Consider the following 115,343-nt stretch of genomic DNA (forward strand, 5'->3'; position numbering starts at 1 on the left):
TTACGTATTCTTTAATAAACGTTTGAGGATTGTAATAACGCTCATTTAGTTGGATTTTATTCATCGTTAACCAGCTTGCACAGCCATAATCATCGAACTTTTTCCTAATTTCTAAATGAAGATGATGGTAATCACCGCCGTATTTTTTACTTTCTTCTTTTGTAAATAAGCGTGCTATTTTGGTATTTGTATTAACCTGTTGACCTGTGTTTACATACACATCTTTTAGATGTTTATAAGTTGTAAATACGATTTGATTATTTTTTAATTTGTGTTTAACCACAATTGTTCTTTGGTTTTCGCCAAGATGAATAGAACAAATTACTCCATTGGCCATTGGGTAAACATTTATTAGTTTACCTTTTGGTTTAGCAGGGTTTATATCAATAGCTGTATGAATATGTCCTTTAAAAAAGCTGTCGCGATGATCGCCGAAAATACTTATTATTTTAATGCTGTTGATGCTTTTTCTGTTTTCGGCTTCGAATGGTATAAGCCAGTTTTCGGCCACTTGCGATGGATTTGCATCAATATAATAAGGTTTCCATCTATCTTTATCGGTTTCGATTGTTGGATTTTGAAAAAATAGCAATGCGAAAAAAATAAAAGATATAGCGTTCATTATTATCTGATTTAAGCAACAAGATAAAAATTCTGGTTAACTAATTCACTTTTCTTTTCAATTCAATTACGCTAATTTCTGGCCAAATTCCAATACGGCCAGAAAAACCAATAAATCCAAAACCTCGGTTTATATTCAAATACCTTCCATTTTCTGATTTTAACCCTGCCCAATGTTTATATCTATATTTTACAGGGCTCCATTTTATACCAAATGCTTCAATTCCGAATTGCATACCATGTGTATGACCAGCCAAGGTGAGTTGAATTTTCGATGGAAATTGTTTTACCTGAGCATCCCAATGCGTAGGGTCGTGAGATAGGAGAATTTTAAAATCACTCGTAGACGTGTTTTGCATTGCTTTTTGCAAATCACCACGCTCACCAAAACCAATTCCCCAGTTTTCTACTCCAGCAAGAATAATTTTTTGTTCGTTTTTGTGTAGTTCAACGTGTTCATCAAGTAATAACTTAAAGCCTAAATCGGCGTGATGGGCTTTTAACTGTTGAAGGTTTTTGATTTTATCAGCTTCGGTAGGCCATTTTACATAGTCGCCATAATCATGATTTCCCAAAACTGAAAATTGTCCGAACGGTGCTTTTATTTGAGAAAAATGACCAATGTAAGGCACAATTTCAGATGCTGCATTATTAACCAAATCACCAGTAAAAACAAAAAGATCACTTTTCTGCTCGTTTATTAAATCAATACCTTTTTGCACTGCTTTAGGGTTTGTAAAACTGCCCGCATGTACGTCTGATATTTGTGTCAAAGTAAAACCATCAAAAGCTTCTGGCAAATCATCAAAATATAAAGTATGCTTTATAATGCGATACGCATATTTTCCGTGAGTTATTCCATAAATAAATAAAACAATGGTAAAGGCAAACATAACCAATGTAAAATCTATCCAATATGAGCTTCTAGCCAGCCAATGGAATCCTTCTGGTTGAAAATTAGATATTATACCTAAAACTAGGCGATAAATATCGCCTAGAAACAAGAAAATTGCGAAGATCAGTTCAGCAACAAATAGAATTAAAAATGCATGGGCGGTAAAGAGGAAAAATTTATCCACTCCCTTTGCTCGCATTCTTTGTATCGCAAAAAGTGTGGCGCAGGTTAAGCTTACAATAACAATCCAAAAAATTGGAGCTAAAATTTTAGAACTTATTATAGTGGTTAATCCCGATAGGATATAGGCGTTTAAAAAAATAAATAATGCGGCAAATATTGCGAAGGGTAATAGATTGATCTTTCTTTTCATCAATTAATTTTCTGGTAATATTGTAAATGTAAACCTAATGACGATTAAAACGTAGCTAAGTTACGGTATGGATATTTTTTGACTAAAATTTGATTATTAATTTAATCCTTCTTCAGTTTTAGTCCATTTTATCATAATAGTCCTCAAGTCGTTGAGTGAGAAAGGTTTTGTTAGGAAATCCTTCATGCCTGCATCTAAGCATGATCTTTTATCCTCTTCCATAGCGTTGGCGCTACAACCTATAATTATTGGGGCTGTGTGTTTTTTACTTTCGTAATATTTTAAAATCTCGATGGTAGCTGTTATTCCGTCCATTTCGGGCATTTGCATATCCATCAATATAATATTATGGTGTTCTTTTTCAACTTGTGTTACGGCTTCTATTCCATTATTGGCAACCGAAAATTGATAACCAGATTTTTGAAGCATTTTTGAAGTAATAATCTGATTAAAAACGTTGTCTTCGGCAATTAAGATTTTTATCCCAGCAACTGGGATATGGTTTTTAACTTTAATCTCACTAGTAGAGGCTAACTCTTTATTTGGCTGGTTTAATTCAATTGGTATTTTAAAAGTGAAATCAGAACCTTTGCCTTTAATGCTAAATGCAGTAATATTGCCGCCCATCATTTCGGCCAGCTTTCTGCAAATTGCCAAACCTAAACCAGCGCCTCCGTATTTTCTGGTTATAGATGGGTTAACTTGAGAAAAAGGCAGAAATAATTTTCGCATATCTTCCTCATTAATACCAATTCCAGTATCCTTAATTACCGATATTAATGTGCCAATTCCATTTCTGTATTCATATTTAATAGATAAATTAACTTCACCAATAAGGGTGAATTTTATCGCGTTACTTAATAAGTTAATTAATATTTGCTTGTATTTAATTTCGTCGGAAACAATAATTTGAGGTAAATTTTCATCGATATTGATGTTAAGCTTAAGGTTTTTGTTTTTAAGCATGGGTTTAATAATACTTTCAGTATCTATTATAGAAGCTCTAATATTAAACGAATGCTTATGTATTTCCATTTTATTTGCCTCTATTTTGGAAATATCAAGTAAGTCGTTAACAATATCAATCATTATATTATTACTTGCCTGTAAAGTATTTAGAAGTTGTAATTGTTCATCATTAAGCGGCGTAAGTTTAAGTAATTCTGAGGCCCCAATAATACCATTTAAAGGTGTTCTTATTTCATGGCTCATGTTGGTTAAAAAGTTCGATTTTGCATTTGTTGCAGCTTCAGCTTTTTCTTTAGCTAGTATAAGCTCTTGTTGCGAAACCTCTAATCGTTGCTTGCTTTTTAAAAGTAAAAAACGCTCGTACTCTGTTACATTTCTATATGCAGCTAACATGAAAATCATCATAAAGCACATATTTAGTAGAGCAAAAAGTAAATCTAATTTTTGTTCATAATCACTTGGGTAAGGGGTTACTAAACTGGGGAACTTATTCTCTAAAACAATACAAGAAACTGCAATAACGAAAAAGATAGATATAAAAATAACCCTTAGTTTTTTAGAAAGAGAAAGCATGGCGATGCTCAAATAAAAAATTAAGAATATAGGCGTAGAGCCTAACGCGCCTCCATTTAAAAACCATGCAGGGAACATGGTAGCGCAATTAAAGATGAAGTACCAAAAACGACCAGTTTCTGAAACCTTGCCTTTTATAGCATAATAATAAAATGTTAAGTGAACTAAGATGCCAAGAAATACAGTTAAATTGATTGTCCATGTTAGCTGTAGAATGAAATTTGTAATTATTGCAATAACAGAAATTATTGTAACACACAAACATAAAACCGCAAAGAGCTTGGATTCTACATTTATTTTACGATTTCGGATGTTTAATAATTTAAAATTCTTTAACACATCAAATCAATTTTAATTTTTAAAGATAAATAATTTAATAGATCTTTAAAATGGCTGGTTATATTGCATTCAATATTACTAATTTTAAAATTATACTTAATTTACTAGCTTTGTACGATATATGCTATCTAAAAAGACTAAATATGCCATTAAAGCACTCGTTGCACTTGGTAAAAATGTAGAAAAACCACCCATGCAAATCTCAAAGATTGCCGAGGAGGAGCATATTCCTAAAAAATTTTTAGAACAAATCCTTTTAGATTTACGTAATGCAGGCTTTTTGTACAGTAAAAAAGGTGCTGGAGGCGGTTATAGTTTGAATAAAAAGCCCGAAGAAATTCTATTGGTTCAGGTTATGCGTGTTACTGATGGGCCGATTGCTATGGTGCCGTGTGCAAGCTTAAACTTTTATCATAAATGTGATGAATGTGTAGATGAAAAAACATGTGGCATTAGAAGTGCATTTATCGATGTTAGAGATGCAACACTTAAGGTTTTAAGCGAAACCAGCATAGCTGATGTTATTGGTAGAGAAGATAACCTAAAGTTAGGTTTAAACAATATTTAAAGTTTTATTTGCTTATTCCTCAAGGAATAAGCAAATTTTTTAATAAAAATTACTACTATTCCTATATACTTTATATATTTGGCAGATGAACATTAATTTTATACATAGCCAAATTAATACCCAAATGATGCACTATTGTTGTAAAACAAAGTAGGAGAGGGTATTAAGATAATTTATAGGTATAAAATATTGGATGCTTCTCAGTTAAAGAGAGGCATTTTTTGAATAAAAGCTAACAACACATATGCAAAGTTTCAGAACAGAACTCGAAAACAATATTGTCGAGCAGGACATTATCGATTTAGAGAATAAGATTAAAGCTTTTCGCGATGGAACCATTCACGATGAGAAATTTAGAAGTTTACGCTTAGCCCGCGGTGTTTACGGACAAAGACAGCCTGGCGTACAAATGATTCGCATTAAACTGCCATTTGGAAAGGTAACTTTTAAGCAATTATTGCGTATCGCCGATATTGCTGATGAATATGGAAGTGGCAATTTACACTTAACAACCCGTCAGGATATTCAATTGCATTATGTGAGTTTAGATAGAACGCCAGAACTTTGGGCGAAACTGGAGCAAGACGATATTACCTTGCGTGAGGCTTGTGGAAATACCGTTCGGAATGTAACGGCATCGCCAAATTCAGGCATTGATAAGGATGAACCTTTTGATGTTTCGCCTTATGCCCACGCAGTTTTTAAATACTTTTTACGTAATCCAATTTGCCAGGAAATGGGCAGAAAGATTAAAATTTCTTTCTCTTCAAGCGATAAGGATACGGCTTTTAGTTATATCCACGATTTAGGTTTCATTCCGAAGATTAACGAGAATGGCGAACGTGGTTTTAAAGTTTTATTTGCGGGTGGGTTAGGTGCTCAGCCATTTTTAGCGAGTGCAGTTCATGAGTTTTTACCTGAACACCAATTGATTCCTTTTACGGAATCAGTTCTACGTGTTTTCGATCGTTACGGCGAACGTAGTAATAGAAATAAGGCACGTCTAAAATATTTGGTTCAGAAGCTTGGCTTGGAAGAAGTATTACGTTTAGTTGCTGAAGAGCGAATTGCGAACAAAGTGAAAACTTTTGCAATCGACAGAGATACCGTTCCTCAACCAGCTTTGCCTTTAGAACAAAAGTATTCAGCTGTCGAAATCCTGAATGAAACGCATTATAAACATTGGTTTGCAACAAACGTTGTACCGCAAAAGCAAGATGGTTTTTATTCGGTTTATGTTAAAGTTCAGGTTGGCGATATTAAAACAGATAAAGCTCGGGCTTTCGTTGATGCGATTAAACCTTACGTTGCAGATGAAATCAGAGTGACTCAAAATCAGGGCTTGCTTTTAAAATTTGTTCGTGAAGAAGCTTTGCCATCATTATACAACGCTTTAAATAAAATTGGTTATACAACAGCTGGTTTCGATAGTCTGGCGGATATTACCACTTGTCCAGGAACAGATACTTGCAATTTGGGGATTTCGAATTCCATGACTTTAGCAGAAGTGTTGGAAGATGTGATTTATACAGATTTTCCTGAGTTTATCTATGAGAAAAATATCAAGATAAAAATCAGCGGCTGTATGAATTCTTGCGGTCAGCATGGTTTAGCAGAAATTGGTTTCCATGGAAGTTCGGTAAAAGCAGAGGGGAAAGTTGTTCCAGCGGTTCAGGTTATGCTTGGCGGTGGAACAGTTGGAAACGGCGTTGGCCGTGTGGCAGAACGTGTAATTAAAGTGCCATCGAAAAGAGCAACCAGCGTTTTGCATTTCATTTTAAATGATTTTAAAACCAATAACGAAGAGAACGAAAACTTCCACCAATATTATGATCGAAAAGGTAAAGATCATTTTTATCAACTATTAAAGCCATTGGCCGATTTAACCAATCTTCAGCAAGAAGAGTTTGTTGATTGGGGCCATGTAGAGCAATTTGTTACCGCGATTGGTGTTGGAGAATGTGCGGGCGTTGTAATTGATTTGGTAGCAACTTTGCTTCTAGAAGCTGATGAAAAATTCGGTTGGGCAAAGCAAAATTTAGATAAGGGGGCGCACGCTGATGCGATTTATCATACCTACAGCACTTTCGTTAGCGCTGCAAAATCATTGCTTTTAGATAAAGGCGTAAACAGTAGCACACAGGTTGGCGTAATCAGAGAGTTTGATAACCACTATGTGGAAACAGGCGAATTTAATTTATCGACTAATTTTTCAGATTTGGTTTTACAAATCAATAAAAACGAGCCAACAGCAGAATTTGCAGCAAAATATTTTAGCGAAGCTGAAGCATTTTTAAATCAGATTAAAGAAAAAAGATCAGTAGTAAAAGCTTAATCATGAGTAGTCAAAAAAAATATAAAGAATCAAAAATAACCCTTTTAGGCGCAGGTCCTGGCGACCCAGATTTATTAACCTTAAAGGGCGTAAAAGCATTGCAGGCTGCTGATGTAGTTTTATATGATGCATTAACAAATGAGGCATTATTAGAACATGCACCAGCCGATGCCATCAAAGTTTACGTAGGCAAACGTTCTGGAGAACATTCTTACCCACAAGAAACGATTAATAAATTAATGATTGATTACGCCTTAAATTATGGTCATGTGGTACGCTTAAAAGGCGGCGATCCATTTGTTTTTGGCAGGGGATATGAGGAATTGGATTACGCAGCATCTTACAGTATTCCTGTTGATGTAATTCCAGGTATTTCGAGTTCAATTGGCGTTCCGGGATTACAGCAAATTCCAGTAACACACCGTGGATTGAGCGAAAGCTTTTGGGTAATTACAGGCACTACAACCTCTGGCGAAGTTTCGAATGATATTTATCAGGCAGCAGAATCTAATGCTACTGTTTTGGTTTTGATGGGCTTGAAAAAACTTTCTAAAATCGTCGAAATTTTCAAAGCAGCGGGCCGACACAACTTACCAGCGGCTGTAGTCCAAAACGGATCATCAGCAGATGAAAAACTAGTTGTTGGTGTGGTAGAAACCATCGAAAGCTTGGTTAAGCAGCAAAATGTTAAAGCACCTGCGCTCTTGATTTTCGGCGAAGTGGTTTCGCTACATCCATCGTTTAAAAACTTAGTAAAACAATATGCAAGTATTGCCTAACCAATCCGATAATGCAGCGTCTTTCTCTGAAGAAGAGAAAGGAAATCAACTATTTCCAGTTTTTATAAAGCTGAATAAGTTGCGTACATTATTAATTGGAGCAGGAAATATTGGTCTTGAAAAGTTAACGGCAATTGTAAATAATAGTCATCAGGCTAAAATTACCATTGTTGCAGAGATTGTTTCGTCAGATGTTTATGCGCTTATTGCAAATTATCCACTAATTAAAGTGAAACAAAAGAGTTTCGATGTTTCTGATTTAGAAAATATCGATATCGTTTTCGCAGCAACAAACAACAATATTTTAAACGAAGAAATCAGGGCAGTTACCCATGAAAGAGGTTTACTCATTAATGTGGCCGATAAACCTGATTTGTGCGATTTCTATTTGGGTTCCATTGTTCAGAAAGGGGATTTAAAAATTGCCATTTCTACAAACGGTAAATCGCCAACTATCGCAAAGCGATTAAAACAGATATTAAACGAGGGAATTCCGGCAGAGCTGGATGAAACCTTACAAAATATGAGTGCCTTACGCCAAACTTTGAACGGCGATTTTTCAGCAAAAGTTAAAAAGCTGAATAAGGTTACGCAGAGTTTGATTAATCCACGCAAAAGCTTTGCCGAGCGTAATATCAAATGGTTAATCTGGTTGGCTGCGATATTATTAATTGGCGCCATTGGTTTTTCTTTATGGAATACCGAACCAGAATTTCAGGCTTTTCTAATCAACATCGATCCATTATTTTACTGGTTTTTAGGTGCTGGATTTTTATTCGCATTAATTGATGGTGCAATTGGTATGTCTTACGGCGTAACTACTGCATCTTTTTCTTTGGCGATGGGGTTACCACCTGCATCAGCCAGTATGGCTATTCACATTTCTGAAGTAATGAGTAATGGAATTGCAGGTTGGATGCATTACAGAATGGGCAACGTGAATTGGAAGTTGTTTAAAATTCTAATTATTCCAGCCGTTATTGGCGCCGTTTTAGGTGCTTATATTTTATCATCATTAGAACATTATAGCGCATATGTTAAGCCAGTTGTTGCTGTTTATACACTGTTTTTAGGCGGCATAATTTTAATGAAAGCATTTAATATCAAGAGAAAAAAAGGAAATGAAAAAATAAAGAAAATTGGGTTTTTAGGCTTTGTTGGAGGTTTTATAGACGCCGCTTTTGGTGGAGGTTGGGGCTCTATCGTATTATCGAGTTTAATTGCAGGTGGTCGACACCCACTATTTTCATTAGGAACGGTAAAAATCAGCAGATTTTTCATTGCAACCTTGAGTTCCTTAACATTTTTTACGATGTTAGGAGGCAAACATTGGGAGGCTGTTTTAGGCCTTATTATTGGTAGTGCTATTGCATCGCCAATTGCAGCTCGGGTCTCGAATAAAATTTCAGCAAAAACCATTATGGTAGCCGTTGGAATTATAGTAATGATTGTAAGTTTGCGCAGTGTGGTTATGTTTATTTTAAAACTAATTTAGTGATGGGAATTGAGGAGCTAAAGGCAGAACTTTCGGGTTTAAATGCCATAGATAAATTAAAATATCTGGCAGATAAATATGCCAATAAAATAATTTTTTCTACAAGTTTCGGTTGGGAAGACCAGGCCATAACACATTTAATTTTTGAAAATAATATTCCTATAAAAGTATTTACTCTAGAAACAGGTCGACTTTTTCCAGAAACGTATTATGTTTGGAATCGAACTTTAGAGGTTTACAATAAACCGATTCACGCTTATTATCCTAAAAACGAATTATTGCAGGATATGGTAAACACAAAGGGCCCAAATAGCTTTTACGAATCGGTAGAGAATAGAAAAGAGTGCTGTTACATCCGTAAAATTGAACCTTTAAAACGAGCATTAAAAGGCAACGAAATTTGGGTAACTGGAATTAGGGCTGAGCAGAGCGCTAACCGAGAAGATATGCACGATTTAGAATGGGATGAGGGAAATCAACTGATAAAATTCCATCCAATTTTTGATTGGACTTTGGAAGATGTGAAAACCTATATTAAAGAAAATAATATCGTTTACAATACTTTACACGATAAAGGTTTTCCAAGTATAGGCTGTGCACCTTGTACACGAGCTGTACAACCAGGAGAAGATTTTAGAGCAGGAAGATGGTGGTGGGAAGATCAAAGCAAAAAAGAATGTGGCTTGCATGCTACTGAAGCAGAGGCTAAAAGCTAAGCTAAAAGATTAAAGCGAAAAGACTAAAGCGAAAGTATTACAGTGAATTGCAAAACCAAATCGTCATTACGAGGAACGAAGCAATCTTAATGCGAATAACAACAACAAACAACAAATGAATATAACATTTGAAGACGATAATGATAGATTATAGAAAGTCACAATCACTCATTCTCTCATTCAAAATTCAAATATCAATAAATGAGTACATATAATTTTGATTACTTAGATGAACTAGAGGCCGAGGCCATTCACATTTTACGTGAAGTAGCAGGGCAATTTGAAAAACCCGCCTTATTATTTTCTGGTGGAAAAGACTCCATCACTTTGGTTCGTTTAGCAGAAAAAGCTTTTCGCCCAGGGAAATTTCCTTTTCCTCTGGTGCATATCGATACGGGCCATAATTTTGAAGAAACCATTACTTACCGTGATAAAATGATTGAAAGAATTGGCGAACGATTAATCGTTGGTTCGGTTCAGGAGTCTATAGATAAGGGTAAAGTTGTAGAGCAAAAAGGTAAAAATGCCAGCAGAAATGCTTTGCAAACGGTAACCCTTTTAGATACCATTGCTAAATACGAGTTCGATGCTTGTATTGGTGGAGCCCGCAGAGATGAAGAAAAAGCCAGAGCAAAAGAACGTATTTTTTCTGTTCGCGATGAATTTGGTCAGTGGGACCCAAAACGCCAACGGCCAGAACTTTGGAACATTTATAACGGAAAAATCCATAAAGGCGAAAATGTGCGTGTTTTCCCAATCAGCAACTGGACAGAACTTGATGTTTGGAATTATATCCGCAGAGAAAAAATAGAATTACCAAGCATTTATTTCTCTCACGAACGCGAGGTAATTACCAGAAATGGTCAATTAATGGCCGCGTCGCCATTTTTAAATATGGATGAAGAGGATTTTATTTTCCGCAAACAAGTGCGTTTCCGTACAGTTGGCGATATGTCTTGTACCGCTGCAGTAGAATCAGAAGCAACTTTAATTGATGATATTATTTCCGAAATCAGCGAATCTAAAATCTCAGAGCGTGGTGCACGTTTGGATGATAAAGTTTCGGAAGCAGCAATGGAGGATAGAAAAAAAGGCGGATATTTTTAAATTAGTTGGTTAGTTGTTTCGGTTTTTAGTTTGTTAGATTTAGTAAGTCTTCCAAAAAACCAAACAACCACAATCTAAAAACCAAAAACATGAACATATTAAAATTTTTCACAGCAGGCAGCGTAGATGATGGTAAAAGTACCTTAATCGGCCGTTTGTTATACGATACGGATTCCATTTTAGCAGACCAGCTGGAGGCTTTACAAAGCTCGAACCGCAAAAACGATGATGGAACGATAGATTTAGCCATTTTAACCGATGGTTTGAGAGCGGAGCGTGAGCAGGGAATTACCATCGATGTTGCGTACAAATATTTCCAAACGGATAAGCGCAAGTTTATTATTGCCGATACGCCAGGACATATTCAGTACACCAGAAACATGGTTACTGGTGCATCTACAGCAAATTTGGCAATCATTTTAATTGATGCCAGAAACGGTGTAGTAGAGCAAACAATTCGCCATTCGTATTTGGTTTCTTTGTTGGGCATCAAACACATTGTGGTTTGTATCAATAAAATGGATATGGTAGATTACAGCGAAGATGTCTACAATTCAATTATAGATAAATACAAAGTTTTAGCGCAACAACTTAAGCTTGTTGATGTAAATTATATTCCTGTTAGTGCTTTAAAAGGCGATAACATCGTTCAAAATTCTGAGCGCATGGATTGGTATAAAGGCGAAAGTTTATTACACTTTTTAGAGAAAGTTGATACCGATAATCTCGATAAATCGCAATTGGCCCGTATGCCGGTGCAGTGGGTTATTCGTCCGCAAACAGAAGAATTGCATGATTATCGTGGTTATGCTGGTCGTGTGCTGAGCGGAACTTTTAATGTGAACGATAAGGTTACGGTTTTACCTTCGGGAGCGAGTTCTACCATCGAGAAAATTGAATTTTTTGATCAGGTGCCAGTTGCTGCTCACGCAGGTCAGTCGGTTACCATCCACTTAAAAGATGATGTAGATATTAGTCGTGGCGATACCATAGTAAATGCAACGGCTTTGCCACAGGAATCTAAATTAATTGAGGCCGATTTGTGCTGGATGGATGGACGTGCTTTAGATACCTCAATTATGTACCTGATTCAGCATAACAGCAAGGTTACGAAATGTAAAATCAGCGAAATTTTGCATAAGGTTGATATCAATACATTGGAAAAACATCATGCAGATGAATTCAAATTAAACGATATTGGCCGCGTCATTATTAAAACTGCCGATGCTTTAGCTTTCGATTTATACGACGATAACCGTGCAAACGGTTCGGCAATTTTGGTGGATAGCCGTACAAATTTAACCGTTGGCGCATTAATGTTCAGAGCGGCAGTAGAATAAAGATTAGTGATGGAGATTTTTATAATCAAGCAGAACCATAACCAAATATTATATGAGAAACTCTAGATTTTTAATTTAGAGGAAAGCAATTTCAGCGGGGCATCGGTTACGATAGCCCCGTTTTTCGTTACAATCTTTCTGTAAACTTTTGTCATGCTGATGCACGAAGCATCTGTTTCATCGGTTGTAATGACAGCTTTATTTAAGGTCACTGCAACAAAAAGTATTTCCACTTCAACCAGGTTTATTTTACGCAGTAAATTGTGCTATTAAAGTTTGTCCAACAATCCTCAATCAATTTTCTCTATCTTCGCTCATCCCACAAATAACATCCCAAACTAAAACTGCTTTTTTATGCATGCTGGAAAGAAATATTCTTTAAAAGAGTTTATCCTGTGGACTCGTCGCGATATTTATCGTTTAACAATACTCGCTGTAATTCCCACCATACTTTATCATTTTTGCGGCTTTACTTTTCTGTCTATATCCTGGGTTCCTGTGGCGCTTTTAGGTACTGCAATTTCCTTTATAATCGGCTTTAAAAATAATGCAAGTTATGGCCGTTTGTGGGAGGCACGTCAAATTTACGGTGGTATTATAAATGTAAGCCGTTCTTTCGGCGTGATGATCCGAGATTTTTTATCTTCAAAAAATAAATCGCAAGATGTGCAGATTATTTTCTACCGTCATTTCGCATGGTTAACGGCATTGCGTTTTCAATTGAGAGAACCTCGCACCTGGGAAAATATGAATGATTGGAGGAATGTTGAGTACGCCCGTAATTATCATATTGCAGAGAAAACAGATAAAATAGAAAATGTTTTGGCTAAATATTTATCAACTGATGAATTGGCTTATATTCTGACGAAGAAAAATAAAGCAACGCAAATAATGGCTTTACAATCGGCTCATATAAATAAGTTGGCTGCTGAGAGTAATTTATCTGATTTACAATTGCAGTCACTTCAGACAGGAATTTCTAATTTTTATGATAATCAGGGCAAGGCCGAGCGAATCAAAAACTTTCCTTATCCACGTCATTTCTCGTCTATCGCTAGTATTATGCTTAACCTTTTTGTTTTTCTGGTTCCGTATGGCTTGTTAAACGACTTTAATAAATTAGGGAATGGAACTTTAATAGAGGGCTATTCTATTTGGCTAAATATTCCATTTGCTTTATTGTTAACCTGGGTTTTCAATACTTTGGATGTGGTGGGGGAGAGCTCAACAAATCCATTTGAGGGCAGTGCAAACGATGTCCCGATTACTAACATCTCCAGAACAATAGAAATTGATATGAGAGATATGTTGGATGAAACTGACTTGCCAGCTGCAATTACGCCAGAGAATAATATTTTATTGTAAGTTTTCTTTATGGAAATGATGAAAACATTTCATCATATTTTTATATTTAAATAAGTATTAATCCCAAAAAATTAAAGCATGAAGAATAAAATTATTTACCTCGTTTTTGCTGCCTTTCCATTTGTTTACGCCTGCAATTCATCCGATAAAAAGGCTGAGACTGCAAAGGTAGATTCGCTGATTAGTGAAACCTGTTACGCCTCTTCGTTTGAAAAAGATAGCGCTGCAATGATATTAAAAACAATGGCATCTGGTAAAGTCACAGGCTCAATGTTAATTAAATATGGAGATAAACCTCAAAACAATGGTAAAATAGATGGTAAGTTTCATGGCGATACGCTTTTGGTTGATTATCGATTTAATACAGGAACAGACAGCACGAAAGCTTTTACCAATCCCTTGGCTTTTTTAAAGAAAGATGGTAAGTTAATTATGGGTGTTGCTCAAATTGAAACAACTTTAGGTAAGTCTTACTTTGTAAAAGGCAAGCCCATTAACTACGAGGCAGGGAAGTTTACTTTTGTAGAAGTGCCTTGTAAGTAGTTAATATAGATCGTATGTATTCTAGTCTTAGCATCTCGCTAAGACTTTTTTGTTTAATCAATTTAAGGAAAACATTGATTTCTATTGATAATAGAACTTTGAAATTTCTAGCTGTTTCTGTCATTCTGAATAAAGTGAAGAATCCGCAAGCGATAGAGAACTTTCGTTGATAATCCACAAAACTGTAGTGGAACAAATCAAGTTTGTGATCTTAGGTTGCAGATGCTTCATTACACTCAGAATAACACAAAGTCAAGTGGAGTCGTCATTGCGAGGCACGAAGCAATCTTACAACTGTGGGTTAAATATTAGAGATCTCCTTAAGATTCCCCGTTGCGCTCAGAATGACACAAAGTCAAGTGGAGTCGTCATTGGGAGGCACGAAGCAATCTTACAACTGTGGGTTAAATATTAGCGATCTCCTTAAGATTGCTTCGTTTCACTCAGAATGACACAAAGTCAAGTAGAGTCGTCATTGCGAGTCACGAAGCAATCTTACAACAGTGGGTTAAATATTAGCGATCGCCTTAAGATTGCTTCGTGGCACTCAGAATGACACAAAGTCAAGTGGAGACGTCATTGCGAGGCACCAAGCAATCTTACAACTGTGGGTTAAATATTAACGATCGCCTTAGGATTTTCGTTGCACTCATAATGAAAAGTCAAGTAGAGTCGTCATTGCGAGGCACAAAACAATCTTAAAACTGTGGGTTAAATATTAGCGATCTCCTTAAGATTACTTTGTAGTTCGCAATGACGGTAAGCGATAATAACAAAATATTTTAAAATAAATTACTACAATTTCTATAGACTTTGTATATTTGAATAATTAATAAGAACAAAAACGAGCTAATATTTTCTGTCATGATTTTAAATAAAGTAGAAAAAGCGAACATTGAACCAAAAATTACACTAATAGGTGCTGGTCCTGGCGACCCTGATTTATTTAGTTTAAAAGGTGTTAAAGCATTAAAAACAGCTGATGTTGTTTTGTATGATGCAAATGTGAACGAAGCTTTACTATGTCATGCTCCAGATGGTATTCCGAAAGTTTACGTAGGTAAACGTACTGATGATGAAGATTTCTCGCAAGATGCAGTGAATAAATTAATCATTGACTATGCTTTAAACTACGGTCATGTAGTTCGTTTGAAAAGCGGCGACCCTTTCTTTTTTGCCAAAGGTTACGAAGAAATAGATGCTGCAGAATCTTACAGCATTCCAACTGAAATTATTCCTGGTATATCTAGTGCAACTGGTGCGCCAAGTTTGCAAAAAATACCAATGATTTATAAAGATTTAAGCGAAAGCTTTTGGGCCGTAACTGGTACAAATTCTAAAGGCGAAATTTCTGAAGATCTATACGTCGCGGCTAAGACAAAAGCAACAATCGTAGTTTTAAACGGTATTGAAAAGGTAAAAGAAATCGCAGCTATTTTTCAGGCTGAAAGTAAAGGTTTATTACCAGTTGCTATTATCCAAAATGGATCTACGCCTGAAGAAAAAATTGTTATCGGCATTGTAGATACTATTGCAGAGTTGGTTGAAGATAAAAAAATAACAGCTCCAGCTTTATTAGTTTTTGGAGATGTTGTTTCCTTACATCCACAGTTCCAACCGATCAGAGATTTCTATGAAATTATTGCTGCAGAGTATTAATAATTAACCTAAACCACATTTATTTGTTTTGTTGTTAAAAACCGCTAGCGAAAGCTTAGCGGTTTTTGTTTTAATGATCTCCCGCAGATTACGTTGATTTTCGTAGAAGTTAAATTTGAAAAGGTTAGGCAATTTGTTTGGAACAGACTTTTGTTCGATAAGCCTGATTGAAGTGGAAATACTTTTTTTGCAGCAACCTTGAATATCCCGTCCTTCTGAGGAACGAAGAATCTGCAACCGATGAAACAGATTCCTCGTGCCTCTGAATGACAGAAGTTAAAAAGATTTGAACGGAAAGCAGGACTGCAATCTCCGAAAAGCATTGGGCTTTAACTTTCAAAAAATCATGATTCAATTAACAACCTGAGTGACTTTAATTTGCGATAATCTTCTAAATCTGCGGGAAAATCTATTCCCAAAAATAAATTTTGAATTATTTCCAAATCAGAAAACAATTACTAACTTAACGAAGTTATCTACACCAAATATTTGATGGAAATTATACATATAAGCGCCGAATGTTACCCTGCTGCAAAAGTTGGCGGGTTAGCTGATGTGGTTGGGGCTTTACCTAAATATCAAAATAAAATAGGGCACATTGCCAAAGTGGTTGTGCCTGCGTACGATACAAAATTTATCCGCGAAAGTGAGTTTGAAGTTGCCTATGATGCGTGGTCGAACTATGGAAATCATCATTTTCAATATAGAGTATTAAGAGAAAAGACTAATAAACTTGGATTTGATTTATACTTAGTTCACATTCAAGGACTAACGGATAGGCCTAATGTTTACGGCTATGCCGATGATACCGAGCGTTTTGTAGCTTTTCAAATTGCAACATTAGATTGGATTGCGCAATGGGAGCATCGCCCAGATGTAATTCATTGTCACGACCATCATACTGGTTTAGTTCCTTTCATGGTTGCTAACTGTTTAAAATATCAAAATATAAGTAAAGTTCCTACGGTTTTAACGATTCACAATGCCCAATACCAAGGCCAGTTTGGCTGGGATAAATTATATTACCTACCCGCATTCGATTTATGGAAAGGTGGTTTGTTGGGTTGGGAAGATGCAATTAATCCTTTAGCTGCTGCAATTAAATGTGCATGGCGAGTAACAACTGTATCGCCAAGTTATTTAGAAGAAATGATGAATAATGCCCGTGGCTTAGAAAGCTTGCTAAGACAGGAGCGTTGGAAATCTTCGGGTATTTTAAATGGAATTGATAGTGAAGTTTGGAACCCCGAAACAGATCCAATGCTTGGTAAAAGTTACAATTTAAAAACAGTTGAAGCAGGAAAAGCCGCAAACAAAAAGGCACTTTGTGATGTTTTTCAATTAGATTCTTCGAAACCACTCTTCACTTTTATAGGCAGATTGGTTGATGAAAAAGGAGCTGATTTGCTTCCTGATATTTTTTACACCGCTTTACAACAACATGGTAATAACATAAACATATTGGTTTTAGGGTCTGGCGATAGTTGGGTTGAGGGAAGGTTGAATCAGTTAAAAGGCGTTTTTGAAGGGAAATATAATACTTACATTGGTTATAATGAGCAGGTTTCGCACGAGATTTATGCCAGTGCAGATTTCCTTTTAATGCCATCGAGGGTAGAGCCTTGTGGTTTAAACCAACTTTATGCTTTACGTTATGGAACAGTTCCAATTGTACGTAGGGTTGGCGGTTTAAAGGATACAGTAATTGATATTGGTGATGGGGGTTTTGGTATTTGCCACGACCAAACCAGCATTTGGGATGTTACCCATGCCATAAATCGAGCTGTAGAATTATATAATGATAAAAAAGCTTTTAAAGCTGTTAGAAAAACAATGATGAAAATTGACCATTCTTGGGATAAAGCAGCAACGAATTACATAGAATTATACCAAATATTAAAATAAGCTTAAACATGACTGACAAAGTTTTAGGCGTTATCCTTGGCGGTGGCCAGGGCTCTAGATTATCGCCACTTACACAAACACGCTCAAAACCAGCCGTTCCAATAGCTGGTAAGTATCGGTTGGTAGACATCCCAATTTCAAATTGCCTCAATTCTGGCATCCACCGTATGTTTGTGCTAACACAGTTTAATTCAGCATCCCTAAATAAACACATTAAAAATACGTATCACTTTAGCCATTTTAGTACGGCTTTTGTTGATATTCTTGCAGCAGAGCAAACGGTTCAAAACGCTGGCTGGTTTCAAGGAACTGCAGATGCGGTGCGTCAATGTATGCATCACATTGTTTCGCACGAGTTCGATTACATCTTAATTCTTTCTGGTGATCAATTGTACCAGATGGATTTCAAAGATATGATTGAGAAGCATATCGAGGCAAACGCAGAAATTACCATTGCCACAATCCCAGTTACGGCAAAAGATGCTACCGATTTTGGTATTTTGAAAGCCGATGATGAAAATATGATTACTTCATTCATCGAGAAACCTAAAACAGGTTTAGAAGATTGGGTTTCAGATACTGGTGCAGAAATGCAGGGTGAAGGGCGTAATTTCTTAGCCTCAATGGGTATCTACGTTTTTAACAGAGAATATTTAATCAATATTCTAAACGATAACGAGGAGGAGAAAGATTTTGGTAAAGAAATTTTACCCAGAGCAATTGAACAAAGCAGGGTATTGAGTTATCAATACGAAGGCTATTGGACTGACATTGGTAATATTTCATCATTCTTTGAGGCGAACTTAGGTTTAACAGATGAAATTCCAAAGTTTAATATGTTTGATAGCAACCATACTATTTTTACTAGAGCAAGGATGTTGCCACCATCGAAAATTTCGGGTACAACTTTAGAAAAAGCAATTATTGCTGAAGGCTGTATTGTACAAGCAAGTAGGGTAGAACACGCTGTTTTAGGTATTCGTGCCCGCATCGGTAAACATACTGTGGTAACCAACGCTTATATTATGGGTAGCGATCGTTATCAAACTTTAGAGGAAATCCAATCCGAAACCAATAAAGGAAATTCCCTAATAGGTATTGGCGATCGTTGTTACATAAACAACGCAATTATAGATAAAAACTGTCGTATCGGTAACGATGTAAAAATTAACGGCGGTCCGCATTTAGAAGACGGCGACCATGAACTTTACGCTGTTAAAGATGGTATCGTAGTTGTTAAAAAAGGCGCTATTTTACCAAGCGGAACAGTAATTTAAGATAATCATTATCATTAACTAGGCCAGTTTGGATTCTTTCAAACTGGCTTTTTTTTTGATTTGGTAAAAAGTACAACTCATTTTTTTTGTATATTCAAGGATAGAGATTACGATAATTATCCAAATTACCCGCCTTAAAAAAGGTTTTTTTTGAAAGTGGGCGTTTAGCTTTTCATTGCCGATGGCAGCCCTGCTTTTTGTTGCAATCCCCGATGAAAAATCGGGATATTTCCACTTCAATCAGGCTTATTTAACAACAGTTTGTTTCATATACGAGGTTTAATTCTCCTTAAAATCCTTATTCGCTCCAACATTTTGGGCATTCTCTTGTTAGTACATAAACACAAAAATGAGCTTATGGCTGAACAACACCTTTATCAAACAGGAATAATAGGAAATTGTGCGTTTTTAGCACATGTAAATAAAAATACAGATATTTCATGGCTTTGCTGGCCACGTTTCGATAGTCCTTTCGTTTTTGGAAGCTTATTAGACAAGAAAAAAGGAGGAGAATTTTCAATTTTACCGCAAGGCGAATACACGTCTACACAATATTATATCGAAAACACCAACGTTTTAAGAACAGAAATTGCTGCTGCTGATGGCAAATATCGGATAACTGATTTTGCTCCTCGCTTTCATTTATACGAAAGGTATTTTAAACCACTGATGTTCATCAGAAAGATTGAACCTTTGGAGGGAAATCCAAGAATTACCATTAAATGTGAACCAGTTTGTGATTATGGAAAAAATAAAATGCGGGCTAGTAGAGGTAGTAATCACATCGATTATCATGGTTGTGATGAAAATATTCGGTTGAGCACAAACGTTTCGCTAACCTATATTCTCGATGAAAAAGCTTTTGTTTTAAACGAAGCGAAATATCTCATTATGACATATGGCGAAAATTTAGAAGCACCAATAGTAAGTACAGCTGAGAATTTTCTTCGTGAAACGATTGCTTATTGGAGATTGTGGATTAAACATTCCTCAATCGCTGGTTTCTATCAACCTTTCGTAATTCGTTCGGCCTTGGTGTTAAAAATCCATCAATATGAAGATACAGGTGCATTTATCGCTGCCAGTACAACCAGTTTACCAGAATTTCCAGGAAGTACGCGAAACTGGGATTACCGATATTGTTGGTTAAGAGATTCGCATTATGTGCTTACCTCGTTAAACCATATCGGTCATTTTGAAGAAATGGAAAAGTACTTTAATTACTTATCCGATATTTCTTATGCTGAAGATGAACGATATCAACCTTTATACGGCATTGCTGGTGAAAGACAAATTGTTGAGACAACATTAGACCATTTAGAAGGTTACAAAGGCGAACAGCCCATTAGAATTGGAAACCAGGCTTTCGAGCATATCCAAAATGATATTTATGGACAGGTTTTAATTTCGATGTTGCCACTCTATACCGACCATCGTTTTGTGTTTTCAGAGCGTAGCGATTCGGTAAAATGGATTGAAAGTGTGCTTTCTAAAATCGAACGAACGATTGACGAAAAAGATGCAGGCATTTGGGAATTCAGAAATATTGCAAATGTGCACTGTTATAGTAATTTGTTTCAATGGGCAGGAGCACATGCCGCATTAAAAATGGCTAAAACCATTGGAAACAAGGATTTTGAAGAGCGGGCACAGGTTTTAATTGATAAAGCTGCAGCGCATATCGAGGCTTGTTACGACCCAGAGAGAAAAGTTTATACTAATGCAGTGGGAAGCAAGCATTTAGATGCGAGTACTTTGCAGTTAATTATGATGGGGTATTTAGACCCTGCATCAGACCGGGCAAAAGACCACTTAATTGCCTTAGAAAACGAACTTAAAACAGAGCATGGATTGTTTTACCGCTATTTACATGCCGATGATTTTGGTAAGCCGAAAACCACATTTTTGATTTGCGCTTTTTGGTATGTTGAGGCCTTGGCTTGTGTTGGGAGAGTTGATGAAGCAATTAAAGAGTTTGAAAATATCATCAAATATTGCAATCACTTGTTACTTTTTAGCGAAGATGTTGATGCTGAAACTGGTAGTCAGTGGGGTAATTTTCCGCAGGCGTATAGCCATGTTGGTTTAATGAATGCCGCTTATCGCATCGCAATTAAATTGGATAGACCGATCTTTTTGTAATTAAAATTTATAATAAGTTGTCACATGTTATAATCCAAGGTTCGTGTCCTCACGAACCATTATTTAATTCTTGTTTCGATTTGTAAGGGCACGAACCGAGGATGCAATAGTTGTCACATTAAGCTTGTAGAAATGACGATGGGTTAAAAATTAATTTCTTAATCTATGCCATGGTTCGTGTCCTCACGAACCATTATTTTAATTCTTTTTTCGATTTGTGAGGACACGAACCGATGATGCAATAATTGCCACATTGAGCTTGTCGAAATGACGGTGGGTTAAAAATTAATTTCCTCTACGCCATGGTTCGTGTCCCCACGAAACATTATTTTAATTCTCATTTCGATTCGTAAACGAACGAACCGAGGATGCAATAGTTGTCACATTGAGTTTGTCGAAATGACGATGGGTTAAAAATTAATTTCCTCTATGCCATGGTTTGTGTCCTAACGAACCATTTTAATTCTTGTTTCGATTTGTGAGGGCACGAATCGAGGATGCAATAGTTATGTCACATTGAGCTTGTCGAAATGACGATGGGTTTAAAATTAATTTCCTCATGCCATGGTTTCGTTTCCTCACGAACCATTATTTAATTCTTATTTCGATTTGTGAGTACAAGAACCGATGATGCAATAGTTATGTCACATTGAACTTGTCGAAATGACTGTAGGTAAAAATTAATTTCTTAATCCATGCCATGGTTCGTGTCCTCACGACCATTATTTTAATTCTCATTTCGATTCGTAAAGAAACGAACCGAGGATACAATAGTTATGTCACATTGAGCTTGTCGAAATGACGGTGGGTTAAAAATTAATTTCTTCTACGCCATGGTTCGTGTCCCCACGAAACATTATTTTAGACACGAAACGAGATAATATTTTAATCTCTTCCTGCAAAATCTTCCTTAACCAAACTCCAAAGCAATTTCCTTACTTCATTATAGTCATTAAGGTAATATTTGGCTTCTGAAATATTATTTCCAACTTTAATAGTAAAAGCATCATCTGGTAAGGCTTTAAAAATATCTTCGTCGGTGTGGTCATCGCCTAAAGCCAAAATAAAATCAGGGCGTTTACCGTAGAGCCAGTTTAAAGCTGCTTTTCCCTTATTCACTTCCATGTTTTTAAATTCGATGACTTTGTTTCCTGGCATAAGCTGCAAACCCTTGTCAGCAGCTAAAATCTTTAAATGACTCACGATCTCGTTAGCTCGTAAATCGCCTAAACCTTCTTCCGCTTTGCGGTAGTGCCAAACTAATGAGAAACTTTTCTCTTCGATAAAAGAGCCAGGCGTTCTATCTGTGTAAGTTTCTAAAATAGCTTTCATTTCCTGCTTCCATTGGTCGGTTAAAAGCGGTAAACAATTCCATTTATCGCCATGCGCTTTTTGCCATGCACCATGTTCTGCAATTAAATCAACTTTTAAATGCCCGAACCAGTTTTCTAAAGTTTCGTTTCTTCTTCCACTGATGATAACCACACTATTTGATGCATCGGCCGTAAGTTTTTCAATTAAGCTGTAAAGCTCTTCGTCTGGAGATGCATCATCGATATTGCCAGCGAAATCAACTAATGTCCCATCGTAATCTAAAAATAAAACCCTTTTATCGGTTTCATGGTATCGCTTTGTTATATTTTCGTTAATTAAATTAACGGCATGTTTGGTAAGTAATGAATGTTGTGAATCTTTCACTTCGTTTAGTCTTAAAATAAAATTATTAACCCAATGTTTAACATTGAATTTTTCTACAATATCCCGCATGGCTTTCATGCGGATTTGTTGTTCTTCTAAAGGCATTTTTAGCGCCATAACAATAGCCTCCATAATGTCGCCCATATTATTTGGGTTTACAATTATGGCATCGGTTAATTCTTTCGAAGCACCTGCCATTTCGCTTAAAATAAGCACTCCATCGTTGTTATTCCGACTGGCAACATATTCCTTGCTCACCAAATTCATTCCGTCACGCATTGGCGTAACTAAGCATATATCCGAAGTCGAATATAGGGCCGATAAAACTTCAATTGGAAAGGAACGATAAAAATAATTAACTGGAATCCAGTTAATGGAGCGATATCTGGCATTTAAATTTCCAACAAACTGGTCAATTTGTTCTTTTAAATCGCGGTATTGCGGAACCGTATCTCTCGATGGAACCACAATCATATATAGCTCAATTTTATTGATATATTCTGGATGGGTTTGCAGAAGCAATTCCAGTGCTTTCAAACGTTCTAAAATTCCTTTACTATAATCCAATCTATCGATAGAAAGAATTACTTTCATATCCTCTTTTCCAGCTCTGAAATATTCTACCTCCCGCTGTACATCGTTGAAGGCTGTTAAGTTCGAGAATTTGTCAAAATCTATTCCCATTGGAAAAGCCTCGACAACAATTTGCCTTTCGTTACTATTTAAAATATTGGCCGATGAATTTACAGGAAGTAACCTGGTTGCCGTACTTAAGAAATGGCGTACATCATCATAAGTATGAAAACCAATTAAATCTGCGCCAAGCATTCCGTTCAGCAGTTCAACTCGCCATGGAATTAACCTGAAGATTTCGTATGATGGGAAAGGAATATGTTGGAAAAAACCGATCGTTGATTCTGGTAGTTTATCGCGTAAAATACCTGATAAAAGTAATAATTGGTAATCCTGTATCCATATTTTATCTTTTTTAGAAAGAACTTTCAAAGCTGCCGCCGCAAACTTTTCGTTTACTGATTTATAACAATCCCAATAACTCTGTTCGTAATGGGCGTAAGTAACTAAATAATGAAATACGGGCCATAAAACTTCGTTTGAAAAGCCCTCGTAGTAAAGATTGATCTCGTCTTGAGTTAGAAATACAGGGTAGAGATTGAGGTCGCTAAGTTTGTCTATTACTTCTTGTTGTCGTTTTTCTGGGACTTCGATGCCTGGCCAGCCAATCCATATAGAGTTGCCAGTTTTGTAAACATCTCCAAGTCCTGTTGCGAGGCCACCCTCGCTCGGAGTAAAAATGTACTCGTTGTCTTTTTCAATGATTTTAACGGGTAGTCTGTTCGATATTATAACTGTTTTCATGCTTGTATTTGATGTATCCACATAAATAAAAGCGCTTAAAATAGTTTTTGTTTGAATTATTTGGTTAATAAAACATTCAAATGATTTAGAGTAAATTGATAAACTGCTTATGTGTCGAAATTTGCAGCACTAACAAAATAAATTTTTCGCATAAATTTTGATTGATTTTTATTAGACGTAATTAAACATCAACGAAAAAGTTGTTTGTTCATGAGGTTCGGAAACAACTTCAATACTACCGCGATGCATTTTCATAATGTTGCGACTAATCGTTAAACCAATACCCGAGCCATTTTTACGTGTAGTGTAAAACGGAACGAAAATTTTTTCTAAATCTGCGGCATCGATACCTTTTCCATTGTCGGTTACATCTATATAAAGTTTGGTGTTTTCTAATCGATAACTTACAGAAATATGAGGACTTTCATTTTCTTCGACAGCGTAAATACCGTTCGTAATTAGGTTAATCAGTACTTGCTCTATCAGTTTTAAATCTAATTGAACCGTAATTTTTGATGAAGTTTGTTCAACATCCAAAACTACATTTTTAACTTTTGCAAAAGGCTGCATTAGCACTTTAATGTGTTTTAATATTTCGCCTATGGTATGCGATTCGAGGCTTGGTGTTGGTAATTCTGCAATTAAACGATAATCTTTAACAAAATCTAAAAGGCCAGATGAGCGACGTTTAATGGTTTGAAGGGCTGTTTTTAAGTCTTCCATTTCATCCAAATCCAGATTTTCTTTGTCGGTTACCATGCTGTTAATTGTATCAGACAAAGAACTGATTGGGGTAATTGAATTTAAAATTTCATGAGAAATAACACCAATTAACCTATTCCATGCCTCTGTTTCCTTCTGTTCAATTTCATCCTTAATATTTTGGAAACTAATAATGGTGTAATTCTTTCCGTAAAGATTTAGCGGAATAACCTCCGTAGAAAGTTGAATCAGTTTATCCTGAATTTTGAGTTCTAAAAATCTTTTGCCTCCATTAGCGATTTGTTCAATTTCATTTGCGAAAATTGGCAAATGTTGCTTTAATCGATGCCAATATTTATAGGCTGGAACACTCAAAAGATTAGATGCCGCCTGATTAAAAAAAGCGATTTCTTCATTTTCGCTTTCAGGAGTAGTATTATTAACTACAATTACGCCAACAGGAACTTGTTCTAAAATGGTTTTAATGAGCTGAAACATCGCCTCTTGCTCCAAACGAATTTGTTTGTGCACCTGGAGAATATCGCCAAATGATTCATACAATTCTGGGAAGCTGCCTTTAGTGGTTTTATTTTTGAAATTTAAAGTATGATCGCGGGTTTTAACGGCTAAAATAAAACGTTTTATATCCGAACGGATTTCGTTAATGTAGTAATAAAGCGAAATAATGGTGCCCAATAAAACCAAGGTTACACCGATAATGGTAAACCAAAGTTGCGTATTTTGGATAAGGTAAAATAGGAGATAGGCAAGCAAGTTAATAACGAGCAACCTTGATATTAAACGAAAAGTAAAGCGTTTGTAAAACATGTTTTTAAAGGTGTTGGGCAAAAGGTTTAGGGCTTAGGGCAGGGCTTAATGCGTTTTAACCTTACGCCTTAAACCATTTACCGCTTACCTTAATTAAATTCCGAATTTTTCTATCCTCCTATATAAAGCTGCTCTGGTTAAGCCCAATTCTGCGGCTGCTTTCGATATATTTCCTTTGTGTTTATCTATAGCTTTTTGCACCATCATCTTCTCCATATCGCCAAGCGCCATTTCATCGGGCATGGTGTTATTTTGTGCAAATCGCTGCGGACTAAGCTGCAAATCTTCTTCAGTGATTTCGTTACCATCGCTCATAATTACTGCCCGCTCTAAAACGTGCTGTAGTTCTCTAACATTTCCAGGCCATTTATAACTTAAAAGCATATCCTTTGCTTTATTGCTTAAACTTCGGTTTTCTTTATGATATTTCGAACTAAAAACCTGCATAAAATGATTAGCAAGCAATAAAATATCTGTCCCTCGCTTGCGTAAAGGTGGTAGTAAAAGCTCAACGGTGTTAATACGGAAAAGTAAATCCTGTCTGAATGTATTTTTAGTCACCATTTCATTTAGTGGCATATTCGTTGCCGTAATTAAACGAACATTAACTTTTCTTTCTTTGCTTTCGCCTAAACGTGTTACTGTTCTATTTTGCAAAACACTTAAAAGCTTGGCTTGCAGAGGTAGGGTTAAATTTCCAATCTCATCTAAAAATATTGTTCCGCCATCAGCAAGTTCAAACCTACCAGGTTTATCTTCTTTCGCATCGGTAAAAGCACCTTTTGCATAGCCAAAAAGCTCGCTTTCGAATAAATTTTCATTTAATGAGCCTAAATCTACATGCATGAAAACCTGATTTTTTCGTTGCGAATTTCCATGAATTTCATAAGCAAAAACCTGCTTTCCTGTACCATTTTCGCCTAAGATAAGAACATTGGCATCTGTTGGAGCAACTTTTAAAAGAGTAGTTTGAAGCTGTTTAATTCCTTCTGCCTGCCCAACAATATTTTCAAAACCCCGAGTTAAGTCTTTTTGTAATGAAGAATGAATTTTCTCTAATTTCTTCACTTTTCTATTCGATTCTCTCAGTTTTGAAGCTGCAGAAATAGTTGCGAAAAGCTTTTCATTTTCCCAGGGTTTAAGAATAAAATCAGTTGCACCTTTCTTAATCGCTTTAACGGCGAGCTCAACATTTCCAAAGGCTGTCATTAAAATTACAACATAATCTTTATCGATTGATAAGATGTGTTCTAACCAGTACAAACCCTCTCGTCCATCGCTTGCACCTTTCTGGTAATTCATATCCAAAAGAATAATATCAACCTCGTTTTTACTTAGCAGAACGTTAATTTCTTTCGGCGATTTGCAAGTAATAACTTGTTTTACCTGCTGTTTAAGGAACAAACGAGCACTCAACAGAATGTCGTCGTCATCATCAATAATTAAAACTGTGGCGTCTAACATGAATTTAAATTTTAAAAACCTCACCCTGTTAAAGGTAGTGGTAGTTGTTTTTTTGTGCTGTCCCTCTCCTTGAAGAGAGGGAAACGGTGGTTAGATGGTTTGAATTAAATTTTCTATCCACCTTGCTTTTCTCTGCTCTTCGCCCCCTCTCTTCTAGGAGAGGGAAACGGTGGTTAGATGGTTTGAATTAAATTTTCTATCCACCTTGCTTTTCTCTGCTCTTCGCCCCCTCTCTTCTAGGAGAGGGAAACGGTGGTTAGGTGGTTTGAATTAAATTTTCTATCCACCTTGCTTTTCTCTGCTCTTCGCCCCCTCTCTTCTAGGAGAGGGGATAAAGGGGTGAGGTTTTTTTATTTCTGCAAATTTCCTCTAATCACATCCATAACCATCCCCAAACTTTCGTTTACCTCTTCATTTGTAAATCTTAATACTTTTATTCCAAGTTCCTCTAATTCATAACTTCTGTTTTTATCATATTCTATGTTATCTACTTGATTATGAATTCCACCATCAATTTCAATAATTAATTTAGCCTCATGAGAATAGAAATCTGCAATATATTTATCCAAAGGATGCTGTCTTCGAAATTTAAAACCTAAAATATTTCTGTTCCTCAAACTTCGCCAAACTATTGCTTCTGCATCAGTTTGAGTTTTCCTCAATACCTTAGAAAACTCAAAGAGTTTATGGTTTGCTCCCTTGAAAAGTTCATCTCCGTAGTTTTCCATTTTTTTTCTAAAATGCCTCACCCTATTAAAGGTAAAAGTATTTGTTCTTTTGTGCTCTCCCTCTACTTGAAGAGAGGGAAATTTCGATTAGGTGGTTTGAACCAATTCGACAACTTATACTTTGCTTTTTTCTGCTCTTCGCTCCCTCTCTTCAAGGAGAGGGGATAATTGGGGTGAGGTTCTTTCTCCAAAAATAACTAAACTGTCCGCTCTCGCACATAAACTGTTCGATAATGAACATTAAAAAATTATGAAAACTTTTAAGTATCTGATAGTTAGTATCTTAATTGTGTTTTGGGCTTTTGGCACAAGCTTGGATATTAAGCAAACCAAACAGTACAACCGAACAATGGATAAGAAAATAGACAAGAAAAGATTTAGCACTAAAACCTTGATTATAATAGGTGGAGCAATTGCTTTCGTAGCAGTTGTAATTTATGGCTATACTCTATCATTAAAGAAAACATATAGTGCTGATGCCGATAAATTAACCATTAGTAAAGTAGAGTATGGCGATTTCGAAGATGTTGTTTTGTTAAATGCCAGTGTTGTTCCTTTAACATCTGTTATCGTAAGTTCATCGGAAGGTGGCACAGTTGCAGAAATTTTTACCGAAAATGGCGCCTCAGTGGTTAAAGGAACTCCTTTACTTAGAATTGCAAATTCGAATGCAATGCTGGGCTACACTTCACAGCAAACTGCTGCTACAGAGCAAATTAATCAGTTACGCAAATCAAGATTAGATTTAGAGCAAAATCAAAGAATTTTAAATCAAGATGTTTTGGATGTGGAAAATAACTTACGTACCGCAACCCGTCAATATCGATTAGATAGTAGCTTGTATCTTAAAAAAGTAATAACGCTACAGGAATTTAATAAGTCCAGTCAGGATTACGAATATTATCAGGGTAAGCTGAAAATCGTTCGTCAGGCAATAAATCAAGAAAATCAGAGTAGAAAAATGCAGCTGGCGCAAATCGATCAATCGATGGGGCAAATGAACGAAAGTTTAGAAATGATCCGTAAAAACATCGAAAATATGACGATAAAAGCGCCTGTTTCTGGAAAGCTTTCTTCTTACGATCCTGTAACTGGTAAATCATACAATTCAAACGAAATGATAGGAAAAATTGATGTTTTGCAAGGTTATAAGTTGCAGGCCGGTGTTGATGAATATTATATAAATAGAGTTAAAGAAGGACAGACTGCTACTTGCGAATTCAATGGTAAAACCTACGATTTAACAGTTAGCAAAGTAATTCCCGAGGTTACAGCTGGTCAATTTCAGGTAGAAATGGTTTTCAAAATACCAGCACCAGAAGGTTTGCGTCGTGGCCTATCGTTACAAACAAAGTTAACTTTATCTGATAACAGCAAATCGTTGCTCCTTGCACAAGGTCAGTTTTTCCAAAGTACAGGTGGTTCGTGGGTGTTTGTGGTAAACAATGGTAAAGCAATTAAGAAAAACGTTAAAATCGGAAGAAAAAATTACTTGTATTACGAAATATTAGAAGGTTTGGCCAAAGGCGATGAAGTTATCACCTCATCTTACGATCAGTTTAATCAGTTTGACCAGGTACAGATAAATAAATAAAATGAAAAAAACCTTCTGTACAATTTCTCTTATTTGTTTGATATTCTTTGCAAATGGGCAAGGAATCTTCAAGAGAGAAGCAAACTGGAAAGACAGTAAAAACGGAATAGCCTACGAAATGAATATTTGGTGCAAATCGGCAAAAGACGCCAAGCAAACTAAAGCATTAGCGATATTTAAAATGCAGGGTAATACAGATCTATTAGATAATATTGATCTGGTGCAGGGAGAAGAATTGAAATTTAATATTTCATTAAAATCAACAAATACAGAAATACAGCTTGAACCAGGTGTATATACTTTTAAACTTTACCATAAAACACTCGGTGAAAAAGAGTTTGAAATCAAATTGGAAAAGGGACAAAAAGTAAATATGCAGCTGACCGTAAAATAACTTCAACAATGATAAAGATCGAAAAATTAGAAAAAGTTTACAAAACTGAAGAAGTAGAAACTACTGCACTTAATGGAATTAACTTTCATGTAAAAGAAGGTGAATTTGTTTCCATAATGGGGCCATCTGGTTGTGGAAAATCAACTTTGTTAAACGTAATGGGTTTGTTAGATAAACCTGAAAGCGGTAGCTATAAGTTTATTGATACCGAATTGTTAACCTTAAACGACAGAGAACGTTCTAATTTCCGTAAAAGAAATATGGGTTTCGTTTTTCAGAATTTCAACTTAATTGATGAGTTAACTGTATTCGAAAACATCGAATTGCCATTGATTTATAATAAGGTTCCAGCTGGAGAACGCAAAAAACTGGTTAATGAAATCATCGAAAGGATGAACATCGTAAACCGTAGCGGTCACTTTCCACAGCAGCTTTCTGGCGGTCAGCAGCAACGTGTGGCCGTGGCAAGGGCTTTGGTTACCAAACCAAAGTTGGTTTTAGCCGATGAACCTACAGGTAACTTGGATAGTTCTCATGGTAACGAAGTTATGGAATTGCTTTGCGAGTTAAACGAAACTGGAACTACAATCGTAATGGTAACACACTCAAGTCACGACGCAAGTTTTTCAAACAGAATCATCAACCTCAAAGATGGTCATGTGATTTCTGAAAAGATAAATAAAAGCAGAAACGAGGAATTGATATAAAAGATTTAGAGCTGAAAGCTCAAAGACCAAAGTTCAAAAACTTTGATCGAGTAAAATTTAGTTTTAGTTTAATGATAGCCAATCGAATCTTCCTGGATAGGGAGATTCGGATAAGGCGCTTTTTAAAGGTAAAAGCTTAGAGGTTTAAGGCGTAAGGCCGACGCTCTAAACCTTATACCTTAAACCCTACACCCTATGTTCAAATTAAATTTAAAAATCGCATTGCGAAACCTTTGGAAAAATAAAGGATTTTCTCTTATCAATATAGGAGGACTTGCCATTGGTTTGGCTAGTTGCATGATTTTGCTTTTATATGTAGCCTACGAATGGAGCTATGATAAGCAATTTAAAAACAATGAAAAAACTTATGTAGTTTATCAAAGCGTTGTTGCTAATGGCAAAACATTTAGCTGGTCGTGGACACCCAATGTGATGGCTCGTGATTTACAAGAGAAATTTCCAGGTGTTAAATATGCTTCGCATTCAACCTATCCAAGGCTAAATTTAATCACTGTCGGAGAAAATAAAATCGGGAGTAAAATTGTGTTTGCCGATCAAAATTTTCTTAAAATATTAGATTATAAATTTATCAAAGGAAACCCCTCAAAGGTTTTAAAAGATATTAATACCGTTATCCTCACTAAATCTTTCGCAGAAAAATTATTTGGTAATGAAGATCCAATTAATAAAACCATAAAGTTAGAAAATCAAGATGTTTTAATAGTGGAAGCCGTAATGGATGATGCGCCAGCCAATAGCAGTATCCAGTTCGATTGTATAATGCCATGGGAATTATTTGTTAAAAGAGAAAACTGGGCAAAGGAAGACAATTGGGGAAATAACATGTGTCTTACCCTGGTGCAATTAAAAGATAATAGCGATTTTACTAAGGCAAACAACGATATAAAAGGAATTTATAAAAGGCATAATAAAGAAATTACAGCAGATGCTATGCTTCATCCTTTAACTAAATGGCATTTGTACGGCGATTTCGAAAATGGAAAGTCGATCGGTGGTAAAATAGACCAGCTTAAAATATTTTTATTGCTAGCCTTTTGCATACTACTAATCGCTTGTGTAAACTTCATGAATTTATCAACCGCACGTTCTGAGCGTAGGGCTAAAGAAGTTGGTGTGCGTAAAGCAATTGGTTCAACACGTAAATCTTTAGTGAGCCAATTTTTCCTAGAGTCGATGCTGATTACATTTATTGCTACTGTCTTAGCCTTTATCTTGGTTGAAGTGAGTTTGCCATATTTCAATAATCTGCTAAATATTAAGCTCATTATCAATTATAATAACAGTGCTTTTTGGCTCCTTCTTTTCGGCCTGATGATTTTTACGGGTTTCGTTGCTGGAAGTTATCCTGCATTATATCTTTCATCTTTTGAGCCAATTAAAGTATTAAAAGGCTTCAAGATTAAAACAGATTCGTCGGTTTCGGTAAGGAAGATTTTGGTAGTAGGGCAATTCGTTTTTGCTGCTTGTTTAATTATTTGCACGGTAGTTATCTATCAGCAACTTAATTATATCAAAAACAAACCTATTGGATATAACCAATCAAATTTACTTCAAATTGCAGTTGATGGAAAATTACGAGATCAGAACAAATTAGAACTTCTTAAAACTCAGTTATTAAAATCGGGCGCTGTAACTAATGTAACTTTTTTTAGTTCAGATTTTACCGAGGGTGGAAATAATACTACAAATATCGAATGGGAAGGCAAAAATCCAAATGAGCTAGTTTCCTTTAATCACAGAGGAATTGGTTATGATTTTGCCGAAACTATCGGTACAGAAATAATCAGTGGGAGAGAGTTTTCTCCTAAATTTTTAAACGATACGAATAGTGTAATGCTAAATGAATCGGCAGTAAAAATGATGGGTTTGAAAAATCCAATAGGTGCCGTAATTGATTTTTGGGGTAATAAATTAACGAATGTTGGCGTGGTTAAAGATTTTGTTGTAGAAAGTGCTTATCAAAAAGTAGCACCTATGATTTTTTATCTAAATACTAAAGATAATGCAAGTATGATTATCGCTCGCTTAAGTCCAAATCAAAATATCAGTTCATCATTAGCCAAAATAGATGAGCTGGTAAATCAAATGGAGCCCAACTATCCTGTTAACAGAAAGTTTGTAAATGAATCTTTCGAAGTGAAATTTCAAGATGAAAAACTTTTAGGAACGCTGTCAAACTGGTTTGGTGGTTTTGCTATTTTCATTTCTTGTTTAGGTTTATTAGGTTTAGCTCTTTTCATGGCCGAGCAACGCAAAAAAGAAATCAGTATCCGTAAAGTTTTAGGGGCCAGCACAGCAAATATCCTTACGCTTTTAAATAAAGATTTTATAAAACTGGTGGCTATAGCAAATATTATTGCCTTTCCATTGGCTTATGTCATCATTAATAAATGGCTTTCTGCATTCGAGTATCGCGTTTCAATTTCGGCCTGGCCATTTGTTGTCGCGGCTGGCATTTCTGTAATTATTGCCGTGCTAACTGTAAGCATACAATCGGTAAAAGTTGCGAAGGCTAACCCTGTTGATGCACTTAAATATGAATAAAGAATGGTTGTAAGTTTTACGTTTTAAGTTTAAAACGTACGACTTAAAACTTACTACTTAATACTCGAAATATGTTCAAACTTAACTTAAAAATCGCTTTGCGAAACCTTTGGAGAAATAAAGGATTTACCCTGATTAATTTGGGTGGATTGGCTATTGGTTTAGCCAGCTGCATGGTTTTACTTTTATATGTTGCTTATGAATATGGTTACGATAAGCAATTTACTGATTACGATAAAACGTACGTAATGTACAATAACCAGAAAACAGCAAAAGAAACATTTAGTTTTATGGCTTTTCCCGGAAAGTTACAGGATGATATAAAAGCGAAAGTTCCTGGTGTTGCTAAAGTTAGTCGACTATCTTATCCAGAATTGCAGTTGCTTACCTACAATCAGAATAATTTTAAGGCAAGTGCGAGCTTTGCCGATCCCGATTTCCTGAAAATGTTTGATTACAAGGTTTTGAAAGGAAATCCTTCTACGTTTCTTAAAAATCCTGATGGTGTAATCTTATCTGAAACCCTTGCTAAAAATCTTTTTGGCAGCGAAGATCCAATAAATAAAGTGGTTAAGTTAGATAATAATCAAAGCTTAAAAGTAGAAGGTGTTATTGAAGACAGACCAAAAAACAGCACCTTAGAAATAGATTATCTCCTTTCGTGGAATTTATATGAAAAATTAAATCCATGGATAAAAGATAGTGGCTGGGGAAACAATTTTTGTATGATATTTCTTCAACTTCAGGATAATTCATTTTTTGATAAGGTTAATAATCAGCTTCATGGGATGATTAAAGCCCATGATAAAGACGCTAATGGCGAACCGTTTATACATCCACTTTCTAAATGGCATCTGTACGAAAAATTCGAAAACGGAAAAAATGTTGGCGGTAGAATAGATCAGTTAAGAATATTTTTCTTGCTTGCATTTTGCATACTTCTAATTGCTTGTGTAAACTTTATGAATCTTTCTACTGCAAAATCAGAGAAAAGATCGAGAGAAGTAGGCGTGCGTAAGGCGATAGGTTCTTCAAGAAAAAATCTTATAGGCCAATTTATGTTCGAATCTATTTTGCTTACTACATTAAGTATGTTAGTTGCTTTTGTTTTAATTGAGGTGAGTTTGCCTTATTTTAATAATTTGTTGGGCATAACGCTTCAAATAGATTACAAAGAATGGCAGTTTTGGTCTGTTTTTTTAGGACTTACCTTACTAACGGGTATTGTTGCAGGCAGTTATCCCGCATTTTATCTTTCGTCATTTGATCCGGTAAAAGTATTAAAGGGTTTTAAATTGGGTGGTGGTTCTTCGCTTTCAATTCGTAAATTTTTAGTTGTGTTCCAGTTTGTATTTGCAGCTTGTTTAATCGTTTGTACTGCAGTTATTTATCAGCAACTTAATTTTATTAAAAACAAACCTATTGGTTACGATAGAGCAAATTTAATTCAAATCCCGATTACTGGAGAACTAGCTGCAAAAGGAAAGAGAGAAGTGCTCAAAAATGAACTATTGAAATCGGGTGCAGTTACAAGCGTAACCGAATATAGTAACTCTTTAACCGCTGGAGGTAATAATACTTATGGAGTTAACTGGCCTGGTAAAGATCCAGCAGATAAAATTCTGGTAAACTTTAGGTTCACAGATCTTGATTTAGCAAAAACTACTGGAATGGAGATTTTGGATGGGCGTGATTTTTCAAAAGATTTTGTTGATACAAGCAATGTATTGGTAAACGAGGCGCTGGTTAAAGTTATGGGAATGAAAAATCCAGTAGGTAAGTTAATTGATTGGGATCAGCCACTTCGCATTATCGGGGTAATGAAAGATTATGTAATGGAGTCGGCTTATCAAAAACCTCAGCCGCTTCTAATTGCTCAAAATCCGAGTAGAGCAACCTTTTTAATTTTAAGATTAAACGATAAGCAAAATATTAGCTCATCGGTAAATATGATAACAAGTGAAGTTAAAAAGTTGAATCCAGCTTACCCTGCAGATATAAGGTTTGTTAGTGATAATTTTGAGAAAAAATTTAAAAGTGAAAAACTTTTAGGAACACTTTCAAACTGGTTTGGCGGCTTTGCAATCTTCATTTCTTGTTTAGGATTATTAGGCTTAGCGCTTTTTATGGCCGAACAACGTAAAAAAGAAATCAGTATTCGTAAAGTTTTAGGAGCCAGTACAGGTAATATCCTCACCCTATTGAATAAAGATTTTATCAAACTAGTAGCTATTGCAAATTTAATAGCATTTCCTGTAGCCTATATTATTATTAATAAGTGGCTTTCTGGTTACGAATATCGGATATCAATTTCGGCCATTCCATTTTTAGTAGCCATTACCTTATCTGTTTTAATAGCCGTGTTAACGGTCAGCATACAATCGATAAAAGTGGCAAAAGCTAACCCTGTTGATGCTTTGAAATATGAATAGAATCGAGTTAGCAGTTGCGGGTTACCAGTTGAAAGTCTGGGCTCGTAACAGGTAACACATAACCAATAACCCAAATATGTTCAGACTTAACTTAAAAATCGCGTTGCGAAATCTGTGGAGAAACAGAGGTATAACATCAATCAATGTTGGTGGTTTAGCCATTGCTTTGGCTGCTTTTATTTTAGTTGTAATGTATTTTACTTACGAAACCAGTTTCGATAAATCCAATCCGAATTACAATAGTATTTATGTAGTAGGGAGAATATATCCTGATTTTAAAACGAATTATACGTCTCCACCTTTTGCAAAAGCCATTAAGCAAAACTTTCCTGAGGTTGTGCGGGCTGGCATTACCAAAAATGGAACTTTTGAGTTGGCTTTAAAAAACAAGGGTAAAACAACGTTTATTAAAAACTTTATGTATTCGGATTACGAGGCGGCTGCAATGCTCAATCTTAATCCGAGTACAGGTTTGCAAAAACCAAATGGAGAAAGTGAGTTCTTTTTTTATATAAATAAAGAAGGTATGACAGTGCTTTTTCCAAATAAAAAAGATGAAAAACCAGAAATGGTAAGCATGGGAAGTAGTACTTCTGGTCAAACAGGAATGATAACTGGCTCGATTGTAAATGATTCGCATTCAAATATAACTTTTGATGCCTTATCTGTAGCAAGCGAATTGGGTAAAGGTGAAAATTATGGTTATAATAACTATAACACATACATTCAGGTTAAACCAGGAACTGATGTTGTAAATCTGGAGCAAAAAATAACAGACCTTTACAGAAAAGAGTTATTAAAAGGCGAAACCGACCAGAAAACAATTGAAGAAATAAAAAGTATTTCCACATTTCTAGATCCGCTTTCAAACTTACATTTAAGACCTAAAGCTGGTAATGATGCACCATATAAAATTTTATTAGCCCTTTCCGTATTAGGAATTTTGATTCTGGTTATAGCATGTATCAATTTTACAAATCTGAGCATTGCACAAGCGACAAAAAGAGCAAAAGAAGTTGGCGTTAAAAAAGTGATGGGTGCATATCGTTTTCAGCTGACTACACAATTTCTTGCAGAGATATTTATACAATGCTTTGTAGCTACGATTCTTGCCCTAATTTTGGCTGAACTGGCTTTGCCGTATTTCAATAATCTTTTCCAGATCAATCTATCCATCTGGACAATTGAAAATAATCTGTTTTGGCAGTTGCCACTCGTTTTATGTTTGATAACCATAATCGCTGGTACCTATCCATCTTTGGTTTTATCGGGATTTAAGCCCGCTTTGGTGCTTAAAGGTAATTTCTCTACCAGCAAACAAAGTTCATGGTTAAGAAACGGATTATTGGTTTTTCAGTTTAGCATTGCCGTAATTTTTATTATTGGTTTGCTGATAATCAATTCTCAATTGAAATATATGCGCACTCAAGATTTGGGCTTTACAGCAAATCAGGTGGTTTACATTAAAAATATTACCTACTTCAATAAACCTGATAAATTTGCTCCAATTAGGGATAAGATTTTAAAAATCGATGGAATAAAAGCTGCAACTGTGGCAACCGATGTTCCAGATGGTGCAGAAAATGGTTCAAATGGTTACACTTTTGAGGGGGTGCAAGCCAGTATTGATTTTGTTGATGTAGATTTTGATTACTTCGAAACGCTGGATATTAAGCTGAAACAAGGTCGCTTTTTCTCATCATCATTCAGTACCGATACCGTAAATTCTGCAGTAATTAATGAAAGTGCAGTGGCCAAATATGGAATGAAAAATCCAGTTGGGAAAACAATTAAAGGCTGTAATACCGATTACAAAATTGTAGGTGTAATTAAAGATTTTAAGGCACAGGGATTTGAAAGCCTTGTTCAGCCGACTATTTATTCAATCAAAAATCCTTGTGGAAATCCGAAACTACAGATCATGCTGAAGATTGAGGAAAACAAAATGGCTTCGGCTTTGGCCGCTTTAAAATCCCAATGGCCTCAAATAAATCCTAAAGATGGAGAAGATTTCAGGTACGAATTTTTAGATGAGCTTTACGGAAAACTCTTCAAAAAACAAGAACAACTACAATCGGTATTTTTTGCCGCCGCATTGCTTACCATTTTCATCGCCATATTAGGTTTGTTTGCCTTTGCAAAATACATTACAAATGGTAGAATAAAAGAGATAGCCGTTCGTAAAATTTTAGGTGCAAGCGATGTTCAAATCTTCAAACTAATTAATCGTTCGTTCTTAATCATGGTTCTTTTAGCCAATGTTATATCCTGGCCAGTTGCCTACATCCTTACCAAAAAATGGCTTGAAACCTTTGCTTACCGAATCGATTTACCAGTGCTGCCATTTGTAATGAGCGCTACAATAACCATTTTATTAACCATCATTACCGTGAGCATTCAGGCTAAAAAAGCTGTTAAAGCTAATCCTGTTGATGCTTTGAAATACGAATAATAGTTGGTAATAAGTTATACGTTTTAAGTTATAGGTTTAAAACGTACAACTTAAAACTTACCACGTAAAACTCAAAATATGTTCAGATTAAATTTAAAAATCGCTTTGCGAAACCTTTGGAAGAATAAAACTTCTTCTTTCATTAATGTAATTGGTTTGGCTATTGGTCTTGCAGCTTGTTTAATGCTGTTGCTGTATGTTTCTTACGAATGGAATTTCGATAAACAGGCTAAAAATTCAGCAAATGTTTTTGTAGCGATGACCAACGTACCTGGCGAAGGAAATAAAATTGCTGCAACATTTAATGGCACTACAACAGCTCTCGCGCCACTATTGAAACAGAATTTGCCTGAGGTGAAATATGTCGCCCGAATGGATTATGGCAAAAAAAGCTTAATTGCCAACGGAGAAAACAGCTATAAAAAAGATTCGAAATTTGCAGAACCTGATATTCTTAAAATGTACGATTATAAGTTCATTTCGGGCAATGCAGAAACAGCGCTTCAAAATCCACTTTCCGTTATTTTAACAGAAAGTACAGCAAAAACGTTGTTCGGCACAACCGATGTTTTAAATAAATCTGTACGTTATCAGGATCAGGAAAACCTAACAATAACTGGCGTAATAAAAGATTTGCCAGAAAATAGTTCTAATCGTTTTGATTTTTTAATGCCATGGTCGTTTTACGAAATTGTTGATGGTAGTGCTAAAGATTTGAATTGGAATAATTATAGTTTCGTAACCATGGTATCTCTAAATCCAGATGCAAATATTGATTTGGTAAATCGTAAAATTGAGGCTTTAGTAAAAGCAAATACACCACAGAATTCACAATCACAGCCACATTTTTTATATCAAGCCAACAAACTGCATTTATTTGGGAAGTTTGAAAATGGTAAACCTGCTGGTGGCGATATTGAACAAATCTATCTTTTTGTAGGTTTAGCATTTGGGATTTTATTGATTGCCTGCATCAATTTTATGAATATGGCCACCGCCAAATCAGAGAAAAGAGCAAAGGAAGTTGGTATCAAAAAAACCATTGGTGCAAATCGTATTTCGCTAATTCTCCAGTTTTTAACCGAATCCATGGTGCTAACCTTAGTTGCCGTTATACTTGCAATTGCACTATTAGAACTTTCGTTGCCTGCATTTAATGCGCTCCTAAATATCAATTTAGGCATTTCCTACTTCAATGCGGCAAGTTGGGTTGGTATTTTAGGCATCGTGTTAGCCACAGGATTAATTGCGGGCAGTTATCCAGCTTTTTATTTATCAGCCTTTAATCCAATTCAAACTTTAAAAAGAAAAATTACTTCAAAAGGATTTTTAAATATCAGCTTAAGGCAAGTGTTAGTGATCGGGCAATTTTGCTTTGCCATCATCCTCATTATCTCAACTTTGGTTATCTATCGCCAAATTCAATACATAAAAAATAAACCCGTTGGTTTTGATGTAAATACTTTAGTCGAAATCCCTCAGGATGGGGAATTAAAAAACAAATTCGATTTATTTAAAACGCAAATACTAAAATCTGGCGCTGTTACTTCTATGTATCAATCGTCAGTTAGTCTTTCTCATCGTGGTCGAAATTTTATGGATATTAAGTGGGATGGAATGACTAAACCCGAAAATACAGTGATGTTTAATCAGGTTGCTACATCATATGATTTTATTAAAACCAATGGCATAAAATTACTGCAGGGAAGAGATTTTTCGAAGAGCTTCGCTTCAGATACCAGTGCTGTTATAGTAAGCGCATCGGCGGTTAAAGTATTTGGCTACAAAAATCCAATCGGTAAAAAAGTAACGCTTTTTGGTACAAACGCACATATTGTTGGTGTGTTTGATGATTACGTGTGGGATTCGCCTTATAAATCTAACAATCCACAAGTTGTTTTTATAAATTTAAGACAAACTGGCACCATTACCATGCGCCTCAATAGTGCAAATAGCTTACAAAGTAATATCGAAACAATCGGTAAAATTACCAAGGCAATTAATCCTGCATACCCCATCGAAGTTACTTTCGTAAACTCATTATATCAGGAGAAATATAAAGCTGAGAAAACCTTAGGTATTCTTTCTAATCTCTTCGGCGGACTGGCAATTTTCGTTTCGTGTTTGGGTTTATTTGGCTTGGTTGCTTACAGTGCCGAACAACGAACTAAAGAATTTGGCGTACGCAAAGTGCTTGGTGCCTCTGTTGTAAATTTGATGCAATTATTATCCCTTTCTTTTATAAAGATGATTATAGTGGCAATTGTAATCGCAGTTCCTATTAGTTATTTGGCTATGGGTAAATGGCTGAATAATTTTGAATATCATACCGAATTCAGCTGGTGGATTATGCCACTCGCTGCCCTCGGAACTTTAATCATCGCATTAATTACGGTAAGTTTTCAGGCTTACAAAACCGCAAAGGCAAACCCTGTTGATGCACTTAAATATGAATAGAATCGAGTTACCAGTTGCGAGTTACCAGTTGAAAGTATGGGCTCGTAACAGGTAACACATAACCAATAACCCAAATATGTTCAAATTAAACTTAAAAATCGCCTGGCGAAACCTTTGGAAAAACAAGGGCTATACATTCATCAATATCCTCGGCTTATCTATCGGGATGGCGAGCTGTATTTTGATTTTCATCTTTATTCGTTATCAAATGAGTTTTGATGAAGGATTTAAGAATGAAGATAGAATTTATCGATTAACAACCAATTGGACCACTTCCGATGGATTTGAGGAATCGCAAGGGGTACCGCAACCCGCGCCTGCAGCGTTAAGAAATGATTTCAAAAACCAAATAGAAAAAGTCGCCGCCATTCGTCAAGACGGTGGAATAATAAAGGTTAAAGATGCTGCTGGAAAAGACCGCATAAAAAGTTTGGAAGATGTTTTTTATGCTGAGCCAGAATTTTTTCAAATTATGAATTTCGAATGGTTACAAGGTAATCCTCTTCAATCATTAAGCCAGCCAAACACGGTTGTTTTATCAAAAGATATGGCCACTAAACTTTTTGGAAATTGGAACATTGCACTTGGTAAAACCATCAATTTTCAAAACAGAGAAGATTTTACCGTTACTGGTATTTTGCAGGACATACCCGAAAACACCTCTTTTCCCTTAAACATAATTGTTTCTTATCAAACCTTTAAAAATTACAACGGCCCTAATTTTAAAGAATGGGGATCTACATCATCAAACGATGAATGTTATTTCATGTTGAAAAAAGGTGTTTCAATTGAAGAAGTGGCTAGCATACTGCCTAAATTCTCTGAAAAATATTTCCATAAAGATTTAGCGTTTAAAGAACAAAATGGCTTTCAGGCTTTAAGCGATATTCATTACAACGAAAATCTTGGCAACTTTGCGAATAAGACAATGCCAAAAAAAGAACTTTATGGTTTGGCAATCATAGGCGCTTTCTTACTGCTAACGGCTTGTATCAACTTTATTAATTTGGCAACTGCGCAAGCGGTAAGTAGGAGTAAAGAAGTTGGCGTACGTAAAGTAATGGGCAGTTTAAGGAAACAATTAATTGTTCAATTTCTAACCGAAACATTAACCATAAGTGTATTTGCATTACTTTTTGCCTGTGTTTTAACCGAAGTTGCATTGCCTGGTATGAAAAGCCTGTTTCATGACGACATTTCTTTCAGCATCATCAGTAATCCAAGTATTCTTGTTTTTATGGTTGGTTTGGTGCTTGTGGTAAGTTTCTTAGCTGGGTTTTACCCTGCAATGGTTATGTCGGGATTTAGTCCTTCTTTAGCCATTAAAAATAAAATTACGGCAAATGCAGGCGGCTTAAGCTTGCGCAAAATTCTGGTTGTGGTTCAGTTTTCAATCACAGTAATTTTAATAATTGGTACGCTGGTGGTGTTAAAACAAATGAACTATATGCGAGAAAAACCATTAGGGTTTAATCCATCAGCAATAGCATTGGTAAGTGTTCGAAACGATAGTTTAAGCGTAATGAAATACCAGATTTTGCAAGAAAGAATTTCCAAAATTCCTGGGGTGTTATTTACAAGTTTTTGTCGAAATCCACCGTCATCATCTAATAATAATGAAAGCAATTTCAGATATAATGGAACAGAAAAGGCAAGTTTCCAGGCAAATACAAAACTTGCCGACGAAAATTATTTTAAAACATTTAGTTTAACTTTTGCAGCTGGCAAAGGATTTTCTAAAAGTGATACCCTTAAAGAAATAGTGGTAAATGAAACCCTGTTAAGAAAACTTAATGTGGTCGATTTTAATGAGGCGCTAGGTAAGAAAATGACCATTTGGGGTAAAACTGGGACAATAGTTGGTGTAGTGAAAGATTTTAATAATTTAAGTTTGCACGAACCAATTTCACCAATAGTGATTACTTCTATTAAAGAAAATTATAAAAACCTGGCAGTTAAAATGGACAGCAAACAAATACTGTCGATCATGCCGCAAATTGAGAAAATCTGGAACGAAACCTACCCGGAAAATTTTTACTCCTCATCATTTGTTGATGATGATATTAGCAAATACTACGAAACAGAACGTGTAATGGGCGTATTGTTTAAGGTTTTTGCAGGCGTAATTATTTTTATTTCCTTCATCGGATTATTTGGACTGATATCATTTGTAGCAACGCAAAGAACCCGAGAAGTAGCCATTAGAAAAGTATTAGGTGCAACTACTTTAGAGTTGGTTAAAATGCTAAATGGTTCATTTTTACTGATGGTTTTCATTGCGAATTTAGTAGCCTGGCCGCTAGCTTATTTATTCGTGTCAAAATGGTTATCAACTTTTACCTATCGGATAGATTTGAGTATTTGGCCATTCGCTTTAGCTATGGTAATCTCAATGCTGATTACTTTAATTACCGTAAGCTTCCGCTCTTTTAAAGCAGCAAAGGCAAATACAATTGATGCACTTAAATATGAATAAAAGCTGAAAAACTAAAGCTGAAAGCGAAAACCCGTCTTGATACTTGATACTAAATACTCGATACTAAAATGTTCAAATTAAACTTAAAAATCGCCTGGCGAAACCTTTGGAAAAACAAGGGTTATACGCTAATCAATATTATAGGTTTATCTATTGGTATGGCGAGCTGTATTCTGATTTTCATCTTTATCCGTTATCAAATGAGTTTTGATGAAGGTTTTAAAAATGAAGATAGAATTTTTAGAGTAGTAACAGACTGGAAATACAATGCATACGATGATTTTTCGGCGGGTGTTCCAATTCCTTTTACAGCTTCAGCTAGAAACGAAATTGCTGGTTTTGAAAAGGTAGGTAGTATTATAAAGCGTGGTGGAATATTGCATATTAAAGGGGCTAACGGCGCAGATAAGATTAAAACCCAAGAACCTGTTTATTATGCAGAACCAGATTTTTTTGAAGTTTTCAGCAATATTCAATGGCTTAGCGGTAAGCCCAAACAAGCACTTTCTGAACCAAATACAATCGTTCTTTCCAAAGCTTATGCTATTAGGTTTTTTGGAAATATAGAAAACGCCCTAGGTAAAATCATTATCCTGGGGACAAATACAAATTTAAAAGTAACTGGGGTTATTCAAGATATTCCTCAGAATAGCAGTTTTCCGTTACGACTTGTTATAAGTTATCAAACATATCCAGGGCGTTTTAACAATAATTGGGATTCGGTAAACTCAAGCTCATCAAGCTTTGTGCTTTTAAAAGAAGGGTTAAAAGCTTCAGACCTGGGCCAGTCGATGGATAATTTTAATAAAAAATACTATCCAATTGAAAAGATTGCAGGTAACCAAGTCAATCGATTACAAGCATTGAAAGACATTCATTTTAATGAGAAGTATGATAATTTTGCAAATGCATCAATTAACAAGAGCGAAATTTATGGACTGACTATTATCGGTTTGTTCTTAATTCTAACAGCCTGTATTAATTTCATCAATTTAAGTACAGCACAATCTATAACCCGATCAAAAGAAGTAGGTGTTCGAAAAGTGATGGGTGGAAAGCGCAAGCAATTATTGGCTCAGTTTTTAACCGAAACTTTTATCGTAAGTTTATTTGCACTTTTAATTGCTTGCATTATAACAGAATTGGCTATACCACTAATGCAAAATCTTTTTAAAGGTGCTATAGAGTTTAGCTTATTTGGCCATGGTATAATTTTCGTATTTATGGTTTTGTTGGTCCTGCTTGTGGGGCTTTTGGCGGGTTTTTATCCCGCATTAATTATATCTCGCTTCAATCCAGTTCTGGCTATAAAAAATAAAGTAGCCTTGAGTGGCAATGGTCTGAGTCTTCGCAAAATATTGGTGGTTTTTCAGTTTTCAATAACCGTAATTCTGATCATTGGTACTTTTGTAATCATCAGGCAAATGGAATATATCCAGCAGAAATCTTTAGGTTTCAAATATGAAGCGGTTACAATGCTGGGTATTCCGGGCGACAGTACCAGTAAAACAAAATATAATATCTTTAAAGAAAGAGTACTTCAAGTTGCTGGCGTTAAGGGATTTAGTTATTGTCAAACCGCTCCCTTATCAAGCGACATAAACTCAAGCGATTTTACCTACAATGGCGTGAAAAATAAAGATTTTGAATTGCGAAATATGCGTGCTGATGAAAACTACTTTAAGCTTTTTGATTTAAAATTTATAGCTGGAAAAGTGTTCCAAAAAAGTGATACGGCAAATGCTTGTGTAGTTAACGAAACTTTTTTGAAAAAAATAGGCGTGTCTAATCCACAAGATGCTATCGGGAAAATAATTATTGCGAGCGGAAATACAGTACCTATTGTTGGTGTTGTAGAAGATTTTAACGATCAGTCGCTAAAAGAAAGTATTTCAGGAATTGCAATTTTTCCTGGAAAAGCAGATTACTGGAGCGCAGCCGTAAAAATGGAAGGAAAGCAAATTAAATCGGCTATGCCTGAAATCGAAAAGATCTGGAATAGCACCTTTCCAAATGGCGTTTTCAGTTCGGGTTTTGTTAACGAAAGGATTAAGAATTATTATGAGAACGAGCAGATTATGGGCGTATTGTTTAAGGTTTTTGCAGGCGTAATTATTTTTATTTCCTTCATCGGATTATTTGGATTGATCTCATTTGTAGCAACGCAAAGAACCCGAGAAGTAGCCATTAGAAAAGTATTGGGCGCATCTACCTTCGAGTTGGTTAAAATGCTCAATGGCTCGTTTTTGTTAATGGTTTTTATAGCAAATTTAATAGCCTGGCCATTGGCTTACTTGTTCGTGTCTAAATGGTTAAACAGCTTTGCTTACCGAATAGATTTGGGCATTTGGCCATTCGCTTTAGCAATGGTAATCTCAATGCTGATTACTTTAATTACCGTAAGCTTCCGTTCTTTTAAAGCAGCAAAGGCAAATACAATTGATGCACTTAAATATGAATAAGTAATAAGTTATACGTTTTAAGTTGTACGTTTTTAATACATATAACTTAAAACTTACCACGTAAAAATCAAAAAATGATAGAACTAAAAAGCATAGAAAAATACTATTCGAGCAAAGGCATTAAACATTATGTTCTGCGTCATGTAACTACAACCATAAAACAAGGCGAATTTGTTTCTATAATGGGACCATCAGGAGCAGGAAAATCTACGCTTTTAAATATTTTAGGGATGCTCGAAGAGCCAACTTATGGCGATTATGAGTTTATGGGCGAAAATGTAACCAGTTTAAATGAACGTAAACGTATCGAGCTTTATCGTAATCATATTGGTTTCGTTTTCCAGGCTTATCACTTAATTGATGAGATGACGGTTTACGAAAACATTGAAGCGCCATTGCTTTATAAGAAGGTTGGTAGTTCCGAACGAGCAAGCAGAATTGCTAATTTGTTAGATCGGTTTAACATCGTTGCAAAAAAAGACTTATTCCCTAATCAACTTTCAGGCGGCCAACAACAATTAGTCGGTATTGCCAGAGCATTGGCGGCGCAACCATCAATTATTTTAGCCGATGAGCCAACTGGTAATCTTCAATCGGCACAGGCAGAAGAAATTATGCAGCTTTTTCAGAAATTAAATAAAGAAGATGGTATTACTATAATCCAGGTTACACATTCTGAGAAAAATGCAGAATATGGTAGCCGAATTTTAAATATTGCAGATGGCGTTGTTAAAGATGACATCAGAGTTGAAAATGTTTTAAAATAAATTAGACTAGCATTTAAAATCATTCAAAATGTTCAGGTTAAACTTAAAAATCGCAATAAGAAATCTCTATAAAAATAAGGTTTATACTTTTATTAATATTGGAGGATTAGCTATTGGTTTAGCGTCATGTTTATTACTGATACTATACGCTCAATACGAGTGGAACTACGATAAACAATATAAGAATTCCAAAAATCTATATCAGGCGATGATTAATTTTAAAGATGGGAACGGAAATATCACCAGAACAATTGATTTGACACAAAATGTTATGCTCGAATCGCTAAAAGGCGATTTCTCTGAAGTTTTGGACGGCTCGAGGGTAACTAATTTGTACAAAAGATTAATCTCAACAAAAGAAAATAGTTTAAAACTAAATAATCGATATGTTGATGCTGATTTTTTAAAGCTTTTCAATTTTAAATTCATCAGTGGAAATTCAATTAATGCGCTTAACGAGCCTAACTCTATCATTTTAACCGAAAGTTCGGCAAGGAAAATATTTGGCAAAACAGACGTTGTTAACCAAAACATCCGTTTCGAAAATCAAGCTGAATTAAAAGTGACAGGCGTAATAAAAGACCTGCCAACTAATATTACTTACGGCTTCGAAACTTTGACAACGTTTAAACTATATGAAAATTTAAACGTTTGGCCAAAAAAACCTAACTGGGGGAACCATGATTATTATACTTTACTTAAACTGGGAGATCATACAGATATTAATGCTTTTAATTTAAAATTAAAGGGCTATGTAGGTAAACATTATCCAAATGCTAAAGAAGAAGTATTTATTTATCCTTTAACAAAATTGCATTTATACGGAGAATTTGCTAACGGTAAAAGTAATGGTGGCAATATAAAACAAGTTCAATTGCTTGTTGGGTTATCTCTTGGAATTTTGCTGATAGCTTGCATTAATTTTATGAATTTAGCCACCGCAAGCACTCAGAGCAGGGGAAAAGAAATCGGTGTAAAGAAAACAATGGGTGCAACACGAACCGATTTAATTTTTCAGTTCATGATTGAATCTTTTATGCTAACATTTATTAGCATTTTGGTAAGCATTATTCTTTTAGAATTTGCCCTTCCAAAATTTAATCAATTATTGGATATTGAAATCGTATTTAACTATTTAAGTCCAGCGAACTGGATTTTAATTTGTGGTGTATTTATCGCAACGGGAATCATTTCTGGAAGTTATCCTTCTTTTTACCGTTCGGGTTTTAACGCAATTAAGGCGCTTAAAAAAACCTTAAATTTTACGAATGGTTATTCGCTAACATTTAGGCAGATTTTAGTAATTATTCAATTTAGCTTTTCGATTATACTTATTGTTGCAACAATTACGATCTACAAGCAGATTCAGTTTATAAATAATAAGCCAATCGGATACCAATCCAACGGTTTAATAGAAATTCCGCATGAAGGAATGCTTTATCAAAAATTCAATTTGTTAAAAAGTAAACTACTCTCCAGTAATGCAGCTATTTCGGTGGCACAATCATCAGGAAGTTTATCGAGCAAAAATAGTACAACAAGAGGCTTGATTTGGGATGGTATGAACGAAAGTGATAAGCTTATCGATTTCGATCAGATTTTTACAACATACGATTTTCTGAAAACTTCGAATATCAAACTACTTTATGGGAGAGATTTTAGCGAGAAATTCGCTTCTGATACTTCAGCCATATTACTAAGTAAAACTGCACTTAAGCTAATGAGATTAAATAATCCCGTTGGAAAAACCATTTCTTATCAAGGCGATAAGCGAAATGTTATTGGCATTTTCGAGGATATTATTTGGGATAATCCAAGTAAAATTGTGCCTCCAATGGTTATCGCATTTGCCGATATAAGTGATGTAATAACGATCCGCTTAAATCCAAAAGAAAGCTTAACTAAAAGCGTTCAAACGATTAGCGATGTTATAAAAGAAATTAATCCAAATTTCCCTGTAGAGATAAAATTTATTGATAGCCTGAATGAAGATAAATTGAAAAAAGAGAGAATTTTAAGTACACTGGCAAATCTTTTCGGCGGATTGGCAATTTTTATATCATGTTTGGGTTTATTTGGTTTATCATCATTTAGCACCACGCAAAGAATGAAAGAAGTTAGTATTCGGAAAATTTTAGGCGCATCTGTTAATGAATTAATGATTTTGCTTTCGAAAAGTTTTATTAAACTAATATTACTTGCCATAATTATTGCCTTACCAATAGCTTATTTTATCATGGATAAATGGCTGCAAAAATTTGAACTTAGAACAAGTGTAGATTATACAATATTTATATTATCTGCAATATTTATAATAGCCATCGCGGTTATAACCATAAGTTTACAAACATATCGTGTAGCAAAGATAAAGGCTGTTGATACTTTAAAGTACGAGTAAAACATTGTTTTTTAGTTTTTTGGATGTTTTGTTTTTTAGTTTTTTGGTAAAAAAAAATGCCACTTTGATTAAACCATTAAATAGAAAGATTTTCAAATCTAACCAACTAACCAACTAACCAACTAACCAACTAACCAACTAACCAACTAACCAACTAACCAACTAACCAACTAACCAACTATCTTTGTAAAATGCAAAAATCTTTTACAGATGGAATGGGGCAGGAGGTAACCGTTAACTTTCCGCCCAAAAGAATTGTTTCAATTGTACCTTCTCAAACAGAACTGCTTTTCGACTTAGGGCTGGATAAAGAAATTATCGGTTTAACAAAGTTTTGTATCCACCCGATAGAAAAATTTGCTGAGCGGACTAAGGTTGGAGGAACAAAAAAACTTAACATCGATTTAATTAAAGATTTAAAACCCGATTTAATTATCGGTAATAAAGAAGAAAATACGCAAAGCGATATAGAAGAATTGTCTCAGTTTTTTCCAGTTTGGATGAGCGATATTTTCACCTTGGATGATGCCATGAAGGCCATTAGCGACATAGGAGAGTTAGTCGATCGGTCGCCAGAAGCTGCTTACTTAAATCATCTAATTTCTGCTGGTTTTAACGATTTAAAAACACTTGCACTTCAAAATAGGATCGATAAAAAGGCAGCCTATCTAATTTGGCGAAAACCTTATATGGCTGCTGGTAAAAATACTTTTATTAACGATGTCTTAGTATCCAATGGAATAACGAATGTAATTGATGCAGAACGTTATCCAGAAATTACGCTAAAAAAGCTCGAAGCACTAAATCCTCACCTCATATTATTATCCTCAGAACCTTATCCTTTCAAAGAAAAACATATTGAAGAAATTCAGGAAGCTTTACCCGAAGCTAAAATTATGCTTGTAGATGGCGAAATGTTTAGTTGGTATGGAAGTCGATTGGTAAAAGCTGTTCAATATTTTTTCGAGTTTCAGAAAGAACTTTATTAGGCCTCATTCGTTTTGATTTTGTAAATTGTACATACATAAATCATTTCGTTCCCCACTACTATGAAAAAAATATTAATGTTAATGCTGGCCATTGTAGCCTTATCAAGCTGCGGTAGCATAATGAATGCAGCCGATAATGGTAAAACCATTACTTTAACGGGAAGAGTTGAAAAACTAGGTTTAACGCCCTTTAGATATGGCAGCCACAGCATTAAAATGCGGGGACAGGTATATTCTATAAAAAGCACAAGTATAAATTTAGATAATTATTTAGATAGGCAAGTTATTATCAAAGGGACTAAAGTACCAGGTTATCCATTAGAAGGTGGCCCTGAACTCATTGAAGTTACGAATATTAAGGGACAATAAATTTTGATCTTCAATTTACGCAATACTTTATTATTAAAATTGAGCTGTTTTTACTAAAATTGTAATACCCATAAATCACCTATTATGAAAAAAATATTAATATTATCTCTGTTTGTTGCAGTTATTTCAAGTTGTACATCAATGAAAGATTCAGATACAGCCACTCGGGTTACCGCAACTGGAACAATTCAAAAGCTGGGCATGTCAACTTTTCAATACGGAACCCATGTTTTAAAAACCGAAAATAAAACTTACGCATTGAAAAGTACTTTTAGTCTGGATCCATATTTGGATAAGAAGGTTACGATAAAAGGAAAAAAGGTTTCGGGCTATCCTTTAGAGGGCGGACCTGATCTTGTAGATGTATCAATGGTAAAGCTTTAAAAATTATTCTCGCTTAGGATTAGCGACTTAGCTTCGATTGAGTAAAATAATTCAGAAAATGTTTCAATTATTTTTTGAAAATTGATTCTGATTTCTATCTTTGCAGTCCTTAATACATCCTAACTGCGGAAGTGGCGTAATTGGTAGCCGCACCAGACTTAGGATCTGGCGCTTCACGGCGTGGGGGTTCGAGTCCCTTCTTCCGCACAATAAGATAAAGGCCGTTTCGATTTAAACATCGGAACGGTTTTGTTTTTTAAAACACTGATTCAAAAGAAAATGAATATTACACAGGAAAAAACCGGCAACTTAAATGCTGTTGTAAAAATCAAAATCGCACCTGCAGATTATACTGGTAAAGTGGATAAAGCCATTAAAGATCAAGCAAAAAAAGCACAATTGCCTGGTTTCCGTAAAGGAATGGTGCCTGCGGCCCACATTAAAAGAATGTATGGCAAAAGTATCTTGGTAGAAGAAGTTAATAATTTATTAAACGATACGCTATCTAATTACATCGCTGAGCAGAAATTAGAAATTTTGGGTCAACCGTTACCTGCAATTAATAACGAAAGAGAATTTAAATGGGATAACACAGATGAATTCGAATTTGATTACGAATTAGGTTTAGCGCCTGCTTTTGATGTTAATATTTCATCTAAAGATAAATTTACACAGTATGTTATTAAGGCTGATAAAGAAACTTTAGAAAATCGTATCAAAAATATCCGCCGTAGTTATGGCAAAATGACTAATCCAGAAGTTTCTACTGAGGAAGATGTTTTATATGCCGAATTAACTCAACTAGATGCTGATGGTTCTACTTTAGAAGGTGGTATTACCAACGCTGCAACATTACGTTTAGATCAGATTAAAGATAAAAAAATTCTTAAATCGTTAGTTGGTTTAAAGAAAGATGCTGAAGTAACTATCGATATTCAAAAAGCACTTGAAGATGCTGCGGCAATTGCTAAAGCTTTAAATATCTCAGAAGAAGCTGCTGCAGAATTGAAAGCTGATTTCAAACTGGTCGTTAAAAATGTTAACCGTTTAGAAGAATCAGACTTAAACCAGGAGTTTTTTGATAAGTTATTTGGCGAAGGTACAGTAACTGACGAAGCTGGTTTCAGAGAAAAAATTACAGAAGAAGTTGAAGGCATGTTTAAACAAGATGCTGAGCGTAAATTATCGAACGATATTTATGAGCAACTTTTAGAAAAACATAGTTTTGAATTACCTGATGAATTTTTACGTCGTTGGTTAAAAGCAACAAACGAAAAATTAACTGATGAAGAATTGGCAGAAGGTTATGATGATTTTGCTAAAAACCTTAAATGGACTTTAATCGAAAACAAAATCATAAAAGATAACAGCATCGAAATTAAATACGAAGATGTAGTTGCCGCTGCTAAAGCTAAATTAGATGCTCAATTCAGAATGTACAGCCCAAGTCCGCTTCCTGAAGATCAATTGGCACAATATGCTGTTCAGTTTTTGCAAGAAAAAGAAAATGCTAACCGCACTTTCGAAGAAGTAAAAGCGCTAAAAACTTTCGAGCAAATCAAATCGATTGTTACTTTAGATGATAAAGCAATTGATTACGATAAATTTATCGCTTTAGATAAAAAATAATCACAACGGCTGACCAAATGTCAGTCTTTTAGATATTCATATAATAAGAGCAACTCAATGGGTTGCTCTTATTATATACAGACTTTCTACGGAAAATTTAATTATTTTTTGGGTTAATTTGTTCATTTATTGAGTATTGCATATCTTACGGATATTGTTACTCTTAATTTGTTTTATCTTTAAAAAGCAAGATTTTAATTTCCGCAACAGAATTGCTTTACATTAAAGGATAAATAGATAAATTGGCATGAAAATTAACCACCTATAGAAAAAAATAGTTAAAATTTTAATCTTGTTTAGCCATGAGTTATTCGAAACTATAAGCTAAACTTCAAACGCAAGACACGACTATGAACATAGATTCACAAGAATTCAGGAAATTTGCCGTTAAACATCAGGGAATTGGTGGTTTACATGTAGATAAATTTATTGCACAGGCTAATATGAACCCTCAGAACATGACGCCTTATATTATAGAAGAACGCCAGTTGAACGTAGCCCAAATGGATGTTTTTTCGAGATTAATGATGGATCGTATCATCTTTTTAGGTGATGCAATTTATGATCAGAATGCCAATATTATTCAAGCTCAATTGTTGTTTTTACAATCAACAGATGCAGAAAGAGACATTCAGATTTACATTAACTCGCCAGGTGGTTCTGTTTATGCAGGTTTAGGTATTTACGATACCATGCAGTACATTCAGCCAGATGTGGCTACAATTTGTACAGGTATGGCAGCATCGATGGGCGCTGTTTTATTGGTTGCAGGTGCAGAAGGTAAACGCTCCGCTTTGCCACACTCAAGAGTAATGATTCACCAACCATCTGGAGGTGCACAAGGTGTTGCTTCTGATATGGAGATCAACTTGAGAGAAATGTTAAAATTGAAGAAAGAATTATACGATATTATTTCAGAGCATTCTGGTCAAACTTATGATTGGGTAGAAAAAGCTTCTGATCGTGATTACTGGATGAGTGCTGAAGAAGCCAAAGGATTTGGTATGATTGATGAAGTATTATCGAGAAACGCAAGAAAAAATGGCGAAACAAAATAAAGAATCCCGTTGTTCATTCTGCCATTCGGGCAAGCATGAAACTTTAATGTTAATTGAAGGCATGGATGCGTTTATCTGCGATAAATGCGTTACACAGGCGAATCAATTGCTTGCTCAGGAATTGGGTACAAAAAATAGCAAAGGTATTCAGTCAACATTAACACTTTTAAAGCCGCTTGAAATTAAGCAGCATCTTGATCAATACGTTATTGGTCAGGATGATGCCAAAAAGGTTTTATCAGTAGCAGTTTACAACCACTACAAACGTTTAAATCAAAAAATTGATAAAGACGAGATTGAGATTGAAAAATCGAATATTATGCTGGTTGGCGAAACTGGAACAGGTAAAACACTTTTAGCTAAAACAATTGCTAAAATTTTGCATGTACCTTTCTGTATTTGCGATGCAACCGTTTTAACTGAAGCTGGTTATGTTGGTGAAGATGTTGAAAGTATATTAACCCGCTTGTTGCAGGCTGCAGATTATGATGTTGCCGCTGCCGAACGTGGAATAGTATATATTGATGAGGTGGATAAAGTTGCTCGTAAAAGCGATAATCCGTCGATTACACGTGATGTATCAGGCGAAGGTGTTCAGCAGGCATTGTTGAAGATTTTAGAAGGTACAATTGTAAACGTTCCACCTCAGGGAGGCCGTAAGCATCCAGATCAGAAAATGATTCCAGTAAATACAAATAACATTTTATTTATTTGTGGTGGAGCATTTGATGGCATCGAACGTAAAATTGCAAACCGCTTACGTACACAGGCGGTAGGTTTTAAAACGAAGAAAGATGATACGGTACTAGATCTTAAAAACCTTTACAAGTACATTACACCTCAGGATTTAAAATCATTTGGGTTAATTCCTGAACTTATTGGTCGTATTCCTGTTCTTTCTCACTTAAATCCGTTGGATAAAGAAACGCTAAGAAATATTTTAACAGCGCCTAAAAATGCGTTAACTAAACAATATGAAAAGCTTTTCGATTATGAAGATGTTAAGTTGATTTTTGATGAAGATGTTTTAGATTTTATTGTAGATAAGGCAATGGAATATAAACTTGGGGCACGTGGTTTAAGATCGATTTGTGAAGCAATTATGCTTGATGCAATGTTCGATACACCAACCCAGAAAGATGTCAAGGAATTACACATCGACCTCGATTACGCGATGGAGAAATTTGAAAAGGCCGACTTTAAAAAGTTGCAGGTCGCATAAAACAAAATCAAATCCTTCCCGTAAATCGGGAGGGATTTTTTTTAACAATAAGATTTTTATTTTGAGAACAGGGATCGATTTAAAGCATTGTTAACGCTAAGCTTAAATGGAATTTGTTAATTTGAAAATAATGTCTTATATTATTAAAAGGAATAAAAATATATGAACGAAGAAAAAGACGTAAAAAAAGACGAAGCAGTTGTAGAGAAATCAAAAAAAATTAAAGAGGTAGAAACACCTGTTAAAGCAGGACTGAAGTCGAAAGATGAAATTGTTAAAAACTGGTTGCCTCGTTATACAGGAAGACCTCTGGATCAGTTTGGAGATTATATCTTGCTTACTAATTTCAGTAAATATGTATCCATGTTTTCTGAATGGAATGACAACGCACCAATTATGGGCCTGGATAAACCTATGCAGAGTGTTACAGCAAACGGTATAACCATTATCAATTTTGGTATGGGTAGTCCGCTTGCAGCAACCATGATGGATTTATTAACCGCTATAAAACCAAAAGCAGTATTGTTTCTGGGTAAATGTGGTGGTTTGAAAAAGAAGAACCAATTAGGTGATTTAATTTTGCCAATTGCCGCAATCAGAGGCGAAGGAACATCAAATGATTACTTACCTGCAGAAGTGCCAGCATTACCTGCTTTCGCTTTGCAGAAGGCAATATCTACAACAATCCGAGATCATGGCAGAGATTACTGGACAGGAACTTGTTACACAACAAACAGAAGGGTTTGGGAGCATGATAAAGATTTTAAGAAATACTTAAAAACTTTAAGAGCAATGGCTGTTGATATGGAAACTGCAACAATTTTCACTACTGCATTTGCAAATAAAATTCCTGCTGGTGCTTTACTTTTAGTTTCAGATCAGCCAATGATTCCTGAAGGTGTTAAAACAGCAGAAAGCGATAGCAGTGTTACAGAAAAGTATGTGGAAACACACTTAAGAATTGGGATTGATTCCTTAAAGCAATTAATTAATAACGGCTTAACAGTAAAACACCTATTGTTTTAATTTTTACGCACAGAGCCTAATGTTCTTATAAGAACCTTTTATGTGTTGTAGTAATATTTATTAGGTCAGATCAGCTATGCTGGTCTTTTTTTATGCTTAAAATTTTGAAATGATATAAGCCTTTTTTTCGCTAATTTTTGGTGTGTGGTAGGTAACCATGTAAAATTAAATCATCAACGCTTTCTATTTTGTAATTACACCCATTATGAAGAAGCACAATTCTGTCTGATACATCTATAATAGAGCGATGATAATGATCCGTAATAATAAAGCTTTTAAACTGTTTGGCGAAGTTAATATGTAGTTTTAGCTCTTCAATAAGTAATGGTGCTAATTGAGAAAATGGTTCATCTAATAATACAAATTTTGTATCGCTATAAATCATTAAAAGGCATTCTAAAAAACGACTTTCTCCGCCCGAAAATGTTCTGAATTTTCTTTGCAGGTGATCGGTTACAAATCTAATTTTTAGTAATTCTTCTTTATGCTGATTACAGAAGATGTCGATTGCTTGCATAAGCTTAACGTTGTTTGGTACAAAGTTATCTTGAGGTAGGTAGGAAATTTCTCCAGATCGATAGCCCTTGTCTATTATTTTTTCGTTTATTTTCAGAAATTTAAAGTCCGCTGCAGTGCTGCCGAATATTATTTTTAGTAAGGTCGATTTCCCACTTCCGTTTCTGCCCAATAAGCCTACAACTTCTCCGATTTTGCAATTGATAAAAACGCCGTTTAATATTGTTTGTTGATTAAATTTATGGGTAACACTGTCAATAAAAAGCTCCTGCATATAAAACATATTATAATGATCACAGTAAAAATAATCAGGTCATATAAAATGATGTTGGCTAATATCTTTAGAAAACCTAATCCCATATTTTTATAAAAATAAGATTGCTTTTTTAAGAACAGGCGATCGAATACAATAGAAAATCCCCAGCCAATGGGTTTCATAATTAGTGCCATTAAATAAGCGCCTGGTTTATCGAATCCGTTTATCACGAAAAAAAGGCCTGTAATTAAACTCACTAAAATATTCCATAGTATTATTGGTTTATAAACCAATACGGATTTTTTAAGGAGACTTATCGACATCAATTAAAGATATAGAATCAATTCTATAATTGGAATGCCGGTAAACAAAAAAAGGGTTGACAAAATGTCAACCCTTTCTAATTCTAAGTAATTTATTTTTAGCCTAAATAAGATTTTAGGATTTTACTTCTTGATGTATGACGTAAGCGTTGCAATGCTTTGTCTTTAATTTGTCTTACACGCTCACGGGTAAGGTTAAATTTTTCTCCAATTTCTTCAAGAGAAAGTGGATGGTTAGAACCTAGTCCGAAGAATAAAACGATGATTTCTCTTTCTCTTTCTGTTAAAGTAGATAAAGAACGTTTAATCTCTTCCGATAAAGATTCATTGATTAATGAACTATCTGTATTTGGCTCGTGGTTTTCCAATACATCTAGTAATGTATTTTCCTCACCCTGAACAAATGGAGCATCCATTGAAACATGACGGCCAGAGTTACTTAAAGTGTCAGAGATTTTGTCAACAGTAGTTTCTAAAATATCTGCCAATTCTTCAGGAGATGGCTCACGCTCATATTCTTGCTCTAGTTTAGAGAAAGCCTTACTGATTTTACTCAATGAACCTACCTGGTTTAAAGGTAAACGTACAATACGACTTTGCTCAGCAATTGCCTGCAAAATAGATTGACGAATCCACCAAACAGCATAAGAAATGAATTTGAAACCCTTAGTTTCATCAAAACGTTTTGCCGCTTTAATTAAACCTAAGTTACCCTCATTAATTAAGTCTCCTAATGTTAAACCTTGATTTTGGTATTGCTTTGCAACAGATACAACGAAACGTAAGTTTGTTTTAGTTAATCGCTCTAATGCAGCTTGATCGCCTTCACGAATCTTTCTTGCTAAAATTACCTCTTCCTCTGCTGTTATTAAATCTACTTTACCAATTTCATGTAAGTATTTATCTAACGATTGACTTTCACGGTTGGTAATGGATTGCGTTATCTTGAGTTGTCTCATTTATACGTTTTGTGTGCTCTTTAATTATTGAAGTGTGCAAAGTTACGAAATAGTATAGCAATCCGAAAGGATAAAATGCTGAAAATGTTAGTGTTTGCACAAGTTTTTTACAGTTTTACTTACAACAAAAATCATTCCAATTTAGTTTTAATGAATATTTGTCTATTTTGATTGTTAATAGCTGTTAATCGATTAATGTTTATTGTAAATCAATAAATACATTTTGATTTGTAATAATAATTTTTTTATGTTTGTTCAGTAAATAATTAATTTAATATGACGTTTCTTAAAGTTGTACTTTCAAATGTAAAAAACAAAAGCAGCAATTATTGGATAATTGCTGGCTTAAGAATTTTTGTCAGACTGCTTGGTACGTTAACGATGATCTATTGGTTAACAGTAATAGATAAACTATTTAATTATAGCTCAAAAAATCTATATGATTTTTTGAGCACAACATTCTACCTTTTATTTTTTGTGTTTCTGGATTGGTATATCAAAACTTCGTTAAATAACGATTTAAGAAACAACGCGTTAACATGGCTGAATATTTTGAAATGGATCCCGCTTGGTTTTGTTGTTATCCTTGTTTATCTGAGTTTTCAATTTAATTCATTTTCATGGAGCCAAAAAATTGTCGAGAATATTATTTATTCCTACACTAAGGTCTGGTCAATGGTTTTTATACCTAATCTCAGTTTTATCATTATAACAATTTTGATTTTTTACACGTCAGCTATTTTAAGTAGAAATAAAAGCTTAAGAGAAGAAAACGATTTAACGATATAACTTTATGACAACTCAAAACCAAATCAAATCAATTAAAACAGGCTACGTTATTACGCTTTTAGCTGTATTCTTGTTTTCACTTAAAGATGCTGTTCGTGGTTTTTATGACGGTTATAGTGATACAGGAAAAGGAACATCGTTTGAATTTTTACAAGGTTTAGTAATATTCGTTATCATGTTTCTAGGTTTAAGAGTGCTGGTTTATCTGTATAGATTTATAGATTCAGTACAAATTGGTAATGTTTTTAGTGAAGAGAATGTAAGCCGCCTTAAACGGATGGGCTGGTATTGTACAACAATACCGTTTTTGCTGTTTGTATTTAACGCCTCGATTTATATACAGCGAACCAGCGATAAAATGAACTTAATGTTAAAAATAATAGAAAACGTTGATTTCCAAATCTGGTTATTGATTTTTGGCTTAACACTATTAACAATTGCTTTTGTATTTAAAAAAGGAATAGAGTTAAAGCTAGAACAAGATTTAACAATCTAATTTATATTCAACCTATGCCAATCATAATAAATTTAGATGTAATGCTTGCCCGTCGTAAAATGTCGCTTACCGAGTTAAGTGAACGGGTAGGGATTACCATGTCTAATTTATCCATTTTAAAAACTGGTAAGGCGAAGGCAATCCGTTTAGAAACTTTAGAATCGATTTGTAAGGTTTTAGAATGCCAGCCAGGCGATATCCTGGAATTTCGTACAGAGTAATTTAACCTCGAAGCAATCTAAGCTGCAGGATGATGTTCTTAGCTCTTTAATGCATTCGATTGGTAATAAACAAAAAACCTTTCAATACTATTGAAAGGTTTTTTTAACCGCTATATTTATTAAGGATATTATTATTGTTTAGTTGTAAACAAAAGTTCCTTTATCACTATTAATCGTTACTTGTTTTTTATCGCTTTTTTCTACGCGGCCGATAATTTGCGCATCAATATTAAAGCTTTTTGAAATTGCAATAATATCTTCAGCAATTTCTGCTGGAACATATAATTCCATTCTGTGGCCCATATTAAATACCTTATACATTTCTTTCCAGTCGGTGCCCGATTCTTCCTGTATCAGTTTAAATAAAGGCGGCACAGGGAAAAGATTGTCTTTTATAACATGCACATCATCATTTACAAAATGCAATACTTTAGTTTGCGCCCCACCGCTACAGTGAACAATGCCATTAATTTGGCTACGGTAATTTTCTAATATTTTTTTAATTACGGGTGCATAAGTTCTCGTAGGCGATAAAACTAATTTACCAACTGTCGTTTTGCCAAAATCTTCAATTTCAATTTCATCTGTAAGTTTTTTATTTCCAGAGAAAACTAAGTCGAAAGGAACAGCAGGATCAAAGCTTTCAGGGTAGTTGTTTGCAACCGATTTATCAAAAACATCATGACGGGCAGACGTTAATCCATTCGAACCCATTCCGCCATTATATTCCGTTTCATAAGTTGCTTGTCCGTAAGATGCCAAACCAACTACAACATCGCCAGCTTTAATCTGATCATTGCTGATGATATCTTCACGCTTTAAACGACAAGTTACGGTAGAATCAACAATTATAGTTCTTACTAAATCGCCAACATCTGCCGTTTCTCCGCCAGTAGAATAAATTGAAATTCCTTGTTCGCGTAAGTCGGCCAAAATTTCTTCCGTTCCGTTAATAATTTCTGCAAGTACTTCTCCTGGAATTAAATTTTTATTACGGCCAATGGTTGAAGATAAAAGAATGTTATCCGTTGCACCTACGCAAATTAAATCGTCGATATTCATGATGATAGCATCTTGTGCGATGCCTTTCCAAACCGAAATATCGTTGGTTTCTTTCCAGTAAACGTAAGCTAGAGATGATTTTGTGCCAGCTCCGTCAGCATGCATGATGTTACAATACTCCTCATCAGCACCTAAAATATCTGGAATAATTTTGCAAAATGCTTTAGGGAAAATTCCTTTGTCAATATTCTTGATGGCATTATGCACATCTTCTTTTGAGGCTGAAACGCCACGCTGATTGTACCTGTTATCACTCATGTTGCCGCAAAGATAGCGTTTTAAGCTGAAAGACTAAAGCTGAAAGCTTAAAGGTTTTATTGAAGTTTTACGTCAGAATCGCCAAAAAGAATTTATTATTTGTATTGAAGTGGAAGGTAAAAGGTAAAAGATTTTAAACACGAATCTATTAATTCTCGGAAAAAGAAAAGGCGTAGAGTAAACTCTACGCCTTAAACCTTTTTGCTTATACCTTAAATATTATTTCATGAATAATAATTCTCTGAATTTAGGTAATGGCCACACGCTATCGTCAACAATTTGCTCTAACTTATCAGCATGGTAACGAATGGTATCGAAGTAAGATTTAACTTTCTCATCGTACGCAATAGCTTTTTCGCGGGTATCTTCGATCTTGTTGGTTAACTTACGTTCTTCCAACATGGCATCGATATTTGTTTTAACGATATCTAAATGCTCAGATAACTTCTTAACAATATCTAAAGATGACGTACTTGCTACACCAAGTTCTTTTAATCCTTTTACGTTTTCGATTAAAGAGTTTTGATAAGCAATTGCAGCAGGAATAATTGCAGTGTTAGCAACTTCGCCCATTACACGAGCTTCGATTTGAAGTTTTTTGTAGAAGTTCTCTAACATGATTTCATGGCGGGCATGAATTTCACGAGCACTGTAAATGCCAGTTGTAGCAAATAATTCAGCCGATTTCTCTGTTAAATAAGCATCTAAAGCTTTAGGCGTAGTTTTGATGTTTGATAAACCGCGAGTTGCAGCTTCATCTTCCCACTCCTGGCTATAACCATTCCCTTCGAAACGGATATTTTTAGATTCTTTAATGTATTTTTTGATTACTGTTAATAATGCGATATCTTTTTTATCACCTTTCTTGATTAACTTATCAACTTCAACCTTGAATTTAGTTAACTGCTCAGCCATGATCGCGTTTAAGATCGTCATTGGTGCAGAAGAGTTAGCAGAAGAACCAACTGCTCTTAATTCAAATTTATTACCTGTAAATGCGAAAGGAGAAGTACGGTTACGATCTGTATTATCCAATAAAATTTGTGGAATTTTAGGGATACCTAACCAAAGTGCATTATCTTCTTTAATTTTTTTGCTGATACGTGAGTGTTCAATCTCATCCAATACATCGTTCAATTGAGAACCCAGGAAGATAGAGATAATTGCTGGTGGAGCCTCATTAGCACCTAAACGGTGATCGTTGCTTACCGATGCAATACTTGCACGTAATAAATCTGCATGCTCGCTAACCGCTTTAATTGTATTAACAAAGAAAGTAAGGAACATCAGGTTGTTTTTAGGCGTTTTACCTGGAGCTAATAAGTTTTTGCCAGTATCCGTAATTAACGACCAGTTATTGTGCTTACCAGAACCGTTGATACCTGCGTATGGTTTTTCGTGTAATAATACACGGAAATGATGACGACGAGCCACTTTTTCCATCAAATCCATCAATAACTGATTGTGATCGATAGCTAAGTTGATTTCTTCGTAAATAGGTGCACACTCAAATTGAGATGGCGCAACCTCGTTGTGACGGGTTTTTAAAGGAATACCTAATTTTAAAGCCTCGTTTTCGAAATCTACCATGTAAGTGAAAACACGTTCTGGAATCGATCCGAAGTAATGATCTTCTAATTGCTGGCCTTTAGCCGACATATGTCCGAATAAAGCACGGCCAGTTAATAATAAATCTGGACGGGCATTAAATAACGACTCATCAACTAAGAAATATTCTTGTTCGATACCTAATGAAGCATTTACTTTTGTAATGCCTTTATCGAAATATTGACAAACATCAACGGCAGCTTTATCAAGCGCAGCTAATGCTTTTAATAATGGTGCTTTATAATCTAATGCTTCACCTGTATAGGATACAAAAACAGTTGGGATACAAAGCGTTTTACCTGCTTTACTTTCCATAATGAATGCTGGAGATGAAGGATCCCATGCTGTATAACCACGAGCTTCGAAAGTGTTACGAATACCACCGTTAGGGAAGCTTGATGCATCTGGCTCTTGTTGAACTAATGCACTACCTGCAAATTTCTCGATAGCACCATCGCCACTTGGTTCAAAAAATGAATCATGTTTTTCAGCTGTAGTACCTGTTAAAGGCTGGAACCAGTGCGTATAGTGTGTTGCGCCTGCGCTCATTGCCCAAGCTTTCATAGCTGTAGCAATTTGATTAGCGTCATCAGAGTTAATTAATTCACCTTGGTTGATAGATGAAATTAATTTTTCATATACGTCTTTAGATAAGAAATCTCTCATTTTTTTCTTATCAAATACATTCGAGCCAAAAAAATCAGAAATTTTCGATGATGGTGATTTAACTTCTGGTGAAATTCTGTTTTGAGCCTCTTTTAATGCGATGGTTCTTAAACTTTTCATTAATTCGTTGTGTTTTTTGTCAAAAATAGTATAAATTCTTAGTTTTTGTGAAATTATTCATCGAAATATTTAAAAATTATTGAAAATGAAATCTGAAAATGGTTTTCAGATGAAAAATTTCATTTTTGATAAATAATGTACTTTTTTTAAAGTTTTATGGAATTGATGAAATTCATACATCATGGTTTAAAACTTAGAAACTATGTTCAATTCGTCTATTAATGTTTACAAAACCGAGTGGCTCGATCTTGTATTCTCTGGCAGAAACAAAAAGTATGGTGCTTATGTGCTTAGGTCACAATCATCGTCTATCTTAACAAAATCGTTATTTATCGCGAGTGCCTTTTTTGTTCTGGTTTTTATCGCCCCTATGATTTATGGTAAATTATTTCCTGCAGCTGCCGATGTAACTGTAGTCGAGCATGATTTGCCAACTCTGGTCGATGCTATTCACCAGATGAAAAAACAGGAGGAACCTAAAAAAGCGGAACCTGAAAAAACAGAACCAGTTAAAGTTAAAACCGTTGCAATGCCATCAAAAATTGTTGTGGTTGATCAGGTCGATTTGCCCGAACCGCCAACAGTAAAAGATATCGAGAATGCAGTGATTAGTAATAAAACACAGGATGGTGAAATTAAGCCAAACCTGGCTATATCTACAAATACAAATAATGGAGATGGCGGCACAAAAGGTAGCGAAACTGGTGCGCCAACAGGAAATGAAATTACTGACTTACCTGGTGTTGATGAATACCCAGAATTTGAAGGTGGTATGAAAGGCTGGGCTAAATACATTCAACGTAATTTACGCTATCCATATATGGCTCAGGAGTCAAGCATTCAGGGAAAAGTTTTTATAAGCTTTGTAGTAGAAAAAGATGGTTCGATTACTAATGTAACGTTGGTTAAAGGAATTGGAGCAGGCTGCGATGAAGAAGCCATTCGTGTAATTAAAAAATCGCCACTATGGAAACCTGGTAAGAATAAGGGAAACGCCGTTCGCGTACGTTATAATTTGCCAATAAACTTTACAATAAGTAATTAATATAATTTACGCTACCTATGAAAAATATATTAATTATTCTATTGAGTTTGGTTTTTGCCAGTAAAGTAAAAGCCGCTGCTGTTGTAACGGACACAACAAAAATATACAGCATTAAACTGGCAAATGCAGATATTAAAAAAGGTCACGTTAAATTTTTTTTACAAGGTGGAATTGTTTCAACCTATAAAAAAGGACAGGAAGTTTTTGAAAAGAAATACAAACTCAAATACGCAGACCTGGGCTGCGTAATGCCAAATAATCTATCTATTGCTGATTATAATAAAACCGTAGCGTTATATATGGATAAGAAGTTTGGTTTCGGCTGGCGGGTAGATGTGAGAAAAGATGTAAGGGGAATTTAGTTAAAGTAGGATAGAAGGGGTAAAACGGAAAAGGTAAGGTGGTTAATGGTTTTTAATTCCATTTTCCACCTTACCTTTTCTATTATCTCTTATTTATTCTCGATCCATTTACGGGCATTTACAAATGCTTCCATCCATGGCGAAACTTCATCTTTACGGCCTTGAGGATAATTTGCCCAGTGCCATTGAAATAATGAACGCTCGATGTGAGGCATCATAACCAAATGACGGCCAGTTGTATCACACATCATTGCAGTATTGTAATCAGAGCCGTTGGGGCTTGCAGGATAGCTTTCGTAAGCATATTTAGCAACAATGCTATATTGATCTTCAGCGTATGGTAAGCTAAATCTGCCTTCGCCATGCGATACCCAAACACCTAAAGTGCTGCCTGCTAATGTAGAAAGCATCACCGAATTGTTTTCAGCTACCGTTAACGATGTGAAAATACTTTCGTGCTTATGACTCTCATTATGTAGCATTTTTGGTTTTTCTGCGTGGTCTTTATTAATCAAGCCAAGCTCTACAAATAACTGACAGCCGTTGCAAACACCAACTGAAAGCGTATCTGGGCGATTAAAGAAGTTTTCTAACGCAACTCTTGCTTTTTCATTGTACATAAATGCACCAGCCCAACCTTTTGCCGAACCTAAAACATCAGAGTTAGAGAAACCACCAACAGCACCAATGAACTGAATGTCTTCAAGTGTTTCTCTTCCCGAAATTAAATCGGTCATGTGTACATCCTTCACATCAAAACCAGCCAGGTACATTGCATTAGCCAGTTCACGTTCTGAGTTACTTCCCTTTTCGCGGATTACTGCCGCTTTTGGTCTTGGTTTGGTAAGATCAATAACAGGTTTCTTTCCATCAAACTGCGTTGGGAAAGTGTATTTTAAGGCCTGGTTTTTATAATTATCAAAACGTTCTTTAGCCTTAACTGGTCCGCTTTGTTTTTTATCTAATAAGTAAGAAGTTTTAAACCAGGTATCGCGTAAGCTATCAATATCAAAGCTAAAGTTGTCAGCAGCATTTTTAATTTCTAAAGTTGCTTTCGAACTTACTTTACCAATTTTATGATAGTTAATACTTGCCGCCGATAAAATGTGCTCTACACCTGCATCAGCCTGGAAAACTACCCCAATGTTTTCTGAGAAAAGGAGTTTAATACTGTCTGTCTCGCCTAAAGCCGATAAATCTAAAGATGCGCCTAAATCTCGGTCAGCGAAACACATTTCTAGTAAGGTTGTAATTAAACCACCGCTACCAATATCATGACCAGCTTGGATCTGCTCCGCTTTAATTAACTGTTGAATGGTATTAAATGTAGTTTTAAATTGATTAGCGTCTTTTACATCAGGTGTTTCGTCGCCAATTTTGTTTAAAATCTGTGCAAATGATGAACCACCTAACTTATAATTATCATTAGAAAGGTTGATGTAGTAAATAGAGCCACCATTTTTTTGAAGAACAGGTTCCACCACCTTAGTGATGTCGTCGCAATTTCCGCCAGCAGAAATGATCACCGTTCCAGGTGCAATTACATCGCCATCTTTATATTTTTGTTTCATTGATAAAGAATCTTTTCCCGTTGGGATGTTGATACCTAAATCAATAGCGAAATCTGAACAAGCTTTTACGGCTTCATACAGTCTTGCATCTTCACCTTCGTTTTTACAAGCCCACATCCAGTTGGCCGAAAGCGAAACACTTTTCAGTCCATCTTTTAACGGTGCCCAAACAATATTGGAAAGCGATTCTGCAATCGCAATTCTGCTTCCTGCAGCTGGATCGATTAGTGCCGAAACTGGTGCGTGCCCAACCGAAGTTGCAATGCCTTCCTTACCTACAAAATCTAAAGCCATTACCCCACAATTATTTAAAGGCAATTGTAGCGGGCCTGCCGTTTGTTGCTTGGCTACTCGGCCACCAACGCAACGATCTACCTTGTTGGTTAACCAGTCTTTAGAAGCAACAGCTTCTAATTGAAGTACCTGTTCTAAATAATCGTTTAATTTGGTCGAATCGTAACTTAAAGCTTCATACTGGCGGTTTAAGTTTTTATCTTCCATAACCACTTTTGGCGAACTACCGAACATGTCTTTAAGTTCAAAATCCATTGGCTTGGCGCCAGTCGTTGCCGATTGGAAGGTAAAACGATGGTCGCCTGTTACTTTACCAACGGTGTACATTGGCGAGCGTTCGCGATCTGCAATTTTTTGTAAAGTCTCGATATGTTCATTTCCGATAACCAATCCCATACGTTCCTGAGATTCGTTTCCGATAATTTCTTTTGCCGAAAGGGTAGGGTCGCCAACAGGTAGTTTATCCAGATCGATTTTACCACCAGTTTCTTCAACTAATTCTGAAAGACAGTTTAAGTGGCCGCCTGCACCGTGATCGTGAATCGAAACAATTGTGTTGTGTTCGCTTTCTACCATGCCACGAACCGCGTTTGCAGCTCTTTTTTGCATTTCTGGGTTTGAACGTTGAATTGCATTCAACTCAATTCCCGAACCATGTTCGCCAGTATCAGCAGATGAAACCGCTGCACCGCCCATCCCGATTCTATAATTTTCGCCACCAAGCACAACAATATTGTCGCCCTCCTGTGGTTTTTGTTTTTTAGCCTGACTTGCTTTGCCGTAACCAACACCGCCAGCTAGCATAATAACTTTATCGTATCCTAACTTTCTGCTTGTCGCACTGAGCTTGTCGAAGTGCTCGTGCTCAAATGTTAAAACTGACCCTGTAATCAATGGCTGGCCAAACTTGTTACCAAAATCGGTCGCACCGTTCGATGCTTTGATTAAAATATCCATTGGAGTTTGGTACAACCACTTTCTTTCCTCAACGCCCTTTTCCCACGGACGGTTTTCTTCTAAACGAGAAAGGGCAGTCATATAAACGGCTGTTCCAGCTAAAGGTAATGAACCTTGTCCGCCAGCTAATCGATCTCTGATTTCGCCGCCCGAACCAGTTGCAGCACCATTAAAAGGCTCTACTGTAGTCGGGAAATTATGGGTTTCTGCTTTTAACGAAATAACCGATTCGAAATCGCTTGTTGTGTAATAATCTGGTACGTCTGCACGTTTAGGTGCAAACTGCTGTACAACAGGGCCTTTAATAAAAGCAACGTTATCTTTATAAGCAGAAACAATATCGTTAGGGTTTTCTTCTGATGTTTTGCGGATTAACTTAAATAAAGAGGTAGGTTGTTCTACGCCATCGATAACAAATTTGCCATTGAAAATTTTGTGGCGACAGTGCTCCGAGTTTACTTGTGAGAAACCAAAAACTTCCGAATCTGTTAAAGGTCTTTCTAAGTTTTTCGCCAGGTTATTTAAATATTCAACTTCTTCATCACTTAAAGAAAGTCCTTCTTGCTTATTGTATGCCGCAATATCCGTAATTTCTAAAATGGGCTCAGGTTTAATGTTAATGGTATAAACCTCCTGACCAAGTTCCGCGTATTTTTGCGAAAGCATGGGGTCATAACCCGAAAAGTCTTCTGCAACTTTTTGAAACTCTTCTATTCTGATTATGCCATGAATATCCATGTTTTGCGTAATTTCTACCGCATTTGTACTCCATGGTGTTATCATAGCAGCTCGTGGACCAACAAAAAAACCGCTCAGCGCAGTTTCATTTTGTAATTTGGCACCGCCGAATAACCATTCTAGTTTTGTAATATCAGTTGCTGATAGGGAGTGATCTGTTTGTAAAACAAAAACCGCCTCGGATTGACTTAAGAAGAAATGAATCATGCTTTTTTTTTGAAGTTGCAAATTTAAGGTTTTTAATCTTAATGATAGAATGATCGCGTAATAGAATGATAGAATGTGGAAATAATGACGCGATTGTGGAGAGCTAAGTTGTTGGTCGTTGTATTATGCCATAATATTTCTGATAAATCTTAAGTTTTTTAGTTGTTTGTCCTTGATTTCATTTCAAATTCAAAAGTTTTTTTCTGCAACTTTGCATTTAATTCAATCGTTTCAAAACCATTTATCGGTAATTTTCTAATCCGCTATGTTCAACCGCATCCATCATATTGCTATAATTTGTTCTGATTATGAAAAATCAAAAGATTTTTATGTTAATCAATTGGGGTTTAAAATTGTGGCTGAAGTTTACAGGGAAGAAAGGAACTCGTATAAGTTAGATTTAGCTGTAAATGATGTTTATCAGATCGAGCTTTTTTCTTTTGAGAATCCTCCCGCCAGGCCTTCAAGGCCTGAAGCGCAGGGTTTAAGGCATTTGGCTTTCGAAGTAGATGATATTGAGAAAGAAATTGAACGGTTAAATGTATTTGGAATTTTAACTGAACCTATTCGTGTAGATGAGTTTACAGCAAAGCGATTTACTTTTTTTACCGATCCTGATGGATTACCGCTGGAGTTGTATGAGAAATAAAAACAAAATAGCCAACAATTGGGTTGTTGGCTACTTAGATACCGATCGAGTATGCTGATGTTTTAACAATTCAAAGACCAGTCGAAACGCAGTACATTCAAATTGCTGATACAAACATAGGTTATGAGCGCTAACATCGCAGCCAAACGTTTGATTAAATTATTAACAGCTTCCTTTTATTAAGGATTTTTGTGTGAAAATAAACTTTAAATCGCTGTTATTCATGTGTTTGTGAATTTTTTTAATTGTTAATAATATTTATTTTTTTCATCAGATAAACTGAAATTGAGGGCAGGTAGAAATATTTTTAAGTTTAAACAGTTTGAGGTAGATCAAACGGGCTGTGCAATGCGGATCAATACGGATGGTGTATTGCTGGCTGCAAGCGCTACCCATAAACACCCAAAAAAAATATTAGATATTGGTACGGGCACAGGGGTAATCGCTTTAATGCTTGCCCAGCGATTTAATGGTGCTCAGGTTGATGCAGTAGAAATTGATTTTCAGGCTGCCGAAACTGCGAATGGAAATGCAGCCAGATCTAAATTTTCAGATCAGATTAATGTTTTTAATACTGCCTTTGAAGATTTCATTACTAATGAAAAATACGATTTAATCGTTTCTAATCCTCCATTTTTTGTTAACGATTTAAAAAATGAGGAAAAACGAAAAGGAATTGCTCGACATGCGGCCGCCGATTTTTTCGGGATGCTGATCTGTAAATCAGCAGGACTGTTATCTGCCAGCGGAAAGATCTGTTTGGTTTTGCCCATTAAGCAGGCATTAGAAGTCGAAAGATTAGGTGCTGAATTTAACTTATCCGTTTCGGAGAAAATTTATTTACATTCTGATAAAGACAAACCCGTATTTAGGGTTATAATTTGTTTGGAAGCTGGAATTCCAAAGCTCGAAGAACATCATTTTTATATTTATCAATCAGATAAAGTGCATACCGAAGCCTATCATGCGCTGCTTAAAGATTTCTTCCTGGCATTTTAATCGGTATTAAGTCTGCTATAAAACGCTGGTTTTCTTGTAGCCTATAATTATCTGATTATCATTTGTAATTTAGTCACGATACAAAAAACTTAATCTATTAACATGAAAAACGCTTTTACTCTAATTGCATGCTGTTTCGTCACCTTAACTGTTTTAGCTCAGTCTCCAAAAACAATAACGCCTTTACCTGGAATTGATACCTTATTTAATAGGATATTAAAAGATCAGATAGCGGCAGGTTTTTCGGTCGCCGTAGTAAGAGGAGGCGAAGTAATTTACAGTAAAGGCTTTGGTTATCGCGATGTAGAAAATAAAAAACCTGTAACTCCAAATACGCTGTTCGCCATAGGTTCTAGCAGTAAGGCTTTTACAGCTTCCTTGCTGGGTTTACTTCGAAAAGAAGGAAAACTGACTTTTGAAGATAAAGCAATTAGCCTTTTGCCACAATTGCGATTTTATAATGAGGAAATGAACAGTCAAATTATCTTGCGTGATTTGATGGCGCATAGAACAGGATTATCCAGGTACGATTTTTCATGGTTTTTATTTAATACAGCCAATCGCGATAGCCTAATTGCTCGTGTTAAATATATGAAGCCTACTGCCGCAGTGCGTGAAAAATGGTTTTATAATAATTTTATGTACATGGCGCAGGGTATGATCGTAGAGCGATTAACAGGTAAAACGTGGGAGCAAAATATAAAAGAAAAGTTCTTTAATCCCTTAGAGATGACTCGTTCTAATACCGATATAAATGCATTTAAAAATGATAGCGATGCTTCATTACCCTATATTGTTGCGGGCGAAAATGTGATCAAAAAAATTGATTATTACAACATTAATGGGATGGGGCCTGCTGGGAGCATTAACAGTAGTGCAAACGATATGGCCAATTGGTTAAAAGTGTGGACTAGCGGAGGATATTTTAAGAAAAAAGAAATTTTGCCATCAAGTTATGTTCACGAGGCTGCAAGCTCCCAAATGGTAATGGAAGCTGCCTTACCAGCTAAACATGATGATGTTTTCTTAGCTAATTATGGTTTGGGATGGATGATCGGTTCGTACAGAGGGCATTATATAGTGGAACACGGTGGAAATATTAATGGTTTTTCTGCCAATGTTGCTTTTTTTCCTTCGGATGATTTGGGGATCGTGGTGTTAAGTAATCAAAATGGTTCGCAAGTTCCTGTTGTGGTGCGCAACTCAATTGCCGATCGGATTCTTAAACTAAAAGAACTGGATTGGAATGGCGAGGCAAAAGCAGCAGCTGAAGCCAGTAAATTAGCTAAAAAGAGTATTAAAAAGGCACCTGTTTTAAAAATAAGTTCTTCGCATCCGTTAAAAGATTACCTGGGCTCATTTGAAAACCCCGCTTATGGCGTAATCAAAGTAACGCTAGAAAATAACGAATTGCACACGGTACTAGGTGATGAGAAAATCGTGCTCAAGCACATGCATTATGATGTTTTTGATCCAAAATCGATCGATAAAAACGGTTTGGTAGATACGACCCAAAGTAACCTGATGTTTAATTTTTCTAGCGGTGTCGATGGAAAGATTCAGGGGATCGGTATCTTCCTGGATGGCAGCGAAAAGCCAGTGATGTTTGATTTTAAGCCTGAAATTAAAATACGATCAGTTAAGGAACTTGAAAAATATACGGGAGAATATACTTTAGGAAAAGCTATCGTTAAGGTGTTTTTGAAAGGCAATGTCTTAACTGTGTTTGTGCCAGGGCAACCGGAGTATGAAACAGAGACGATGGAGGCAGATACCTTTAACCTGAAAGCTCTTAAAGGGTTTAGTGTGAAGTTCGAAGTTACAGCTGAGCAGAAAGTAAGTTCTATGACTTTTATACAACCAAACGGCGTATTTAAGGCCGTAAAGAAAAGTTAATAATAAGGTTAAAGGGGAATGGAAATTGAATGCAGTTTAGCCCTCAAAGAACAGATTAATGTTTGTTTGTACGAAAGCGGCGCAGTGCTAATATCGTACAATTATAGCCATGCTTTATTCTGGTAAATAACAGTCTTTTTGTTTAGATTTTATGTTACACTTTTGGATATTTTTGAATGAGAATTGGTTATAGATAAGGCCTGCTCTTTCAAATTATCCTTACAATTAAGTTCAAATAATGAAAAAAATAGGTTTAATTTCAGATACGCATAGTTATTTAGATGAAAGTGTTTTTAAGCACTTTGAATCTTGCGATGAAATTTGGCATGCAGGCGATTTTGGACTAAATGTAGCAGAGCCATTGGCCGCCTTTAAACCCTTGCGTGGTGTTTATGGAAATATCGATGATGCTGAAATTAGGAATGCTTTTCCTGAACAAAATCGTTTTAGTTGCGAAAACGTAGATGTGCTAATGATTCATATTGGCGGTTATCCTGGTAAATATGCTACTTCTGTTAAGTCTGAAATTTACACTAAGCCACCAAAGCTTTTTATTACAGGGCATTCGCATATTTTGAAAGTTATGTATGATGAAAAGTTGAAATGTCTGCATATAAACCCTGGTGCAGCAGGTAAACATGGCTGGCATAAGGTTAGAACCTTAATTCGTTTTTGCATTACTGATGAAAATATTCATACCTTAGAGGTTATAGAGTTATCGGGTAGATAATGTAAAATATACACTAAGTATGGTTTGTGGCGTAAAAACACTAGGACAATTTATCATAGAAAAACAAGCGGATTTTCCTTATGCCAAAGGAGAATTATCGAGGCTTTTAAGAGACATTGCAATCGCAGCTAAAATTGTTAACCGTGAGGTAAATAAAGCTGGTCTTGTAGATATTCTTGGCGACATCGGTACCACAAACATTCAAGGCGAAGAACAAAAGAAACTCGACGTTTATGCCAACGAGCAATTTATTGCAGCATTAACCAGCGGGGGTGAGTGTTGCATTGTGGCTACTGAAGAAGAGGATGAAATTATTCATATCGAATCCCCGGTATCTCAAAATGCAAAATACATTGTATGTATCGATCCTTTAGATGGTTCATCGAACACGGATGTAAATGTTGCAGTTGGAACGATATTTTCGATTTACAGACGTAAATCTATAGAAGGAAAGGCCAGTCTTGCTGATGTTTTACAGAAAGGAACCGAACAGGTTGCTGCAGGATATATCATCTATGGTTCTTCTACGATGTTGGTTTACACCACAGGAAAAGGTGTAAATGGTTTCACTTTAGATCCTTCTATTGGCGAGTTTTGTTTATCGCACCCAAGTATGAGCATGCCAGAAACGGGTTATATGTACTCTATTAATGAAGGTAACTACGTTCATTTTCCTGATGGTGTGAAAAAATACATTAAATATTGTCAGGTGGAAGATGATGCCACCAAACGACCATACACCTCCCGTTACATCGGTTCGATGGTTGGTGATATTCATAGAAACTTAATCAAAGGTGGTATTTACATCTATCCAACTACATCCCGATCGCCGAATGGTAAATTAAGATTGCTTTATGAGTGCAACCCAATGTCGTTTATTATAGAGCAGGCTGGCGGAAAGGCCTCTACAGGTTTTGAACGTATTTTGGATATCAATCCTTCAGAACTGCATCAAAGGGTGCCGATTTTTATCGGCTCTAAAAATATGGTAGAAAAGGCAGAAGAAATGATGCTTTTACACACTGCCAAATCACTTTCCGTAGACGAGCAGGTCGAATCTAAATTAGAAGATTTAGGAGTGATTGGCGGAATCGACTAATTCAGGTTCAAAATTATTCCAAATAATAAAGGTTATAACATAAACCGACCCAGGTACTGGCTGTCTGACTGTAAACTGCGGTCAGCAGCCACAAAACCTATGTAAATATCTACTTCTAGATTCAGAAGCCTTGGGTTAGGAGCCACTATTATTTGACCATCCTTTCTGTAGGCTCCATTGAATATTCTGGTGTTAGCTATTCTGTTTGTCGGATTATACACCAGGAGCAGCAGCTGATCGCTTTCATTAAGATAATTAACTTCGTTAGTGTCCCATTGAATGATAATCCCGCTATCATCTGAAATTTCAACTGTAGGGTTGATGGCTGGTGTAAGGGTACCGCCACTGATTTTAATCAGATGTTAATCGATGTAAATGCCACTGTCGTCATGCTTTAAAGCTTCCTTTCTGGTATAGGATAGCGCAGCCCTGAAACCACCCGTTTTGGTATAGTAGTTATTGAATCCTATTTTAAGAAGATCAAGAAAAGGAGAGAGGTAATTCTGTACCAGCCTAAATTTACGCTGATTTTCGAGTTCTTTATTCGTGAAAGGCTTAGTTCGCCGAGGAAGAGCCCTCATTACAAGTTTATCTCCAAGCTGAAGACCAACTACCGGGCCTACCTTGCCAAAAAAGCCACCCAGTATACCATCTTTAAAAGTTGCCATAAAATTGTTATTTATTTAAATTTAACAACTTTTAGGAATAATTGCAATAGACCAGAAAATTACAAGGTGATGCCTCGCTATTTACTCGCTTTGGGAGCCTGTCTGCAACTTGTTATCACCCTGTTTACACCGTGTTATCACCCTGTTTACCCTACCTTTTAACACTTAAAATTAATTGGAACTTAGTGGCCGAAGTTTAATCAAAATAGAAAGTAATATAAGCTTAAATCCCGCGTGCTCGTTCGGTCTCGAAAAAGGTATCAATTGCCAGATTGGCCTTGTCTTGCGAAGCAAAAACGGCTAAGCGATCGCAACGCTCGTTTTCGGGATGGTCGTTATGGCCCTTAATCCATACAAATTTAATTTTGTGCAGTTTATAAAGCTCTAAAAACCTTAACCAGAGATCTTTGTTCTTTTTATCTTTAAAGTTTTTGGTTACCCAACCGAACACCCATTTTTTTTCAACCGCATCTACCACATATTTAGAATCAGAAAAAACGGTAACCTGTTGATTTAAGCTTTTAAGAGCTTCCAGGCCTTTTATTACCGCGAGCAATTCCATTCGGTTGTTGGTGGTCATTCTAAACCCCCCACTTAATTCCTTATAATGCTGTCCCGCTCTTAAAATGGTACCCCAACCACCTGGTCCTGGGTTTCCGCTGGCTGCTCCGTCTGTATATATCTCGATCATAAACGTTGTAAAGTTATGTTTTTAGGTTTAAAATCACTCTTAATTCGCCCTTGCTTAAAAATATTTTCGTTTCAAATAATTGAATTTTAAGTAATTAAAAATTTCTTGTTAAATCTTTAAAAAAAATATTTGCAAGGAATATTAAAAGTCGTACTTTTGTGACACTAAAAAATACGGTGGTTGTAGCTCAGTTGGTTAGAGTATTGGTTTGTGGTGCCGAGGGTCGTGGGTTCGAGCCCCATCAGCCACCCCCGATGGGGCAAGGTCTTTTTCAAAGACTTTTGCCCCATTTTTTTTGCTTCTAACTCTTTGTTTTTCAAATAGATATGCTCGGCAACTTGATTGACCATTTGGGTTCGATGTTGCACTCCATCGTATACCAATTTTTCTGGAAAAAGGCAGCTAATCAAGAATCTTTTGCCTTCTACGTCTGCATTGTCATAAAACACATCGAGTTTTTTTAAATTGATTAATGCCCGTTCTGCAACCAGTTTAATGTTCAAAACCTTTTTGTTTTGGGTATTTAGTTCATTTAATTTTCCCTCTAGTCGCTCAATTTTTTCATTGCAGGTATTTTTTACTGTCCGGAAATCTAGTGCATCAATATCGCCTTCCAACAATAACTCCCTTGCCTTTTCGATTTTTTTATTCTGTTCGTTAATCTGGCTGATGTAGCTTTTTCTGTCATCCAAAATAGAACCTATCTGATTTTGATAGGCGTCGTTAATTGTTTCAACGAAAACTTCTGCATACCCTCTCTTCGGCAAGTAGTTCATAAGTTCTACGCTGAACGCTTCATTTACGTCGTGCGCACGATACCGTACACCACATTTGGATGAACAGTGATAATAACTTGAGTATTGGGTTCTGCCTTTCGATGCACTGCCGGTTAAGGCACGATTGCATTTTGGACACTTTAAAAATCCCCTAAGCAGAAGTTCTGATTTAGTAGCTATCGGAAGCCCATAAACTTTTCTTCGGCCGTCTAGAATATCCTGTACGTCAAAAAAAAGAGTTTCTGTAATCAAGGGCTCATGTAAGCCCTGAACCAGATAACTCTCTTCATTCTTGTATTTCGGAACAATGATCTTACCACAATATATTGGATTACGGATAATGCAATAAAAATTGTTTTTACTACAGTCAAAGCCTTTGTTTCTTGCGGAAATTAAAATCTGTTCCCCAGAATAAGTTCCCTGAGCGAGCTGTTCGAAGATCCATTGTACATGAGCTGCTTCGGGCTGTTTAATTGCGATGTATTTTTTTCCGTTTTCTGCTGTTCTGTTGATATAGCCTTTAGGTGCAAGCCCAGTCCATCTACCTTCCTTCTTTGCCTGTCTTATACCGGCCTTTGTGTTCAGACCCCTTCTGTCATTTTCGATTTCCGGGGTAGTAAGATATACAGCAAGCATCATCTTGTTCTCTGGGACATTCAGATCTAACGGCTGTTCTATCGCCTGTGGGTCTACACCAAGTTTATTCAACATGGCAATCATCTGGTAGGCATCACTAGTATTCCTGCTAAACCTGTCTCACTTAGTGAATAACAAAAGATCAGTTTTCCCTTTTGTTTTTCTGATCTGAATCATTAATTTCTTCCATTCAGGACGATTGAATGTCTTTGCAGAATAGTCCTCTACAAATACTTTCCTTATCTTGATATAGTTAAGCTCGCAATACTTTTCTAGGACTTCTTGCTGGCTTCTTAATGAGTATCCTTTTTCCGCCTGTTCATCGGTGCTTACTCTTACATATAGATCTGCAATTTTCATTCGCTGTTTATTTTTCGTGAGTATTTTTTCCGCTCAGGGCGGATGACCTTTTCATTGGAAAGTTGTCTAATTGTCTCTCCGACAGACAAATTACTTAATCTATAAATGAGTTCCAATGTTTTTTCTGCACATTCTTCACTTAATATCGTACCATGTTTCTCCAGAATTTTGACCATTTTCTGCGGGGTCATGGTTCTTTTTTGTTGAAATTTGAAATAGTCTACAACATCCTGGGTTTTCCCAGCCCGGATGCGGCCAGACTGACCTGCCAGCCTGGAGGAGTCTTCAATAGACTGACCATTTCTGGCTTAAATTCCAGTATCTGTGCATATTTGGTCACAGACATTGACCTGGTGACGTCTTTTGGTGGGAGGCCTCGCTGGGCGTTTGCTCCAAGGGCAACCAGCAGGAGGGCGCCAGGGATAAGGTAGCGTAAGTTTATGTTTTTCATATTCCGGTTTTTCTCTGACAACAGTCCCTTCTGCATTAAGGTTTTTAAATATTTGCAGATCTGAGCGGAAATATGATCGACGGTAAAGGATTTTAACGAAGCAAATCCCAATGAAGGATTTCCGTATAGGTCTGACGCTATGCAATAAGGTATGAGTAATGTTATTTAAAACATCTGCCAGTTTTTTCTGTTCTAGGCCTAAGAAATAATAAGATGATAAAAAGAGTGTTAACAAGCTTTATTGTGCTTTGTAGTTTGGCGCTGAATGCTCAGGAAAAGGCAAAGACGTCTTATAATCTGTTTCGTCCGGTGCCCAAGGCATCGCTCAGAGAGATGGAAACCGATAGGCCGGACGTTACCGAATCCCCGATAACTGTAGATGCCGGCCATTTGCAATATGAAACCGATCTTTTCAGGCTGGAAAGGGAGCAGAGTGAAACCGCCTTGAAGCGTACCTATCTGTATAATCAGGGCAACCTTAAACTGGGTGTGACTAGTTCCACAGCAGTTCAGCTTGTGGTTCAGAGTTTTGTCTACCAGAGAGAAAGTTCCGGGGAAGGCGGGGTGGAACGCTCGCACGGGTTCGGAGATCTGACCTTGCGCATCAAGCAGAATCTTTTGGGAAACGATAAGGGTAGTTTTGCGATAGCTATACTGCCATATGTAAAATTTCCGACCTCGGGTGTGGAAAAGGGAGAGCGATATGAGGGCGGTCTGATCGTGCCGATGTCCCTAAAGCTGCCGGGCGACTGGAAATTGGGCATGCAGCTGGAGGCTGACCGTTTACAGGACACCGAGGGAAGCGGGCTTCATACCCAGCTGCTTGAATCCCTGACGATAGGACATGAAATTGTAAAACATCTGGAGGGAATTGCGGAAACTTATTATACCTATGACTTTTCCCAGCACCACTGGAACAACTTCTTAAATGCCGCCCTACAGTTAGAACTGGCAAAGGATGTTAAACTGGATGGCGGACTGAACTACGGGATCCAGCGAGAGGCAATGAAAAGTTATTTTATCGGACTCTCTTTCAGGCTCTGATCCAAAAAAAAAGGCCCTGTTTTTTCGAGGGCACTGAAAAAGTCCTTGTTAAAAATATCGTATTAAATATTGAGAAAAAATGGCAGATAAGGCCTCTTAGAATCGTCTAATTGGGAAATAGAATTTAAGAGATTGCGAATATCATAAAGAAAAGGGCTTATGAATTTTTTATTTCATAAGCCCTTTTTAAATGGCTAGTTTTTCAGTGCCCTTAGTGTGAGATTTTATTAACTATTCCTGGGCTGCTGCCTGATTGACAAAGCTTACCGCACATTCGGTCAGCGCAACATCTGTTCCTTTCTCGTTTTCCAGCGTCTGAGTCAAGAGGTCTGCGACTTCTGTATGTCCCATGTTTTCGGCAAATACCTTTAGGGTACCATAAGTTGCAATCTCATAATGCTCCACTTTCTGCGCAGCCAGGATAAGTCCAGCGTCGCGGATCATGGTGCCCGCATCGGTATCTTCGATAATTCCGGTTGCCTCTTCCAGCAGTCCGGCCATTGCATCACATTTTTTAGCTACTGCTTTTTCTTCCAGTAAGGCAAATACCTGTTCAAGGGTATCGATATGCACCTGTGTTTCCTGGGTATGCTTTTCGAATGCAGCGGCAAGTTCCGGACTGGTAGCTGCTTTTTTCATTTTCGGAAGCGCCTTCACCAGGTGTTTTTCTGCCCAGTAGATGTCCTTTAGCTCGTCCACAAAAAATTCGTGAAACTCAGAGTTCTCCATTTTTCCGGTCTTACCGGTCGATTTTGTTGCTGTTTTTGCACTGCCCTTAACGGCAGCCTGTTTTGTTGTAGTTGCCATATGCTTATTTTTTATTTTGGTTACGATACCCTTACAACCATTTCTAAATTATTTGGTTTTAAAAATTTTAGTTTCGAAACATATCTTAAGGACCTTATTTGAGTGACTCCCCCAGCAGAAAGTCAATTCCCATTATTATTAAACCACCATAACTCTAATCGTTACAACTCCACAGAGTGGGGTTAGGCAAAGCCTTAACGGAAACAAATATTAATAATGTCAATTAGTTGTTTAAATTGCCCGGCCCTACCAAAATAGTGACCTTGTCTATAAAACGGCTTATGTCAAAGGGCTTGCTGATGAAGTCGTCCGCTTCGCACTTTTTTCTGATCTCTCCGAGAGTTGAGTGTGCCGACATCATCAACACCGGTATATGACCGGTGCGGTAGTCGGACTTGATTTCGCAGCAGAGATCGATACCGTTTCCATCGGGGAGCATCACATCCAGGATCACCATATCTGGCCTGCGCTGAAAAATCTCTTTCCTAAAACTTCCTGCGTCCTCGCAGAGATGCACCTCATATTGCTCTTCGTTCAGCAGCAAACCTATGATTTCCCTGATGTCCTCGTTGTCTTCCACTACCAGAATGTTTTTGCCCATTGTCTTTTGACTTAAGTAGTTGAATTCTAAAGACTCCGCAAATGGTCAAAAAGTTTGAAAAAAAAATATTTCCAATACTTCTAATAGCGCTAAAGTTATATACTACAACAATTTTCCTTTTATTTTCCTGTTTCCATATCCATTGCATCAACCGGTTTCGATTCCGGAGATCCCTTCTGACGCAGGAAAATGGTCAGGATCACGATGGACGCCACCGAAAGAAATTCGCTCTGCCAGTTCTGGAAGGTCTCAAACCAGAAATTGGGCTCTGCCAGATATTCTAGCATAGTCAGGTCCTGCTTTCCCTTCACAGCGGCCTCAATATTGTTTTCCTGCCAGCTTCCGTAAAAATGAAGCCACCAGCTAATGAAAAAAAGAATCGCAAAGGCAATGGACAGCGAATTTCTGTATATGGCAAGTGCCAGTCCGCCCCGTCTGACCGGCCATGGAGCGGTTGGAGAGGCTATAGGTTCACGGTCGACTTCTTCCACTTCGTCCAGCTTTTTGGATTCCGCGGAACCGATCTGCCTAAGTCGGATCGTCAGTAGAACATAAAGTGCCATCTGGAGAAATTCGCTCTCAAAGTTTTCAAAGGTCGCGGAAATAAAATGTCCCGAGCGCAGATAGGTGGAAACGCTTAATTCGCTTGCACCCTCATCTTTCAGTGTACCATTATGTTCCTTCCATCCCGTTAATGCCTGAGCCATCAGCGTGAAGACAAACAAGGACATAAATATTACCGACAGCCCATTCCGGTAAAACCAGCTTCTTGGTTTAGGTTTTTTGCTCATATCGTTTCATTGGTTTTACTCACAACAGGAATGTTTACCGAAAAGTTCTGGTAAATATCGAGGTAAGAAAACTTTTGGTGGAAAGTTTCAGCAGATTTCAGAAAAATGCATCGCGGTAAGCTGGGAAGGGGACTTGAAAACGGGTTATACCATATTTAAATAATTCGTAAAATAGATATTGGTTTGCGGTCAAGCTGCAAGCCGGCAGGTCCCATCATCAGGAAAGCAGGAGAGCTGATGACCCTTTACGGATGGGGATTATCAAATATGGCCAAAACTTTCAAGGCATCACTTACTGTTCCGGTAGCCTTTGACCTATATTGAAATTTACCACTCATCTAGCCAATACTATCTTTCCTGATATGTACAAAACTTAAGATATAGGCGGTAAGCAACAGAGGCACTGCCATCCAGATGATTTCGTGAACACCAAACTTTGCGATTACAAGGCCTCCCAACAGCGCGCCAACAGATATACCGATATTATAGCAGGATGTCAGAAGGCTGTTTACAAATTCCAGCGCGCTATGGGGAACAGCCTGGGTGGTGCGGATATTGGGTACCAAAAATCCCCCGGTGTGGATCATGCCCCAGAGAGACACAATAACAACCATCGGAATAAAAACCGTTCCGAAAAAGTAAGCCAGTACCTGTACGCCGATCAAAAGAAGAAAAAATACCCTGCTGGTTAACATGACGTTCTTCCCAAGCGCTAATCCCATTAACCAATTGCCCAGAATACCCATCCCCCCAAACAGGAGCAGCATAATGCTGATCTGGGTTCCGTTCATATCTGATATCTTTTCAAGATAGGCAGCCAGGTAGCTGTAACTGGAAAACATGGCTGCCAGGGTAAGCACGGTTGAAACCAGGTTTAACCAAAGTCTTTTGTCCCTTAAAATGTGCAGCTGGCTCTCGCCTGGTTTATTTCCGTTGCCTGGCATTGAGGGCACAAAAAGCAGCAGCCCTATAAAAGCAAATAAACTGATTACGCTGGTTAAGAAAAAGGATGCCTGCCAGTTGTGAAAGAAATCTGCCGCATAAGTTGTTAACGGAACACCCAGTACCGTGGCGATGCTCAATCCGGTCATGACTACTGATACTGCCTTCGCGCCGCCCTGTTTGAAAGCAACGGCAAGCGAAATATTCCAGAACAGCGGGTGAAAAAAAGCAGGCAATATCCTGGCGATCATCAATATGGTAAAGTTTGGAGAAAAAGCAGAGAGCAGGTTGGAGATTATAAAGACGCCCAGAACAAGGCACAATAAGAATTTGCGGTTGATTTTTGTGGTCAGCGCGGTAATAAACGGAGAGGATACAGCAACGGTTATCGCAAACGCACTCAACAACCAGCCTGCTGTATCAATTGAAACGCCAAATTCCCTGCTGATCGTTGGCAAAATGCCGATCACTCCAAATTCAGTTGTGATGATTCCAAAAGCACCCAGTGCCAGGATATATATAGATCTATTCATATATTCAAATATTTCGATGTTTTTTAGTTAGGTAATTTATTTTGTCCTTTTGAAAACGCTTAATCCTTCAGTGCATTCAGGCTCTCTATATACTCGTTGAGCACCTTTTCGTTAAGTATGTATTTGAGGTTCCGGCCTTCTTTTTCGGACACGAGCAATTCTGCATCCACCAGCTGTTTTAAGTGGTGGGATACCGAAGGCTGGGTCAGGTCCAGCAGATCGTTCACCTCCGCACAATACAGGCAGTCCTTCTTTTTTCTGAATTCCTGTAAAATAGCTATCCTGCTGGTATCACTTAACGCCCGGGATATTTTCTCTATCTTTTTGTTGTCCATTTTCTGGGTTGCTCCAAAATTAACCTTTGGAGAACCACAGGCAAAGTTAAACTTTTATATTGATATATAGAAATCTATCTATATATTTTAATAGAACTTTCGCTCATCCCTCAAAGTCTTATGGCCTCCGTTTTTTATAGTTTTGCCAGATCTTCGCCTTTCAGGTATTTCGTGAGGTACAGGCCGGTCAGTGAGGATTTATTCTTCAGTAATTCCGCAGGGGTACCGCTGAACAGTACCTTCCCGCCATCCCTTCCCGCGCCGGGTCCCATATCGATAATCCAGTCCGACTGAGCGATGATGTCCAGGTTGTGCTCTATAACAATAACGGTGCTTCCCAAACCCACCAGTTCGTTTAGGAGAACGATTAGCCTTGCTACATCGGAGCCATGAAGTCCTGTACTGGGTTCGTCCAGAATATAGATCCGCCCGCTTTTTTTAAGTTCGGCAGCCAGCTTCAGTCGCTGTCTCTCCCCTCCGGAAAGGGAACTTAAAGGCTGGCCTAGGGTCATATAGCCAAGCCCGACTTTCTGAAGCTCTTCCAGGGTTTTTACAACATTGGCATCCTCAAAGTAGGTCAAGGCCTCCTCAATGCTCAGCCTCATTACCTCATCGATGTTTTTCCCTTTTAAAAGGTAGCTGAGCACCTTTTCCTTAAATCTTTTTCCCTTACATACCTCGCATGTTTCTGTGACCTTGTCCATGAAGGCCAGATCTGTTTCGATGACCCCGAGCCCTTTACAGGCGGGGCAGGCACCTTCAGAATTGGCACTGAAAAGCGATGGGCTCACCCTGTTTTCGCGAGCGAAAATTTCCCGAATCCTATCCAGTATTCCGCTAAAGCTCGCTGTATTTGCCCGAATTGAACCGCCCAGCGCTTTTTGGTCAATGCACACAGTCTCTGGATATAACCGCGGAACCATGCCGTTGATCAGGCTGCTTTTTCCGGAACCCGCTACACCCGTAACAACGGTCAGTACATCTTTTGGAATATCAATACTAATATTTTTGAGGTTGTGCAGATCAGCACCGCGTATTTCAAGGAAACTGGTCGAAATCCTCGTAGGAGTTTTAAGTTTGGGAACTTGCCTTAAATACTCTGCGGTAATAGTAGAGGCACTTTTAAATTCCTTTAGCTCTCCCTGGAAAACGATTTTTCCTCCGTACTTACCCGCTCCAGGTCCCATGTCGATGATGTGGTCTGCCTCATGGATCACATCCGGATCATGCTCGACCACCAGTATCGTATTTCCCTTATCGCGCAGACTCTGCATTAACAGGTTGAGTTGCCTTACGTCCCGCGGATGAAGGCCTGTACTTGGTTCGTCAAAGATATAAGTCATATCGCTCAGGCTGCTGCCCAGATGGCGCACCATTTTTACCCGCTGGGATTCTCCCCCGGATAAGGTTGCGGTTTCCCGGTCCAGGCTCAGGTATCCCAGGCCGATATTTTCCAGCTCGGTCAGCCGATGAATAATAGAGTCCGTGACGGTTTTGGCCTCACCGGGCTTAACTTTCTGCAGCTGTGAAACCAGCTCGTTGATCTCTAGCGAAGCGTAATCCGCGATATTCTTCCCATTGATCCTGCAGGAAAGAACCAGGGGGTTGAGCCTCGCACCCTGACAGACTGGACAGGTCGAGGTTTCCACAAAACCGGTCTGCTCATTTTCTCCCTCTACATTTTCAGGCCCTTTGGTCAAGAACCTTTTGGTAAATCGCGGGATAACCCCTTCATAACTGGCGCTGGGCCACCAGCCCCTGGCCGGGTTTTTGGGCTTGATCTCCTCCTGATAAAGCAGCAGCTCCCATTCTTTTTTGGTGTACTTGACCAAGGGCTTATCGTTGTTAAAATAGCCCGAGAGCACAAAGCGTTTCCACAGTGCGCTGCCCGGACTAAAACTGCGGTGCAGGATTGCGCCCTGATTCAGCGATTTGCTTGTGTCAAATAATTTATCGATCCGTATGCGCCTCACCCTTCCGATACCCTGGCATTCCGGGCACATTCCCTGCGGATGGTTAAAGGAGAACAGGTTTGAATAACCAATGAAAGGTTTGCCTATCCGCGAAAATAGCAGGCGGAGCATGGCGTTGATGTCGGTTATGGTGCCTACGGTCGACCGGGCATTTCCTCTTAATGGCTTCTGGTCAATGATAATGGCCGGGCTGAGGTTTTCCATCGCATCAACATCAGGCTGACCGTAATGGGGCAGGCGATGGCGGATAAAGCTGCTGAATGTTTCGTTCAGCTGGCGCTGTGATTCTGCTGCAATCGTAGAAAACACAAGCGAGGATTTCCCCGAACCCGAAAGACCGGTAAACACGGTTATCTTTTTCTTGGGTATATCTATACTGATATTTTTCAGGTTGTTTTCCCTCGCCCCGTGGATCCTGATAAAATTATGGTCATTGCTCGCTTTCATGTTTTTCGATTTAGGCAGCCTTCAGCTCAAAACCAGTGCGCTCCGTCTTTTACGACATGATAAAGGTTTAACTTACTTGCAGTTCTTTTAATGGTTAAGATCCTTCGAAAGTATTTGCAGCACGTCCCTTCGTATCTCGCTATAAATCTGCGACGTTTCATTTGTTTCGATGCCGAGTTTTTTCCCATAGCCGATGATGGCCCCGGCAAAAAGTTCGAGCTCGTTATCTCCCTTTTTTGAGTTTATATCCAGTTGCAGTGATGTTGGCGTATCATAGGGAAAGCTCCGTGCTTTTTCCAGGGTCAGCGAAACGATATCCGTGGGCAACCCTACCTTAAGTTCCGAGGCGATGAGCTGGATTTCCTCCATTATCCTCACCGTCCGCTCCCTTAAGCTAGCATCACCACAAACCTGACCGATCGACTTATTGTATCTGGCCGAAACGAGCCCAAAGCTGGATATAAACACGAATTTTGTCCAAATGTCTACAAAACTATTTTCTTTAAGGATAATGTCGGCGCCGCTGTTTCTGAAAAGATCGATTACCCAGTTGATGTCTGCCTGTTTATTTTCGGGATCCCTTCCGATGATTATTTTTCCAGTAGGTCCCTTATGCTCTATAATCCCCTTTTCTTTTATATGGGAAGCTACATAAATGCAGCAGGGGAGATAGGTGCCGGTATTGATCACCTTTCTCACCCGCTCATAAATATCTGCCCCGTTCATTAATGCAATGACAATTGTATTGGACGAGATTTTGTTCCTGATCGCTAGGCATACCTTTTCCAGATCGTATTCCTTGACGCAGATCAAAATCAGATCCGAGGGTTCCACCTCCTCCAGGCTTTCGATAATCCTATCCGGCCTTACCGGTGCACCAGGATTCTCGGGCGAGATCAGCGTGAGCCCGTTTTCCTTGATTGCCTCATAAGTTAGTCCTCTTGCCACCAGCGTGATGGAATATGCAGGTAGGTTCTTGATATATTGACATAGTTTGAAACCGAAATACCCACCAACGCCACCGGTTCCGATGACCGTTATATTTTTGTTTTCCATAATTGACATTCATATTTAATGTTATCTGGCATATCTTTTTGAACAGGCCACACATAAAATAACCCCTAGCACAACAATAATCATTCCCGCATTCACCTGTTCGTCCAGCAATAAAGCGGCAAGGGCCAGGCCAAAAAAGGGCTGTAAGAGCTGCAGTTGTCCAACGGTAGCGGTTCCGCCCTGGGCAAGCCCCTTGTACCAGAAGATAAAAGCGATGAGGCTGCTAAATAAAGCGACGTATCCCAGACTTATCCATGCGCCTATATGTACGGTAATCAGAGTAGAAGGAAAACTAAACCAGCTGAAAGCGATCATGGCCGGCATGGCCAGCACCAGTGCCCAGGAGATCACCTGCAGTCCGCCCAGGGTCTTTGAGATTTCTGCCCCCTCTGCATACCCAAACCCGCAGACAATGATCGCCGCCAGCATAAGCAGATCACCTATGTAGGATCCGCTGATTCCCTGGAAAAGTGCATAACCGATTACCAGCAGGCTTCCCAGTACAGAAAAAAACCAGAACAGCGGCTTAGGGCGTTCCCCGCCCCGGAGAACGGCAAAGGCCGCGGTGGAAAGTGGCAGAAGTCCAACAAAAATGATGGAGTGCGCAGAGGAAATATGCTGTAGGGCCAGGGCGCTCAGTAGCGGATATCCGACAACGACCCCTAGCGAGACAATGATCAGGGAGCTGATCTGCTTCCCCGAAGGCAGTTTTGGCCTGGAGATCAGAAGGACCGTCAATGCCAGTATCCCTGCAATACTACCTCTGGAGGCCGTTAAAAAGCCGGGACTAAAATCAATTACTGCCAGCCGGGTAGCAGGTAATGAGCCGCTGAACAATAGCACGCCGATCAGTCCATTGAGGTAGCCTGAAAAGTTGCCGTTAGGATTGCTTTTATCTGTTTTCATTTTTAAAGAATGATGATTTAGTTTTAATGGTAATTTGTATACTGCCTGATAAAACGCGGGTTGTTTTGATCAATAATCCTTTCGCCATTTAGTATAGAGTAATAGAAATATACTCGCCAGCGCCAGTATGAGATACCCGATACCCAGAAAAAACTGTGTTCTGATTTCCAGTATGTTGATCAATAGCGTGCCGGCGAATGAGGCAACGATATAAAATCCGCCTCCTGTCAGACCGGCTGCCTTGCCGGAATAGGCTGGAAAGCGAAGCAGGCAGTACGAAAATATATTGTTGAAGATAAAAGCCGCCGCCGTGTGTACAAGTACCACAAAGGCCAAAAGCGTGTATAGGCTTTCCGAATGTAGGGTGTATAATCCTACAGCTATCGTGGCAGCGATCATCAGTGCTGCTGCCAGGATGAGCTTTTGAAGGAACGGTTTGTGCAACAGTGATTTGGAAATAACCCCGCCGATCAGGACCGCAACCCCGGAGACAAGGGCAAGATTGCCCGTAACCTGCGAGGAATAGTGCAGCACCTTTTCAATAAGAAAAGGGCTCGCCATTCCAAAGATAATAAGCGCCGCATAACCCAGGCCCAGTATCGTTAAACCCGAGCAGAAATCCATTGTCCCCAGCATCGTCCTATAGCTTTTCACAACCGCACCGATCTGGAAGCGTTCTGGGGTGATCAGCGTTTCCCTGCCGATCAACAACTCAAGCACTAAAAAGACACTACCCAAAAGGCCCAGAAAATAAAAATTCGCGGACCATCCGAACCTGGTCTGCAGGTAACCGCCCAGAAACGGCGCCAGGATCGGCGCGGTTGACCATATTATGGAAAACAGGGAAATGTAGTGCTTGAGTTTGTCCCCCTTGTAGACGTCGGTAAAATAGGACCGTTTACATATCGTGATCACCGAGATCGAGATGCCGTGAACCACCCTCATCAGGTAAATGACCAGTATATTCTGGGTATTTACAATGACAAAAGTGGCAACAATGAAAAGAAACAACGCAGCCAGGTTGGGGAGGTAACGGCCAAAGCTGTCGAGCAGGCTACCGATAAATAGCTGGGTAATTCCGTAACTCAATAGAAAAATCGTGAGGGTTGCCTGAATCTGAGAAGAGGGGACATGCAGCTTATCGGCCATATCCGGCAGTGAAGGTATATAAATGTCGGTTGCAAATCCCGAGAGTGGTATTATCGCCAGGGCAAGGGCGGTATTCAATGGTCTGGGCGTAGAGCTCGCTGTCTTGTTTAGTAATGGCATTATAAATTTTTTAAAGGGTTATAGCTAGATCCACAATAAACTGATCTGGATTGATCCTTTAGTCCAGGTAGATCCTTCGCCGGAAAAACTGAAACACGGTATATTTTTTAAAAGCAGCGGGGTGCTGACCCTTTGCTTTCTACTGCACCTGTTAATTACGCTGACTCAAGCTGGATTACAGGCTGGAGCTTAAGGTGTCAATGGGTAAAGTACCTCTGTCGAGTGCAGCGTTACCGCATCCGTCAGCGCTTTCTTACGTTCCAAACTCAGCATTTTGTCCCTTTGCGCTATTTTCTGATGGTACTCTGCTTCGCTTCTATAAAATGCAATGGAAACAGTAAGGTTCTGGTCCTGAAATACCGGGAGCCGGGGGAATGTATTTTCCCCATCCTCACTGATCCAGAAACTTATTTTTTTAATCCCAGCCTTGCGCATGGCAGGCAGATAGCCCAGGCGCAGGAGCTGGATGAAATTTCCCCTCTTCTGGTTGGATATGTAATAATCGATCACCGTTATCCCGCCGCTGTTGTTGAACCACTTCCGGTCTATCCGCTCATTTGTTCCCGGTTCCAGGCCAAGCAGCGGTTTGAGCAGATGGACATTATCGTTGTTCACCAGCAGCCCATTGGCCTGGGTCCGGTTTTTTTTCCATACCGCTCCGTAATAAAAGTCGTTCAAAAACTGTCCCCTGGACTGCATGCTTTCAAAACCACGAAACCAGATCAAATGGTCGTTATTTATTTTCGGCGCATATTCTCCCATCGGGTAGCCGCCCAGGGCGACCTGTGGGGCGATGAGCTCTTTTCGGAAAAGCCTCACAAAATCCCCCACTTTGCCTGGCTCTAAAATATAGTTCCGCAGTTCCATTACATTGATCCCCAATGCTGGAACCTCATGATCCATGTTCCTGGAAAAATGCATATACCAGTTCCATTCCCAGCTTAATCCGTCATCAACCGAAAAGGCCTGGCTCCAGACCGGATGCCCGGGATCCGTCGCATTCCAGTTGAACCGCACCAGCACGCGGTGCCCCAGATAATGGTCCTCGGAATAAAAATCGCCTACCTTTCCATCGAACGATCCCACCATAGGGGGATCAAGTGTCCCATTGTTGCTGTCCGACCAGTAAATGCTCCATAGCCTGGTATTGGGATCAAAAATCCGGAGCGCAGTCCCCTCAAAGGGCTTGCCCTCAATAACCGCGGTATATTTTTCGACATTACCGATCCCCAGCAGGATCAGCTCTGTCGAGCTTTTGGAATCAAACTTGTTCCAGTTCTCGTTTCCCTCGAGCAGGCTCTGCCTTTTGGTATTGGCCACCTCCCAGTTTCCCTGGAGAAAATCGAAATCCTTTTTTGATGAATTTTCCGAAGGCTTTATAATCAGCGTTCCGTTTTGTGCTAAGGTCATATTGGGGGCTGTATGAGATTTGATTTCTTGAATGTGCTGTGCCAGTAATGGCGCGGTGGCAAATGTTGCCACCAGTAAGAGTATGCTGCCTTTCATGGTTTAAATTCTACTTAAATCCATATACCAGTTCCATTCCCAGTGCGCTCCGTTATCCTGTGAATAGGCCTGCCGCCACTGGGGATGGTCCGGGGCCGAATAATCCCACTGATATAAAACCAGTATAGCCTTTCCCTTGAATTCATCCCTGGTGAAAAAACTGCCGACCTTGCCCTCAAAAGACCCCACCACGGGATGTTTGTCCAGAATGCCATCATTGCTGTCCGCCCAGTAATCCGTCCATAGCAAGGTCTTGGGGTTAAAAAGCCTCAGGGCGATGGCCTCATAAGGTTTACCCCCGATGGTGGCTGTAAAGGTTTCGCGGTTTCCGATTCCCATTAAAATTTCCCGCAGTTCAAGCACGGAATCAAACTCGTCCCATTCCTTGCTGCCCGAAAGCCGGGACCTTAATTTCCTGTTTTTAACTGTCCATTTACCCATCAGAAAGTTAAAGTCGTCCTTGGAAGAGGCGGAAGTTGGAGTAATTTTCAGTGCGCCCTGATTGTCCAACTCCACCTGTTTCATTAGGTTTACGTTTTGCACCTTTGCATGGCTTTTGCCGGCCCCAAGCACTCCCAGTAAAATCATGGTCATGATATTGTATTTTGATAAGGATTTCATTACTTAATTCACGATTTTGTTTTTATTTCATTGACAAATCTGTATTTTTAATGGTTGGTGTAACTCATCCAATTTTGATAAATCTGATCGTCCAATATGCAAACCCTAGCCTCACTGATTAAAGTCAATAAAGAAGATAAGCTGCCTGTGTATCTGCAGTTATCCGCACAGCTTATGGAGTTGATTAAACAAGGGATTTTGCCAGGAGGAACAAAGGTGTTGAGTTCCCGTACCTTGGCCGCATTGGTGCATGTCAACCGGTCTACCATCGTTAAAGCCTACGCTGAACTGGAAATACAGGGCTGGTTTGAAACCCACTCGGGAAAAGGCACTTTTGTGAGCAGCCACATCCAGGAACTGTCAAAGCCAAAAAAAAACCGACCTGAAATTTTTGTCAATCCGTTGAAACATGCAGGCTTCAAAATACCGCGGATGCCGATTCTTGAAAAACCAGTACTCGCATCTATTCCGGGCCTTCATCTTGATGACGGTTTTCCCGATGCAAGACTGGCACCGCTCACTGAACTATCAAGAGCATACCGAACCCAGCTTTTGACGGGAAATCTCTACTCCAAGCTGGGCTATAGTGAAACCAAAGGATCCTTAAGGCTTCGAGAACAGTTATCGATTTATCTAAATGCTACCAGGGGGCTTAAAACGAACCCTGAAAATATTTTGATTGTACGCGGGGCAATGATGGGTTTTTACCTAATGGTTCAGGCCCTGCTCAAAGTTTCAGACCATATTATACTTTCCCGTTCGGGTTGGATCGCAGCCCGTATGGCAGCCGAACAGTCTGGTGTGAGGATATCTTATGTTGATGTGGATGAGTATGGCCTGGATGTCGATCAGATTGAGCGAATCTGTGAGCAGGGACCCATCCGCATGGTATACGTTACCTCCCACCACCATTACCCGACAACGGTGGCGCTAAGGCCTGACCGGCGTATCAAACTCCTCCGGCTTGCAGAAAAGTTCGGGTTCATCCTATTTGAGGACGATTATGACTATGAGTTTCATTATGCCAATCAGCCCCTTCTTCCTCTTGCGGGCGCGGACCACAGCGGAATGGTAATCTATTGCGGTTCTTTTTCAAAGACCATTGCACCTGCTTTCCGGCTCGGTTATCTGGTCGGACCAGAAGATGCGATCGAACACCTGGCCAGGTATAGAAGAATCATAGACCGTCAGGGGGATGCGATGCTGGAAAATGCTATGGCTGAAATGCTCGAATTCGGGTTCGTCCAGCGGCACCTGCGCAAGTCGATGAACATCTACCGCCAGAGAAGGGATATTTTTTGTGGCCTTTTGAATTCTGAATTAAACGACTATGTCAAATTCAGAGTGCCCGATGGCGGCCTTGCTGTTTGGACAGGGTTTGACCCGGAAATTGACCTCACCAAGCTTAGCACAATCGCCGCCAGTAAAGGGCTGAAAATATCGGATGGAAAATACCTTGGAGTAGATCATTTTAGCCGCCTTGGATTTGCATCCAGCACACCTGATGAACTTCAAAAGAGTATAGATATCCTGAAAAAGGCACTTCGTTCGCGATGAGCGGATGGAAAAATTGGCTGCTTTAGTCTAAATGGAACGCCCAATTGTTGATGATTTGCATTAGGGCAATTTGGAAGCGCCTGATTCTGAACGTTTTTAATGGACTCAAATAAGAGTGGAACGATCTGACTACACATTAAACTGGTTGGTCTAAAATACATAAAATGGACCACCTCATATCTTACTTTTAGGATTAACTTGCTCAAGTTCTCCTACTTAATTATTGACTTCAGAATAATGAAACCGCTTATTGTATTGCTTGTTGCAACGCTGATTTTTATTGTAATAAATCTTCTATGGATGTCAGATCCGTTATACCCTTGGTCAGCAAGATTTGGAATGCTGGTCATGCTCTGCTTTACCGCCTTGGGACATTTTCTTTTCCCAAAGGGCATGTCGATGATGTTACCTGATTTTGTGCCCTTTAAAAAGCAAATCATTTACCTCACTGCAGGTATCGAATTGATTTTGGGCCTTCTTTTAGTATATCCCCCGACTACAAAAACCGGAGCTATCCTGTTGATTGTTTTTTTTATAGCAGTTTTGCCTTCAAATATCCACGCTGCAAGGAAAAACCTGAATTATGAAAAGGGAACTCTGGACGGCCCAGGGCTGAACTACCTTTGGTTCAGAATCCCCGAACAGATTTTTTTTATACTTTGGGTATTCTGGTGCGGTCTTGCTGCAATTGGCTAATTCCTTGCACACTTTCAAAAATCAAATGATTTATTGACCAGTTAACGGTTACCTCACATCCCCATCTTGAAACCTTAAAAATGACCAACACATTCAATCAAAATTTTGCCCTGATATTAATAGATGTACAAAAGGCCTTTAATCAGACTGCCCATTGGGGAGAGGAGCGCAATAATCCCTGCGCGGAGAAAAACATGGCCAAGCTGCTGAGCTATTGGAGGGAAAAAAACTTTCCTGTTGTCCATATTCAGCACAATTCGATCTCTACGGATTCTCCCCTCAAAGTAGGGGAACCAGGTCATGAATTTATGGACTTTGCCTGTCCGCGAGATTGCGAAACGATTATTACCAAGGAAGTAAACAGTGCCTTCATAGGAACCAACTTGCTTAGCCAGCTCAATTCAATGGGCGTGCACCGTATTCTTTTTGCCGGTTTCACCACTGATCATTGTGTATCCTCATCTGTCCGAATGGCCGCCAATTATGGCTACGAAGTTTTTGTTGCTGCGGACGCAACGGTAACCTTTTCAAAGTTGGGATTTGATGGGCAGCACTATACTGCTGAACAGGTTCACCAGATTTCACTCGTCAGTCTCCAGCATGAATTTGCTGAAATAATCGATTCGGTGGATATTATCGAAAAGTTAGATGCTCAATAGTGAAGCATGTTTAGACTAGGGCTATCTGGAGGATTTCAGCCATAGATATCCTCTTTTACTCGGGTATTCGATTTCTGAATAGGCTTCTCGCTCAATTGCATCAACGAGCTGAAAACCATTTGTTTGGGCAACAGCGATGACCTGGTGCATTTTGAAAAAATTGAAATCAATATCGACTTTATGGTCTAAAAAATGATCCAGGTGCACAATCTCGTCACCCAGATGAAAGCTTGTCAAAAAGTGGCCTCCGGGTTTTAATACTTTATATACCGACCTGAATGCTTCCGCAAGCAGCGGGTAATCAAAATGGACCATAGCGTAAAAGGCAACAGCGGATCCGAATCTGCCCTCGGGATAGCTCAGATCCAGCATGTCCGCTGTTTCAAAGGCAATATGCGGACTTAATCGCTTCGCCTCATCAATCATTTCGCAGGAAATATCTGTACCAATGATATCTTTGATGCCCAGTCCATCCAGATATGCAGTTGTCTGACCCGGCCCACAGCCCAGATCCAGAACAGTTCCTGCTAAAGCCCGTTCTCTTGCGAAATGTTGCAGGATCATTTTGTCAAAATGCTTATGCTCAAGCTCACCAAAATATTTTTGTGCATAAACTTCTGCTGTCTTGCTGTAACAGTCCAGTATATTCTTGCGTGTATTCATTTTTTATAGACCAATTTTAACCATTTTCCTTAACCTCACCCTTATTTTAGCAGTCCCAGCTGTCTGTTCAATTCCAGTTCTTCAGTGACCCTCCAATGTTCGCTAATCCGTCCGTTTTCTATTTTTTCAATGTTAATCTGATTGACGCGGATTTTTTTTCCGGTCGGCGGACTGCCAAATAGAGAGTCTGTATTCGTTCCTGTCATCACGACCCTCGCAACAACCCTGTCATTGGTAGCGATAACATCCATGATCTCATAATGCAGGTCCGGAAAGCCCTTGCGGATCGCAAGGACAATTGGTTTCAATCCTTCAGGTCCTTTACGTGGATTGGGCACTGAGGGCGTATGGTTGATGTAGTTATTGCTTAATAGTTTGTCAAGATAACCCACACGCCCTTTATTCCAGACCTCCCCGAAATAGGTTCGGACTAGTTGCTCGTTTTTCTCTGCCTGATTTGCCTTTTGACTACATCCCGATCCAAGCGAACAGATACTAACAAGAAGTAACACTGTCTTTATTCTGCTAAGTGTTTTCATAATATTTGTTGATTAATAAGGAAATAGGCAATCCGACCACGGTCATATGCCAGATCACAACCACGAGATCCACCGGGTTAAATTCGGCAGGTTCAATGAGGCTTAACGGAACAATAATTAGATTCATCACCACCCAAATCAACAGCCCATAAAGCATCCCTGCAACAATAACGTTCTCCCGAATCCATTTAAGGCGCGGACTGAGAATAAAAAAGATGTAAGTTGCTGCAAATGCGATAATTATGTGCAATCCCACGCCCACCCATGCACTCGCAGCGCCGCCATCATAGGCAGTTTTACCCATTATACCACTAGCTACATACTGGTAAACCTGCATAGGCTTTAAATTGAAAAAAACGTAATAAACTGTCATTGCAGCCACGGCGTCCAATATGCCAACAACAACGGTTGTCCAAAAAAGTACACTGCCTCTGTTTTGTAGATATTTTGCTCTCATATTTTTATTTTGAATCCAAAGCAACGGATTTTCTAAAACAAAGCATGTTAAACTAGTTTAACAAATGACCTCGATACAATTTTTCGGCGTATCATGCTTAAAAATACTGGTGTAATGCCCAGAAAGGACGCGATCTGTCGCTGGGATATCCGCTGGTCGAGCGTTGGATATTTTTGCAGGAAACTTAAGTATTTCATTTTCCCATTGAGGGTCAGATCCTGGTTTGTTCTGTTTTGTTGGGCTATATACGCATTCTGAAAAAGGATCCTAAAAAACCTTTCAAATTTGGAGACCCGGGTGTATAGCTGCTCCAGGTTTTCTCTGGAAATCATCATCACCTCGCTGTTCTCCAGTGCATCAATCGAATAATTCGCCGGATGGCTACCAAGGAAACTGCCTAGATCACATATCCACCAGTTTTCAATACCGATCAGAACAACATGTTCCACGCCCTCCTCATCCGTAGAGTACATCCGCAGGCAGCCTTTGACTATAAAAGTTTCAAACTGGCACACCTCGCCCTGCCGGAGCAAAAAATCCCTTATTTTAAGATTTTTAGCTTCTAGCATACCGGTAAATGTTTTTTCCTCCTGAACCGTTAATTTAATGTGCCGGCCTATATTGTGCAGAATCAGATCAAACCGTTCCCTTTGGTAATGCTTTCTCAATGGTCGTCTGTTGACTTTCATAAAATGTATAGTTAAGTCCTTAAGTTGTGCTGAAAATTAGCTCCCTTTTTTGCCAGGGCGACCATGTCCAAAATATAAGACTCCAGGGTCGTTTGACCTTTTTCCGGCTCTAGAGGAATTTCATATTTTTCCTCCAGTGTAATTTCACTCATCCGGACCATTGATCCTGCTGCTGCCGGCGAAAATCCGGATTTTTCAAGGTAAGCACACCAGTTGTCTCGCTTATGGGATTTTACCTCGATCTGGCGATCGAGTGCAAGTGAAAATGCCCTGGCCACATCTAAAGCGCTGTACCGCTCCGGCCCCTCAAAATAAATAATTTTTCTTCTATCGTTCCCATGCTTCAAAAGTTCTGCGGCGAACTTGCCAATATCGGCTGGAGATACCATGGGGAGCTTGAAGGTGGCCGGATAAAGGGTTTCAATTACTCCCTTTTTTACTGCCCCATGAACGGCCTGCTCCCAGTTGCTCATGTAATAGGCCGCCCTAATGATCTTTATGGAAGCAGGTATTTTAACAAGTTCCTGTTCCATGTCGTAAAGAACGCCAAGGTCCCCGATACGATCTCCTGGCTGCGCACCATATGTAGATTCTGCAACAATGGTCTCAAAATGCGAGGCCTGGACCGCTTTTAATATAGAGCTCACGCTTTGTTTTTCAACTTGAGCAGTGTCTGTGTCCGGTGAGGCCGGGGGATTAAGTAAAAATAGCCGTTGACCATTCTTTAATATCCCAGTAAGCATGTCCGTATCAAAAACATCTGCAATTGATACCTTTGCGCCATGCTTTTCCCAGTAAGACTGATTTTTATCGGTCCTCAATACAACTTTTACAGGCTGGCCTTTTTCCAACAGATGCATCGCAACTGCCGAACCAACATGGCCATTAGCGCCCAAGACAATATTCATATCCTCTTTCTTTATGTGAATGAATTATAAAGCGCACGCAATTTCGCCAATTCTGTCTGTTATAAATTGTAAAAAACCAACAGTCCTTTAAGCCCCAAAATTGGAGTCCTAATTATGCCGAACTGTCCGCTTCAGCCTTGGGAATGGAACTGGATTATTGAGCATCGTGTAACCACGGACAAATTTGTTAGCTGCTTACAATTGAGTGCGTGCGCAACATATGAAGGCCCACGATTCTATTTTTGAGCTCATCAATTTTTAGCAATCATGAAAATATTTATTGTCCTGGCGCACGCGGAGGTTAAAAGTTTTAATGCCTCCATGTTCCAACAGGCTATTCGCACGCTGGAAACCCAGGGACATCAGGTGCAGACTTCAGATTTATACCGGATGGAATTCAGTTCAAGATCCTACCGGAATAATTATTCCTCCATGGACGATGCAGGTTTTTTCAAACAGCAGCTCGAAGAGCTTCGCGCATCAAAAATAAATGGGTTTTCACCAGAGATAGAAGCCGAAATCAGTAAAGTTGAGTGGTGCGACCTGATGATATGGCAGTTTCCGTTATGGTGGTTCAGTGTTCCCGGTGTACTGAAAGGGTGGGTCGACCGGGTGTTTGCAATGGGACGGGTATATGGGGAGGGAAGGATGTTTGAACAGGGGTATTTCAAAGGGAAAAAAGCACTGCTATCCATAACTACGGGCGCTGAAAAAACCGCCTACAGCAAAGACGGGCTCTTAGGGGATATCGATTCAATCATCAGGCATGTCCAAAGGGGTATGCTGGCTTATACCGGGTTCGACGTTCTTAAGCCCCATATAATTTATGGACCAGTAAGAATGGAAGGACAGGGAAGAGAAGATCAGCTTGAAAAATATTCAAGCAGGCTAAAAAATATTTTTGAAGAGGGGCCAATAGAAGTGGGGCGGTATTAACTGGTTTAGCTCATCAATCACTGCCCAGGTCACTGTCCAATTAAACTAGTTTAACAAATTCGCCGATATTTCTCCGACAGGTTTTGCCCCGCTACCTTTACCTCCGGAGAGCGCTTACCCGCATTGCAGCATTTCTTTGCAGGTTGAGCTCTGGCATTAATCCTTAAATAAATAAATCAGAGTATGGAAATTATTGAAACAACATCCGCAATAGGTAGCTTGAAAGATTCCTTTCAGGAGGTAGAAAAAAAGATGGGACGTGTACCCAATATGTTCAAGATCATGGGGAACGCCCCAAATGTACTAAATGCTTACATCAAATTCAGCGGTGCGCTAAATAATCCGTCAATTGGACAAAAATTCGCTGAACAGATTGCCCTGGCAACCGCCGAGTTTAACAGTTGCACCTATTGCCTATCGGCACATACCAGCTTTGCATACAATGCGGGTTTATCCAAACAGGAAATCATGGAGGCGAGAAGGCTTGATTCTCCTGACCCTAAAATTGACAAGGGTCTCAAATTTGTTGAAAAACTGCTTCGCAGTCACCATGCGCTTTCGCCAGATGATGCTGAACAGCTAAAACAAAGTGGTTATACAGACGGTGAGATACTGGAAATAATCGCCTTTGTGGTCCGGAACATTTTCACCAATTATGTAAATATCATCTCCCAGACCGCCATCGACTGGAACGAGATCATAGAACCTTCAAACTCCAATGCAAATGGCCATTAAACACTTTCCGCTTCCCCCTTTTTCTATGGAATCGGCACTAGAAAAGGTGAAGATGAGCGAATCCCTCTGGAACTCCAGAAAACCTCAGATGTTGGAGATGGCCTGTAGCACTGATACCGAGTGGACAGATCGGACGCAGGTCATTAATGGGACCGCCGAAGTCCAGGAATTTTTGCGCGGCAAATTTGAAAGGCAATTAAACTATAGCCAGCAAAAAACACTGTGGGGATTTCGTGGGAACCGTATGGCGGTACGCACAGAGCAGGAATGGCAGGATGCATCCGGCCAGTGGTTCAGAAGCACTGGCAATGAGCTCATGGAATATGACAAGGACGGCCTGATCTCCAAAAGACACGCAAGTGATAATGAGTTGGCAATTACTAGTGAAGAGCGGATTTTGAAATAGAAAGGTTAAGCGGCTATCCGCTGATTGGCACCGCTGACAAAATGGTTGGCCCAGATAGTCGTCCTGCCTGTTTAAGCCTGGTTATCTCCCCTAATGTGAGCTACCCGGGCTTGCACTAATAGTTTCTGCAGGCGCTGAATACTTCGGAGATGATCTGCCAATGTTAAGGATTGATATCCCGGCGCCAGCAATAACGCGTTTAGTCATAAAATTCAGGTGGATGGCTGTGCGTTAACAAATTGGACTATTCCAGTTACATCTCACAGCGATATTTTTGTCTCATCATTTACAAGCCTTTGCAACCTTACTGGATATTTTATATTTCCGTACGCCCTAACTGAATTACCTGATGGAATGTGAGATTATTATGCCTCCGGATTGTTTGAAAAGTATCGTGAGATTCATCAGCTATTCTACATTTCGTATATATCCTACACAAGACCAGCAACTTGTGCTTTTTGCTGACTGCTTTCCCCAGCTTATTATTCTTCATTCTAATTGCAGCCGAATGGTTTCCGCTAAAAACTCAGGCTACCCATTGGCTTTTCTTAGAGGGGTAAGCAGCCGGCCGATGGAGATCAAAGTCACTGGTCCCGTTAGCTGCCTTACAGTCAGTTTTTTTCCGGAGATCTTGAGGATGCTTACGGGATTAGAGATTTCAGCACTAAACAACAAAATACTGGATATGGAAAATTATTTTCCTGAAGATTATATTCATAAATTAATGGAACTTTCTTCGGCAGACCGTCTGGAAAGCATTTATTCGCATTTGACAAGTGCAGCCCGTTTAAAAGCTCGTAAAGAGCAAGTTATTTCGGCCGCGGATTATCAGAATTTAACGAATGTAAACCTTTCCCTGGAAGACTTAAGAAAGTATTTTGCAGTGGCTGACCACCAGTTATTGAGGCTCTTTAAAGCTTCAATAGGCCTATCGCCTAAACGGTTTTTACGCGGTTCCCGGTTTTCAAAGGTGCTTGAACTAATTAGGAACAAAAAATTCACAAATCTGGGCGATCTCGCTTTTTCGCTCAACTATTATGACCAATCCCACTTCATCAAAGACTTTAGATACCTTTCCGGAATGACACCAAGTGATTTCGCCAGTCTTTGCGAGTTTCACCCCGGCAAGGTATCTGAATATAATACGTTTTTTCTTAGGCCAAGTAACCATTGCGTGGATCCCAGGGCCACTAAAGATGCAAACCCGGTAATATGTTAACTCTAATTTTAATGATATGTAAATTTTGAACATCCAGGTGAACCCTCCATAGAGTAAATATCAAACATGCTGGGAAACGCTCGTACCCAGTTTTGATCTATTAAGTTACACTCCGGAGCATTAATATGAGCCTACAGCAATTGAATTTTCCTTAGCCAGGGACATGAGTCTCTTAGACCATTTTTCAAGTTCATTTGCCCGCTGTGAATCGGTCAGTCTGACCGGCGCGAAAACGACATGTGGCCTAAGTACCGAAAAGCCGGTATAGGCTAGGATGCCGCGCTGTAATGGGCGAAGTACACCAGAGAGTGAGCCGGTCGAACCGTGAGGCAAGAAGGCTTCCTCACGGTCTCCGGTAGTGAGGGAAAGCAGGGCCAGTTTTCCTTTAAGCTTGCCGGTTTCATTGAAATGCCCGTCACCGTAAACCCGGCCCATTGCAAATACACGGTCTACCCAGCCTTTTAAGATTGCAGGCACGCTGTACCACCAGAGGGGAAATTGCCAGATCATCAGCTCGCACCATTCCAGAAGCACTTGCTGCTGATCGATGAGCTCGCTAAATCCATGCAGCTCGGTGGCATGGAGTTCTTCAAGCTGCTGTTTGAAGTAGTCGGGGTTGCTGACAGTTGAAAAGTTTTTTCTGTCCGAGACCGGATCAAACCCCATTCTGTAGAGGTCTAGTTTTTTGACCTGGTGACCTTGGGCCTCGAGTGTCTGAATAGCGGTGAGGAACATGGCGCCATTGAAGCTTTTAAGCTCAGGGTGGGCAAGAATTATCAGTATTTTCATCGTTTTTGATTTTTTATTATTCCATCCAAAATTAATGGAAGCCATAATCAAAAACACATAGACCGCCCGTTGTCGGATACTAACAACTTTGTCCGTATGTCAAAAAGAAAAGAAAATTCGACCAATAGCATCAACAAACGATTGATGGATGAATCCTGCGGAATGGTTCATGCACTCTCTATCATTGGCGGACGCTGGAAAATGTTGATTCTTTACGCTCTTGAAAGCCAAAACCTTCGCTTTAGCGAAATTAGAGAAAATCTTCAAACGGTATCCGAGCGTATGCTTTCTCGTCAGTTGAGGGAACTGGAAAGAGATGGAATGATCCATAGGCACGTTTATGCAGAAGTGCCTGTGCGTGTTGAATATAGCCTCACTGAAACAGCGGCTTCCCTCATCCCCATCTGGCACAGTTTAGAGCGCTGGGGAGATGAAATGAGGAATCGAAACCAGGTCCTGATTTAATCTCCAGGATAGGAGCGGTTTGCCGGATGTGGCTTTTTTTTTGTGTAGGCTTCCCTTCTAATGGGCTGGTCCTAGAACCCGCAAATTTGAAATATCCGCTACCCATATATTTGGAATCCCGTTAAAGATCGTCTTAAACTCCTGATCAAAAGTCTGTTGATTTATTTTTCTTTCCCTTGGACCACGTAACTGGCTTTTATTTCTAATACTTGTGAAGTACAGCCGCTTTCCGTCATGGGATAGGGCGGCTTGTCCCTCGTTAGTCGGAGAGTTTATTGCCTTTCCCAGATTTATCGGTTCTTCCCATTTGCCCTGTTCATAAAAGCTTACCCAAAGATCGCTTCCACCCATGCCTTTGCGTGTTGAACTGCTAAAAATTATAAATGTTTCATCAGGAGAGATGACCGGGTCAATATCCCGCTCCGAAGATAAATTAAAACTCAGCTTTTCGGCGCTTCCGTAGCCGCTTTCGGTTTTTCGCGCCAGATAAATCTCTGAATCTTTTGCATTGCCGCTCGAATAATATAAATTCCCGCTGGCAGCAACTGAAGGGTAAACAGGGTAGGGGGTTGTTTTGTAAAAATCTCCCATCAGGTGCTTTGGCTCGCCCCATTCTCCCGATTTGGTTTTGTCAACAAACCAGAGGTTGTAATTTGAGGTGTCCGATTTTATCGGTGAGGGCCTGTCCGAAATAAAAATCAGCCGATTTCCGTTATCGGTCAGAATCGGGTCGGCATCTCTAAATCTGCCGGAAAAAGAGGCCAGCTTTGGCATCCCCCATTTGCCGTTCTTAAAGGTCGAGGATACAATGCTTATCCGCCGGAAATCAGGGAGCAATGATTTTGAAAAATATACGGTTTTTCCGTCCGGAGTGAAACTCGCATTGAATTCAAAGTCCCTTGAGGATATGGAGCCTTCTCCAAAGACTGTAGGCTCGGGATTGAACTGTTGACCGAAAGCGTTAAAACCCAGTCCCAGTAGAATAATAAAAATTATCGTTTTCATAAATTACTTCTTGATGATCAAAAATCTGCTTATAGCTTCCCTTATGACCCATTCGCGTTGATACTCATAAATGGATCACATTAATACAGCCAGTTCTCAAAAATATAAGATTCAGCACCAATAAAATTGTAAAAAACCTAGGATTTATATTGTTCGGTGATTTTATCCGATGCGCTCCCCTGCAAAAAAAAAACAGTGGGTATCACTGCCGTGAGCATCAATATAACGTTCCAGATTTTTCCAGATTCGTTGATCAAAATCTGGGATATGAAAAAACAGAAAAACATAATCGCGCAAAAAGGGCGCCGCAATCAGCAGTATTTTAAAGGCCTGAGGTTTAAGATCCGAGCCCTGTTAAAAACTTTTCCAGCAATCTGCCAGAATAGTGGCCCCGGAAAAAATAACAAAAACTAAAGGGGCTGCAAAGTTAGCTGGATAACGATCATCTAAAACTTCGATGAGATTAATGCAGTTTCCTGTGGCCACTCGGGTGTCCCGCAAGATGTAGAATTGTCCACAATTCCATTCTTGCCGCCCTTGAGGTCGGGGTTTTCCTCGGAACTCGGAAACCCTTAAAAAACAGACAAAAGAAAAATCAGATGAATAACAGATCCATAGAAAAACAGGCCCGTCTGACCCATCCAGTCAGAACACGGGTGACCCAAAAAACGCATGAAAAGCTGATGGAGCTCAAAGCTTACCTGTATCATTCTAAATGCAATTGATAGGGTGAAAGACTGTTTATTATATTAAGCGTACCTTTGCCTACCCCACATGAATTCAAATCCCCCACTTCCCGATAATGAGCTTGCGAGACTATCCTCTTTGCAGGAATATCGCTTAATGGATAGCGGAGAAGATAAAGAGTTTGATGACATGGCGAGCATTGCCTCGGCAGTGTGTGGCATTCCAATTTCCCTGATTACCTTTATTGATGAAAAGCGTCAATATTTTAAGTCACATATCGGTACCGATTTTACTGAGAACCTGCGTGAACTCTCCTTCTGTACGCATGCAATAGCTTCGGGAGAAGAGATTATGATCGTTCCCGATGCCAGGGTTGATGAAAGATTCAATAATAATCCCATGGTAACCGGCCCCACTGCGCTCGTATTTTATGCCGGGGTTCCCCTTATAAACCAGAGCGGCTTCGCAATGGGAACCATCTGCGTGCTGGATCAAAGAACGCATATCCTTAGTGCCCCACAGGTTTCAGCACTGAAATCTCTGGCTCGCCAGGTAGTGGATAAAATCGAGTTGAGGAGAAACAACCTGGAACTAATGAAAAGTAATCAGGAGCTTTTGAATTCCAATGTTCTGATCCAGAAATTTGCTTCCATGGCGGCGCACGACATCAAAAATCCGCTTACGGGCATGCTCCTTACTTCCCAGCTCTTAAAATCTACCATTGGATCGCTCGGAGACGAACGGGCCAATAAGCTGTTAGAGGTTAACATTTCTTCAACCAAATCTCTTTTGTCACTAGTAGACGAGATGCTAGAGTACTCCAGGTCCCCTGAACTACTGATTGCAAGGAAGCAAAAAATTATGGTCTCCGGCCTTTTCGAAAGATTGAGAAATCTTGTTCCTATGCCACAGGGCTTTTCGCTCCAGTTCCTGTCGTCCAGCGCCGAAATTTACCATTCAACTATTGCCCTGGAGCAGATCCTGCTTAACTTGCTTACCAATGCAGTCCGTTATAACGATAAAGAAACCGGGCTTATAAAGGTCAGCATCCGTGAGGATGAGCACAAAGTCTTCTTGGAAGTTGAGGATAATGGAAACGGTATCCAGCCCGAATTCCAGGCGAAAATATTTGAGGCTAATTTTGTGGGCGTAGCAGCCGACAGGTTTAACAATTCGGGTACCGGTATCGGACTATCTACAGTCAAGGATCTTATAACAAGGCTGGAGGGAACGATTTTTTTGAAATCAACTCCTGGAGAAGGATCTGTTTTTACGGTACAACTTCCAAAATATAGTACACAGCTTGACTAAATGAGCCTGCCTGGCTTCCATGTAAAAGCTGTTTTCCTTAATAACCGGACTCTCAATACCCAATTGCAAATATTCTTTAGCGAAATTTTAAGTTGCCTATGGGCCAGGAATCTGCTATTGAAAAAAACGAAAACAAATCTCCTCCAGGAAGGGTTGAATGTTATATAAACCCAAAACGATGACAGACAATTCAAAAACAGTAGTGGCTTTATTAGCCGGCCTTGCAGCAGGAGCTGCACTGGGCATATTATTCGCCCCGGAAAGTGGTGAGGAAACCGTAGACAAACTTTCAAAAAGCTTAAAAGATTTAAAGGACAGGGTACTTGACAAAGCACACCAGGAAATTGCAAACTTAACCCGTACCAGCGATGAGTTGGCCGACAAAGCCAGCGAAAGTTTTTCTTCGGTCAAAGAAGAGGTAAAAGGAAAGATCGATTCCCTGAAAGAAGATGCTAATGATAATCTGACCGATTATGTTGCCCAAGCTTAAATACATCGTTAATCATAACAAGCATCCCTAGAATGGGAATGCTTGCTATGAATGGTCGCGAAAACTGAATATTTGTTCTGCTTGAATCTTAAAATTGTAATCTTCACCGTTTCTCTAGCCGGGGGGACAATTTGGTTTTGCATAACTTTCGTTTTCAACCCGGCGGTTCACGCCAGGCGACCTCCGCCCAGGACCGTTTTGTCTGAAATTATCTAACATAAAATATATGCTCTTAAACTTTTCGAAGGACGTTTAGTTGAGCTTTATCAAAACTCATCAGTTACGCTAACGTTCGGACTGGTAATTCTTTAAATATGTTTTAAGCATCTCCCGTGCCATATGGATTCTGGTTTTGACTGTTCCTATCGGTATACCAAATTCGTCGGCTATTTCCTGATATTTATGGCCCTCGAAATACCGGGTAAAGGGAGTGGAGTAAACCTCCGGGATTGATGCCAGTGCTTTTTGTATATCACCCATAATGAACGTTCCTGTTGCATCATTTTCAGAGGCACTTACCACTAAGTCCTGGGAACTGATCTCGTCGGTCTGGGTAATGAGTGCGTTTTTTCTCGTGTTCTTCCTATAATCATTGATAAAGGTATTGCGCATAATCACAAACAGCCATCCCTTTATGTTTGTTCCCTCCTGAAAGTTTTTGTAGAACCGTATCGCTTTTATCATCGTATCCTGCACCAGATCATCCGCGTCATCCTCATTTCTGGTATAGCGGATCGCATGACTACGCAGTGAGGGCGAGTGTTCTTTGATCATTGCGCTGAATTGCAGTTCATTCATTTGGTTAAATTAAGGTGTCCATAAATTTTTGGATCGGACCCTCATCTAACAGCGGGTGGGAGATTTTGTTTTTTGCACGCCGAAAGATTGCAATCAGATTTATAATGTTCTTAAAATGCCCGCTTTGGTAACTACCGAAGAAGATTTACAAACTTCCCAGTTACGCACCTTATCTGCCTTTGGCCCTCAGGATCAACTCACTTAAACTTTTTCAGGTAATCTTCCCAATTCTTAAATTCGCAAAATTGCGCTAGACTGTTCAACGAAAATGGCGTGAGTAACTCTCTTTTTCCAGTAAAAATGGTTTGAACAGTTCGCTGGGATAAGTAGTTTTTTGTTTTAAAAAAGATTTGCTCTGATATACTTCTACAGTCTTCGAGACTGACTTGTTCGAGATTTAATTTCTTAGCAACAAGAACCTTAATCTGTGCAATTTGTTCAGTATTTTCCATACCGTTGAAATTTGAGTTCGTTTAACTAATTTAGTAGACGGAAATTGCATCCCAATAGTTTCACGTTAATTTAGTGTTTTAATTTGAGTTAAAAAAATGTTTTGATGATGGTGGGGTTTTGTTAGTTATTATCTATAGAATCAACTAATTCGAATTTAAAATTGCCGTGCCTTCGAGAAAAATAGCTATATGAATAAGAAAATTTTGTTTTTGGATGATGATCCTATTTCTCTTTATCGTTACGGCACAGATTTTACAGATGCCGGTTATGAAGTTAGGTGTATCGAAGTAGAGGAAGAACTTTCATCTCTTGTTGAAAGTTTTAAACCCGATCTAATTATTCTGGATATAAGGGTGGGTGATGGTGACGGAAGAGAAATTTGTAATGAATTAAAAATCAGGCTTGAAACGGCCCACATTCCAATCATCATGCTGACTGCATTATCATATGAAGATATCAGTGCCGTGGAATGTGATGCCGATGCTATTCTTGGAAAATCACCTGACTCGGAAAATCTGCTTCTTACAATTAAAAATTTGCTTGATAAATAACTCTTTTGTCGTTCTGAACAAATTTCTTTCATTATAATTCTGTAATCAGAAAAAAAAGATTTAACTCAAATTCAATTTTCTACGAAATGGGGTCCAAATGCTGCGGTTTATTCATATTATAATAACGGTCGAAATATTTAATTACGTTCATTAATCTGGATAAAGGAGAGTAGATGACCCCGTCTCACCGGAAATAAATTTGTTATAAATAATTGGTTGCCATTGTGTTATTGAATTGGCGGAAAAGGGTGAAATAAATTGGTTTGTCCAGTTGATGCACGTTATCGGAAAAAGAGAATCACATAAGTTCTTATTGCAAATGTATCGCTGTTGAGTCTGGCGGCGAACTCAAGAAATTATATGGAGTTTTTCTATCCGTCTATTGTTGCCAATTCCCAAGATATATAAATCTAAAATCAGTGTTAGTTTTGGGGTATTTTGTTTTTTCTATCTTTAGGCACACTTTAATGTTTTAAAATGATCTCTGATATTAGGAACGAGTCACTGAAAATCCTTGAAACTATTCCAAATAGCTACCTTGTAGTTTCTGCCTCGTTATACATAATAACAGCGAGCAACAAGTTTTTAGAGGCTACGGGGACTACAAGGGACTTTCTTAAAGACAAACATATTTTTGAAGCTTTCCCTGACAATCCAAATTTACCCGATGCAGATGGAATGAAAAATATCAATGCCTCCCTTCAGGAAGTGCTTCGCACGAAGGAACCTCATTACATGGATATCCAAAGATATGATGTGCCTGACCTACTAAATCCTGGTAAATTCATTACCAGGTATTGGGAGCCGAGTCATACCCCTGTCTTAAATGAGGATGGGGAGATTGATTATATCATCCAGCATGCTAATAATATTACCGATAAGGTCTTGCGCCTTGCGGAACTTGCAGAGAGTAGAAAGCTAGAGCTAAATGCACTTAAGAAGATTGAGCTGCTGAACCTTGAACTTGATGTATTGAGGATATCAGAACTTGAACATTTTAAAAATGAGAATCATTTCAGGAGGTTAATGGATCTTGTGCCGGCAAAAATCAGCACTGCTCTTCCGACTGGGGAGGTTACCTACTTCAATAGGCACTGGCTGGAGTACAGCGGAATGAGTTTCGAAAATTTACGAGACTATGGCTATCATCAGATGATGCATCCTGACGAGGTAGAATCTTTCATGATTGGGCTTGCAGCGGCCGCGAAGTCAGGCATTCCGTTTGAGTCTGAAATGCGTTTTAAGGATCTGTTAGGGAAATACCGCTGGCACCTAAACATAGCTGCTCCGGTTATGAACGATGAAGGAGAGATAATCATGTGGGTGGGATCGACAACTGATATACAAAAACTCAAAGACGAAGAACAGATGAAGAGTGACTTCATCGGAATGGTAAGTCATGAACTTAAAACACCTTTGACATCTCTAAAGGCATATCTACAACTCGTAGCGTTCAATGCGAAAAAAGCTGATGATAAAGTGACCGGTAATGCCGTCGAAAAGTCTCTTCGCCAGATAAGCAAGATGACAAATATGATTAATGGATTTATGAGCGTGTCAAGACTGGAGAATTCCAAAATTATAATAGAACTAAGCACCTTTTTAGTTTCACAACTCATTCGCGAAATAGAGGAAGACTTCAAAAATACCACGAGCAGTCATCCTATAATATTTAGTTATATCAACGTGGAAAAAACGATAACAGCTGACAGAAACAGAATTGAGCAGGTACTTAAAAACCCTAATCGGAAATGCTGTAAAATATTCACCTAGAGGCGCTGAAATTAAATGCACTTATTTTTTCTCTTCAGATGGGATAACATTTCTAATAAAAGACAAGGGAGAAGGTATAGCAACAGAGGATCAGGACAAGATCTTCGAACGCTATTATAGAATAGAAAACACGATCAGCAAAACGACCGCAGGCTTTGGCATCGGCCTCTATTTCTGTAAAGAGATCATAAGCCATCACAATGGCCGGATCTGGCTAGAAAGCGAAATAGGAAAAGGATCCACCTTTTGTTTCTCTATTCCAACAGACATCCCATCAAATTAGAGTCTGATTTTTTATATTACACCAAAATTGGGTAGGCGGGGAAATCTGAATGTGGACTCAATTATAGGCAAAAGAAAACCCGAATGCTGAAAACCTTCAACGCTACTTATCCTGATTTCTGCTGCTGCTAATATAGAACGTCATCTATTTAATCTTGACCCTCTCTGCTGGGTTTTGACTCCATTTTAGTTCCTATTGTTTTTTTAATGCTGGAAACAAATAAAAAAAGGGCTGCAGTTGCAACCCTTTTTCACTATTTAATGATTTAAGTATGGGCATGACTATATCGTTTTCCTTTCCTATTAGTTAATTACAAAAATTTCTTTGCTACATTCTTAATCTTACCTCTTCGCCAACTCAGTTAACTTACTTGGAACAGAACTAAGATCATATCTCACGCTATCCAAATTGGCTGGTAAACATACTCTCCTGTTAACATCACCGAAACTTAATACAAGACTATCTGGTTTTTCTGCACTATTGGTGTCGATCACAAACCTTCCTAGATCATCTCCGATGAGCATACCTGAACGGTGATAGATTTTTACTTTAGTGGCTGGGATACCGTCCAATAATACTTGGGCGTGAACCCTTCGCATATTGCTGTCAATCGAAGAATTAGCTTTGGGTTTTTCCACGCTATGCCCAAATTTATTTGATACCATGGCAGCGCAGCCTACAATGCATATTACTACCAGTGGTGCAAAAATCTGATTTCTCACCGTTCCCGATTGTAACAGCTTTTCCCAGAAGGTAAAATCTTCCATAAATATTGCAGCCTCTCTAAGTTTTTGGTGATCTCTTTTCCAGTTACTATAATCAATTGAGGAAATGTCCTCACTATATTTATCAATTAACTCAAAGCACTGAGTCATGATAATCGAAAGCTTATCAGGCAATTCAGTTTTTAATAGTTGTTTCATTTCCGTACGGTGACAGCTGAATGTCCAAGCGATGATCGTTTTCTTACATCCTCGAACAGGCCTGGCATCCTCTTCATCGTCCGAACTTCCGGCAACCTCTGTTGTAGAAGGAAGCTCATCCAGTAGCTCCTTGAACATTGTTTTGGTGAATTTTTGCATATTAATAGTTTAGGATTATTTTGTAAATTATTGACTATAAGTCGATTAGCGTTTGATAGCAGGTCTATTTACTTAATATCAATTCCTGTGCCTAATCCATCGCAGCCTATGCCAGCATAGCAGATTACTAACTATAATATGATGAATTTTTGTCGTGAATTAGCCAATAAAAAGCCTTAATGTCATGTTTTGAGAACATGGCACGGTGGCTTTTAGACTTTTGTCAGAATTTTGTATGGATTATTTTAAATACTATGCCTGACAAATAGTTCGAAATATAAAATGAATTTACAAGTTTTGTCAGGTTATTGTAAGTGTCATGACAATGTACACTTGGATTTTAACATTCATCTGCATAAGGCCTCTAATCAGACATGAAAACAACATCTTGAGTGGACAAAGCATTTGATGTACGACAGGAGCAGATTTTGTTTGGTGCAAATAAGATTGTCCGAACGATTTGGTGGAGGCTTTCAACATTGAGGCTGCAAGAGCAATGGGCGCAAAACCCTTGCAGATTATTATTAAGGTACTTTTACCGGAGGCTTTGCCTGCAATCATCAACAGTGCATCAATAACTTTAATCACGCTTGTTGGTTACTCCGCAATGGGTGGTGCAGTCGGAGCAGGAGACCTTGGACAGATTGGTTATCAGTATGGTTATATCGGCTATGATGTGCTGGTGATGAATACCGTGCTGGTCCTGCTGGTTGTTATCGTTTTTATCATCCAGTTTGGTGGAGATCGACTTTCAAAATATTTTGACCATAGAAAATAATTTTTAAAATCCCATAACATAAAATGAATACTACTTTCTGAAAAAGCATAGAATCAGTACTCTTGTTATCAGTGACCTTTCTTACTGCCTGCGGCAGCAATGCGAAAAAAAATGATCCCAACCACATAAAAGTCGGCGTAGAGTCTGGTCCGGAATATAATATTGCACAGGTTGCCCAAAAGGTAGCCAGGGAAAAGTACAACCTCGAGGTAGAACTGTTACAGTTTAATGATTATGTAATGCCCCACGAGGCAATTCATCAGGGAGATATTGACGCCGATGCATTCCAGAATAAGCCTTATCTTGATGTTCAGGCAAAACAACACGGTTACAAATTTGCAATTGTAGGGAATACTTTTGTTTATCCGATTGCAGGTTATTCCAGAAAGATAAAAAGCCTTAACGAACTTAAAGATGAAAGCACAGTAATTATCCCCAATGATCCAACCAATAGTGGCCGGTCGCTGTTGCTCCTGCAGACTGCGGGACTTATCAAGCTGAAGCCCGGCGTTGGGCTGTTGCCAACCTTGAATGATGTAATCGAAAATCCCAAAAACTTAAGAATATTGGAGCTTGAGGCGCCACAACTTCCGAGGTCATTGGACGATGCAAATGTATCTATAGCCATCATCAACAATACATTTGCTGCACCTATTGGTTTGATATCTACAAGGGACGGGCTGTTTATCGAAGATAGCAAGTCTCCTTATGTGAATGCAATTGTCGCAAGAGAAGATAATAAGCACGAGGATAAAATCAAGCGTTTTGTTAAAGCCTACCAGTCTGTTGAGGTAGAAAAAGCAGCAGAGAGGGCTTTCAAAGGCCGCGCCGTAAAAGGTTGGTAGTAAAATTTTACAGCTAAATATGCTTAAATTATGCGATGATAATATATTTTTTTTTGCCTCGTTTTGGAATAAAACATTAATTAATAATTTAAAATCAGTCATTTTTAGAAGTTATTATTAATTTATTAAAACATTATTCTGATAAATGATTTAGTGATATTGTTTATCAAAATAAAAATTGGTTTTGATTGATTTAATGCTTTAATTTGTACTACCAAATCTATAGATTTAATGGGTTATAAATGGTGAAACAGATTTTGCACCCAAATAGAAATGGAACACTTTTGATTCGAAATAGTAATTTCAATGACTTATCCAGAAAGACTGAGGGAAAAGGCCCTATGATGTCTTAGCAACCTGTTGCCAAATAAGGTGCTAAATCCTTCTCCGAAAAGAGAAAGATAAGAAAGGCTTCCATCGGGAATCTGAATAAGTAAGAGAAAGTTAATCCTATAAGGTATAATTTTTAAGATAGAAGGTAAAACCGTTGGCTTTAGAGCAATACTAACGCTCATTGGTGAGGTCTATGCTCAAAATGAACATTAATATGCCGTACCTGGATTATTAAAGCAGTAATGAATATCTAAACAAGTTAATATGAAAAGAATACTACTTATTGCCATGGCCGCACTTCCGCTTGCCGCATTGGCGCAGAAACCGTTTTTCCTCAGCGGAAATTTAAAGAATGCAAAAGGTAATGAAAAAATTTACCTGAGTTATGCTAAAGATGGCAGATCAATTTTAGACTCAACAGAACTTAAAAACGGCTCTTTTTTATTTAAGGGTGATTTATCAGATCCGCTTCGGGCCTCAGTTTATCAAAAATCCGCAGAAAAAAATGGTAAACGGGACTTACTTTCCATTTATCTGGAACCTGGAAACATCAAACTCGCTGCTGCTGATTCCTTGAAAAATGCTACGATTTCCGGTTCGCAGGTCAACGCCGATAATGACAAACTAAAAGCATTGACGAAACCTGTTCAGGATAAGCTGGCTTCAATAAACGCTGAATTTGGTAAACTATCCCCTGAACAAAGAAAAGATAAAGCCTTTACGGAGGCCATCTACAAACGGTATGAGGAATCGAGCAAAGGTCTTGAGCCAATTTACCTTGATTTCGCACGTAAAAATCCTTCTTCACACATTAGTTTAACGGCCATATCGCAAATCGCAACCAGTGAGACAGCTCAGCCTGAAGCCGAGAAAGTTTATGCAGATTTAAGTGACAATATTAAAACCACTAAGACGGGTAAAGACATCTCCGTATATTTTGCTGCGGTGAAAAAAACCAGAATAGGTCTTCAGGCACCAGATTTTACACAGAATGATGTTAATGATAAACCCGTAAAACTTTCCGATTTTAAGGGTAAATATGTACTTGTAGATTTTTGGGCATCATGGTGCGGCCCATGCAGACAGGAAAACCCGAATGTAGTTGCGGCCTACAATCAGTTTAAGGACAAAGGGTTTACCATACTAGGCGTTTCCTTAGACCAGCCCGGTAAGAAAGATGCGTGGCTAAAGGCAATTGCTGATGATAAGTTAACCTGGACTCACGTTTCCGATCTGAAATTCTGGGACAATTCAGTTGCCAAACAATATGGCATCCGCTCTATTCCTGCTAATTTCCTTATTGACCCGGATGGAAAAATCATTGCAAGAGGTTTGCGAGGTGAGGCGTTAAAAGAGAAACTGGCCTCTCTTCTGGATAACCCCAAAGCAAAATAATCAATCTTTTAAGCCCAAAATTCTTTTGGGAGGGGCCATTGGTCGTTTGAAATGGCCCCAATTAAGATCAACGTTCAACAAATAAAATTAATGTTATGGCTACAATCGCACAATTTCAGCAACTGCTGAACAACAAGGCAAGAAAGTTAACACTGGAACTTACCCTTGGAAAGGGACTTGTCAATAGAATCGAACTGGCAGGCGGGACCTGTAAATATGATATAGAAGCAGACCAATTGAAGTTCTTTAATGTTCCCGAGGAACTTAAGGATGAGCTTGAACGCAAACTGGTACGGATAGGCGGCAATGCCCTAGGGGATGCTGATGCCAACTTGAGCTATCTGTCCTGATCCTTACTGTAAACGGCATGCAGGCTAGTGCAACATCGAAGGATATCCCAGCAAGAACTTGAATAGATAAGTATTCGATACTGCATGATCCCTCGTTGTGTATTTCCGTAAACCTAGAAATGGAATCTCATTCAATTATTTTAGATATACTATTTACTTTAATGCCTATCTGCATTACCAAATACCGTTTTTATAAACAATAAAATATATAGTCTATAGATTTGGTAGATTAAATATTAATATTTATGTTTGCCACATCATGAAAAAAGTACTTCCATTACATTCGAAGCCCGTCGAACGCTTGAGCATCAACAAGTTATATAACATTTTTTATACCCACAAACTTCTTGGTTGTTACCTTCAGCACACTGAAGAAATTTCTTAAGAAATCCACCTCACTTTCAAATTATGTGTTGAAATCCCCAATAAAAAAAACCAGTGAGGAAGCCTCACCGGTCGTTCAGGAATATCAGTTCTGTAATGCCAATCACGCACTGATGTCCTCCAGTCTTACGCAGATGAAACTAATCATTAACTTAAAACCAGTTAAATATGGAAATATTTCTCCATAAGAAAAAGTATTTTATTCAAACAAGCTTTCTTCTTTTCTTTTTATTGCTTGTCAGCTCAGCCGATGTGCTGGCTCAGGTCGAACCTCCTCCGCTGATCAATTCCAATCTTCAGGGACTGGTCATAGACTCCGCAAACAAGCAGCCATTGCCGGGGGTTGTTTTAAGGATTAAGGGCGTAACGCATTCTGTTTCAACAGACGGAGATGGAAAATTTGTTTTCGTAACCGGACAGAAATTGCCATATACCTTGATCCTGACCTATGTCGGATATCAGACCAGAGAACTTGTTGTTGCAGCAAGTCCGATTACCATAACCTTGAGGGAAACTTCAAGCCAGCTTAACGATGTGGTTGTTGTAGGCTATGGAACCCAGACCAGAAAATCCCTCACCGGATCTGTTTCTACAATTGCCGTTGATGAGATTAGGACCAAACCTACGGCAACCTTTGCGGAGCAGCTTCAGGGCAAAGCCGCCGGGCTTCAGGTAAGTACATCAACAGGGATTCCCGGCGACGGAATGTTTATCCGGATCAGGGGAACAACCTCGATAAATGCCAGTAATGATCCCCTTTACGTCATTGATGGAGTTTATGTCAACAATAGTTCTTTGCAGAGAATCACCACTCAAGGGCAGGCCAACAATCCGCTCTCAGATATAAATCCTGAAGATATCGAGAGCGTTACCGTACTCAAAGATGCCGACGCTACTGCCATATACGGTGCCCGTGCAGCCAACGGGGTTATTTTAATTACAACCAAAAGAGGGAAATACAATACAGGGCCGAAAGTGAGTATCGGTTCATACGTTGGGTTTGCAAAAACGCCCAAATTGTGGGAACTGGTTACCGGGCCGCAACATGCGGAACTGATCAACGAATTTTACAGAAATTCGAATGCAGATGCGATCGCCAATGCTGCCGCTAACGGTACGACACCGGTGACCACATACAGGTTTCAGCCTTTCAGGGCATTGAGCGATAACCCGGCCGCTTCACCAGCTCCACGAGGCCTGCCTCAGGATCAGAATACATATGACAGGCTGAGCAAAGCTTTTAGAACAGGCTTCCTGCAGAATTATGATGCATCCATCTCCGGTGGCAACGACAAAACAACCTACTATATCGGAGGCGGCCTGAACAAGCAGGAAGCAACGCTAAAAACAAATGATTTTCGCCGTGGAAGTTTTAAAATTAACCTCGATCAGAAAATCGGTGAACGCATTACTGTGGGTACCAGCAACATTATTACCCAGACCTATAGGACCAATGCGAGGGTAGGAGACGGGCCTCAGGGTGGAATTCTTCAGTCAGCCCTGCATACTCCGACCTACCTCCCCGAAGTGAACGCAGACGGAACGCCGGGGAAATGGGCCGGATTTGACAACCTGGATGTGCTGCTGGCGAATACAAATATGAACAGTACCAGTAACCGTTTGATAAGCAACCTTTACGGTGAAGTTAAAATATTAAAGGATCTGACCTTTAAAACCAGCTGGAGTGTTGATTATAATCAGTATAACGAATTTCAATACTGGAACAGCCTGACTAATTTAGGTATCGCCAATAAAAATCTGGGCTCGACCAGCGTTAGCAATAACTCGATCTGGACCAATGAACAGACGCTTAACTATAACCACGTTTTCGGCAAACATGCTTTTGGCGCTCTGATCGGTAACTCACTCCAGGGTTCGGTGACCAATCAGGTGCTCGCAACCGGAACCAACTTTCCCAACGACTCTTTTCAGCAGATTGCCTCGGCAGCGACAACGACCTCTTCTGCCTCGGAATCAAAGTATAAACTGTCTTCTTTTTTCGCACGGTTAAATTATAATTATGGCGGAAAGTATTATGCGGTTTTCAGCATCAGGGGCGATGGCTCTTCACGTTTCGGCGCAAACCGTCAGTGGGGCTATTTTCCATCCGGAGGCTTGGCATGGCGGGTTAAGGGAGAGGAGTTTTTAAAGAACGTTACCTTCATCACGGATTTAAAACTTCGCGGAAGCCTCGGGATTACCGGCAACCAGAACGGGATAAATGACTTTGCCTCCCGCGGTCTATGGGGTGCCGGGGCAAATTACCTGAACAATCCGGGCACAGTTGCCTCGCAACTGGCCAATCCCGATCTGAAGTGGGAAAGTACACGCCAGACCAATATCGGTTTAGACTTAAGTCTTTTTAAGGACCGCCTGACCATAAGCGGGGATGTATACGAAAAATATACCAGCAACTTATTGCTTAACCTCCCGCTTGCCTCAAGCAAGGGTTTCTCTTCCATTCTTACAAATGCAGGCGAAATGAGCAACAAGGGTTTTGAGCTCAATATCAGCAGTGCGAATCTGGACGGTAAATTTAAGTGGAATACCAATTTTAATATCTCCCGTAACATCAACAAAATAGAAAAGCTTCCAACGCCTGTGGTTGCCGCTTACGCTGCCCAAAGAATGGTGCAGGGTTTATCGATGTACACTTTCTTTGTTTATAACCAGCTTTATGTTGATCCACAGACC

Annotated in this window: 94 protein-coding genes, 2 tRNA genes, 3 pseudogenes and 1 riboswitch (2 of these 100 only partly in view); of the genes and pseudogenes, 63 read left to right on the forward strand and 36 right to left on the reverse strand. The window is 38.4% G+C overall.

Features of this window, described 5'->3' with window-relative positions; translation table 11 throughout:
• The 3 genes from ABD692_RS08615 to ABD692_RS08625 all read right to left on the reverse strand — a co-directional run.
• Positions 1-622, reverse strand: partial view of a M23 family metallopeptidase gene (locus tag ABD692_RS08615; protein ID WP_344766252.1) — the 5' portion only. It extends 5 nt beyond the left edge of the window; 622 of the gene's 627 nt are visible here — the first part of the coding sequence; it begins with the start codon at positions 620-622; the stop codon falls past the left edge of the window.
• Positions 623-662: 40 nt separating this feature from the next.
• On the reverse strand, positions 663-1,889 hold the full coding sequence (locus ABD692_RS08620) for a metallophosphoesterase (RefSeq protein ID WP_344766254.1): 1,227 nt from the start codon (positions 1,887-1,889) through the stop codon (positions 663-665).
• Positions 1,890-1,985: 96 nt separating this feature from the next.
• The gene (locus ABD692_RS08625; RefSeq protein ID WP_316756914.1) at positions 1,986-3,770 is read right to left on the reverse strand and encodes an ATP-binding protein; all 1,785 of its coding nucleotides are present in this window, start codon (positions 3,768-3,770) and stop codon (positions 1,986-1,988) included.
• 121 nt (positions 3,771-3,891) lie between these two features.
• Here ABD692_RS08625 and ABD692_RS08630 point away from each other — a divergent pair, with 121 nt between their 5' ends.
• The 13 genes from ABD692_RS08630 (at position 3,892) to ABD692_RS08690 (ending at position 21,001) form a co-directional block, all read left to right on the forward strand.
• The gene (locus ABD692_RS08630) at positions 3,892-4,338 is read left to right on the forward strand and encodes an RrF2 family transcriptional regulator (protein WP_316756916.1); all 447 of its coding nucleotides are present in this window, start codon (positions 3,892-3,894) and stop codon (positions 4,336-4,338) included.
• Between the two features lie 244 nt (positions 4,339-4,582).
• The gene (locus tag ABD692_RS08635; RefSeq protein ID WP_344766258.1) at positions 4,583-6,673 is read left to right on the forward strand and encodes a nitrite reductase; all 2,091 of its coding nucleotides are present in this window, start codon (positions 4,583-4,585) and stop codon (positions 6,671-6,673) included.
• 2 nt (positions 6,674-6,675) lie between these two features.
• Positions 6,676-7,452, forward strand: a complete 777-nt coding sequence (gene cobA, locus ABD692_RS08640; protein WP_344766260.1) for a uroporphyrinogen-III C-methyltransferase — start codon at positions 6,676-6,678, stop codon at positions 7,450-7,452.
• Positions 7,436-8,947: a TSUP family transporter gene (locus ABD692_RS08645; protein WP_344766262.1), complete on the forward strand. Its 1,512-nt coding sequence runs from the start codon at positions 7,436-7,438 to the stop codon at positions 8,945-8,947. The genes cobA (ABD692_RS08640) and ABD692_RS08645 overlap by 17 nt, the downstream gene beginning before the upstream one ends.
• A 2-nt stretch (positions 8,948-8,949) precedes the next feature.
• Positions 8,950-9,663 carry a phosphoadenylyl-sulfate reductase gene (locus tag ABD692_RS08650; protein WP_344766264.1) on the forward strand — a complete coding sequence of 238 codons (714 nt, stop codon included), beginning with the start codon at positions 8,950-8,952 and terminating at the stop codon, positions 9,661-9,663.
• A 201-nt stretch (positions 9,664-9,864) separates the two neighbouring features.
• A complete protein-coding gene (cysD, locus tag ABD692_RS08655; RefSeq protein ID WP_344766266.1) occupies positions 9,865-10,770 on the forward strand; it encodes a sulfate adenylyltransferase subunit CysD in 906 nt (301 codons plus the stop codon).
• 89 nt (positions 10,771-10,859) lie between these two features.
• Positions 10,860-12,110 carry a sulfate adenylyltransferase subunit 1 gene (locus tag ABD692_RS08660; protein ID WP_344766268.1) on the forward strand — a complete coding sequence of 417 codons (1,251 nt, stop codon included), beginning with the start codon at positions 10,860-10,862 and terminating at the stop codon, positions 12,108-12,110.
• Positions 12,111-12,464: 354 nt separating this feature from the next.
• Entirely contained in the window at positions 12,465-13,475 is a 1,011-nt protein-coding gene (locus ABD692_RS08665) for a bestrophin family protein (RefSeq protein ID WP_344766270.1), read from the forward strand.
• A 78-nt stretch (positions 13,476-13,553) separates the two neighbouring features.
• Positions 13,554-14,018, forward strand: a complete 465-nt coding sequence (locus ABD692_RS08670; protein ID WP_316756933.1) for a hypothetical protein — start codon at positions 13,554-13,556, stop codon at positions 14,016-14,018.
• An 864-nt stretch (positions 14,019-14,882) separates the two neighbouring features.
• Positions 14,883-15,677, forward strand: a complete 795-nt coding sequence (gene cobA, locus ABD692_RS08675) for a uroporphyrinogen-III C-methyltransferase (protein ID WP_316756935.1) — start codon at positions 14,883-14,885, stop codon at positions 15,675-15,677.
• 492 nt (positions 15,678-16,169) lie between these two features.
• On the forward strand, positions 16,170-17,582 hold the full coding sequence (locus ABD692_RS08680; RefSeq protein ID WP_344766273.1) for a glycogen synthase: 1,413 nt from the start codon (positions 16,170-16,172) through the stop codon (positions 17,580-17,582).
• Between the two features lie 8 nt (positions 17,583-17,590).
• Positions 17,591-18,859, forward strand: coding sequence for a glucose-1-phosphate adenylyltransferase (locus ABD692_RS08685; RefSeq protein WP_344766275.1), 1,269 nt, complete (start codon positions 17,591-17,593; stop codon positions 18,857-18,859).
• A 357-nt stretch (positions 18,860-19,216) separates the two neighbouring features.
• Positions 19,217-21,001 (forward strand): glycoside hydrolase family 15 protein, encoded by a 1,785-nt coding sequence (locus ABD692_RS08690; protein ID WP_344766277.1) that lies wholly within the window; start codon positions 19,217-19,219, stop codon positions 20,999-21,001.
• Between the two features lie 885 nt (positions 21,002-21,886).
• On the opposite strand, the gene ABD692_RS08695 is transcribed toward ABD692_RS08690, so the two are convergent.
• From ABD692_RS08695 to ABD692_RS08710, 4 genes are all read right to left on the reverse strand, one after another.
• Positions 21,887-24,076 (reverse strand): bifunctional alpha,alpha-trehalose-phosphate synthase (UDP-forming)/trehalose-phosphatase, encoded by a 2,190-nt coding sequence (locus ABD692_RS08695; RefSeq protein WP_344766279.1) that lies wholly within the window; start codon positions 24,074-24,076, stop codon positions 21,887-21,889.
• Between the two features lie 171 nt (positions 24,077-24,247).
• Positions 24,248-25,606 (reverse strand): sensor histidine kinase, encoded by a 1,359-nt coding sequence (locus ABD692_RS08700; RefSeq protein ID WP_344766281.1) that lies wholly within the window; start codon positions 25,604-25,606, stop codon positions 24,248-24,250.
• A gap of 93 nt (positions 25,607-25,699) precedes the next feature.
• The gene (locus ABD692_RS08705) at positions 25,700-27,070 is read right to left on the reverse strand and encodes a sigma-54-dependent transcriptional regulator (RefSeq protein ID WP_344766283.1); all 1,371 of its coding nucleotides are present in this window, start codon (positions 27,068-27,070) and stop codon (positions 25,700-25,702) included.
• A gap of 350 nt (positions 27,071-27,420) precedes the next feature.
• Positions 27,421-27,798 carry an endonuclease domain-containing protein gene (locus ABD692_RS08710; RefSeq protein ID WP_344766285.1) on the reverse strand — a complete coding sequence of 126 codons (378 nt, stop codon included), beginning with the start codon at positions 27,796-27,798 and terminating at the stop codon, positions 27,421-27,423.
• A gap of 250 nt (positions 27,799-28,048) precedes the next feature.
• Here ABD692_RS08710 and ABD692_RS08715 point away from each other — a divergent pair, with 250 nt between their 5' ends.
• From ABD692_RS08715 to ABD692_RS08805, 19 genes are all read left to right on the forward strand, one after another.
• Positions 28,049-29,392, forward strand: coding sequence for an efflux RND transporter periplasmic adaptor subunit (locus ABD692_RS08715; protein ID WP_344766287.1), 1,344 nt, complete (start codon positions 28,049-28,051; stop codon positions 29,390-29,392).
• 1 nt (position 29,393) lies between these two features.
• Positions 29,394-29,786, forward strand: a complete 393-nt coding sequence (locus ABD692_RS08720) for a hypothetical protein (RefSeq protein WP_344766289.1) — start codon at positions 29,394-29,396, stop codon at positions 29,784-29,786.
• An 8-nt stretch (positions 29,787-29,794) separates the two neighbouring features.
• Complete coding sequence (locus ABD692_RS08725) at positions 29,795-30,493, forward strand: ABC transporter ATP-binding protein (RefSeq protein WP_316756954.1); 699 nt, start codon at positions 29,795-29,797, stop codon at positions 30,491-30,493.
• Between the two features lie 195 nt (positions 30,494-30,688).
• Positions 30,689-33,058, forward strand: coding sequence for an ABC transporter permease (locus ABD692_RS08730; protein WP_344766292.1), 2,370 nt, complete (start codon positions 30,689-30,691; stop codon positions 33,056-33,058).
• 71 nt (positions 33,059-33,129) lie between these two features.
• Entirely contained in the window at positions 33,130-35,490 is a 2,361-nt protein-coding gene (locus ABD692_RS08735; protein WP_344766294.1) for an ABC transporter permease, read from the forward strand.
• A 76-nt stretch (positions 35,491-35,566) separates the two neighbouring features.
• On the forward strand, positions 35,567-37,942 hold the full coding sequence (locus ABD692_RS08740; RefSeq protein WP_344766296.1) for an ABC transporter permease: 2,376 nt from the start codon (positions 35,567-35,569) through the stop codon (positions 37,940-37,942).
• Between the two features lie 78 nt (positions 37,943-38,020).
• Entirely contained in the window at positions 38,021-40,399 is a 2,379-nt protein-coding gene (locus ABD692_RS08745; protein WP_344766298.1) for an ABC transporter permease, read from the forward strand.
• 76 nt (positions 40,400-40,475) lie between these two features.
• Entirely contained in the window at positions 40,476-42,875 is a 2,400-nt protein-coding gene (locus ABD692_RS08750; RefSeq protein WP_344766300.1) for an ABC transporter permease, read from the forward strand.
• Between the two features lie 68 nt (positions 42,876-42,943).
• Positions 42,944-45,337 carry an ABC transporter permease gene (locus tag ABD692_RS08755; RefSeq protein ID WP_344766302.1) on the forward strand — a complete coding sequence of 798 codons (2,394 nt, stop codon included), beginning with the start codon at positions 42,944-42,946 and terminating at the stop codon, positions 45,335-45,337.
• Positions 45,338-45,411: 74 nt separating this feature from the next.
• Positions 45,412-46,104 (forward strand): ABC transporter ATP-binding protein, encoded by a 693-nt coding sequence (locus tag ABD692_RS08760; protein WP_344766304.1) that lies wholly within the window; start codon positions 45,412-45,414, stop codon positions 46,102-46,104.
• 28 nt (positions 46,105-46,132) lie between these two features.
• Complete coding sequence (locus ABD692_RS08765; RefSeq protein ID WP_344766306.1) at positions 46,133-48,502, forward strand: ABC transporter permease; 2,370 nt, start codon at positions 46,133-46,135, stop codon at positions 48,500-48,502.
• Positions 48,503-48,693: 191 nt separating this feature from the next.
• Positions 48,694-49,491, forward strand: coding sequence for a helical backbone metal receptor (locus ABD692_RS08770; protein ID WP_344766308.1), 798 nt, complete (start codon positions 48,694-48,696; stop codon positions 49,489-49,491).
• A gap of 60 nt (positions 49,492-49,551) precedes the next feature.
• Entirely contained in the window at positions 49,552-49,860 is a 309-nt protein-coding gene (locus ABD692_RS08775; protein ID WP_344766310.1) for a hypothetical protein, read from the forward strand.
• Between the two features lie 84 nt (positions 49,861-49,944).
• A complete protein-coding gene (locus ABD692_RS08780; protein WP_344766311.1) occupies positions 49,945-50,244 on the forward strand; it encodes a hypothetical protein in 300 nt (99 codons plus the stop codon).
• Positions 50,245-50,369: 125 nt separating this feature from the next.
• Positions 50,370-50,451: transfer RNA gene (locus ABD692_RS08785), tRNA-Leu, on the forward strand.
• Between the two features lie 72 nt (positions 50,452-50,523).
• Positions 50,524-51,873: a trigger factor gene (tig, locus tag ABD692_RS08790; RefSeq protein WP_344766312.1), complete on the forward strand. Its 1,350-nt coding sequence runs from the start codon at positions 50,524-50,526 to the stop codon at positions 51,871-51,873.
• 350 nt (positions 51,874-52,223) lie between these two features.
• Positions 52,224-52,931, forward strand: coding sequence for an ATP-dependent Clp endopeptidase proteolytic subunit ClpP (clpP, locus tag ABD692_RS08795; protein WP_316756978.1), 708 nt, complete (start codon positions 52,224-52,226; stop codon positions 52,929-52,931).
• On the forward strand, positions 52,915-54,153 hold the full coding sequence (gene clpX / locus ABD692_RS08800) for an ATP-dependent Clp protease ATP-binding subunit ClpX (RefSeq protein WP_316756980.1): 1,239 nt from the start codon (positions 52,915-52,917) through the stop codon (positions 54,151-54,153). The genes clpP and clpX overlap by 17 nt, the downstream gene beginning before the upstream one ends.
• 162 nt (positions 54,154-54,315) lie before the next feature.
• Positions 54,316-55,179: an AMP nucleosidase gene (locus ABD692_RS08805; RefSeq protein WP_316756982.1), complete on the forward strand. Its 864-nt coding sequence runs from the start codon at positions 54,316-54,318 to the stop codon at positions 55,177-55,179.
• A gap of 130 nt (positions 55,180-55,309) precedes the next feature.
• Here ABD692_RS08805 and ABD692_RS08810 read toward each other — a convergent pair whose 3' ends face one another.
• Positions 55,310-55,969: an ATP-binding cassette domain-containing protein gene (locus ABD692_RS08810; RefSeq protein WP_344766315.1), complete on the reverse strand. Its 660-nt coding sequence runs from the start codon at positions 55,967-55,969 to the stop codon at positions 55,310-55,312.
• Positions 55,970-56,372: 403 nt separating this feature from the next.
• Positions 56,373-57,233: a sigma-70 family RNA polymerase sigma factor gene (locus tag ABD692_RS08815; protein WP_010601359.1), complete on the reverse strand. Its 861-nt coding sequence runs from the start codon at positions 57,231-57,233 to the stop codon at positions 56,373-56,375.
• A gap of 793 nt (positions 57,234-58,026) precedes the next feature.
• Between ABD692_RS08815 and ABD692_RS08820 the strand changes: the two genes are divergently transcribed.
• Both ABD692_RS08820 and ABD692_RS08825 read left to right on the forward strand, forming a co-directional pair.
• Complete coding sequence (locus ABD692_RS08820) at positions 58,027-58,518, forward strand: DUF2975 domain-containing protein (protein ID WP_316756986.1); 492 nt, start codon at positions 58,027-58,029, stop codon at positions 58,516-58,518.
• Between the two features lie 14 nt (positions 58,519-58,532).
• Positions 58,533-58,739 (forward strand): helix-turn-helix domain-containing protein, encoded by a 207-nt coding sequence (locus ABD692_RS08825; protein ID WP_316756988.1) that lies wholly within the window; start codon positions 58,533-58,535, stop codon positions 58,737-58,739.
• A gap of 138 nt (positions 58,740-58,877) precedes the next feature.
• Here ABD692_RS08825 and ABD692_RS08830 read toward each other — a convergent pair whose 3' ends face one another.
• Entirely contained in the window at positions 58,878-60,059 is a 1,182-nt protein-coding gene (locus ABD692_RS08830) for an AIR synthase related protein (RefSeq protein WP_344766318.1), read from the reverse strand.
• Between the two features lie 219 nt (positions 60,060-60,278).
• On the reverse strand, positions 60,279-62,453 hold the full coding sequence (locus ABD692_RS08835) for a glutamine synthetase III family protein (RefSeq protein WP_316756993.1): 2,175 nt from the start codon (positions 62,451-62,453) through the stop codon (positions 60,279-60,281).
• A gap of 202 nt (positions 62,454-62,655) precedes the next feature.
• On the opposite strand from ABD692_RS08835, the gene ABD692_RS08840 reads away from it, so the two are divergent.
• Positions 62,656-63,498 (forward strand): energy transducer TonB, encoded by an 843-nt coding sequence (locus ABD692_RS08840; protein WP_344766320.1) that lies wholly within the window; start codon positions 62,656-62,658, stop codon positions 63,496-63,498.
• Positions 63,499-63,515: 17 nt separating this feature from the next.
• Positions 63,516-63,860, forward strand: coding sequence for an FEKKY domain-containing protein (locus tag ABD692_RS08845; RefSeq protein ID WP_344766322.1), 345 nt, complete (start codon positions 63,516-63,518; stop codon positions 63,858-63,860).
• An 89-nt stretch (positions 63,861-63,949) separates the two neighbouring features.
• On the opposite strand, the gene purL is transcribed toward ABD692_RS08845, so the two are convergent.
• Entirely contained in the window at positions 63,950-67,627 is a 3,678-nt protein-coding gene (gene purL / locus ABD692_RS08850; RefSeq protein ID WP_425567333.1) for a phosphoribosylformylglycinamidine synthase, read from the reverse strand.
• A gap of 265 nt (positions 67,628-67,892) precedes the next feature.
• Here purL and gloA2 point away from each other — a divergent pair, with 265 nt between their 5' ends.
• The 5 genes from gloA2 to fbp all read left to right on the forward strand — a co-directional run bounded on the left by gloA2 (position 67,893) and on the right by fbp (position 73,000).
• Positions 67,893-68,276, forward strand: coding sequence for an SMU1112c/YaeR family gloxylase I-like metalloprotein (gloA2, locus tag ABD692_RS08855; RefSeq protein WP_344766324.1), 384 nt, complete (start codon positions 67,893-67,895; stop codon positions 68,274-68,276).
• 348 nt (positions 68,277-68,624) lie between these two features.
• Entirely contained in the window at positions 68,625-69,275 is a 651-nt protein-coding gene (locus tag ABD692_RS08860) for a tRNA1(Val) (adenine(37)-N6)-methyltransferase (protein WP_344766326.1), read from the forward strand.
• Between the two features lie 102 nt (positions 69,276-69,377).
• On the forward strand, positions 69,378-71,171 hold the full coding sequence (locus ABD692_RS08865; RefSeq protein WP_344766328.1) for a serine hydrolase: 1,794 nt from the start codon (positions 69,378-69,380) through the stop codon (positions 71,169-71,171).
• Between the two features lie 238 nt (positions 71,172-71,409).
• Complete coding sequence (locus ABD692_RS08870; protein ID WP_344766331.1) at positions 71,410-71,901, forward strand: metallophosphoesterase family protein; 492 nt, start codon at positions 71,410-71,412, stop codon at positions 71,899-71,901.
• Between the two features lie 19 nt (positions 71,902-71,920).
• A complete protein-coding gene (fbp, locus tag ABD692_RS08875) occupies positions 71,921-73,000 on the forward strand; it encodes a class 1 fructose-bisphosphatase (protein ID WP_316757010.1) in 1,080 nt (359 codons plus the stop codon).
• 32 nt (positions 73,001-73,032) lie between these two features.
• On the opposite strand, the pseudogene ABD692_RS08880 reads toward fbp, so the two are convergent.
• Both ABD692_RS08880 and rnhA read right to left on the reverse strand, forming a co-directional pair.
• Positions 73,033-73,668: pseudogene (locus ABD692_RS08880) on the reverse strand (DUF6266 family protein).
• Positions 73,669-73,891: 223 nt separating this feature from the next.
• Positions 73,892-74,359 (reverse strand): ribonuclease HI, encoded by a 468-nt coding sequence (gene rnhA / locus ABD692_RS08885; RefSeq protein WP_316757014.1) that lies wholly within the window; start codon positions 74,357-74,359, stop codon positions 73,892-73,894.
• A 176-nt stretch (positions 74,360-74,535) separates the two neighbouring features.
• Between rnhA and ABD692_RS08890 the strand changes: the two genes are divergently transcribed.
• Positions 74,536-74,609 (forward strand) — tRNA-His (locus ABD692_RS08890).
• A 550-nt stretch (positions 74,610-75,159) separates the two neighbouring features.
• Here ABD692_RS08890 and ABD692_RS08895 read toward each other — a convergent pair.
• A pseudogene (locus ABD692_RS08895) lies at positions 75,160-76,131 on the reverse strand (recombinase family protein); the annotation flags it as partial.
• A gap of 664 nt (positions 76,132-76,795) precedes the next feature.
• Between ABD692_RS08895 and ABD692_RS08900 the strand changes: the two are divergent.
• A complete protein-coding gene (locus tag ABD692_RS08900) occupies positions 76,796-77,626 on the forward strand; it encodes a transporter (RefSeq protein ID WP_344766335.1) in 831 nt (276 codons plus the stop codon).
• 231 nt (positions 77,627-77,857) lie between these two features.
• Here ABD692_RS08900 and ABD692_RS08905 read toward each other — a convergent pair whose 3' ends face one another.
• The 11 genes from ABD692_RS08905 to ABD692_RS08955 all read right to left on the reverse strand — a co-directional run bounded on the left by ABD692_RS08905 (position 77,858) and on the right by ABD692_RS08955 (position 89,413).
• Positions 77,858-78,433, reverse strand: coding sequence for a YciE/YciF ferroxidase family protein (locus ABD692_RS08905; RefSeq protein WP_344766336.1), 576 nt, complete (start codon positions 78,431-78,433; stop codon positions 77,858-77,860).
• Between the two features lie 223 nt (positions 78,434-78,656).
• Positions 78,657-79,034: a response regulator transcription factor gene (locus tag ABD692_RS08910; RefSeq protein ID WP_344766338.1), complete on the reverse strand. Its 378-nt coding sequence runs from the start codon at positions 79,032-79,034 to the stop codon at positions 78,657-78,659.
• A gap of 119 nt (positions 79,035-79,153) precedes the next feature.
• Positions 79,154-79,825, reverse strand: coding sequence for a DUF6766 family protein (locus ABD692_RS08915; RefSeq protein WP_344766339.1), 672 nt, complete (start codon positions 79,823-79,825; stop codon positions 79,154-79,156).
• 338 nt (positions 79,826-80,163) lie between these two features.
• A complete protein-coding gene (locus tag ABD692_RS08920; protein ID WP_344766341.1) occupies positions 80,164-81,300 on the reverse strand; it encodes an MFS transporter in 1,137 nt (378 codons plus the stop codon).
• Positions 81,301-81,359: 59 nt separating this feature from the next.
• A complete protein-coding gene (locus tag ABD692_RS08925) occupies positions 81,360-81,635 on the reverse strand; it encodes an ArsR/SmtB family transcription factor (RefSeq protein WP_344766342.1) in 276 nt (91 codons plus the stop codon).
• A gap of 134 nt (positions 81,636-81,769) precedes the next feature.
• Positions 81,770-84,055, reverse strand: coding sequence for an ATP-binding cassette domain-containing protein (locus ABD692_RS08930; protein WP_344766344.1), 2,286 nt, complete (start codon positions 84,053-84,055; stop codon positions 81,770-81,772).
• Positions 84,056-84,142: 87 nt separating this feature from the next.
• A complete protein-coding gene (locus ABD692_RS08935) occupies positions 84,143-85,111 on the reverse strand; it encodes a ketopantoate reductase family protein (protein ID WP_344766345.1) in 969 nt (322 codons plus the stop codon).
• 21 nt (positions 85,112-85,132) lie between these two features.
• Entirely contained in the window at positions 85,133-86,017 is an 885-nt protein-coding gene (locus ABD692_RS08940; RefSeq protein WP_344766347.1) for a DMT family transporter, read from the reverse strand.
• Between the two features lie 69 nt (positions 86,018-86,086).
• Entirely contained in the window at positions 86,087-87,286 is a 1,200-nt protein-coding gene (locus ABD692_RS08945) for an MFS transporter (protein WP_344766349.1), read from the reverse strand.
• Between the two features lie 189 nt (positions 87,287-87,475).
• Positions 87,476-88,792, reverse strand: coding sequence for a hypothetical protein (locus ABD692_RS08950; RefSeq protein WP_344766350.1), 1,317 nt, complete (start codon positions 88,790-88,792; stop codon positions 87,476-87,478).
• 3 nt (positions 88,793-88,795) lie between these two features.
• A complete protein-coding gene (locus ABD692_RS08955; protein WP_344766352.1) occupies positions 88,796-89,413 on the reverse strand; it encodes a hypothetical protein in 618 nt (205 codons plus the stop codon).
• Between the two features lie 96 nt (positions 89,414-89,509).
• On the opposite strand from ABD692_RS08955, the gene ABD692_RS08960 reads away from it, so the two are divergent.
• From ABD692_RS08960 to ABD692_RS08970, 3 genes are all read left to right on the forward strand, one after another.
• Positions 89,510-90,970: an aminotransferase-like domain-containing protein gene (locus ABD692_RS08960; protein ID WP_344766353.1), complete on the forward strand. Its 1,461-nt coding sequence runs from the start codon at positions 89,510-89,512 to the stop codon at positions 90,968-90,970.
• 237 nt (positions 90,971-91,207) lie between these two features.
• The gene (locus ABD692_RS08965) at positions 91,208-91,666 is read left to right on the forward strand and encodes a DoxX family protein (protein WP_344766355.1); all 459 of its coding nucleotides are present in this window, start codon (positions 91,208-91,210) and stop codon (positions 91,664-91,666) included.
• Between the two features lie 80 nt (positions 91,667-91,746).
• The gene (locus tag ABD692_RS08970) at positions 91,747-92,325 is read left to right on the forward strand and encodes a cysteine hydrolase family protein (RefSeq protein ID WP_344766357.1); all 579 of its coding nucleotides are present in this window, start codon (positions 91,747-91,749) and stop codon (positions 92,323-92,325) included.
• Between the two features lie 21 nt (positions 92,326-92,346).
• Here ABD692_RS08970 and ABD692_RS08975 read toward each other — a convergent pair whose 3' ends face one another.
• From ABD692_RS08975 to ABD692_RS08995, 5 genes are read right to left on the reverse strand one after another with little or no spacing between them, the layout of a single operon-like run.
• Entirely contained in the window at positions 92,347-92,988 is a 642-nt protein-coding gene (locus ABD692_RS08975; protein ID WP_344766359.1) for a class I SAM-dependent methyltransferase, read from the reverse strand.
• A gap of 41 nt (positions 92,989-93,029) precedes the next feature.
• Positions 93,030-93,527, reverse strand: coding sequence for an ester cyclase (locus ABD692_RS08980; protein WP_344766360.1), 498 nt, complete (start codon positions 93,525-93,527; stop codon positions 93,030-93,032).
• Positions 93,514-93,984 carry a hypothetical protein gene (locus ABD692_RS08985; protein WP_344766362.1) on the reverse strand — a complete coding sequence of 157 codons (471 nt, stop codon included), beginning with the start codon at positions 93,982-93,984 and terminating at the stop codon, positions 93,514-93,516. Before ABD692_RS08985 ends, ABD692_RS08980 begins: the two co-directional genes overlap by 14 nt.
• A 47-nt stretch (positions 93,985-94,031) precedes the next feature.
• Positions 94,032-94,673: a Crp/Fnr family transcriptional regulator gene (locus ABD692_RS08990; protein WP_344766364.1), complete on the reverse strand. Its 642-nt coding sequence runs from the start codon at positions 94,671-94,673 to the stop codon at positions 94,032-94,034.
• A gap of 11 nt (positions 94,674-94,684) precedes the next feature.
• A complete protein-coding gene (locus ABD692_RS08995; protein WP_344766366.1) occupies positions 94,685-95,581 on the reverse strand; it encodes an NmrA family NAD(P)-binding protein in 897 nt (298 codons plus the stop codon).
• A gap of 267 nt (positions 95,582-95,848) precedes the next feature.
• On the opposite strand from ABD692_RS08995, the gene ABD692_RS09000 reads away from it, so the two are divergent.
• The 5 genes and pseudogenes from ABD692_RS09000 to ABD692_RS09015 all read left to right on the forward strand — a co-directional run bounded on the left by ABD692_RS09000 (position 95,849) and on the right by ABD692_RS09015 (position 98,877).
• Entirely contained in the window at positions 95,849-96,517 is a 669-nt protein-coding gene (locus ABD692_RS09000) for an NAD(P)H-dependent oxidoreductase (protein ID WP_344766367.1), read from the forward strand.
• 183 nt (positions 96,518-96,700) lie between these two features.
• Positions 96,701-97,252 (forward strand): carboxymuconolactone decarboxylase family protein, encoded by a 552-nt coding sequence (locus tag ABD692_RS09005; RefSeq protein WP_344766369.1) that lies wholly within the window; start codon positions 96,701-96,703, stop codon positions 97,250-97,252.
• Entirely contained in the window at positions 97,242-97,658 is a 417-nt protein-coding gene (locus tag ABD692_RS09010) for a DUF1348 family protein (protein WP_344766371.1), read from the forward strand. The genes ABD692_RS09005 and ABD692_RS09010 overlap by 11 nt, the downstream gene beginning before the upstream one ends.
• A 367-nt stretch (positions 97,659-98,025) precedes the next feature.
• Positions 98,026-98,328 (forward strand): annotated as a pseudogene (locus ABD692_RS20950) (DUF6597 domain-containing transcriptional factor); the annotation flags it as partial.
• Positions 98,329-98,343: 15 nt separating this feature from the next.
• Positions 98,344-98,877, forward strand: a complete 534-nt coding sequence (locus ABD692_RS09015; protein ID WP_344766373.1) for a helix-turn-helix domain-containing protein — start codon at positions 98,344-98,346, stop codon at positions 98,875-98,877.
• Positions 98,878-98,997: 120 nt separating this feature from the next.
• Here ABD692_RS09015 and ABD692_RS09020 read toward each other — a convergent pair whose 3' ends face one another.
• Positions 98,998-99,711 (reverse strand): NAD(P)H-dependent oxidoreductase, encoded by a 714-nt coding sequence (locus ABD692_RS09020; protein ID WP_344766375.1) that lies wholly within the window; start codon positions 99,709-99,711, stop codon positions 98,998-99,000.
• A gap of 51 nt (positions 99,712-99,762) precedes the next feature.
• On the opposite strand from ABD692_RS09020, the gene ABD692_RS09025 reads away from it, so the two are divergent.
• The gene (locus tag ABD692_RS09025) at positions 99,763-100,131 is read left to right on the forward strand and encodes a winged helix-turn-helix transcriptional regulator (RefSeq protein WP_344766377.1); all 369 of its coding nucleotides are present in this window, start codon (positions 99,763-99,765) and stop codon (positions 100,129-100,131) included.
• A 57-nt stretch (positions 100,132-100,188) separates the two neighbouring features.
• Here the strand turns inward: ABD692_RS09025 and ABD692_RS09030 are convergent, their stop codons facing one another.
• A complete protein-coding gene (locus ABD692_RS09030; RefSeq protein ID WP_344766379.1) occupies positions 100,189-101,136 on the reverse strand; it encodes a TolB family protein in 948 nt (315 codons plus the stop codon).
• Positions 101,137-101,403: 267 nt separating this feature from the next.
• Between ABD692_RS09030 and ABD692_RS09035 the strand changes: the two genes are divergently transcribed.
• From ABD692_RS09035 to ABD692_RS09045, 3 genes are all read left to right on the forward strand, one after another.
• Positions 101,404-101,550 carry a hypothetical protein gene (locus tag ABD692_RS09035; protein ID WP_344766380.1) on the forward strand — a complete coding sequence of 49 codons (147 nt, stop codon included), beginning with the start codon at positions 101,404-101,406 and terminating at the stop codon, positions 101,548-101,550.
• Between the two features lie 360 nt (positions 101,551-101,910).
• Positions 101,911-103,134 (forward strand): GAF domain-containing sensor histidine kinase, encoded by a 1,224-nt coding sequence (locus ABD692_RS09040; RefSeq protein WP_344766381.1) that lies wholly within the window; start codon positions 101,911-101,913, stop codon positions 103,132-103,134.
• A 178-nt stretch (positions 103,135-103,312) separates the two neighbouring features.
• Positions 103,313-103,624 (forward strand): YtxH domain-containing protein, encoded by a 312-nt coding sequence (locus ABD692_RS09045; protein ID WP_344766382.1) that lies wholly within the window; start codon positions 103,313-103,315, stop codon positions 103,622-103,624.
• A 285-nt stretch (positions 103,625-103,909) separates the two neighbouring features.
• Here ABD692_RS09045 and ABD692_RS09050 read toward each other — a convergent pair whose 3' ends face one another.
• Together ABD692_RS09050 and ABD692_RS09055 are read right to left on the reverse strand one after the other, a co-directional pair.
• On the reverse strand, positions 103,910-104,422 hold the full coding sequence (locus ABD692_RS09050) for an RNA polymerase sigma factor (RefSeq protein WP_344766384.1): 513 nt from the start codon (positions 104,420-104,422) through the stop codon (positions 103,910-103,912).
• Positions 104,423-104,619: 197 nt separating this feature from the next.
• A complete protein-coding gene (locus ABD692_RS09055; RefSeq protein ID WP_344766386.1) occupies positions 104,620-104,874 on the reverse strand; it encodes a hypothetical protein in 255 nt (84 codons plus the stop codon).
• 189 nt (positions 104,875-105,063) lie between these two features.
• Between ABD692_RS09055 and ABD692_RS09060 the strand changes: the two genes are divergently transcribed.
• The 3 genes from ABD692_RS09060 to ABD692_RS20955 all read left to right on the forward strand — a co-directional run bounded on the left by ABD692_RS09060 (position 105,064) and on the right by ABD692_RS20955 (position 107,482).
• Positions 105,064-105,426 (forward strand): response regulator, encoded by a 363-nt coding sequence (locus ABD692_RS09060; RefSeq protein WP_344766388.1) that lies wholly within the window; start codon positions 105,064-105,066, stop codon positions 105,424-105,426.
• 477 nt (positions 105,427-105,903) lie between these two features.
• The gene (locus ABD692_RS09065) at positions 105,904-107,199 is read left to right on the forward strand and encodes a PAS domain S-box protein (RefSeq protein ID WP_344766390.1); all 1,296 of its coding nucleotides are present in this window, start codon (positions 105,904-105,906) and stop codon (positions 107,197-107,199) included.
• Positions 107,147-107,482, forward strand: coding sequence for a sensor histidine kinase (locus tag ABD692_RS20955; protein ID WP_425567336.1), 336 nt, complete (start codon positions 107,147-107,149; stop codon positions 107,480-107,482). Before ABD692_RS09065 ends, ABD692_RS20955 begins: the two co-directional genes overlap by 53 nt.
• A gap of 341 nt (positions 107,483-107,823) precedes the next feature.
• Here ABD692_RS20955 and ABD692_RS09070 read toward each other — a convergent pair whose 3' ends face one another.
• Positions 107,824-108,564, reverse strand: coding sequence for a hypothetical protein (locus tag ABD692_RS09070; protein WP_344766392.1), 741 nt, complete (start codon positions 108,562-108,564; stop codon positions 107,824-107,826).
• A 463-nt stretch (positions 108,565-109,027) separates the two neighbouring features.
• On the opposite strand from ABD692_RS09070, the gene ABD692_RS09075 reads away from it, so the two are divergent.
• From ABD692_RS09075 to ABD692_RS09095, 5 genes are all read left to right on the forward strand, one after another.
• Positions 109,028-109,342 carry an ABC transporter permease subunit gene (locus ABD692_RS09075; RefSeq protein WP_344766394.1) on the forward strand — a complete coding sequence of 105 codons (315 nt, stop codon included), beginning with the start codon at positions 109,028-109,030 and terminating at the stop codon, positions 109,340-109,342.
• A 71-nt stretch (positions 109,343-109,413) separates the two neighbouring features.
• Positions 109,414-110,187, forward strand: a complete 774-nt coding sequence (metQ, locus tag ABD692_RS09080) for a methionine ABC transporter substrate-binding lipoprotein MetQ (protein ID WP_344766396.1) — start codon at positions 109,414-109,416, stop codon at positions 110,185-110,187.
• A gap of 308 nt (positions 110,188-110,495) precedes the next feature.
• Positions 110,496-110,595, forward strand: a riboswitch (SAM riboswitch).
• 189 nt (positions 110,596-110,784) lie between these two features.
• Entirely contained in the window at positions 110,785-111,915 is a 1,131-nt protein-coding gene (locus ABD692_RS09085; RefSeq protein WP_344766397.1) for a redoxin domain-containing protein, read from the forward strand.
• 95 nt (positions 111,916-112,010) lie between these two features.
• On the forward strand, positions 112,011-112,265 hold the full coding sequence (locus tag ABD692_RS09090; RefSeq protein WP_344766399.1) for a hypothetical protein: 255 nt from the start codon (positions 112,011-112,013) through the stop codon (positions 112,263-112,265).
• A 552-nt stretch (positions 112,266-112,817) separates the two neighbouring features.
• On the forward strand, positions 112,818-115,343 hold the 5' portion of the coding sequence (locus ABD692_RS09095) for a SusC/RagA family TonB-linked outer membrane protein (protein ID WP_344766401.1). Its footprint extends 585 nt past the window's final position; the window shows 2,526 of its 3,111 coding nt (coding positions 1-2,526); the start codon lies at positions 112,818-112,820; its stop codon lies beyond the right edge, outside the window.

The sequence above is a fragment of the Pedobacter ginsengiterrae genome (assembly GCF_039537385.1).
Lineage (GTDB): Bacteria > Bacteroidota > Bacteroidia > Sphingobacteriales > Sphingobacteriaceae > Pedobacter > Pedobacter ginsengiterrae.

Excerpts from the sequence above, each read along its gene's own strand:
- ABD692_RS08620 (WP_344766254.1), bottom strand. The coding sequence starts at position 1,889 with ATGAAAAGAAAGATCAATCTATTACCCTTCGCAATATTTGCCGCATTA.
- ABD692_RS08630 (WP_316756916.1), top strand. The coding sequence starts at position 3,892 with ATGCTATCTAAAAAGACTAAATATGCCATTAAAGCACTCGTTGCACTT.
- ABD692_RS08635 (WP_344766258.1), top strand. The coding sequence starts at position 4,583 with ATGCAAAGTTTCAGAACAGAACTCGAAAACAATATTGTCGAGCAGGAC.
- cobA (WP_344766260.1), top strand. The coding sequence starts at position 6,676 with ATGAGTAGTCAAAAAAAATATAAAGAATCAAAAATAACCCTTTTAGGC.
- ABD692_RS08645 (WP_344766262.1), top strand. The coding sequence starts at position 7,436 with ATGCAAGTATTGCCTAACCAATCCGATAATGCAGCGTCTTTCTCTGAA.
- ABD692_RS08650 (WP_344766264.1), top strand. The coding sequence starts at position 8,950 with ATGGGAATTGAGGAGCTAAAGGCAGAACTTTCGGGTTTAAATGCCATA.
- cysD (WP_344766266.1), top strand. The coding sequence starts at position 9,865 with ATGAGTACATATAATTTTGATTACTTAGATGAACTAGAGGCCGAGGCC.
- ABD692_RS08660 (WP_344766268.1), top strand. The coding sequence starts at position 10,860 with ATGAACATATTAAAATTTTTCACAGCAGGCAGCGTAGATGATGGTAAA.
- ABD692_RS08665 (WP_344766270.1), top strand. The coding sequence starts at position 12,465 with ATGCATGCTGGAAAGAAATATTCTTTAAAAGAGTTTATCCTGTGGACT.
- ABD692_RS08670 (WP_316756933.1), top strand. The coding sequence starts at position 13,554 with ATGAAGAATAAAATTATTTACCTCGTTTTTGCTGCCTTTCCATTTGTT.
- cobA (WP_316756935.1), top strand. The coding sequence starts at position 14,883 with ATGATTTTAAATAAAGTAGAAAAAGCGAACATTGAACCAAAAATTACA.
- ABD692_RS08680 (WP_344766273.1), top strand. The coding sequence starts at position 16,170 with ATGGAAATTATACATATAAGCGCCGAATGTTACCCTGCTGCAAAAGTT.
- ABD692_RS08685 (WP_344766275.1), top strand. The coding sequence starts at position 17,591 with ATGACTGACAAAGTTTTAGGCGTTATCCTTGGCGGTGGCCAGGGCTCT.
- ABD692_RS08690 (WP_344766277.1), top strand. The coding sequence starts at position 19,217 with ATGGCTGAACAACACCTTTATCAAACAGGAATAATAGGAAATTGTGCG.
- ABD692_RS08695 (WP_344766279.1), bottom strand. The coding sequence starts at position 24,076 with ATGAAAACAGTTATAATATCGAACAGACTACCCGTTAAAATCATTGAA.
- ABD692_RS08700 (WP_344766281.1), bottom strand. The coding sequence starts at position 25,606 with ATGTTTTACAAACGCTTTACTTTTCGTTTAATATCAAGGTTGCTCGTT.
- ABD692_RS08705 (WP_344766283.1), bottom strand. The coding sequence starts at position 27,070 with ATGTTAGACGCCACAGTTTTAATTATTGATGATGACGACGACATTCTG.
- ABD692_RS08710 (WP_344766285.1), bottom strand. The coding sequence starts at position 27,798 with ATGGAAAACTACGGAGATGAACTTTTCAAGGGAGCAAACCATAAACTC.
- ABD692_RS08715 (WP_344766287.1), top strand. The coding sequence starts at position 28,049 with ATGAAAACTTTTAAGTATCTGATAGTTAGTATCTTAATTGTGTTTTGG.
- ABD692_RS08720 (WP_344766289.1), top strand. The coding sequence starts at position 29,394 with ATGAAAAAAACCTTCTGTACAATTTCTCTTATTTGTTTGATATTCTTT.
- ABD692_RS08725 (WP_316756954.1), top strand. The coding sequence starts at position 29,795 with ATGATAAAGATCGAAAAATTAGAAAAAGTTTACAAAACTGAAGAAGTA.
- ABD692_RS08730 (WP_344766292.1), top strand. The coding sequence starts at position 30,689 with ATGTTCAAATTAAATTTAAAAATCGCATTGCGAAACCTTTGGAAAAAT.
- ABD692_RS08735 (WP_344766294.1), top strand. The coding sequence starts at position 33,130 with ATGTTCAAACTTAACTTAAAAATCGCTTTGCGAAACCTTTGGAGAAAT.
- ABD692_RS08740 (WP_344766296.1), top strand. The coding sequence starts at position 35,567 with ATGTTCAGACTTAACTTAAAAATCGCGTTGCGAAATCTGTGGAGAAAC.
- ABD692_RS08745 (WP_344766298.1), top strand. The coding sequence starts at position 38,021 with ATGTTCAGATTAAATTTAAAAATCGCTTTGCGAAACCTTTGGAAGAAT.
- ABD692_RS08750 (WP_344766300.1), top strand. The coding sequence starts at position 40,476 with ATGTTCAAATTAAACTTAAAAATCGCCTGGCGAAACCTTTGGAAAAAC.
- ABD692_RS08755 (WP_344766302.1), top strand. The coding sequence starts at position 42,944 with ATGTTCAAATTAAACTTAAAAATCGCCTGGCGAAACCTTTGGAAAAAC.
- ABD692_RS08760 (WP_344766304.1), top strand. The coding sequence starts at position 45,412 with ATGATAGAACTAAAAAGCATAGAAAAATACTATTCGAGCAAAGGCATT.
- ABD692_RS08765 (WP_344766306.1), top strand. The coding sequence starts at position 46,133 with ATGTTCAGGTTAAACTTAAAAATCGCAATAAGAAATCTCTATAAAAAT.
- ABD692_RS08770 (WP_344766308.1), top strand. The coding sequence starts at position 48,694 with ATGCAAAAATCTTTTACAGATGGAATGGGGCAGGAGGTAACCGTTAAC.
- ABD692_RS08775 (WP_344766310.1), top strand. The coding sequence starts at position 49,552 with ATGAAAAAAATATTAATGTTAATGCTGGCCATTGTAGCCTTATCAAGC.
- ABD692_RS08780 (WP_344766311.1), top strand. The coding sequence starts at position 49,945 with ATGAAAAAAATATTAATATTATCTCTGTTTGTTGCAGTTATTTCAAGT.
- tig (WP_344766312.1), top strand. The coding sequence starts at position 50,524 with ATGAATATTACACAGGAAAAAACCGGCAACTTAAATGCTGTTGTAAAA.
- clpP (WP_316756978.1), top strand. The coding sequence starts at position 52,224 with ATGAACATAGATTCACAAGAATTCAGGAAATTTGCCGTTAAACATCAG.
- clpX (WP_316756980.1), top strand. The coding sequence starts at position 52,915 with ATGGCGAAACAAAATAAAGAATCCCGTTGTTCATTCTGCCATTCGGGC.
- ABD692_RS08805 (WP_316756982.1), top strand. The coding sequence starts at position 54,316 with ATGAACGAAGAAAAAGACGTAAAAAAAGACGAAGCAGTTGTAGAGAAA.
- ABD692_RS08810 (WP_344766315.1), bottom strand. The coding sequence starts at position 55,969 with ATGCAGGAGCTTTTTATTGACAGTGTTACCCATAAATTTAATCAACAA.
- ABD692_RS08815 (WP_010601359.1), bottom strand. The coding sequence starts at position 57,233 with ATGAGACAACTCAAGATAACGCAATCCATTACCAACCGTGAAAGTCAA.
- ABD692_RS08820 (WP_316756986.1), top strand. The coding sequence starts at position 58,027 with ATGACAACTCAAAACCAAATCAAATCAATTAAAACAGGCTACGTTATT.
- ABD692_RS08825 (WP_316756988.1), top strand. The coding sequence starts at position 58,533 with ATGCCAATCATAATAAATTTAGATGTAATGCTTGCCCGTCGTAAAATG.
- ABD692_RS08830 (WP_344766318.1), bottom strand. The coding sequence starts at position 60,059 with ATGAGTGATAACAGGTACAATCAGCGTGGCGTTTCAGCCTCAAAAGAA.
- ABD692_RS08835 (WP_316756993.1), bottom strand. The coding sequence starts at position 62,453 with ATGAAAAGTTTAAGAACCATCGCATTAAAAGAGGCTCAAAACAGAATT.
- ABD692_RS08840 (WP_344766320.1), top strand. The coding sequence starts at position 62,656 with ATGTTCAATTCGTCTATTAATGTTTACAAAACCGAGTGGCTCGATCTT.
- ABD692_RS08845 (WP_344766322.1), top strand. The coding sequence starts at position 63,516 with ATGAAAAATATATTAATTATTCTATTGAGTTTGGTTTTTGCCAGTAAA.
- purL (WP_425567333.1), bottom strand. The coding sequence starts at position 67,627 with ATGATTCATTTCTTCTTAAGTCAATCCGAGGCGGTTTTTGTTTTACAA.
- gloA2 (WP_344766324.1), top strand. The coding sequence starts at position 67,893 with ATGTTCAACCGCATCCATCATATTGCTATAATTTGTTCTGATTATGAA.
- ABD692_RS08860 (WP_344766326.1), top strand. The coding sequence starts at position 68,625 with ATGCGGATCAATACGGATGGTGTATTGCTGGCTGCAAGCGCTACCCAT.
- ABD692_RS08865 (WP_344766328.1), top strand. The coding sequence starts at position 69,378 with ATGAAAAACGCTTTTACTCTAATTGCATGCTGTTTCGTCACCTTAACT.
- ABD692_RS08870 (WP_344766331.1), top strand. The coding sequence starts at position 71,410 with ATGAAAAAAATAGGTTTAATTTCAGATACGCATAGTTATTTAGATGAA.
- fbp (WP_316757010.1), top strand. The coding sequence starts at position 71,921 with ATGGTTTGTGGCGTAAAAACACTAGGACAATTTATCATAGAAAAACAA.
- rnhA (WP_316757014.1), bottom strand. The coding sequence starts at position 74,359 with ATGATCGAGATATATACAGACGGAGCAGCCAGCGGAAACCCAGGACCA.
- ABD692_RS08900 (WP_344766335.1), top strand. The coding sequence starts at position 76,796 with ATGATAAAAAGAGTGTTAACAAGCTTTATTGTGCTTTGTAGTTTGGCG.
- ABD692_RS08905 (WP_344766336.1), bottom strand. The coding sequence starts at position 78,433 with ATGGCAACTACAACAAAACAGGCTGCCGTTAAGGGCAGTGCAAAAACA.
- ABD692_RS08910 (WP_344766338.1), bottom strand. The coding sequence starts at position 79,034 with ATGGGCAAAAACATTCTGGTAGTGGAAGACAACGAGGACATCAGGGAA.
- ABD692_RS08915 (WP_344766339.1), bottom strand. The coding sequence starts at position 79,825 with ATGAGCAAAAAACCTAAACCAAGAAGCTGGTTTTACCGGAATGGGCTG.
- ABD692_RS08920 (WP_344766341.1), bottom strand. The coding sequence starts at position 81,300 with ATGAATAGATCTATATATATCCTGGCACTGGGTGCTTTTGGAATCATC.
- ABD692_RS08925 (WP_344766342.1), bottom strand. The coding sequence starts at position 81,635 with ATGGACAACAAAAAGATAGAGAAAATATCCCGGGCGTTAAGTGATACC.
- ABD692_RS08930 (WP_344766344.1), bottom strand. The coding sequence starts at position 84,055 with ATGAAAGCGAGCAATGACCATAATTTTATCAGGATCCACGGGGCGAGG.
- ABD692_RS08935 (WP_344766345.1), bottom strand. The coding sequence starts at position 85,111 with ATGGAAAACAAAAATATAACGGTCATCGGAACCGGTGGCGTTGGTGGG.
- ABD692_RS08940 (WP_344766347.1), bottom strand. The coding sequence starts at position 86,017 with ATGAAAACAGATAAAAGCAATCCTAACGGCAACTTTTCAGGCTACCTC.
- ABD692_RS08945 (WP_344766349.1), bottom strand. The coding sequence starts at position 87,286 with ATGCCATTACTAAACAAGACAGCGAGCTCTACGCCCAGACCATTGAAT.
- ABD692_RS08950 (WP_344766350.1), bottom strand. The coding sequence starts at position 88,792 with ATGAAAGGCAGCATACTCTTACTGGTGGCAACATTTGCCACCGCGCCA.
- ABD692_RS08955 (WP_344766352.1), bottom strand. The coding sequence starts at position 89,413 with ATGAAATCCTTATCAAAATACAATATCATGACCATGATTTTACTGGGA.
- ABD692_RS08960 (WP_344766353.1), top strand. The coding sequence starts at position 89,510 with ATGCAAACCCTAGCCTCACTGATTAAAGTCAATAAAGAAGATAAGCTG.
- ABD692_RS08965 (WP_344766355.1), top strand. The coding sequence starts at position 91,208 with ATGAAACCGCTTATTGTATTGCTTGTTGCAACGCTGATTTTTATTGTA.
- ABD692_RS08970 (WP_344766357.1), top strand. The coding sequence starts at position 91,747 with ATGACCAACACATTCAATCAAAATTTTGCCCTGATATTAATAGATGTA.
- ABD692_RS08975 (WP_344766359.1), bottom strand. The coding sequence starts at position 92,988 with ATGAATACACGCAAGAATATACTGGACTGTTACAGCAAGACAGCAGAA.
- ABD692_RS08980 (WP_344766360.1), bottom strand. The coding sequence starts at position 93,527 with ATGAAAACACTTAGCAGAATAAAGACAGTGTTACTTCTTGTTAGTATC.
- ABD692_RS08985 (WP_344766362.1), bottom strand. The coding sequence starts at position 93,984 with ATGAGAGCAAAATATCTACAAAACAGAGGCAGTGTACTTTTTTGGACA.
- ABD692_RS08990 (WP_344766364.1), bottom strand. The coding sequence starts at position 94,673 with ATGAAAGTCAACAGACGACCATTGAGAAAGCATTACCAAAGGGAACGG.
- ABD692_RS08995 (WP_344766366.1), bottom strand. The coding sequence starts at position 95,581 with ATGAATATTGTCTTGGGCGCTAATGGCCATGTTGGTTCGGCAGTTGCG.
- ABD692_RS09000 (WP_344766367.1), top strand. The coding sequence starts at position 95,849 with ATGAAAATATTTATTGTCCTGGCGCACGCGGAGGTTAAAAGTTTTAAT.
- ABD692_RS09005 (WP_344766369.1), top strand. The coding sequence starts at position 96,701 with ATGGAAATTATTGAAACAACATCCGCAATAGGTAGCTTGAAAGATTCC.
- ABD692_RS09010 (WP_344766371.1), top strand. The coding sequence starts at position 97,242 with ATGGCCATTAAACACTTTCCGCTTCCCCCTTTTTCTATGGAATCGGCA.
- ABD692_RS09015 (WP_344766373.1), top strand. The coding sequence starts at position 98,344 with ATGGAAAATTATTTTCCTGAAGATTATATTCATAAATTAATGGAACTT.
- ABD692_RS09020 (WP_344766375.1), bottom strand. The coding sequence starts at position 99,711 with ATGGCTTCCATTAATTTTGGATGGAATAATAAAAAATCAAAAACGATG.
- ABD692_RS09025 (WP_344766377.1), top strand. The coding sequence starts at position 99,763 with ATGTCAAAAAGAAAAGAAAATTCGACCAATAGCATCAACAAACGATTG.
- ABD692_RS09030 (WP_344766379.1), bottom strand. The coding sequence starts at position 101,136 with ATGAAAACGATAATTTTTATTATTCTACTGGGACTGGGTTTTAACGCT.
- ABD692_RS09035 (WP_344766380.1), top strand. The coding sequence starts at position 101,404 with ATGAAAAAACAGAAAAACATAATCGCGCAAAAAGGGCGCCGCAATCAG.
- ABD692_RS09040 (WP_344766381.1), top strand. The coding sequence starts at position 101,911 with ATGAATTCAAATCCCCCACTTCCCGATAATGAGCTTGCGAGACTATCC.
- ABD692_RS09045 (WP_344766382.1), top strand. The coding sequence starts at position 103,313 with ATGACAGACAATTCAAAAACAGTAGTGGCTTTATTAGCCGGCCTTGCA.
- ABD692_RS09050 (WP_344766384.1), bottom strand. The coding sequence starts at position 104,422 with ATGAATGAACTGCAATTCAGCGCAATGATCAAAGAACACTCGCCCTCA.
- ABD692_RS09055 (WP_344766386.1), bottom strand. The coding sequence starts at position 104,874 with ATGGAAAATACTGAACAAATTGCACAGATTAAGGTTCTTGTTGCTAAG.
- ABD692_RS09060 (WP_344766388.1), top strand. The coding sequence starts at position 105,064 with ATGAATAAGAAAATTTTGTTTTTGGATGATGATCCTATTTCTCTTTAT.
- ABD692_RS09065 (WP_344766390.1), top strand. The coding sequence starts at position 105,904 with ATGATCTCTGATATTAGGAACGAGTCACTGAAAATCCTTGAAACTATT.
- ABD692_RS09070 (WP_344766392.1), bottom strand. The coding sequence starts at position 108,564 with ATGCAAAAATTCACCAAAACAATGTTCAAGGAGCTACTGGATGAGCTT.
- ABD692_RS09085 (WP_344766397.1), top strand. The coding sequence starts at position 110,785 with ATGAAAAGAATACTACTTATTGCCATGGCCGCACTTCCGCTTGCCGCA.
- ABD692_RS09090 (WP_344766399.1), top strand. The coding sequence starts at position 112,011 with ATGGCTACAATCGCACAATTTCAGCAACTGCTGAACAACAAGGCAAGA.